This is a genomic window from Microbulbifer maximicatervae (SeqCode) (genome assembly GCF_052467325.1).
The window spans coordinates 5,104,386-5,219,728 of sequence record NZ_CP174310.1 but is presented as its reverse complement, the minus strand read 5'-3'; the positions used below and the strand labels follow the sequence as shown (position 1 = coordinate 5,219,728).

At 47.8% G+C, this 115,343-nt stretch carries 101 protein-coding genes (2 of these 101 cut by a window edge); 33 read left to right on the top strand and 68 right to left on the bottom strand.

Going from position 1 to position 115,343, the window contains the following annotated elements; genetic code table 11:
- Positions 1–568: the 3' portion of a glycoside hydrolase family 16 protein gene (locus ACJJIE_RS23180; protein ID WP_444893124.1), read on the top strand. It extends 1,481 nt beyond the left edge of the window; the window shows 568 of its 2,049 coding nt (coding positions 1,482–2,049); its start codon lies beyond the left edge, outside the window; the stop codon is at positions 566–568.
- A 517-nt stretch (positions 569–1,085) separates the two neighbouring features.
- Positions 1,086–3,785, top strand: coding sequence for a discoidin domain-containing protein (locus ACJJIE_RS23175; protein ID WP_444893123.1), 2,700 nt, complete (start codon positions 1,086–1,088; stop codon positions 3,783–3,785).
- A gap of 162 nt (positions 3,786–3,947) precedes the next feature.
- Here ACJJIE_RS23175 and ACJJIE_RS23170 read toward each other — a convergent pair whose 3' ends face one another.
- Positions 3,948–4,382, bottom strand: coding sequence for a GNAT family N-acetyltransferase (locus ACJJIE_RS23170; protein ID WP_444893122.1), 435 nt, complete (start codon positions 4,380–4,382; stop codon positions 3,948–3,950).
- A gap of 31 nt (positions 4,383–4,413) precedes the next feature.
- Between ACJJIE_RS23170 and ACJJIE_RS23165 the strand changes: the two genes are divergently transcribed.
- The gene (locus tag ACJJIE_RS23165; protein ID WP_444893121.1) at positions 4,414–5,019 is read left to right on the top strand and encodes a tRNA-uridine aminocarboxypropyltransferase; all 606 of its coding nucleotides are present in this window, start codon (positions 4,414–4,416) and stop codon (positions 5,017–5,019) included.
- Between the two features lie 43 nt (positions 5,020–5,062).
- Here the strand turns inward: ACJJIE_RS23165 and ACJJIE_RS23160 are convergent, their stop codons facing one another.
- Positions 5,063–5,833, bottom strand: a complete 771-nt coding sequence (locus ACJJIE_RS23160; RefSeq protein ID WP_444893120.1) for a sulfite exporter TauE/SafE family protein — start codon at positions 5,831–5,833, stop codon at positions 5,063–5,065.
- A 3-nt stretch (positions 5,834–5,836) separates the two neighbouring features.
- Positions 5,837–6,625, bottom strand: a complete 789-nt coding sequence (locus ACJJIE_RS23155) for a TauD/TfdA family dioxygenase (protein WP_282933761.1) — start codon at positions 6,623–6,625, stop codon at positions 5,837–5,839.
- A 561-nt stretch (positions 6,626–7,186) separates the two neighbouring features.
- Between ACJJIE_RS23155 and ACJJIE_RS23150 the strand changes: the two genes are divergently transcribed.
- Positions 7,187–7,855: a FecR family protein gene (locus ACJJIE_RS23150; RefSeq protein WP_444893119.1), complete on the top strand. Its 669-nt coding sequence runs from the start codon at positions 7,187–7,189 to the stop codon at positions 7,853–7,855.
- A 269-nt stretch (positions 7,856–8,124) separates the two neighbouring features.
- Here ACJJIE_RS23150 and ACJJIE_RS23145 read toward each other — a convergent pair whose 3' ends face one another.
- The 3 genes from ACJJIE_RS23145 to ACJJIE_RS23135 all read right to left on the bottom strand — a co-directional run bounded on the left by ACJJIE_RS23145 (position 8,125) and on the right by ACJJIE_RS23135 (position 11,793).
- Complete coding sequence (locus ACJJIE_RS23145; RefSeq protein ID WP_444893118.1) at positions 8,125–10,065, bottom strand: hypothetical protein; 1,941 nt, start codon at positions 10,063–10,065, stop codon at positions 8,125–8,127.
- A gap of 225 nt (positions 10,066–10,290) precedes the next feature.
- Entirely contained in the window at positions 10,291–10,800 is a 510-nt protein-coding gene (locus tag ACJJIE_RS23140; protein WP_282933764.1) for a macro domain-containing protein, read from the bottom strand.
- 63 nt (positions 10,801–10,863) lie between these two features.
- A complete protein-coding gene (locus ACJJIE_RS23135; protein ID WP_444893117.1) occupies positions 10,864–11,793 on the bottom strand; it encodes a GH12 family glycosyl hydrolase domain-containing protein in 930 nt (309 codons plus the stop codon).
- 318 nt (positions 11,794–12,111) lie between these two features.
- On the opposite strand from ACJJIE_RS23135, the gene ACJJIE_RS23130 reads away from it, so the two are divergent.
- Together ACJJIE_RS23130 and ACJJIE_RS23125 are read left to right on the top strand one after the other, a co-directional pair.
- Positions 12,112–12,330, top strand: a complete 219-nt coding sequence (locus ACJJIE_RS23130; protein WP_444893116.1) for a hypothetical protein — start codon at positions 12,112–12,114, stop codon at positions 12,328–12,330.
- 222 nt (positions 12,331–12,552) lie between these two features.
- Positions 12,553–12,918 (top strand): transposase, encoded by a 366-nt coding sequence (locus ACJJIE_RS23125; RefSeq protein WP_444893115.1) that lies wholly within the window; start codon positions 12,553–12,555, stop codon positions 12,916–12,918.
- A gap of 28 nt (positions 12,919–12,946) precedes the next feature.
- Here the strand turns inward: ACJJIE_RS23125 and ACJJIE_RS23120 are convergent, their stop codons facing one another.
- A complete protein-coding gene (locus ACJJIE_RS23120) occupies positions 12,947–13,276 on the bottom strand; it encodes a hypothetical protein (RefSeq protein ID WP_444893114.1) in 330 nt (109 codons plus the stop codon).
- Positions 13,277–13,979: 703 nt separating this feature from the next.
- Here ACJJIE_RS23120 and ACJJIE_RS23115 point away from each other — a divergent pair.
- Positions 13,980–14,921: an IS110 family RNA-guided transposase gene (locus ACJJIE_RS23115; RefSeq protein WP_444893113.1), complete on the top strand. Its 942-nt coding sequence runs from the start codon at positions 13,980–13,982 to the stop codon at positions 14,919–14,921.
- Positions 14,922–14,961: 40 nt separating this feature from the next.
- Here the strand turns inward: ACJJIE_RS23115 and ACJJIE_RS23110 are convergent, their stop codons facing one another.
- On the bottom strand, positions 14,962–15,360 hold the full coding sequence (locus tag ACJJIE_RS23110; protein ID WP_444893112.1) for a hypothetical protein: 399 nt from the start codon (positions 15,358–15,360) through the stop codon (positions 14,962–14,964).
- An 84-nt stretch (positions 15,361–15,444) separates the two neighbouring features.
- The gene (locus ACJJIE_RS23105; protein WP_444893111.1) at positions 15,445–15,762 is read right to left on the bottom strand and encodes a hypothetical protein; all 318 of its coding nucleotides are present in this window, start codon (positions 15,760–15,762) and stop codon (positions 15,445–15,447) included.
- A gap of 300 nt (positions 15,763–16,062) precedes the next feature.
- Here ACJJIE_RS23105 and ACJJIE_RS23100 point away from each other — a divergent pair, with 300 nt between their 5' ends.
- On the top strand, positions 16,063–17,004 hold the full coding sequence (locus tag ACJJIE_RS23100; RefSeq protein WP_444893110.1) for an IS110 family RNA-guided transposase: 942 nt from the start codon (positions 16,063–16,065) through the stop codon (positions 17,002–17,004).
- Between the two features lie 28 nt (positions 17,005–17,032).
- Here the strand turns inward: ACJJIE_RS23100 and ACJJIE_RS23095 are convergent, their stop codons facing one another.
- The 3 genes from ACJJIE_RS23095 to ACJJIE_RS23085 form a co-directional block, all read right to left on the bottom strand.
- A complete protein-coding gene (locus ACJJIE_RS23095; protein WP_444893109.1) occupies positions 17,033–17,473 on the bottom strand; it encodes an acetyltransferase in 441 nt (146 codons plus the stop codon).
- A gap of 108 nt (positions 17,474–17,581) precedes the next feature.
- Positions 17,582–17,830 (bottom strand): hypothetical protein, encoded by a 249-nt coding sequence (locus ACJJIE_RS23090; protein WP_444893108.1) that lies wholly within the window; start codon positions 17,828–17,830, stop codon positions 17,582–17,584.
- 132 nt (positions 17,831–17,962) lie between these two features.
- A complete protein-coding gene (locus tag ACJJIE_RS23085; protein WP_444893107.1) occupies positions 17,963–18,430 on the bottom strand; it encodes a hypothetical protein in 468 nt (155 codons plus the stop codon).
- 335 nt (positions 18,431–18,765) lie between these two features.
- Between ACJJIE_RS23085 and ACJJIE_RS23080 the strand changes: the two genes are divergently transcribed.
- Positions 18,766–19,707: an IS110 family RNA-guided transposase gene (locus tag ACJJIE_RS23080; protein ID WP_444893106.1), complete on the top strand. Its 942-nt coding sequence runs from the start codon at positions 18,766–18,768 to the stop codon at positions 19,705–19,707.
- Between the two features lie 37 nt (positions 19,708–19,744).
- Here ACJJIE_RS23080 and ACJJIE_RS23075 read toward each other — a convergent pair whose 3' ends face one another.
- The 15 genes from ACJJIE_RS23075 to ACJJIE_RS23005 all read right to left on the bottom strand — a co-directional run bounded on the left by ACJJIE_RS23075 (position 19,745) and on the right by ACJJIE_RS23005 (position 31,660).
- A complete protein-coding gene (locus tag ACJJIE_RS23075) occupies positions 19,745–20,110 on the bottom strand; it encodes a hypothetical protein (protein WP_444893105.1) in 366 nt (121 codons plus the stop codon).
- A 100-nt stretch (positions 20,111–20,210) separates the two neighbouring features.
- Positions 20,211–20,681, bottom strand: a complete 471-nt coding sequence (locus ACJJIE_RS23070; RefSeq protein ID WP_444893104.1) for a hypothetical protein — start codon at positions 20,679–20,681, stop codon at positions 20,211–20,213.
- Between the two features lie 42 nt (positions 20,682–20,723).
- Positions 20,724–22,016 carry a group II intron reverse transcriptase/maturase gene (gene ltrA, locus ACJJIE_RS23065; RefSeq protein ID WP_444893103.1) on the bottom strand — a complete coding sequence of 431 codons (1,293 nt, stop codon included), beginning with the start codon at positions 22,014–22,016 and terminating at the stop codon, positions 20,724–20,726.
- Between the two features lie 649 nt (positions 22,017–22,665).
- The gene (locus tag ACJJIE_RS23060; protein WP_282931781.1) at positions 22,666–23,001 is read right to left on the bottom strand and encodes a hypothetical protein; all 336 of its coding nucleotides are present in this window, start codon (positions 22,999–23,001) and stop codon (positions 22,666–22,668) included.
- A 119-nt stretch (positions 23,002–23,120) separates the two neighbouring features.
- Entirely contained in the window at positions 23,121–23,420 is a 300-nt protein-coding gene (locus ACJJIE_RS23055; protein WP_444893102.1) for a hypothetical protein, read from the bottom strand.
- Between the two features lie 62 nt (positions 23,421–23,482).
- Positions 23,483–24,019, bottom strand: coding sequence for a hypothetical protein (locus tag ACJJIE_RS23050; RefSeq protein ID WP_444893101.1), 537 nt, complete (start codon positions 24,017–24,019; stop codon positions 23,483–23,485).
- An 89-nt stretch (positions 24,020–24,108) separates the two neighbouring features.
- A complete protein-coding gene (locus ACJJIE_RS23045) occupies positions 24,109–24,627 on the bottom strand; it encodes a YcxB family protein (protein WP_444893100.1) in 519 nt (172 codons plus the stop codon).
- 117 nt (positions 24,628–24,744) lie between these two features.
- Entirely contained in the window at positions 24,745–25,191 is a 447-nt protein-coding gene (locus tag ACJJIE_RS23040) for a hypothetical protein (protein WP_444893099.1), read from the bottom strand.
- Positions 25,192–25,615: 424 nt separating this feature from the next.
- Positions 25,616–26,011, bottom strand: coding sequence for a hypothetical protein (locus ACJJIE_RS23035; RefSeq protein WP_444893098.1), 396 nt, complete (start codon positions 26,009–26,011; stop codon positions 25,616–25,618).
- Between the two features lie 91 nt (positions 26,012–26,102).
- On the bottom strand, positions 26,103–26,420 hold the full coding sequence (locus ACJJIE_RS23030) for a hypothetical protein (RefSeq protein ID WP_444893097.1): 318 nt from the start codon (positions 26,418–26,420) through the stop codon (positions 26,103–26,105).
- Between the two features lie 101 nt (positions 26,421–26,521).
- Positions 26,522–27,259, bottom strand: a complete 738-nt coding sequence (locus ACJJIE_RS23025; RefSeq protein ID WP_444893096.1) for a hypothetical protein — start codon at positions 27,257–27,259, stop codon at positions 26,522–26,524.
- A 36-nt stretch (positions 27,260–27,295) separates the two neighbouring features.
- Positions 27,296–28,588, bottom strand: a complete 1,293-nt coding sequence (gene ltrA / locus ACJJIE_RS23020; protein ID WP_444891821.1) for a group II intron reverse transcriptase/maturase — start codon at positions 28,586–28,588, stop codon at positions 27,296–27,298.
- 638 nt (positions 28,589–29,226) lie between these two features.
- A complete protein-coding gene (locus ACJJIE_RS23015) occupies positions 29,227–29,547 on the bottom strand; it encodes a hypothetical protein (protein WP_444893095.1) in 321 nt (106 codons plus the stop codon).
- Between the two features lie 145 nt (positions 29,548–29,692).
- Positions 29,693–30,046, bottom strand: a complete 354-nt coding sequence (locus ACJJIE_RS23010; protein ID WP_444893094.1) for a hypothetical protein — start codon at positions 30,044–30,046, stop codon at positions 29,693–29,695.
- 405 nt (positions 30,047–30,451) lie between these two features.
- Positions 30,452–31,660, bottom strand: coding sequence for an IS91 family transposase (locus tag ACJJIE_RS23005; protein WP_444893093.1), 1,209 nt, complete (start codon positions 31,658–31,660; stop codon positions 30,452–30,454).
- 370 nt (positions 31,661–32,030) lie between these two features.
- Here ACJJIE_RS23005 and ACJJIE_RS23000 point away from each other — a divergent pair, with 370 nt between their 5' ends.
- Complete coding sequence (locus tag ACJJIE_RS23000) at positions 32,031–33,110, top strand: integron integrase (RefSeq protein ID WP_444893092.1); 1,080 nt, start codon at positions 32,031–32,033, stop codon at positions 33,108–33,110.
- 58 nt (positions 33,111–33,168) lie between these two features.
- Here ACJJIE_RS23000 and aroC read toward each other — a convergent pair whose 3' ends face one another.
- Together aroC and prmB are read right to left on the bottom strand one after the other, a co-directional pair.
- A complete protein-coding gene (aroC, locus tag ACJJIE_RS22995; protein WP_444893091.1) occupies positions 33,169–34,245 on the bottom strand; it encodes a chorismate synthase in 1,077 nt (358 codons plus the stop codon).
- Positions 34,246–34,418: 173 nt separating this feature from the next.
- Positions 34,419–35,342 carry a 50S ribosomal protein L3 N(5)-glutamine methyltransferase gene (gene prmB / locus ACJJIE_RS22990; protein WP_444893090.1) on the bottom strand — a complete coding sequence of 308 codons (924 nt, stop codon included), beginning with the start codon at positions 35,340–35,342 and terminating at the stop codon, positions 34,419–34,421.
- A gap of 341 nt (positions 35,343–35,683) precedes the next feature.
- Between prmB and folE the strand changes: the two genes are divergently transcribed.
- Both folE and ACJJIE_RS22980 read left to right on the top strand, forming a co-directional pair.
- Positions 35,684–36,226, top strand: coding sequence for a GTP cyclohydrolase I FolE (folE, locus tag ACJJIE_RS22985; RefSeq protein WP_282933775.1), 543 nt, complete (start codon positions 35,684–35,686; stop codon positions 36,224–36,226).
- Between the two features lie 54 nt (positions 36,227–36,280).
- On the top strand, positions 36,281–36,625 hold the full coding sequence (locus ACJJIE_RS22980; RefSeq protein ID WP_444893089.1) for a 5-carboxymethyl-2-hydroxymuconate Delta-isomerase: 345 nt from the start codon (positions 36,281–36,283) through the stop codon (positions 36,623–36,625).
- Here the strand turns inward: ACJJIE_RS22980 and ACJJIE_RS22975 are convergent.
- The 7 genes from ACJJIE_RS22975 to ACJJIE_RS22945 form a co-directional block, all read right to left on the bottom strand.
- Positions 36,622–37,500 carry an alpha/beta fold hydrolase gene (locus ACJJIE_RS22975; RefSeq protein ID WP_444893088.1) on the bottom strand — a complete coding sequence of 293 codons (879 nt, stop codon included), beginning with the start codon at positions 37,498–37,500 and terminating at the stop codon, positions 36,622–36,624. The genes ACJJIE_RS22980 and ACJJIE_RS22975 overlap by 4 nt on opposite strands.
- 121 nt (positions 37,501–37,621) lie before the next feature.
- Complete coding sequence (gene sixA, locus ACJJIE_RS22970; protein ID WP_444893087.1) at positions 37,622–38,074, bottom strand: phosphohistidine phosphatase SixA; 453 nt, start codon at positions 38,072–38,074, stop codon at positions 37,622–37,624.
- A gap of 125 nt (positions 38,075–38,199) precedes the next feature.
- Positions 38,200–38,682 (bottom strand): DUF4389 domain-containing protein, encoded by a 483-nt coding sequence (locus ACJJIE_RS22965; RefSeq protein WP_444893086.1) that lies wholly within the window; start codon positions 38,680–38,682, stop codon positions 38,200–38,202.
- 13 nt (positions 38,683–38,695) lie between these two features.
- A complete protein-coding gene (locus ACJJIE_RS22960) occupies positions 38,696–39,727 on the bottom strand; it encodes an NAD(P)H-dependent glycerol-3-phosphate dehydrogenase (RefSeq protein ID WP_444893085.1) in 1,032 nt (343 codons plus the stop codon).
- Positions 39,728–39,973: 246 nt separating this feature from the next.
- Positions 39,974–41,893 (bottom strand): molecular chaperone HtpG, encoded by a 1,920-nt coding sequence (htpG, locus tag ACJJIE_RS22955; RefSeq protein ID WP_282933781.1) that lies wholly within the window; start codon positions 41,891–41,893, stop codon positions 39,974–39,976.
- 100 nt (positions 41,894–41,993) lie between these two features.
- Complete coding sequence (locus ACJJIE_RS22950; RefSeq protein WP_282933782.1) at positions 41,994–43,196, bottom strand: serine hydrolase domain-containing protein; 1,203 nt, start codon at positions 43,194–43,196, stop codon at positions 41,994–41,996.
- A 241-nt stretch (positions 43,197–43,437) separates the two neighbouring features.
- Positions 43,438–44,040: a peroxiredoxin gene (locus ACJJIE_RS22945; RefSeq protein ID WP_143730920.1), complete on the bottom strand. Its 603-nt coding sequence runs from the start codon at positions 44,038–44,040 to the stop codon at positions 43,438–43,440.
- A gap of 314 nt (positions 44,041–44,354) precedes the next feature.
- On the opposite strand from ACJJIE_RS22945, the gene ACJJIE_RS22940 reads away from it, so the two are divergent.
- On the top strand, positions 44,355–44,585 hold the full coding sequence (locus tag ACJJIE_RS22940) for a bacterioferritin-associated ferredoxin (protein ID WP_444893084.1): 231 nt from the start codon (positions 44,355–44,357) through the stop codon (positions 44,583–44,585).
- Between the two features lie 702 nt (positions 44,586–45,287).
- On the opposite strand, the gene ACJJIE_RS22935 is transcribed toward ACJJIE_RS22940, so the two are convergent.
- A complete protein-coding gene (locus tag ACJJIE_RS22935) occupies positions 45,288–45,542 on the bottom strand; it encodes a hypothetical protein (RefSeq protein WP_282933783.1) in 255 nt (84 codons plus the stop codon).
- A gap of 180 nt (positions 45,543–45,722) precedes the next feature.
- Here ACJJIE_RS22935 and bfr point away from each other — a divergent pair, with 180 nt between their 5' ends.
- Positions 45,723–46,214, top strand: coding sequence for a bacterioferritin (gene bfr, locus ACJJIE_RS22930; protein ID WP_020412720.1), 492 nt, complete (start codon positions 45,723–45,725; stop codon positions 46,212–46,214).
- A gap of 111 nt (positions 46,215–46,325) precedes the next feature.
- Here bfr and grxD read toward each other — a convergent pair whose 3' ends face one another.
- Positions 46,326–46,658 carry a Grx4 family monothiol glutaredoxin gene (gene grxD / locus ACJJIE_RS22925; RefSeq protein ID WP_282933784.1) on the bottom strand — a complete coding sequence of 111 codons (333 nt, stop codon included), beginning with the start codon at positions 46,656–46,658 and terminating at the stop codon, positions 46,326–46,328.
- 310 nt (positions 46,659–46,968) lie between these two features.
- Here grxD and ACJJIE_RS22920 point away from each other — a divergent pair, with 310 nt between their 5' ends.
- The 6 genes from ACJJIE_RS22920 to ACJJIE_RS22895 all read left to right on the top strand — a co-directional run bounded on the left by ACJJIE_RS22920 (position 46,969) and on the right by ACJJIE_RS22895 (position 56,997).
- Positions 46,969–48,153 (top strand): aspartate aminotransferase family protein, encoded by a 1,185-nt coding sequence (locus ACJJIE_RS22920; RefSeq protein WP_444893083.1) that lies wholly within the window; start codon positions 46,969–46,971, stop codon positions 48,151–48,153.
- 22 nt (positions 48,154–48,175) lie between these two features.
- The gene (gene argF / locus ACJJIE_RS22915; protein WP_444893082.1) at positions 48,176–49,090 is read left to right on the top strand and encodes an ornithine carbamoyltransferase; all 915 of its coding nucleotides are present in this window, start codon (positions 48,176–48,178) and stop codon (positions 49,088–49,090) included.
- Positions 49,091–49,896: 806 nt separating this feature from the next.
- The gene (locus ACJJIE_RS22910; RefSeq protein ID WP_444893081.1) at positions 49,897–52,836 is read left to right on the top strand and encodes a ribonucleoside-diphosphate reductase subunit alpha; all 2,940 of its coding nucleotides are present in this window, start codon (positions 49,897–49,899) and stop codon (positions 52,834–52,836) included.
- Positions 52,837–53,248: 412 nt separating this feature from the next.
- A complete protein-coding gene (locus ACJJIE_RS22905; RefSeq protein WP_108734126.1) occupies positions 53,249–54,493 on the top strand; it encodes a ribonucleotide-diphosphate reductase subunit beta in 1,245 nt (414 codons plus the stop codon).
- Positions 54,494–54,805: 312 nt separating this feature from the next.
- The gene (locus tag ACJJIE_RS22900; protein WP_282933788.1) at positions 54,806–55,192 is read left to right on the top strand and encodes a DUF2750 domain-containing protein; all 387 of its coding nucleotides are present in this window, start codon (positions 54,806–54,808) and stop codon (positions 55,190–55,192) included.
- 257 nt (positions 55,193–55,449) lie between these two features.
- Positions 55,450–56,997: a tetratricopeptide repeat protein gene (locus ACJJIE_RS22895; RefSeq protein WP_444893080.1), complete on the top strand. Its 1,548-nt coding sequence runs from the start codon at positions 55,450–55,452 to the stop codon at positions 56,995–56,997.
- Between the two features lie 68 nt (positions 56,998–57,065).
- Here the strand turns inward: ACJJIE_RS22895 and ACJJIE_RS22890 are convergent, their stop codons facing one another.
- The gene (locus ACJJIE_RS22890) at positions 57,066–57,596 is read right to left on the bottom strand and encodes a redoxin domain-containing protein (protein WP_282933790.1); all 531 of its coding nucleotides are present in this window, start codon (positions 57,594–57,596) and stop codon (positions 57,066–57,068) included.
- Between the two features lie 72 nt (positions 57,597–57,668).
- Here ACJJIE_RS22890 and ACJJIE_RS22885 point away from each other — a divergent pair, with 72 nt between their 5' ends.
- The gene (locus tag ACJJIE_RS22885) at positions 57,669–58,583 is read left to right on the top strand and encodes an alpha/beta hydrolase (protein ID WP_444893079.1); all 915 of its coding nucleotides are present in this window, start codon (positions 57,669–57,671) and stop codon (positions 58,581–58,583) included.
- 85 nt (positions 58,584–58,668) lie between these two features.
- Here the strand turns inward: ACJJIE_RS22885 and ACJJIE_RS22880 are convergent, their stop codons facing one another.
- A complete protein-coding gene (locus tag ACJJIE_RS22880) occupies positions 58,669–59,886 on the bottom strand; it encodes a hypothetical protein (protein WP_444893078.1) in 1,218 nt (405 codons plus the stop codon).
- A gap of 711 nt (positions 59,887–60,597) precedes the next feature.
- Here ACJJIE_RS22880 and ACJJIE_RS22875 point away from each other — a divergent pair.
- Positions 60,598–61,233, top strand: a complete 636-nt coding sequence (locus ACJJIE_RS22875) for a class I SAM-dependent DNA methyltransferase (protein WP_444893077.1) — start codon at positions 60,598–60,600, stop codon at positions 61,231–61,233.
- Between the two features lie 84 nt (positions 61,234–61,317).
- Here the strand turns inward: ACJJIE_RS22875 and ACJJIE_RS22870 are convergent.
- Both ACJJIE_RS22870 and ACJJIE_RS22865 read right to left on the bottom strand, forming a co-directional pair.
- A protein-coding gene (locus tag ACJJIE_RS22870; protein WP_282932108.1) for an IS3 family transposase occupies positions 61,318–62,456 on the bottom strand; the annotation gives its coding sequence in 2 pieces (ribosomal slippage) (positions 61,318–62,207 and positions 62,207–62,456; 1,140 coding nt in all).
- Positions 62,457–62,608: 152 nt separating this feature from the next.
- Positions 62,609–62,731 carry a hypothetical protein gene (locus tag ACJJIE_RS22865; protein WP_444893076.1) on the bottom strand — a complete coding sequence of 41 codons (123 nt, stop codon included), beginning with the start codon at positions 62,729–62,731 and terminating at the stop codon, positions 62,609–62,611.
- A 619-nt stretch (positions 62,732–63,350) separates the two neighbouring features.
- On the opposite strand from ACJJIE_RS22865, the gene ACJJIE_RS22860 reads away from it, so the two are divergent.
- Positions 63,351–63,686: a hypothetical protein gene (locus ACJJIE_RS22860; RefSeq protein WP_282933795.1), complete on the top strand. Its 336-nt coding sequence runs from the start codon at positions 63,351–63,353 to the stop codon at positions 63,684–63,686.
- A gap of 448 nt (positions 63,687–64,134) precedes the next feature.
- On the top strand, positions 64,135–64,422 hold the full coding sequence (locus tag ACJJIE_RS22855; protein WP_444893075.1) for a hypothetical protein: 288 nt from the start codon (positions 64,135–64,137) through the stop codon (positions 64,420–64,422).
- Positions 64,423–64,689: 267 nt separating this feature from the next.
- On the opposite strand, the gene ACJJIE_RS22850 is transcribed toward ACJJIE_RS22855, so the two are convergent.
- The 6 genes from ACJJIE_RS22850 to ACJJIE_RS22825 all read right to left on the bottom strand — a co-directional run bounded on the left by ACJJIE_RS22850 (position 64,690) and on the right by ACJJIE_RS22825 (position 80,018).
- Positions 64,690–65,040 carry a hypothetical protein gene (locus tag ACJJIE_RS22850; protein WP_108734133.1) on the bottom strand — a complete coding sequence of 117 codons (351 nt, stop codon included), beginning with the start codon at positions 65,038–65,040 and terminating at the stop codon, positions 64,690–64,692.
- Positions 65,041–65,049: 9 nt separating this feature from the next.
- Positions 65,050–71,808: an FG-GAP-like repeat-containing protein gene (locus ACJJIE_RS22845; RefSeq protein WP_444893074.1), complete on the bottom strand. Its 6,759-nt coding sequence runs from the start codon at positions 71,806–71,808 to the stop codon at positions 65,050–65,052.
- Positions 71,809–72,552: 744 nt separating this feature from the next.
- Positions 72,553–74,757 (bottom strand): hypothetical protein, encoded by a 2,205-nt coding sequence (locus tag ACJJIE_RS22840; protein WP_444893073.1) that lies wholly within the window; start codon positions 74,755–74,757, stop codon positions 72,553–72,555.
- 638 nt (positions 74,758–75,395) lie between these two features.
- A complete protein-coding gene (locus tag ACJJIE_RS22835) occupies positions 75,396–76,064 on the bottom strand; it encodes a DNA-3-methyladenine glycosylase I (protein WP_444893072.1) in 669 nt (222 codons plus the stop codon).
- Positions 76,065–76,367: 303 nt separating this feature from the next.
- Positions 76,368–78,554, bottom strand: a complete 2,187-nt coding sequence (locus tag ACJJIE_RS22830) for a S9 family peptidase (protein ID WP_444893071.1) — start codon at positions 78,552–78,554, stop codon at positions 76,368–76,370.
- 84 nt (positions 78,555–78,638) lie between these two features.
- Complete coding sequence (locus ACJJIE_RS22825; RefSeq protein WP_444893070.1) at positions 78,639–80,018, bottom strand: SLC13 family permease; 1,380 nt, start codon at positions 80,016–80,018, stop codon at positions 78,639–78,641.
- Between the two features lie 397 nt (positions 80,019–80,415).
- Here ACJJIE_RS22825 and ACJJIE_RS22820 point away from each other — a divergent pair, with 397 nt between their 5' ends.
- A complete protein-coding gene (locus ACJJIE_RS22820) occupies positions 80,416–81,012 on the top strand; it encodes an SLATT domain-containing protein (RefSeq protein ID WP_444893069.1) in 597 nt (198 codons plus the stop codon).
- A 74-nt stretch (positions 81,013–81,086) separates the two neighbouring features.
- Positions 81,087–81,587 (top strand): TrmH family RNA methyltransferase, encoded by a 501-nt coding sequence (locus tag ACJJIE_RS22815; RefSeq protein ID WP_444893068.1) that lies wholly within the window; start codon positions 81,087–81,089, stop codon positions 81,585–81,587.
- Here the strand turns inward: ACJJIE_RS22815 and ACJJIE_RS22810 are convergent.
- The 3 genes from ACJJIE_RS22810 to purL form a co-directional block, all read right to left on the bottom strand.
- Positions 81,584–82,468, bottom strand: a complete 885-nt coding sequence (locus ACJJIE_RS22810; protein ID WP_282933806.1) for an aldo/keto reductase — start codon at positions 82,466–82,468, stop codon at positions 81,584–81,586. The genes ACJJIE_RS22815 and ACJJIE_RS22810 overlap by 4 nt on opposite strands.
- A gap of 203 nt (positions 82,469–82,671) precedes the next feature.
- Positions 82,672–82,995: a TfoX/Sxy family protein gene (locus ACJJIE_RS22805; RefSeq protein ID WP_282933807.1), complete on the bottom strand. Its 324-nt coding sequence runs from the start codon at positions 82,993–82,995 to the stop codon at positions 82,672–82,674.
- A 393-nt stretch (positions 82,996–83,388) separates the two neighbouring features.
- Positions 83,389–87,255 carry a phosphoribosylformylglycinamidine synthase gene (gene purL, locus ACJJIE_RS22800; RefSeq protein WP_444893067.1) on the bottom strand — a complete coding sequence of 1,289 codons (3,867 nt, stop codon included), beginning with the start codon at positions 87,253–87,255 and terminating at the stop codon, positions 83,389–83,391.
- Between the two features lie 413 nt (positions 87,256–87,668).
- Here purL and mltF point away from each other — a divergent pair, with 413 nt between their 5' ends.
- Both mltF and ACJJIE_RS22790 read left to right on the top strand, forming a co-directional pair.
- The gene (mltF, locus tag ACJJIE_RS22795) at positions 87,669–89,147 is read left to right on the top strand and encodes a membrane-bound lytic murein transglycosylase MltF (protein ID WP_444893066.1); all 1,479 of its coding nucleotides are present in this window, start codon (positions 87,669–87,671) and stop codon (positions 89,145–89,147) included.
- A gap of 94 nt (positions 89,148–89,241) precedes the next feature.
- Complete coding sequence (locus tag ACJJIE_RS22790; protein WP_444893065.1) at positions 89,242–89,646, top strand: hypothetical protein; 405 nt, start codon at positions 89,242–89,244, stop codon at positions 89,644–89,646.
- 25 nt (positions 89,647–89,671) lie between these two features.
- On the opposite strand, the gene ACJJIE_RS22785 is transcribed toward ACJJIE_RS22790, so the two are convergent.
- The 16 genes from ACJJIE_RS22785 to sdhC all read right to left on the bottom strand — a co-directional run bounded on the left by ACJJIE_RS22785 (position 89,672) and on the right by sdhC (position 107,913).
- The gene (locus ACJJIE_RS22785) at positions 89,672–90,325 is read right to left on the bottom strand and encodes a TIGR04282 family arsenosugar biosynthesis glycosyltransferase (RefSeq protein WP_444893064.1); all 654 of its coding nucleotides are present in this window, start codon (positions 90,323–90,325) and stop codon (positions 89,672–89,674) included.
- Positions 90,318–90,992 (bottom strand): TIGR04283 family arsenosugar biosynthesis glycosyltransferase, encoded by a 675-nt coding sequence (locus ACJJIE_RS22780; protein ID WP_444893063.1) that lies wholly within the window; start codon positions 90,990–90,992, stop codon positions 90,318–90,320. The genes ACJJIE_RS22785 and ACJJIE_RS22780 overlap by 8 nt, the downstream gene beginning before the upstream one ends.
- Entirely contained in the window at positions 90,992–92,467 is a 1,476-nt protein-coding gene (locus tag ACJJIE_RS22775; protein ID WP_444893062.1) for a dihydrolipoyl dehydrogenase family protein, read from the bottom strand. The genes ACJJIE_RS22780 and ACJJIE_RS22775 overlap by 1 nt, the downstream gene beginning before the upstream one ends.
- A gap of 7 nt (positions 92,468–92,474) precedes the next feature.
- Positions 92,475–93,158: a TVP38/TMEM64 family protein gene (locus tag ACJJIE_RS22770; protein ID WP_444893061.1), complete on the bottom strand. Its 684-nt coding sequence runs from the start codon at positions 93,156–93,158 to the stop codon at positions 92,475–92,477.
- A gap of 32 nt (positions 93,159–93,190) precedes the next feature.
- Positions 93,191–94,138, bottom strand: a complete 948-nt coding sequence (gene arsS / locus ACJJIE_RS22765; protein ID WP_444893060.1) for an arsenosugar biosynthesis radical SAM (seleno)protein ArsS — start codon at positions 94,136–94,138, stop codon at positions 93,191–93,193.
- 5 nt (positions 94,139–94,143) lie between these two features.
- Positions 94,144–95,043 carry an S-methyl-5'-thioadenosine phosphorylase gene (mtnP, locus tag ACJJIE_RS22760; RefSeq protein WP_444893059.1) on the bottom strand — a complete coding sequence of 300 codons (900 nt, stop codon included), beginning with the start codon at positions 95,041–95,043 and terminating at the stop codon, positions 94,144–94,146.
- 434 nt (positions 95,044–95,477) lie between these two features.
- Complete coding sequence (locus ACJJIE_RS22755; RefSeq protein ID WP_444893058.1) at positions 95,478–96,197, bottom strand: M12 family metallopeptidase; 720 nt, start codon at positions 96,195–96,197, stop codon at positions 95,478–95,480.
- A gap of 479 nt (positions 96,198–96,676) precedes the next feature.
- Positions 96,677–97,549 (bottom strand): succinate--CoA ligase subunit alpha, encoded by an 873-nt coding sequence (sucD, locus tag ACJJIE_RS22750; RefSeq protein ID WP_108734154.1) that lies wholly within the window; start codon positions 97,547–97,549, stop codon positions 96,677–96,679.
- Positions 97,550–97,551: 2 nt separating this feature from the next.
- Positions 97,552–98,718, bottom strand: coding sequence for an ADP-forming succinate--CoA ligase subunit beta (gene sucC, locus ACJJIE_RS22745; protein ID WP_282933818.1), 1,167 nt, complete (start codon positions 98,716–98,718; stop codon positions 97,552–97,554).
- 161 nt (positions 98,719–98,879) lie between these two features.
- Positions 98,880–100,322, bottom strand: coding sequence for a dihydrolipoyl dehydrogenase (gene lpdA, locus ACJJIE_RS22740; protein WP_444893057.1), 1,443 nt, complete (start codon positions 100,320–100,322; stop codon positions 98,880–98,882).
- Between the two features lie 65 nt (positions 100,323–100,387).
- Positions 100,388–101,587, bottom strand: coding sequence for a 2-oxoglutarate dehydrogenase complex dihydrolipoyllysine-residue succinyltransferase (odhB, locus tag ACJJIE_RS22735; protein WP_282933820.1), 1,200 nt, complete (start codon positions 101,585–101,587; stop codon positions 100,388–100,390).
- A gap of 46 nt (positions 101,588–101,633) precedes the next feature.
- The gene (locus ACJJIE_RS22730) at positions 101,634–104,465 is read right to left on the bottom strand and encodes a 2-oxoglutarate dehydrogenase E1 component (RefSeq protein ID WP_282933821.1); all 2,832 of its coding nucleotides are present in this window, start codon (positions 104,463–104,465) and stop codon (positions 101,634–101,636) included.
- Between the two features lie 211 nt (positions 104,466–104,676).
- On the bottom strand, positions 104,677–105,381 hold the full coding sequence (locus ACJJIE_RS22725) for a succinate dehydrogenase iron-sulfur subunit (RefSeq protein ID WP_282933822.1): 705 nt from the start codon (positions 105,379–105,381) through the stop codon (positions 104,677–104,679).
- A 19-nt stretch (positions 105,382–105,400) separates the two neighbouring features.
- Positions 105,401–107,173, bottom strand: a complete 1,773-nt coding sequence (gene sdhA, locus ACJJIE_RS22720) for a succinate dehydrogenase flavoprotein subunit (protein WP_282933823.1) — start codon at positions 107,171–107,173, stop codon at positions 105,401–105,403.
- Between the two features lie 3 nt (positions 107,174–107,176).
- Positions 107,177–107,545 (bottom strand): succinate dehydrogenase, hydrophobic membrane anchor protein, encoded by a 369-nt coding sequence (gene sdhD / locus ACJJIE_RS22715; protein ID WP_282933824.1) that lies wholly within the window; start codon positions 107,543–107,545, stop codon positions 107,177–107,179.
- On the bottom strand, positions 107,539–107,913 hold the full coding sequence (sdhC, locus tag ACJJIE_RS22710) for a succinate dehydrogenase, cytochrome b556 subunit (RefSeq protein ID WP_282933825.1): 375 nt from the start codon (positions 107,911–107,913) through the stop codon (positions 107,539–107,541). Before sdhC ends, sdhD begins: the two co-directional genes overlap by 7 nt.
- A 439-nt stretch (positions 107,914–108,352) precedes the next feature.
- Between sdhC and gltA the strand changes: the two genes are divergently transcribed.
- The 5 genes from gltA to ACJJIE_RS22685 all read left to right on the top strand — a co-directional run bounded on the left by gltA (position 108,353) and on the right by ACJJIE_RS22685 (position 114,937).
- Positions 108,353–109,642: a citrate synthase gene (gltA, locus tag ACJJIE_RS22705; protein WP_282933826.1), complete on the top strand. Its 1,290-nt coding sequence runs from the start codon at positions 108,353–108,355 to the stop codon at positions 109,640–109,642.
- Between the two features lie 318 nt (positions 109,643–109,960).
- A complete protein-coding gene (locus ACJJIE_RS22700) occupies positions 109,961–110,497 on the top strand; it encodes a hemerythrin domain-containing protein (RefSeq protein WP_282933827.1) in 537 nt (178 codons plus the stop codon).
- 499 nt (positions 110,498–110,996) lie between these two features.
- Complete coding sequence (locus ACJJIE_RS22695) at positions 110,997–113,024, top strand: FAD-dependent oxidoreductase (protein WP_444893056.1); 2,028 nt, start codon at positions 110,997–110,999, stop codon at positions 113,022–113,024.
- Positions 113,025–114,377, top strand: a complete 1,353-nt coding sequence (locus tag ACJJIE_RS22690; RefSeq protein WP_444893055.1) for a cytochrome c3 family protein — start codon at positions 113,025–113,027, stop codon at positions 114,375–114,377. It abuts the gene before it with no gap.
- Positions 114,378–114,388: 11 nt separating this feature from the next.
- Positions 114,389–114,937: a Tll0287-like domain-containing protein gene (locus ACJJIE_RS22685; protein WP_282933830.1), complete on the top strand. Its 549-nt coding sequence runs from the start codon at positions 114,389–114,391 to the stop codon at positions 114,935–114,937.
- 372 nt (positions 114,938–115,309) lie between these two features.
- Here ACJJIE_RS22685 and ACJJIE_RS22680 read toward each other — a convergent pair whose 3' ends face one another.
- On the bottom strand, positions 115,310–115,343 hold the 3' end of the coding sequence (locus tag ACJJIE_RS22680) for a DUF3820 family protein (protein ID WP_282933831.1). It continues 176 nt past the right edge of the window; 34 of the gene's 210 nt are visible here — the last part of the coding sequence; its start codon lies beyond the right edge, outside the window; the stop codon is at positions 115,310–115,312.

Below are 115,343 nucleotides of genomic sequence, written 5' to 3'. Positions count from 1 at the left end.
GTATATTTGGGGCGATACCCTGCTGGAGGCCACTCAAACCCCATTCGAAGGTGAAGAGTCCCTCTCCTATTACTCCTCCGGGGCCGGCTGGTTTGGAATGGCATTTACTGCCGACAGCTACTACGATCTATCCGCCTTCGATAATGATACTGCAACGCTGAATTTCGCCCTGAAAACCAGCTCAGAAACCACCTTTAAAATTGGCATGAAGAGCGGTAGCGTCAGCGATATTGGGCAGCAGTGGATTGAATTTGCCAACGGCTCTGATCCTTACGAATTCGCGCGGGATGGCGAGTGGCACCAGGTATCAATCCCCGTTACTGATTTCAGTAGCGAGGTAGATATGTCAAATGTTATCCAGTTATTTGAGCTACTGGGTGTTGATGGAGATATCAGCGATATTGAGATTGACGACATCTATTTCTCTGGCGGAAGCTCAGACAGCGATAGCAATGGCAACTGCCGTCCTCACTCTCACAAGTGCCACTCTCATCATAAAGGGCACAACCATCGCCATAGAGACTGCAACCCACCCGCACGATGCGCACAGGGACCTCGCAGAAACTAAAAGTACAAGGGCGCTGCCAAATAGCAGCGCCCCTTTCTTTATTACACCACTCAATCTTTTTCACCAATATCAAAACCTGCCTTATTTGCCGACAGATATTACCTTTTAGGATATGACCCGGCGTAAGACAAAGCATAAAAACAATAAATCCAGATTAAATCGCTTACAATTTTATTCAATGCAGTAGGGCCGGAAAAAGAATTTCCACACAAAATATTTGCGAACAAAAACACAAAAAAGAATTTTTTCTTTTTGTAAAAAAATTACAAGAAATTATCTTTCCGATGTATGCGACAAGCAGGACCACAACTACGACGAGAGGCCTAAATTCACTTCCCTGTAGAACAATCGTTTTGCTAGGCTTTGCTCGTGGCCAGCACCCGATTTTCAAATGAATTGAAGGAAACTGCAATTTAAGTATCTAGCATTCACTAGATTTACAAATAGTATTTAACTGTGTCACACCATCACTATCAGGCATTTTATTCTTATAAATAATTAACAACGAAAGAAAATCATGATTATTAAAAAAACAGCGATAGCAGCCGCTATTGTCGGCACAATTGTGTCCTCAATGGCCAATTCAAAAACTCTGGTCTGGGAAGATAATTTTGACGGGGACACGATCGATACTTCCGTCTGGACCTACGACGTTGGCAACTCCGGCTGGGGCAACAACGAATTACAAAACTATACCGATGATAGCGACAACGCTTACATCGAAGATGGAAACCTAATTATTCAGGCCGTAGAGGAAAGTGACGGCAGCTTTAGCTCGGCACGCCTTAAATCCCTTGGCCGCCTAACCTACAAATATGGAACTATCGAAGCCCGTATTAAATTGCCAGATATGGACGCAGGCCTATGGCCGGCCTTCTGGCAGTTAGGCAGCGACTACGGCCAGGTTGGTTGGCCCGCGTGTGGTGAGCTGGATATTCTCGAAGGCGGTATGGCCGAAGCGCTTGAAGCTGGCATTGTAAACTCTGAAGTATCTGGGGCCTTCCACTGGTGGCACGAGTCCGATGATTACACAGGACAAGCAGACTATGGTGAATCCAAGAACCTGGTTGAAGATTTTGGCTCCAGTACCGACCTGACTGAGGATTACCATATCTTCGGTATGACCTGGACACCTGAAAGCATTGCTATGTGGGTAGACGATGAAACCAATGAGGTTATCAGCATTGGCACCGATGACCCTGCATTTGATGAATTCCAACAACATCACTTTTTAATTCTCAACCTCGCGGTTGGCGGCATATTCCCACAACTTTACGCCAATAGTGATATCACTGCGCCCATGCCAGCCAAGATGTATGTAGACTACGTGCGTATCTATGACAACGATGACAGCAGCTACAGCACTGAACTCTCCTTCGCAGCCGATACTGCGAAAAGTGGCAACCTTGGTGTCTACGGTGATAGTAGTGAATTTTCCGAATCCCTAACATTTGGCACTGACTCCGAGCTCTATGTTTGGAACAACATGGAAAGCCAGGACAGCAGTGACGCACTTGAATTTGAAGTGGGTACTGGCGAATGGTTCGGCATGGGTGTATGGATGCAGTACGACCTGAATTTGATGAACTATCAAAATGGTCACCTGAACTTCCTGATGAAAACGACCACCGAGCAGACCATCGGAATCGGCATTGCCAGCACCAGTGGTGGAGATGCCTGGGTAGACCTGAGCGTTGACGGAGACACTTTTGGACTTGAGCGCGATGGCGAGTGGCATGAAGTAAGCATTCCCCTAAGCAAATTCGGAGTGGACTTCAACACCATCAGCCAGGCAATTATGGTGCGTGGCGACGCACCATCAGAAGCCTTTACCCTATCCTTCGATGATATCTACTTTAGTGAAAGCGTCGATAAGACGGCACCAACAGGTACCTTCTCTATTTACAGCGAAACTACCGAAGCCGACTCCACTTTCGAGCTGGGTACCGATGGTAATCTGTACATTTGGGGAGATACCCTAATTGAAACCTCCCCCTCCCCCTATGAAGGCTCTGAATCCCTATCCTACACATCATCCGGTGCAGGCTGGTTCGGCATGGCCTTTACCGCTGATTATTACTACGACCTATCAGCATTCGACCACGATACTGCCACACTCAACTTCGCCCTGAAGAGCAGCTCGACAACGACTTTCCAGATCGGCATGAAGAGCGGCAGCGTCGGTGATATTGGACAGAAGTGGATTGAGTTTACCAATGGCTCAGATCCCTACGGCTTTACCCGAGACGGTGAATGGCACCAGATATCCATCCCAGTATCCGACTTCAGTGATGAAGTTGACATGTCCGACGTTATCCAGCTATTTGAACTGCTAGGTGTAGATGGCGATATCAATGATATCGAGATCGACAATATCCACTTCGCTGGCGGTAACGGAAGTAGTGATGACTCTGGAAATGACTCAGATAGCGGCGACGATAGTGACAACAGCGAAGCCGGCGACCAAGACCTAACTGCCCAAGCTATCGTCACCGCCAGCAGTGAGGTCCAATCCATAGCTAATGCCGTTGATGGCAACAGCAGCACCCGCTGGGAAAGCGCCCATGGCGGTGACTCAGTATGGGTACTACTGGACCTGGGTGAGGCAGAAGCTCTGAACACCCTGACAATCGACTGGGAAACAGCCAACGCTGAGACCTATACGGTACAAGGCAGTAACGACACTATTTCCTGGACCACACTGGCCAACTTTAGTGGTGGTAGCGCCGGAGAGAGAACCGATGAGCACTCCCTGAGTGGAAGCTATCGATATGTGCGCCTGTACTTCACTGAGCGCAGCACAAGCTATGGCTACTCCATCTGGGAGCTGGGCTTAACTGGTGGCGACGGTCAGGCTTCAAGTATCTCTGCAACCTCTGAACTGCAAAGTGCTGAACTGGCAATCGACGGAGACAGTAGCACCCGCTGGGAGAGCGCCCACGGTGTGGACAATGTCAGCCTGACTTATGACTTGGGCTCTGTACAGTCCATTGGCACCCTCAATATCGACTGGGAAACTGCCAATGCGGCTGCCTACACTCTGCTCGGCAGTACCGATGGCAGCAACTGGACAACTGTTGAGTCATTTTCCGAAATGGGAACCGGTGAACGCACCGACGCAATCACCGTAGAGGGAAACTACCGTTACCTGAAGATTGACTGCACCGAACGCAATACCGTGTACGGCTACTCCATTTGGGAAATTAGCACTTACTAATAGCAGCTGGTAGTAGCAACTTGGGCAGTACTTTTACAGTGCTGCCCTACCTATAAACTGCCACCGAAGGAACTAAAATTCCAAAGCTAGAGGTGCTACACGCCTTTGTACAGTAATTCTTTCTAATTCAAAGCCAACCTGAAAATAATAACCTTCCCAAGGCTAACGGTAGACCATCGCCAGAATCGAGCGCCCCTGCTTCACGTAACCAAGGAATAAATCCCCAACAGGACCACTTAACTCATTCACTTCAACCCTCTCAAACCCCAAAGAGGAGTAAAAAGGCTCCAGGTGGTCGTAGGGAAATGCATAGGTGTCACTATCAAAACGTTCAGCAAGGAGCGTCAACAGCTGTCTTGCAACACCCTGCCCTTGATAATCTGGTGCAACAGCAACTCCGGCCAGGAGCTTAAAGCTCTCATAGCGCCGCAAATAACCGCAGGCAATCACCTCCCCCCGTTCGCCGCGCACTATCCCGCAATCCTCATGGCGTTTGGCTTTGCCACGAAATCCATACATGCGATAAAATTTGTTCGCTAGCGGAATCTCTATATCTGCCAGCCACTGAACACTATTAGAAGGCTGCGTTTTCGCCATAAACCTGCCCCTGTACCCCTGAAGTAGAAAAATGCCCAGAGAGACCTGTAGCACCTGCCTGCGCCCGCCCAATGTCTGCTACTGCAGTGCGTTGGTGAGCCTGGCCAATACCATAAAAGTGGTGATCATACAGCACCCACAAGAAGAGAAGCACCCGTTCAATACCGGGCGTATGGCGAACCTGTGTTTAAATAACAGTGAATTGCTTATTTCTGAAACTCTTCCTAATCAACAGTTGGAAAGGCTACTCGATACACCCAGCGCTCTACTCTATCCGTCACTATCATGGCTACCCCAAACACCCCTATTAGCTGAAGGGAACAATACCCCTAGCCACCAGAATCAGCTGGAAAAGATTGAACAGCTAATTGTTATAGATGCGACCTGGAAAAAATCTAAAAAGATTCTTCACCTGAATCCCAAGCTACAACAGCTTCCAAGAGTCAACCTCAGCGGGGACTTGAAATCCAACTACGCTATTCGGAAAACCACCGTTGCCGATGGTCTATCAACCATTGAAAGTATTGCCTTGGCTATGGCTCAACTTGAAGATAAAAATGAGTATTCCAAGCTTCTGCAACCATTTGAAAAGATGATTAGCCTGCAACAGCAGAGCTATTCAGTAGAGCCAGCTTAGGGCATTTGATAAAATGCAGTCAGTGAGGCCTCAAGCAAAGAACCTAAACAATTACTCCATCAGGAAATATCAAATTAGAAACCCCCTGGTAGGTTAGCACGCACATAAAAATTGATAAGGCGTATCGAATAATCGATCGATATCGCTCTTCATCAATCCTCGATTGAAGCTTAAATCCGATTATTAGTCCAAAATATGCAAATACGGTAATTGCAGATAGCGACATTAACTCCAAATCATCAAAACTCAAGTAAACTGAAAGCACAGAAAGCTGTATCAGCTTACCAATCAAGAAACAAATATTGGAAATAAGGATTACTTCCTTTGAAGACTTGGTAACTTCCAATAAGTAAATCATCAGTAGAGGCGCAATCGCATTAGTCGCGCCACCAATCACCCCAGCCAAGCCGCCCATAATAACAGGAAAAAGTACTGGCCGACTGGAGAATTTGGACAGATAACCCCTTAAACGATTGGAAAAAAGGTAAATTAAGATTGATACCGCCAGTAACAACTTGAGAATATCCGGATTTGCCCAGGTTAACAGCCATGTTCCGGTAAGGCTTCCAAGAGACACCAATAATATTACTAAACTATATTTAGAAAAATTAATCCTATAATCTCGGCACTTATAAAGGCTGGATATAATTACCAAAAGCGACGGCAAGATGGTTAACACCACTGCCGTTTTCAAATCATAAGCAAGCGCCAGAATAGGCGTCGCAAGCATTGGGAAACCAAATCCCAATGCTCCGTGAGCCATACCTGCTACCAAAATAAGCAACAACCCAACTATAACTATCTCTATGACCACCCGTTAAGCAACCCTCGATATAGCAGGCATATTAAAACGTATTCGTTTAAGGTGCCTTTTCCTATCCTTAATTCCTGTTCTCGCGTGAAGGTATCGTCGATTATCCAATAACAATATCTGATTATTATTCAACCTAACCTTAAACATATTATGTGGCAACGATATTTTTAGCTCCAGCTCACGTAAAGCATCAAGCTCATCTGAAGAGCAATACTCACGCTCGATAATATCATACCTATATCTGAAACCATGGCTCTCATCAATTAAGGATGCCTCTATAAATTCAGACGACTTGCGAAACTCTTCAGGAACACGCAGTTTAAACTTACTACTTGAAAGTACCTGGAAAGTTTTATCGGAGAGACTCTCAATTATCCTGTCGGCACAGACAAGAATATTTTCTCCGCCTCCATGCATATCAGCGTGCACAACGAAGAGACCAAAGTAGCCAGGCATCTCCGATTCAAAAGCACCGTCATTGTGCAAAAAGAATTCTCTATCACTATGAGATATAGCCAATGCCTCATCGCCTGTCTCACCACCAATTCTTACATCCCAAACCGTTCTCCCCATAGAATCATGCTCATGTACCAACCCAATGGTATTGACAATATCCTCCATTACCTCAGCAGAATCATCAGAAAATTTGAGATGGATAAGCGCAATCCCCTTTTTAAACAGGGCTATTTTGTAACTTTCATACTCTATGTCCGAACAGGACCCAAGTTCAAAGCAGCAGTAACTTGGGACTCTAAGTGGCATGGCATGCGATGAAAAATAGAGTGACGACATTTTCAGCTCCCTTGATGAACAATTCCTTTACGATTCCCACAATATGAACTTCTACCCACAAGATAAAAGGAGCAATCTTTATGCCAAATATCACATATGTACCAAACTCATACGTCTCCAACTTTAGTCCCTGATGGCGTTTAAAGCTCTTTAACACCAAAAAAGTAAGTGTCCCCGTGGAAACCCTCTGAATCGTCTATCACAAAGTAACCCAAGTCATCCTAATTAAGGCCCTTGTTTATTTCACAAAACAGCAACAATCCCCGGTTCAGGCCAAGATAACCTACCTCCAAGCAAATAAAATTTATCGTAGTACGGCAAAACCACAGCGAAATAGCTCTCTAGTCATGACCATTTAATAAAACCACAACAAATACCCCTTAAAAAAGAAAAGAAAGCGTCGCAAGATAACAGCCAGTATCGGAGACAAGTATGCCCTATTAATTCCCCAATCAGATGGAATAATAAAAAGTCAGGCGCTAACAATAAAATATATAAAGCGAACTAAGGTCCCACCTATAAGGATCAATTCTGCTTTCGAGCCAAGCCGAGTGGAAAAGTATGGAAGATTTAAAGACACGGGAGCCATTTAAATGCCGTTACCAAACAGCTCCCAAGGAAATATCTAAACAAACCCTCCCCGATGGCAGCCATATAAAGTTGAGCGCCACAACTAAAGTACTCGTCAATTATTCAGAGACACGCAGACGCGTACGTCTATTAAATGGGGAGGCCCAAATAAGCATTTGTAAAGAGGTAACCTGGCCATCTATAGTAGAATCACGACAAGCATTGATCCGTACACATAAAGCCACTTTCAATATTGACCAGCGATATGGGATAACAGAAGTCACTGTTCTCGAAGGGAATATCACTATCAGCCCAATAAAACAAAATAAAAATCGCGCCGAAATAAAGAAGGGGGAGATGCTCAAAGTAACTGAGCACAACACCGGTGCAGTCAAAGGTTTTGAGGTTTCCAGCTATAAGGATTGGGGAAGTGGATTTACAAAGGCTGATAACATCAGATTAACAGAACTCCTAATATCACTAAATCGCTTTACAAATACCCCGCTTGTGACGAGAGACCAGAACACTAGTAGACTACTTGTTAGTGGGGTTTATGACCTGAATCATATAGAAGATACCGTCCTCTGTCTGAGCAAATCTTATAACCTGAAAGTCACAAAAGAAGAGTCTCACACAGTGCTAGAGCTGCTTCCAGAATAATAACCTAGCTTGTTAAATGCCAACAAAAGTGGGCTTGTGTACCTAACAATAAAGATAAAACAGTACTTTTCTGTAATTCTACCAGCAAATACGGTCAATCTTAGGGGCTCAGTATTACTAAAAATACGTAATTTGCTAGCCTAGTACCCTCAGCTGGCAAGGGGTACCAGGAATTCTCTTTCTGGTCCAGAGACTCCGAACCTTGCCAGCTTTTTTATCACTTTGACTCAAAGTAAGTGACAGTAGAACCTAAGAAAAGGCTGTAAACCCTACTCAACCGTGTCCTTATCTTCTTGCCTCAAATAACCAGCCGCATTTTCATCTTGAGCTAATTGTCCCTGTTCTGTCATTGGCAGAGCACGACTTTGCTGATTAATAGCATGAATATTCGAAGTGTTTTCCAAGTCTCTGCTGCTTGTAATGGAGGCAATAGACTCTCTATCTTTCAAGAAACTAATTACGTCATCCCTGATTTCAGATAAGTCGCGTTCAGACTTATGCATTTCAAGTATATGCCTTGGATACTCCAAGTTTCTCATGCCAGATGCGGCAAATGTACTTGAGACAACCCTGGTTACTATCACCCAAGGCGTAATTGAACTTCTGACTAGTACATTTTCAGAACGAGTACTGTCATGTATTCCAGTGCCCGTTGAGATCTTAGATTCAGTGAATGTCCCTTCGCATTTAAAATACACCAATAGTGACTCAAACTGCATCTCAGCAAAGAAGATATGTGCCGCATTGACCAACAAGCGAGCAAATGTATTAAGAATAAATCCTATCAGTAGCAGGTGAATTAGCGTCATACAGAGCGCGCCACCTGCAGAAATATACTGTTCTAGCAGAGCTAAGCGGCCAGCTTCCTCGTCTAAGGCGCCAAACTCCTGTTTAATCGCTGTAAGAGATTCCGGCTGAAAGAAGTGAATAACATCAATCAAAGAGTATGCCAGCCAAATAGCTAGCGCAGTAACAACGATATAAAGCGCATTACCTGCGAAAAGACTAATATCGCGAATTAGCTTGAATTTTTCACCCAAATCAACAGGACGAACCGTAGGTTGTACTTCCTGGATCATTTCCCCATTGAATGAACCTTTACCATCCACTTGCTCTTCAAGTTTTGGATCAAGCTCTCTGTAAATACGATTGGGCACTTCTTTATAACGACGATTTGCCATCACAAGGTTATCCAAGTTTATAAAGATTTCCTTCGGGTGAACCGATTCCTGCCAGTTATCCCTTAATTCAGAAACCTCAGTGACTGGGTTTGCTATTTCGCTTCTAAAGCGCAGCATATAGACAACAGCAAAACTACAAGCAGCGCCTACAAATATAACCCCAAGAATATACAAGAACGGGCTAAAGCTCGGTAAAGCTTCAGTCAATACACCGGACACACTGATTATTTCATCTAGGGAAGTAGTACCTTCCCCCTTAAAAGCCTCAACGCCTAAACTTAAACCCAATCCTAGCAACAAAGGCACCACAATCGAGAATAATATCGTTTTTGCAATACTTCCCCCCGTAAGGCTCGCTACACTTTTCTGGGCTTCCCGTGAAATACCTTTACTTGCAGAGTGCCATACAATCAATGTATAAAGTAAAGCGATGGCAGAGTACATCGGGAATAGCTTTTCTCCCATATCACCAGCAAAACCATTAAGACAAATAAAAGCGACAATGACATAAGAGAGCAAGACAGTTAATGTACTTACCCATGCGCCAAACTGTGCCTGAGCCATATTTCGAATGGGGTATGGCATATAAAGCAATTTAGGGAAGATACTGTGTAATACCCGAGCCAAGAAGCCCTTAGGCTCTAGAAAGGTTGGATTCTTACGGCCAACTAACATCTCTTCTAAGCCGGAAGCGGTATAAGCCACTTCATTTTTCTCTTCTGATGCCGTACTCGTTTCAGATTTAGAATGGTTAAAAGCTAATGATACCGGATGATTTCGACCAACAAAGAAGCGCAATAAGGCCAAAATGCCGCCTGATAGAGCCCTTATACCGCCGACCAGCAGGATTGCCCCCACTACGACAAGCACCCAACCACTTACAGGGTCCAACTTTACTTGGCCAGCAGCGATAAACAGCAAGATTAGGGCAACAATGAACTGAACTCCCCCCCTAATTGCGGTAACCCGGCCTTCTTTCTTAAAAGGATTCTTCAGGCCCAAATCAATCGAGCCGTAATCAAACGCCATAGAGTATCCCCTTAGTACTGGTACTTATGCCTAAAGCCTTAATCTGCTAAAAGAAGATGTACTTCTCAACTCAATGCAGCTTAAGGCTTTCCTGACTATTTTTCACTCACTTTCTATAAAGATACTTGCTATGCGCTAGCAAGCTAATTGCAGCCCTCTATGTGTTGCATGTATTTCCGTATAACTGGGTATTCTTGAGGGCTTGGATAAGGAGTTATAGGCTGCTCACATATGGCCTGTACAACGCCTAGCCGATAAGTTACCTATACCTGTTCCCAGGCCAGAACATAGAATCGAGTTAATTCTCTCCGGGGAGTTTGATCGGTTAAATAGCTGCACAGAGTTTAAGATTGCTCGAAAAACGTAATATGCATTTAGCCTATTGGAAACATCTTCCGGCACGCGCGTAGTTGGAGCTGATATTAAATATGGCCAATTTTCATGGGAGGTAGGTACTAATACAGCTGATCCTATCGGGAGTTCTACATGAAAGTCGGATTTGATCCGTGCTTGCACCCGATCCTCTACTTGAAAACCGAGCCTACCCATAATTGGCAGATCCAACCCTCCATCCCTAATTCCGAAGCTATTGGCAGGGCTAACCATTGCATCAGCTGATTTGGAAAAGAAATCTCCCTCAATAACACCTACAACTCCAAAATCTTCAAATACTTCGCTCCAAGCTTCCACAAGCTCCTTGGGCTTATCAATTAAATAGATTTTATCTGGCAGCATAGGTATCTCAACCTTCAAAAGAACAGAAACATGTAGCAATATATAATCAACAGTATCTACAGCTCATAATTCCCTCACCTGATAATCAACTGTAAAATCCTTTACCCATGTAATTCCAGAGCCACTCATAACTTCATTCCCAAGTTCTATATCGGCAATAAATAGCCCCTTAGGGATTAAACTATTTCGAACTGCGTAATTCAGTAATTCCAAACCAGGAATAGCGGCAATCATGGAAGGTTGCTTGGCCCTAAATGATACATACACCCAATTATTATCATTTACTCCCGACATATCCTTCCAATTCTTATGGTACCAAAGCTCCCATACTGAATCATTAATTGATACCTCACTATGTTTTATCCCTGCAGGATTGAAATGTCCGTCAGTAAAATATGTCCAGATCATAATTTCAGCAGCTATTACTGAACGATTTGGTTCACGCCCCCTATAAGCTTCAGAAATTAACCACATCGTCGTAGCCGTATTATAATCTCCACTCGATTTGCTTTCTGTATGATGTGAAATGCCAAGCTTCGCCAGGCTGGATATCTTTAAGGGAAATGCATCATCAAACTTAGGTTCCGGCGCCCAAGGAGAAGACCCTATTTTTATTTGTGGTTGGGAATAAATTACCCGTCGATCTAAAGGCCAAGACCATGACCAACCAAATTGTAACTCACCCTCTACCAGTCTTTTCTCCAAACATTGGGACCAAGGATCATCTTCTGCAGCATATTTATTCCAGACATTATTATTCATTATACCCAGCTTGGTAGCTACATTGTGAAAGTCTTCACAGCTAATAGTTGTAGTTTCTGGCTTTACCCAACCAGAACCATTACTAACTTTAGTAGCACAAGAAGCAGTCATAATAATAAAAAAACACAATAAAAATCTCAAAACCCCACTTCCCAGTAAGTTACCAAATAGCATTTTTACTCTTAAACTACCTAATTCTTTATTTTTGATAACAAACAAAATATTTATCATCCAATATTAGCCCCACCACCCATACTTTCGGCAACTGGTACATAACGTATATTGTTATGCCGCAATAGAGGAAAACAATATACATTTATATACTTACTCTTGCCTAACTCTAATGTTGAAAATCCGTTCCACTCATGGATAAATTGAGCCCACCTTCGGCGGCCACCGAAGGCCTTGTTTGTCACACTTGGTTTGATTGCCAACTCATAACAGTCATTAATACCCAGGAGCGTGACGGACACTCACTAGGCATAGCTCAGATAGCACTATGGGCAATGGGCCTCAAGCCAGACTAGCAAGTCAGAGATAGCTTATCTTATGAAACCTACAGAGATCGATATCGATATCAGCAGTAAACAACTCAATATTTATGTGAAACCTACTGACCAATTCTTTAGTGTTGCCAATGATAAAAATTACATTAAGGGCACCATTAAACAACGACAACCACTTAAACCTCAAAGAGCATTAATAGAGCCTATAGGAGGACTCGAGATAGAGTTTTTTGTGCCGCAGACAAAGCAGGATTACCTGTAGTTTTTTGCAATCGTTCTCAGATAAGAGGCTTTGCCAAATCCGCAGGACATTTTACCAAGGCTGGCAGGCTAGATACTATTGATATCACACAATTTGGCGAGAATATGAAAGCAAGACTATCAGCGCTTAAGCCAGAAAAAATCTGAGAGATCAGTGACTTACTAACTGTGAGAGGTCAGCGTTTAGAGATGAGCACAATGCAAAAGAATCGGCTTCAGATTATTGTTGATTGCCAAAGGAGTCGGAAATGTATTGGCTTATACGCTAATTAGTGAACTTCCTGAGCTAGGAAAATTGAATCGTATAGAAATTGCCACACTTGTAGGTATCGCCCCGATAAACCATGATAGCAGCAGCTTCCCGGGAAGGAGATATATTCGGGATGGAAGGCATCCTATACGCACGGTTCTGTTTGTTTCCATCACGTCGGCCATACAACATCACCCCAAGTTAAAGTCGATGTATAAGCGATTAGTCGACGCCGGAAAACCTAAAAAGCTTGCTCTGATTACGTGCATGAAAAAGCAGATTACGATCCTGAATACGATGGTGAAAAATAGCACCTACTGGGATGAAAGTATGGCTTAAAGACTTTACGAGCAACCATAGTCACTAGTTATGTGTTTTCAATACCTGCCCATGACTGGGCGCTTACTAACTTGACCTCTACAATAATCTCTTCAAATTCTGGAGAAAAGTCTTCAACATGAATAAAGTCATTGGAAATTTTATTACCTGATTCATCTTGAAGTATCAAATCCAGATCATCTCTCTTTTGATAATACTCATCATATTGCTCGCTGGTGAATAACTTAAAAACATTTTTTACTTTTTGATAGCCCGGACCTTGTATAAAACGCCCATGAACCATGCCCATACTTAAATCAGAATACTCCAGTCTCGATTGACCTATGTAAAAATCTGTTGAAAATATATAGTAATTCATATGTTCACATAACGCTCGCAGCTGCAGACGACTTGTAGCGACGAAGTAGTAGAAAGGCGTTCCGGCAGTCTGCGTTTGATATGTATTTTATGTGTCCGCATAGATACTGGCCTCTCTGACACTCAATATTTCAGCTTTCTCCCAGTTTTTATACTATGAACCTGTAGCTCACCGGTAAGAAGCCCATCCCTATTTTCTGCGCATTAAACTTCTGCGACTTTCTCGGCAGCACTAAATATTTCAACACCCACCTCTGACTCTATATCAGAGATGACGCCATACGACAAAGCCTGGTCGTTTTTTAAGCTCACTCAAGAAGGAAGTCAGTAAAAAGGTTCCCTCCCCTGCGTACCGGTCCATTATATCTTTCGATAAAGGTGTACCTACTTGAACTCTATTCATCTATCAAATCTTTGTTACACATTCCGTTGAGTGAAGGGGAGAAGCACCCAGTGCTTTGTCCCGCTTGCTCGACTTGTATGGTTGTTCTTGCCCGATTCTGATGTTGAAAATCCTTTTCGTTAACGGGTAAATTGAGACCCACCTTCGGCGGCCACCGAAGGCCTTGTTTATCACAGTTCGCTGCTTGGCTGGTTCGTAAAAGACCGATAACAAGTATGAACGTGATAAGCACTCACTAGGCATAACTCGGATAGTCATGTGGGCCTCGAGCCCGAATAGCAAGGCGGAGATAGCTTATCTTATGGAACCTCAAGAGATCAATGTCGGTATCGATACCAGCAGTAAACAACTCGATATTTATGTGAGACCTACTGGCCAGTTCTTTAGTGTTGCCAATGATAAAAATGGCATTAAAGATGCCATTAAACAACTACAACCTCTTAAACCTCAAAGAGTATTAATAGAGTCTACGGGAAGGCTCGAGTTAGAGTTTGTTTGCGCCGCCGACAAAGCCGGATTACCTATTGTTGTTTGCAATCCTTCGCAGATAAGGAGCTTCGCTAAATCTGCAGGGCGCCTCGCCAAAACTGACAAGCTAGATGCAATGGATATTGCACATTTTGGTGAGGCCATGAAGCCAGGGCTGTCGGTGCTAAAACCAGAAAAGCTTAGGGAGATCAGTGACTTACTGGCTGTAAGAAGTCAGTGTTTAGAGATGAGTACAATGCAAAAGAATCGGCTTCAGAGGATGCCGAAATCAGTACACAAACCTATCCAGACCATTCTAAACACCATCAAGAAAGAGTTACAAGGTATCGACAAGCAACTGGAAAAACTGGTTAACAGTGTGTCCGAGTGGCGGCAAAGGCGTGACCTATTGTTGAGTGCCAAAGGGGTCGGAAATGTATTGGCCTATACGTTAATGAGTGAACTTCCTGAGCTAGGACAATTGAACCGTAAAGAAATCGCTGCACTTGTCGGTATCGCCCCGATGAACCGTGATAGCGGCAACTTCCAGGGCAAACGATATATTCGAGGTGGAAGGCATCGCGTACGCACGGTTCTTTTTGTTTCCATCATGTCGGCCATACAACATCATCCCAAACTAAAGCCCATGTATAAGCGATTAGTCGACGCTGGCAAACCTAAAAAGGTTGCTCTGGTTGCCTGCATGAGAAAGCAGATTACGATCCTGAATACAATGGTGAAAAACAACACCTACTGGGATGAAAGTATGGCTTAAAAACTTGACGAGTAACCATAGTCACTTGTTATATGTAATTTTATATGGCTAGAGTGCAACGAACTTTCACCTTGGAAAGATTATTTTTTACAAAATAAAGAGTAATATGCCAATCTGTTTTTTCGGGGCATAATTCTTTACCAGCATCAGTAGAAGCTCCCCATCCACTAGAATCCATTAAGCACTCTCTTTGAATCCTACTCATTTCGTTTACTTTAATCCAATTTTTCGGACATTCTTTTGAATTGAGCATTGGAGCAAAGCTGCTTTTAATATTATTACTTAATGTTTCCGATTTTGTTGCTCCAATAACAAACGTCCCGACGGTTCCCTTTGTAATTTCTAAAATTTTTATTTCATCGCCAGGGAAGGGCTGAAGTAAAATCCAAGTCATGGCTGCAACAAGTAAAAGCAGTAAGAATTGCGCGATATTTTTCATTGCACATCACACTCGCAGCTGCAGATGACTTGTAGCGACGAAGGAGCGGGAAGGCGTTCCGACAGCTTGCGCTTGTTATATGTTTTATGTGCCCACATAGATACTAGCCTCTTTGACACTCAATATTTCAGCTTTCTCCCAGTTTTTCATACTATGAACCTGTAGCTCACCGGTAAGAACCCCATCTCTATTTTCTGCACAATGAACTTCTGCGATCTTCTCGGTAGCACTAAATATTTCAACACCCACCTCTGACTCTATATCAGAGATGACACAATACGATAAATGTGAGTCGCTTCCTTTAAGCTCATTCAAGAAGAAAGTCAGCAAAAAGGTTTCCTCCTCTGCGTACCGCTTAATTACTTCTTTCGATAGAGGTGTACCTACTTGAACTCTATTCATATCTCAAATCTTTCTTACACATAACGTTGAGTGAAGGGGCGAAGCACGCAGTACCTTGTCCCGCTTGCTCGACTTGTATGGTTGTTCTTGCCCGATTCTGATGTTGAAAATCCTTTTCGCTAACGGGTAAATTGAGACCCACCTTCGGCGGCCACCGAAGGCCTTGTTTGTCACAGTTCGTTGCTGCGCCGGTTTATAAAGACCGTTAACAAGTAGGAACGTGACAGACACTCACTAGGCATAACTCGGATAGTCATGTGGGCCTCGAGCCCGAATAGCAAGGCGGAGATAGCTTATCTTATGGAACCTCAAGAGATCAATGTCGGTATCGATACCAGCAGTAAACAACTCGATATTTATGTGAGACCTACTGGCCAATTCTTTAGTGTTGCCAATGATAAAAATGGCATTAAGGATGCCATTAAACAATTACAACCTCTTAAACCTCAAAGAGTATTAATAGAGTCTACAGGAAGACTCGAATTAGAGTTTGTTTGCGCCGCTGACAAAGCAGGATTACCTGTTGTTGTTTGCAACCCTTCACAGATAAGAAGCTTCGCCAAATCCGCAGGGCGCCTCGCCAAAACTGACAAGCTAGATGCAATGGATATTGCACATTTTGGTGAGGCCATGAAGCCAAGACTATCGGAGCTAAAGCCAGAAAAGCTTAGGGAGATCAGTGACTTACTGGCTGTAAGAAGTCAGTGTTTAGAGATGAGTACAATGCAAAAGAATCGGCTTCAGAGGATGCCGAAATCAGTACACAAACCTATCCAGACCATTCTAAACACCATCAAGAAAGAGTTACAAGGTATCGACAAGCAACTGGATAAACTGGTTAACAGTGTGTCTGAGTGGCGGCAAAGGCGCGACCTATTGTTGAGTGCCAAAGGGGTCGGAAATGTATTGGCTTATACGCTGATGAGTGAACTTCCCGAACTAGGAAAATTGAACCGTAAAGAAATCGCTGCACTTGTAGGTATCGCTCCGATGAACCGTGATAGCGGCAGCTTCCAGGGAAAGAGATATATTCGGCGTGGAAGGCATCGTGTACGAACGGTTTTGTTTGTTTCCATCATGTCGGCCATACAGCATCATCCCAAACTAAAGCCGATGTACAAGCGATTAGTCGACGCTGGCAAACCTAAAAAGGTCGCTCTGATTGCCTGTATGAGAAAGCAGATTACGATCCTGAATACGATGGTGAAAAATAACACCTACTGGGATGAAAGTATGGCTTAAAAACTTGACGAGCAACCATAGTCACTTGTTAAATTTTGCCTAGTTCCATATGCAACAAAGGGTATGGCTTTCCTTGACCATCTAGTGGAGAACGGCCTACTACATTGAAACCCAAATACTCATAGAAGCCTAGCGCTTGTTTATTTTGCTCATTAACATCGACTTTGGTAGCACCTTGATTTTTTATGGCGTCTTCCATTAAGTGGAGACCTATGCCTTTTCCCCTGGATTCTGGAGAGATAAAAAGCATTTCGACATTCCCTTCATGGACGTCACAGAAACCATGAATTTTTCCTTCATCATCTTTAGCACATTTCAAGTCCACAGCATCGAAATACTGCTCTAAAATCAGAGGCTTTAAAGTGACTATGTCTTCTTCCTGAAGAAAGTCATGAGTAACTCGAACTGAGGCCTCCCAAATTTCTATCAGGGTTTCATAATCTTTCTTTTCTGACTTCTCAATTTTCATAGCCAAACTCCAATCGGAAATTTTACGCCAACATAAAGGGCGGCTGCGCAGCAGACGTCCAGCACGAAGTGCGCCTTTGATATTTTTATTAAGGGGTTATGACTTCATTTACTGTGCATTCTTCAACAGATTAATTGTGGTTTGTTTCGCTGTAAGCTCCGCCTCTAGCGCTGAAGTTACTTCTTGATACCTGCCTTGTTTAAGATTTTCAATGTGAAGGGATAGCAGTTTTAATTCCGCTTCCTCACTACGAATATCGGATTTTACCCAAGGGATATATATTTGGGAATAAAGATAGGTGGTGGTTGTAACGCCACCCACCAGCATCCCGAGAATGATAGCTGCTCCAGTTTTCATTGAGACCCTTAGCGCTGCCAACAACGGCAGACTTGTAGTTGTAATTTTTGTGCAATAATGGCGTAGCCATGCATAAAAAGCGCGGCTGTAAGGCTATCCAAGCCACGAAGTGGCTGATGTTGCTTGGCCTTGTTACATGTTTTCATAGGTCTTTAGTGCCTTGTACTCTTTAATTGATGAAGGCCAAAGAATGACTCTATAAATATCATCCGCGTCTTCCCATTCCTCGGTTATTGAATCGAGGCCTTTAGCTAATGAAAGTGCGGCATAGGCACCCGGTTTGATTTCTATCTTTGCTGCGTCAGGTAGATAGCCTGTACAACCGAACACTGCACAACTACCAGACTTGATAGTGAAGTAACCCATTGATGCATGATCCCACTCTTTTAGATCGATATTGGGCTCACTATCATAGATCTCTACTTCAACTGGCACATCAACATTGCGGAATGTCCCAACTGCGAGAGTATTTGCTAGTACTCCTAGTTTCAGTTCAAGCGCCTCTTCAGTCCATACTTCCGAAGTATCGTCATCTGCCGCAGTATCCATAAGATAGACCTGAAAGTAGTCAGCGAATAATTCAAACTTATAATTCTTCATCGGTGCTTCCGCGACACGTAACGCTCAGCACACGGGCGGCCGAAATGAAGCGAAGCGCAATGTAGGCCGTCCTGCCCGGCATTTTTTGCCGGGCTTTCGTGCTGCTGCTTGTATGGTTGTTCTTGCCTGATTCTGATGTTGAAAATCCTTTTCGCTAACGGGTAAATTGAGACCCACCTTCGGCGGCCACCGAAGGCCTTGTTTGTCACAGTTCGTTGCTGCGCCGGTTTATAAAGACCGTTAACAAGTAGGAACGTGACAGACACTCACTAGGCATAACTCGGATAGTCATGTGGGCCTCGAGCCCGAATAGCAAGGCGGAGATAGCTTATCTTATGGAACCTCAAGAGATCAATGTCGGTATCGATACCAGCAGTAAACAACTCGATATTTATGTGAGACCTACTGGCCAATTCTTTAGTGTTGCCAATGATAAAAATGGCATTAAGGATGCCATTAAACAATTACAACCTCTTAAACCTCAAAGAGTATTAATAGAGTCTACAGGAAGACTCGAATTAGAGTTTGTTTGCGCCGCTGACAAAGCAGGATTACCTGTTGTTGTTTGCAACCATTCACAGATAAGAAGCTTCGCCAAATCCGCAGGGCGCCTCGCCAAAACTGACAAGCTAGATGCAATGGATATTGCACATTTTGGTGAGGCCATGAAGCCAAGACTATCGGAGCTAAAGCCAGAAAAACTTAGGGAGATCAGTGACTTACTGGCGGTAAGAAGTCAGTGTTTAGAGATGAGCACAATGCAAAAGAATCGGCTTCAGAGGATGCCTAAATCAGTGCACAAACCTATACAGGCCATTCTAAACACCATCAAGAAAGAGTTACAAGGTATCGATAAGCCACTGGATAAATTGGTTAACAGTGTGTCTGAGTGGCGGCAAAGGCGGGACCTATTGTTGAGCGCTAAAGGGGTTGGAAATGTATTGGCTTATACATTGATGAGTGAACTTCCCGAGCTAGGAAAATTGAACCGTAAAGAAATCGCTGCACTTGTCGGTATCGCCCCGATGAACCGTGATAGCGGCAGCTTCCAGGGAAAGAGATATATTCGGGGTGGAAGGCATCGTGTACGAACGGTTTTGTTTGTTTCCATCATGTCGGCCATACAGCATCATCCCAAACTAAAGCCGATGTACAAGCGATTAGTCGACGCTGGCAAACCTAAAAAGGTCGCTCTGATTGCCTGCATGAGAAAGCAGATTACGATACTGAATACGATGGTGAAAAATAACACCTACTGGGATGAAAGTATGGCTTAATAACTTGACGAACAACCATAGTCACTTGTTAAATTTCTCATGAATAGTGCCCCCAGCGGTGTGTTACCGGAAGGCATTCTTCACATAAATTTTTTCCTTCGTGTGTGCCACCATCATAAACCACCCAGTTGAGATCAGAGTACAAGTCTCCTTCATCAAATTTTGTTGGATTCATGTCTCTATTTATCATTAGATGATTACACTTTTCACAGTTGAATACTGACAATTTTTGGTATGGTAGAAAACGTGTCTCGCTCTCAAGCATCTTGAGACCATATTTTTCGAAAACAGCCCTTAATTCCTCATCTAGCTTTTCAAGATGCTCGCCAAAAGAATCATCATGAATTTCATCACTAGTTGTTTCAAAACAACTGAAATGCTTCCTAATTGCAATTTGCTTCATGATCTCTCCTGAAATTTAACGACTACAACAGGGGCGGCCGGAGCGTAGCGTAGGTTGTCCCGCGAAGGGCCAAAGGCCCGCAGCAACCTGTTTGTACTTGTTAAGTGCTGCTTGCACTTACTTGCCTTATAATTTTTTGAATAAAACTACGGCCTTGTGACAAAGGCTTGTTAGTAAAATAAGTTATGACATATACCTTATTATTTATATGAAACACATTATGGTAATAATTTAACCTACTTTCACCCGATTCTCGAGCAGCCTCAGCAACTAGAAGAGTACACTTATTATCACACTTTGCCTCACCTAAGCTTTCACCGTACTCTGATAATATTTCATTACTTTCTTGGATTACTGCTTCAAGATTATCAGTGCTAGCCATGTGAATAACGATCATCTCATACGGATGGCCAGTTTTTTTATTAGGGACAAAGGCTGCGAAATCTATTGAAGAGCCTGTTTCTTCAATGTGATAGTTTGAAGGCAAAGAAATCTCAAAGAACTCACTCTTCCATGAAGCAGAGAACGCTGTTTGTGCGAGAAACAATATTAAAAGTGGTATCAGACGCATAACGTTTTCTTTAAAGGCATTTAATCGGGATAGGGAGGCACCTCATGATGCCCCTCCTACCACACCACCAGGCATACGGGTCACGTACCATGGCGGTTCAATTCTATTCCCCTTCCTATCTGCCAATTCCGGCAGCCCCAAGTTCCTAAAGTATCTATTTGGCAATGCTCTGTAAAGGGCAGGACTTTTGCTTAGCCTCCATGGTCCATGCGCTGATCTGGCCGTGTTCCACGCTAAAAAACGATCAACGCCCAGCCTTCTTAATCTGCGGTAACCACTACGTCCCCATTGCTTCCATAAATAACATCGCAACTTCCGCCTTATCCACTTGTCCAGATCTTTCAGAGGGCTCAGTACTTCACTGATGTCAAAGTACGCTTTCCAACCAAGCAGGGTCTCCTTTAACTCATCTATGATCTGAGTAAACTTGCGGCCTCGTGTTCGGCGGGTGACCATTCTGATCTTTGCCTTCAATTTATTAATCGATGATTCTGATACCTTTATCCGGGCATCCTTCTTCAGCAATCTAAATCCTAGAAAGCTCCGCTTCCAGAAGTGATCCTCTGCACTCTTCTCAGCATTTACTGTGAGCTTCAGCTTACATTTGATAAAGTGCGTAAGGCTTGCTTTTATCCGCTCTGCAGACCGATGACTTCCCACCAGTATTTGAAAATCATCGGCATATCGTACAAAACTGAGTTGCCGCTTGTGCAGTTCCCAGTCCAGTTCATTAAGCACTATATTAGCTAGAAGCGGAGATAACGGCCCACCTTGCGGTACGCCTTTTGTAGTAGCTATTAACTCACCATCGACTACCGTCGGCGCTTTTAAGTATCGGTTTATCAACCCCAGAACATCAGCCGGTATTCCACTTTTCTTCAGTGTCACCATGAGTTTGTCATGATTCACTTCATCAAAGAAGGATTTCAAGTCCATATCGATCGTCCAGCGCTTTCCTTGCCGGACAAAGTTTTGGACCTGTTTAATCGCCTGGTGCGCTGATCGATTTGGTCTAAAACCAAAACTAAGAGCATGAAACTTCGGCTCCCATTGCTCACTGAGTATCTGTGCGATAGCTTGTTGGATCAACCTATCTTGCACAGTGGGTATACCCAATGGACGCAGGCCTCCATTGCCTTTTGGTATAAAGACGCGTTTCACCGGTTGAGGACGATAGCTACTACTTAGTACCTTTTGTCGGGTAGCAATCCAAGTCTGCTTAAGATGTTCCGGCAACTGTTTTACCGTCATACCATCGAGACCTGGTGCGCCTTTGTTACGAGAAACTTGTTGTAATGCTCGAAACAGATTATTCCTATCTAGAATTCGGTGCATTAAAAGAGATGGGAAATTGGACAATGTATGATTAAGTTTCCAGTTTGATGTTCACCCAGAAAAAAAATTTTCTCTGGCAACTAAGTTACTTGTCAGATGCAGTCATCAAGCTCTGCGTTAATAATACTGTCCAGAATTGTTCAGGCCTTCAGTAGCACGAAATCTACCTACTATGCCTTCTGCTGACTTCTATAGGTCGGTCAAAACCAATCTCTCAGTTTTCAGTTATTCCATTAACAACCCATAGACCTCCCAGGGTAAGACATTTAACTTTCTTCACGTAGATGCTGGATTTATAAAACGCAGGCCAATTGTGGATGGAGAGCTTTATGGTCACGTGCCCACTGGCTCCGCCTACGTCACACCTCATATCCAGTTCTTGTTCATCATCCCGTGAATTTGCGTTGGGCTTCCTCCAGCCAATACCTCGCGATATTAACCTTGCCCTTTCGCTAACCTTCGGCTCCACGAATACCTGGTAAGAGGACTTGCACCTCTCTAGTTAAATGCCATGCCTGGAACACACGCCCGCAACAGGGGCGACCAATGCTATGCACATTTTGTGCGAAACTGGGAGCGCAGCGACCCGCACAAAATGTGCATAGCGTTGGGCGTCCCGCGGAGGGCCGGAGCATACTGCTTGCGTTTGTTAGGAATTTTCTCGAATCGGAGTTTTTGAGATAAAACCGCAGTACTCTCCAATTGCCCTCTCTTGATTTTTGCCTTTAGTTTTTCTGACATTTTCGAGCAAAATGTAACCCATATAGATGGACTGGAGATCTGCAACTCGAAATATATCAGTATATCCACCGGCTTTAAGGTTCGCTGAAAGCTCATCAATGGCAATTTGAGCACTTCTCTTGCTGAAATCGCTCGCTCCCCAGCGAGCATTTGGGTTTAAAACGCTCCACTCTATAGATGGGCATAGCTCTTCAGCAGCTGAGCTGTACGATAGTAAAAAAAGAAGAAAAATAGCTGCTCTCATATTATTCCTAACGCCCAGCGCAGGCGCAGCCAGCGCGGAGCGCAATTTGTGTTAATGTTTGAGCGCCCGCGAGTAACACAAAAGGTGCGTAGCGTTGGTTGTCGCTCTGCCGCTGCTTGTTAACTGCGGTCATCTTCGAAAGCTTCCGCGTTGAGGGAATATGCAAGTTCAGAGCATATTGACATAGGAACCCCGCTGGTCAGTAGAACACCATTCTCCAGGCTTATATTGCCAACTTCATCCCCGCCTTCTAGATAGAAAGCTATGCCTTCACCTGAGAAAAGAACCTCCTCATTGGTAAAAGGGTTAGTTCCTTTCTTATCAGGAGCTTGCTCGAGAGCTTGATGACTGGAGATTATGCTACTCCATTGAGCAAGCTGTATATCACCATCGCTTTTGATGATTTTGCCGAAGTCCATTTTATCTCCTGGAAAGTTAACGCCGCGCTCAGAGGCGGCTTACTTTGGGCGCTTTGTTAGGGCTAACCCCGGGCACTGCCTCTATGCTTAAGCCAAAACCCAGAATGATGCTGTGCAACCGACAGCCCTAAGCAGAAGCGCTCGATGTTCAGCTGTGATTTTGGGAACGTGAATTCACGCACGAACATCGATTGCAAGAGTACTAGTGCTGCCCCTATCTGGGTAGATGATTCAGGCCCATTCCCACCATTTATATAGCTGGGTAAAAAGTCCATCATTTCCCTGAAATGAAGGCGAGCCATTGCAACAGCAATTTGTGGGCTAACCATACTACCATTTTTGAAGCGGTTCTTTAGCTCTTCCAGGTGCGACTTATTCTCCGAGACAATGAGGCACATACATGCGACTAAGTGCGAACGCCAATTCACATCAAGTAGCAGAGCTTCATAACCTGCATGCTCGGTTTCAAGCTCAGTAGCTAGAGCACTAAAGATAGAAAGATCACTTTCTACTTCAAATGGTTGAAAACTCAAATCAAAGGCCTTCAGGTAGAAGCTACCATCATTACTGAGCTCTTCTAACCTCTTAAATACGTTCATCTACCAATTGCCCTAACGCCGCGATAATCGGCTGGCGCTGCGAAGTGGCGACAGCCCGGTGGAGGCCCGCAGGGCCGGAACGAAATTCATCACCTTGTTACATTTTTGTGTATTTCGGACTCTATTTCTTCAGTAATTTGGTTAAGCGGCAGAATTAGAGCCTTTAATTTATCTGTGAATAGATAGAGGTTATGCTGATCTTTCTCAACAGACTGTATGCTCTGCCAAGTAAAGCTAGACGAACACAAACTATTTGACTCACATATGCCTGAATCGGATATTTCAAATTCCCATAACCCTAGAACACTTCCGTTCTCGTCTGCTGCTGCGGAAATATAGAGGCGCATATATATTTGCTGCCAAACATTGGCCAGAACAAACCAAATACCGAGTGCTATTAGTGCTCGATTTAGATGGTCGTAGTTATTACAGCAATTGTTGTCATAGACTGAATACATTTCTAGAGCAAAGAACGCAAGAAAGAACCAATAGAGCATATTAAATAAAGTAACTTTCCACTTAATTCCCGATGCCTGATGAATTCTTGCCATGGCGAATTTATTAAAGTGCCGAAAATCATCTTTATTCAAATTAATCGTAAACTTCATGCTACCCCTGAAATGTAACGCCCGCCTCAACGGCCGGAGGTAACTGGCGACTTTTGTGCGGAACGCACAAAAGGTGACAGTTGCCGGAGGTCCGTTTGCAGGCGCTTGTTAGGCGATTTACTGGCCATACACGGCCTCTATGTCTCGATCTAATGCTCCAGACCAAGATGTTACCCTTAGTTTATTGGCAAAATACCAATCGGTGTTTTTGTTTGTAATTGTTTCTGGACTAACAATATCGCCACCTTGATATTCAGGAATACCTGACGGTACATCTTGCCCCAATGTTTCTGCGAGCTTCTTATCGCAGTAATACTCGATGAATACCAAGTCATCTGAGACGATATCCTTCAAAGGATCGGTTGATTCTGAAGCATGGAAAAACTCTAGATTTTTACGGCCAAACTTAATATTGATTCGATCTGAGATAGAAAAGATCAATTTGGCTTCACTTTCTGGTGACGTGACCACAAACTCCCATTCCTTGCCTGGAGTAGATTTCGACAAATCTCCTTTCCATTCGGGGAAAGCTTCTATCAGATTATCTAATGTTTCTTTGATCACTGAAATCTCTCGTAGCGCCTAACGCTTTTAGCACCGGAACGCCGTCAGGTGTATCCGGTGCCTAAGCTGGTTAAAACTACGATGGCACGGCCTACTTTGAAACACGATGCGAAGCGCCAGCGTAGCTTTAGATGATAAGTGGCACCTGAGAATGCGATAAAGCTTCCGATGCCGCGATTATTATTGATGGCAACCACTGCCAACTTCGAATAGTTTGCCGATTACTACTAACTTTGTAAATGGTACCAGGAACGAAACTGCTGAATGAAAACTTTCACCGAACCTTGATGCCGGACTGCCAGCTAGTGGCAGGGTATTGCTAACTAAAACGTAACCACAACAAAATATTGAGTGAGTATTTTAACGCCCGCAGCTGCGGACAACTTGGAGCGCAGCGGAAAGGCGTTCCGACAGCCTGCGCTTGTTAAGCCAGCCAGAGTTCATAAAGGCACCATGCTCCATAAATAGTTAATGGCAAAACGAACAAACCATAAAGCACAGCTGCTGAGGGAGATGTAAACAAAATAGCTAAAACAGTACCTGCGCCCAACAAAATCACCGGCACTCCTAGCAACGTTGAAACCGCCTTTTCAAGTGAACCAATTTCGGACAATGGAGTTTCCTTATAAAGGAGCCTCCAAAGCTGCAATAGAGCTAAGCACGGTACAAAAAGTAAAAATACTGTTTGATATGGATTTGGCCCGAGATCAAATCTTCCTTCACTAAACACAGCCAATCCGAGAGCGATTGTTAAATAGAGTACCCAGATCGTACCGGGAACTATAGAGAGCAATCCAATTATTCTACTTTTCTTGGTCATATTGGCTTAACGCCGTGATATGCGGCGGACTGCGCGAAGCGTAGGCCGTCTGGTGGAGCCCCATAGGGGCGGAATGAACATCATCACCTTGTTATGTTTTTACTACACATTTTAGCTTTACGATTTTTGAGAATTCTAAAACTTCGTATCCTGTACCGACTAAACTTAAAAGCATAAGAGTAACAAAAAAAACTAGCGAAAGAGCGGGAAATAATTTACCGAGAGCAAAGACCAATCCCAGCATTATTAGTGCAATCCAGCCAAAGTAGCGACGAAATTCACTTTTCTTTATATCAGGCAATAGAACGCTATTACATACTGGACATTTGTAGATAGCTGGATCGTCACCACGCTCACTTTCCTTTATTGCTACGCCACCACAATTGGGGCAACCTGTATCAATTTTCATAGAGCGATCCCTAGACATAACGCCCCAATAACCGGCAGCTGGAACGTAGCGAAGCGAAGTGTAAGCTGTCCGGCGCCGTAGGCGCGTAGTTGATTGGTTTGTTAGGCAATTGGGCACTCACTGATTTTACGAGCAAAGTAATATTCTTTTGCTCTCGACACCGACTCTCTATTTACATCAGCCAATTGCTGCCGATTAATTTTCTGATCATTTTCACCAGCCCAGAAGGCTTTCTTTGGTGATATAGGAATAAAAGCAAAATCTCCATAACCATCTGCAACAATAAACTCCCCATCCTGAGCTTCGATTAACCCCCACTTAAAATGGCTGCAAGTACCCCAATCTCGGTCAAGGATAGTTTGTATTTGAATGCCTGAAGTAAAACGGGAAACTACAACTCCACCATCACGAACAAATCCTGCACCCTTGCTCTCTCGTATTTCTTCCTGTTCTTTGGTTAGACCAGAGCCAGACACCTCATTAAGCACTGCATCAGCAGGGTTACTTAAATGATATTCGTGCCTTAGCCGCCATAGAAGGCAGTATTTAGATATTGCCTCATGGTTTCTTTCGGAAAATGCTTTGATATTATCAATCTCTTCGTGGAATGCATTTTCGATTGGCACCATATATCCCGTTTCAGCTCGCTGATCCCACGTTCGTTTAGTGCAGAACATTTTGGCACGTTTATGCCTTCGAACTATCTCGCCAGAAGAAAGCTCCATCACTTCTACTTTTCCTTCAGAGTCATAGAACAAAGAAATTGCATGAGCTGTATGAAAATGCTGTTCAATCGCTAACTGTCTAGGATTTCGCTTAATAGTTGGTTCGTAGGGCATATCTTTCCTTTTGCCTAATCGGGATAGGGAGGCACCTCACGATGCCCCTCCTCCCACACCACCAGGCATACGGGTCACGTACCATGGCGGTTCAATTCTATTCCCCTTCCTATCTGCCAATTCCGGCAGCCCCAAGTTCCTAAAGTATCTATTTGGCAATGCTCTGTAAAGGGCAGGACTTTTGCTTAGCCTCCATGGTCCATGCGCTGATTTGGCCGTGTTCCACGCTAAAAAACGATCAACGCCCAGCCTTCTTAATCTGCGGTAACCACTACGTCCCCATTGCTTCCATAAATAACATCGCAACTTCCGCCTTATCCACTTGTCCAGATCTTTCAGAGGGCTCAGTACTTCACTGATGTCAAAGTACGCTTTCCAACCAAGCAGGGTCTTCTTTAACTCATCTATGATCTGAGTAAACTTGCGGCCTCGTGTTCGGCGGGTGATTATTCTGATCTTTGCCTTCAATTTATTAGTCGATGATTCTGATACCTTTATCCGGGCATCCTTCTTCAGCAATCTAAATCCTAGAAAGCTCCGCTTCCAGAAGTGATCCTCTGCACTCTTCTCAGTATTTACTGTGAGCTTCAGCTTACATTTGATGAAGTGCGTAAGGCTTACTTTTATCCGCTCTGCAGACCGACGACTTCCCACCAGTATTTGAAAATCATCGGCATATCGTACAAAACTGAGTTGCCGCTTGTGCAGCTCCCAGTCCAGTTCATTAAGCACAATATTCGCTAGAAGCGGAGATAACGGCCCACCTTGCGGTACGCCTTTTGTTGTAGCTATTACCTTGCCATCGACTACCGTTGGCGCTTTTAGGTATCGGTTTATCAACCCCAGCACATCAGCCGGTATTCCGCTTTGCTTCAGTGTTAGCATGAGCTTGTCATGATTCACTTCATCAAAGAAGGATTTCAAGTCCATATCGATCGTCCAGCGCTTTCCTTGCCGGACAAAGTTTTGGACCTGTCTAATCGCCTGGTGTGCCGATCGATTTGGTCTAAAACCAAAACTAAGAGCATGAAACTTCGGCTCCCATTGCTCACTGAGTATCTGTGCGATAGCTTGTTGGATCAACCTATCTTGCACAGTGGGTATACCCAATGGACGCAGGCCTCCATTGCCTTTTGGTATAAAGACGCGTTTCACCGGTTGAGGACGATAGCTACTACTTAGCACCTTTTGTCGGGTAGCAATCCAAGTCTGCTTAAGATGTTCCGGCAACTGTTTTACCGTCATACCATCGAGGCCTGGTGCACCCTGGTTACGAGAAACTTGTTGTAATGCTCGAAACAGATTATTCCTATCTAGAATTCGCTGCATTAAAAGAGATGAGAAATTGGACAATGTATGATTAAGTTTCCAGTTTGATGTTCACCCAGAAAAAAAAATTTTTTTTCTCTGGCAACTAAGTTACTTGTCAGATGCAGTCATCAAGCTCTGCATTAATAGTACTGTCCAGAATTGTTCAGGCCTTCAGTAGCACGAAATCTACCTACTATGCCCTCTGCTGACTTCTATGGGTCGGTCAAAACCAATCTCTCAGTTTTCAGTCATTCCATTAACAACCCATAGACCTCCCAGGGTAAGACATTTAACTTTCTTCACGTAGATGCTGGATTTATAAAACGCAGGCCAGTTGTGGATGGAGAGCTTTATGGTCACGTGCCCACTGGCTCCACCTGCGTCACACCTCATATCCAGTTCTTGTTCATCACCCCGTGAATTTGCGTTGGGCTTCCTCCAGCCAATACCTCGCGATATTGACCTTGCCCTTTCGCTAACCTTCGGCTCCACGAATACCTGGTAAGAGGACTTCCACCTCTCTAGTTAAATGCCATGCCTGGCACACACGCTAAGCTAACCGGCAGCGAGTGCGAAGCACGCTTTTGGCTGTCCGACTCCGGCCGCTTGCGGCCGGAGTGTAGTTGAGCGCCTTGTTAAGCCTGGCACGAAGCTCGCTATTCACCATGAAACTGTTCCCACGCTTCAGATTCAAGATCACCACAATCTGATACTAAATTTCCAGACTCGTCATATACCTTAAATCTATGTTGAGTACCGCCTATGCTTCCAGAGCCATCAAGCCCCAATAGCAAGGAATAGAAGGTATCAGTAAGAACACCATCTAGGACTGATACCATCAGCTTCTGCTGGTTTGGATTTAGCTCCATATTCTTGATTATGGAAGCCACCTCAGTTTTTTCACTGCCGGAGGTATAAAGTTTCAGGAGATCTTCTTTCTCGATCTTCCAGCGTTTTACAAACTCTTTGGCATCCATACTTTTTCTCTGAGGCTTAACGCCGCAATCAGCGGCAGACTAGTTGTTGATTGTTTTGTGCAACAATGGCGTAGCCATGCACAAAACGAGCGACGGCTAGGCTGTCCAAGCCACAAAGTGGCTGTGCTGCATTGCCTCGTTAGGTTTATAGCAAAGTACGCCACTTATAAGAACCATAAAACTTACCAGCAAGCACACACGGTATTAGCATAATAAAGATTAATTGCTCTAATTCAGGAGCATATTTAGATGCCAGCACAATAGGCGCTGCAACCAAGCATATAAACACTGGAAACCATAAGAGCATAGCAATTACGAATACAACCTTATCAATACCTTGCATACTCTGAGTTGGCCTAGCTAAAAATAGTATGAATTTATTTTGTGTGTTTGGCCTACGACCTAATAATACATCTTTATGTGAGCTTAACGCGAAGCCAACTACCACACCGAATATCAAGTACAAAATTCCAGATACGACGACAATCACAATGTTCATTGGGTAAACCTAACGCCTTGCTTAGCGGCAGCCGAAACACAGTGCAGGCTGTCCGGTGGAGACCACGTCTTTTGTGGCCGGAACGTACTACAGCAACTGGTTATGTGTACCCGCCGAACCGTCTAATTCAAGCTTTAAATCCATAGTTCACCTCCATTTTTGAGATCCTTTAACTTCCCTAATATTTCTTCAGCATGATTACGATCTCTGCATGGAATCATAACCTTTCCTTTACCTTTTTTCCGATTCCATATCATTGGATTACCAGATTTAGATTCAAGAATCTCAAATTCTCCGGCTGACCTGGGGATTTGATATTTTGACAAAGCTCAGTCCCTTCTTAAAACACATAACGCTTAGATAACCTGCACTGCAGGCGGTAAAAAAAATGACCTGGCATTGAATTTAGGCCGAACTAAAGAGGCCCATTCCTGCAGTGTCTGGTTCATCGCCATGTTGTACATTCCCGCCGGCACTATCTTGCCGAGCCGCCCCCTTTATAAAGGAAATTCCTTTTTTCGCCTTAGACCACACTCTGCCAGTCAACTTTGTAGATTCATGGCACTGCCCACACTCTACCACCAGATCTTGGATTTGCAATCCAGCTGGGAGTCGTTGATCTTTCATTAAACCCACTTGATTACTACATAGATCGTGCTTTTTCTTATTACACCCAGCATATAATCCATAACTCCGTACCATGTGTTTTCCTATTGGAGGTATGTGCTGCAAGACACGTCTTAAGAACTCTTCAGGCTTTAATCTTAGTCGCTTGCGTCGCTGGTCACGGTGATCAAAATAACGAAATTCCAGCCCCTTATGATCCACGTTTAATATCTGCTTTGGCTTCAGCGGGCCACCTTTGATATATCGTGAAAAATACAGAAGCACTCCTTGTCCATGCTCATATCGATCCTGAATACGAACTGACCATTCTTTGCGATAGCAAGCTTTAAAGAGAATATCAAACTGGCCAATGGGCCAACTGGGAGGGAGCTTGATTAACCCAGCACGATACTGCTCTAGTAACAGCGCTTGAAACTTTCCCCTATAAAGACTCTTAACCACTCGAACAGGTAATAAATACTCACCTGTTTCTTTCCACTTTTCCCTTAAAGTCAAACCACCAGCGGTTATCAAGCAGTGTATATGAGGGTGTAAAGTTAACTGTCTTCCCCAAGTATGCAGAGCCATAAGCATCCCGGGAGTTACTCCGTGATAGTCTTTACTCGCCATTAATTCAAACAGGGTTTCTTTACTCGACAAAAAGAGTATATCTGTAAGCTTCTCTTCGTTGTATTGCCATAACGGCAGATACTCATGAGGTATAGTAAAGACCACATAAAAATGTTCTGTATCAAATAATTTACGACGCTGCTGATCAACCCACTGGAGCTGTTTTCTGCCTGAGCAGAGCGGGCAACTTCTATGCCTACAAGAATGATGCTGTTCAGTGACATGGTTGTGCTTACAACGATAATAACTGCTTCCCATCGATTTTGTACGGCATTCTTGTATCGAGGAGATAGCCTTTAAATTTTTTAGTGGCTGCGCAGTTTTAGATAAATAACCACTGTACGCAGAAAATATATTTTGCAATACCCGGTTATGCATTTTCTAAAATGCCTCTTATAATTTAAAAGTGGCACCACTCCCGCGCAGCGGGTTTGTACAACAGTTAATTCAAAAGAAGCGTCTTTATATCATCCTTCTATATAATTTTGCTCACTTCTTTCGAGATAACCTCAAAAACCCAATAATATCAAAAAGTTAAGAGCTTTGGCATAATTTTCAACAGGCAGATATATAGCCCGCGCTATATATCTAGCTGCTTTTTCTGCTCTTTATAACATTACCAACCCTATAAAAATCAAAGAGATAGATCGTCACCTCCAGAAATAGGAGAAGCTTCTCTTGAATTCTGATATTGACAGCAGGACAAAAGAGCAAATACTGTATATAAAAACAGTTAAAAGGCAATATTATGGACGACATTCGCCACAAACTACCAAGTAAGCCTGAACGATTTATGGACAACCTGCGATTTCATATTCGAAAGCAAGGACTATCGTACCGAACAGAGCAAACTTACACCCATTGGATTAAACGTTTTATTCATTTCAACAAAAAGAAGCACCCTGCCGATATGGGAGCTGTTGAGATTGAGACGTTTCTCTCTCATCTTGCAGTTCAGGGACTTTGCTCCGCAAATACACAACGAATAGCTCTGAACGCTTTGATATATCTGTACAAGAGATTCTTAGGTAGGGATATTCAGGCTCTGGACTTTAAACTGGCAAAACAACAAAAGTACTTGCCTGTGGTTTATAGCCGTAGAGAAATATCATCAATTTTGGATCACCTTGAAGGCACCTATAGATTACAGGTTGAGCTAATGTACGGTAGCGGCCTTCGCAGTGCCGAACTGCTTTCTTTACGCATAAAGGATATAGACTTCGGCAGCAATAATATTTTTGTTCGAGGTGGTAAGGGAGATAAGGATCGCACTACGATATTACCTAACGGGTTAATTGTGCAGTTACATAGGCAGGTGGAATCTGTTTCCCTATTACATCAACAAGATCTTTTGGCTGGTTTTGGTTCGGTTTATTTACCTAACGCTTTGGAAAGAAAGTACCCAGGTGCAAGCCGACAACTCGCCTGGCAATACCTTTTCCCTTCCAGCACCATCGGTCAATGTCCTCGCTCCGGTGAAAACAGAAGGCACCATATGCACGCAACAACTTTAGCGCGCCAGGTTCGTATAGCTGTCAAGCTAGCAGGAATCAACAAACCGGCTCGCTGCCACGCATTTCGCCATAGCTTTGCGACTCACTTGCTCGAAGCGGGTTATGACTTGCGTACGATTCAGGAGTTGCTAGGGCATTCGGATGTTAGTACTACTGAAATTTATACCCATGTCGTAAACCGGGGAAATAAAGGCGTTTTAAGCCCCTCAGATCGACTGCGCAACATTAATAAAATTGAGGAGGATGGAGCTAACTACTTTGTTGGGAGTAAAGTTGGGGAAGTACAGGGGCTTAGCTTATTAGCTGCATCTTAGTAGCGCGGAGAACGGATACCGGCTTTCGCCGGTATCTAATAGAAAAAAGCCGATCGAATTATCCCGGTGTTACATCGCCATTCTGAGCGCGGTGGCGCAGTGCGTGATCGATCAGAACCAGGGCCATCATGGCCTCGGCGATAGGCGTTGCTCGAATACCAACACAGGGGTCGTGGCGGCCTTTGGTAACGACTTCAATGGGATTGCCGGAGCGGTCAACGCTGCGGCCGGGAATGCGCAAACTGGAAGTCGGCTTCAGGGCGATATGGGCAATGACATCCTGGCCACTGGAAATACCACCCAAGACACCCCCGGCATTATTCGACAGGAACCCCTCTTCTGGAGTGATTTCATCTCGGTGCTCAGTGCCCTTCTGCTCCACGCTGTCAAAGCCAGCTCCAATTTCCACGCCTTTTACCGCGTTAATACTCATTAAGCCGTGGGCCAGATCTGCATCCAGGCGATCAAAAATAGGTTCACCCAGTCCGGCTGGAACGCCGCTGGCGTGTACTGAGATACGCGCACCGATGGAGTTCCCCTCTTTGATCAGCTCCTGCATATAGGTCTCCATTTCGGGGACCCGATCGGCATCCGGGCTAAAGAAGGGGTTTTGTTCTACCTGATCCCAATCCAGTTTTTGTACTTTGATCGGGCCCAATTGCGAGAGATAACCGCGCACTTCAATGCCGTATTTTTGTTTCAGCCATTTCTTGGCGATGGCCCCAGCGGCAACCCGCATGGCAGTTTCACGGGCGGAGGATCGACCACCCCCACGGTAGTCGCGAATGCCGTATTTTTGCCAATAGGTGAAATCGGCATGGGCTGGCCTTACCTGTTCAGCGATATTGCTGTAGTCCTTGGAGCGCTGGTCGGTATTTTCAATTAACAGACCAATGGGCGTGCCGGTGGTTTTTCCCTCGAAAACACCGGAAAGGATTTTTACCTGGTCGGGCTCGCGGCGCTGGGTGGTATAGCGGGAAGTGCCGGGCTTGCGGCGGTCCAGCTCTCGCTGAATTTCTTCTTCACTAATCTCCAGACCCGGAGGGCATCCATCGACGATACAACCGAGCGCGGGGCCGTGGCTTTCGCCAAAGGTGGTGACACAAAACAGCTTGCCAAAGGTATTGCCCGACATAGACGACTTTTCCAGCTAGTAGGTGGTAAAACAGGATGGCCCACAATAGGGGCGCGCATTATAAATGATCTGCCCGCCCCAGTGCGCAGACTGGGGCAAAAAGCACAAGTGTCCGCAGAACCGGGCTTGTACCCATAACCCGGCAACCGAGATTGCCGGGGAGGCAAAAGGAATTATTCCTTTTCGAAGTAGGGTTGATAGGCGAGTAGTTCTTCCCGGCTGATTGCAAAGACACCGTGGCCACCATCCTCAAACTCGGGCCACATAAACGGCACCTCCGGGAAGGCTTTTTCCAGGGCTTCCCAGCTATTGCCCACTTCGCAGATCAACAGGCCGTCGGGCTGTAAGTGGTTGGCAGCCTCGCGCAGCAGGCGGCGGGTAAAATCGAGACCGTCATCACCAGAGCCCAGGGCTATATCCGGCTCAGCGTGGTATTCCTTGGGCATTTCGGCCAGATCGTGGGCATCGACATAGGGCGGGTTGCACACGATCAACTCATAACTCATACCGTGCAGGCCGGAAAATAGGTCCGACTGCACTGCGCGCACGCGTTCGTTCAACTCATGACGATTGATATTGATCTGTGCCACTTCGATCGCGTCCTCGGAAATATCGCTCACATCGACACGCGCTTCCGGGAAGGCCTCGGCGCAGGCGATACCGATACAGCCGCTACCACAACAGAGGTCCAGAATCGCCAGGGGCTCAACATTGAGCCAGGGCTGGAAGTTGTGGCGAATCATCTCGCCAATCGGTGAACGGGGTACCAGTACCCGCTCGTCCACATAAAATGTCATATCGCAGAAATGCGCTTCCTTGGTCAGGTAGGCCGCCGGTACCCGCTCGCTAAAGCGCCGCTCCAGGATAGTGAGTACGTCGCGGCGCTCCTCCATGGTCAAACGGGCCTGGAGTATCTCCGGCTTACTGTAAGGGGGGAGATGTAAGGCGTGGGTTACCAGTAAAACGGCCTCGTCCCAGGCGTTGTCGGTGCCATGGCCGTAGTAGAGGTCGGCCTCATTGAATCGGCTGGTCCCCCAGCGGATATAGTCCAAAACCGTGGTCAGTTCGTGGAGGCTTGTTTCACGCCTTTCTATCATCAATCTATCCTTAAGTGCTTTGTATCTCGTCGGGGCCCACTGTCACCTGCGGGTACCCTCTGTTGTTGCTTCAGAGGGGCCAATCAATGCCCGGGGAGTGTAGTTTGCTCACACCAAATAAGCGACGAGTAAGGTTAAGTGGCCATTTTACAGCTGCTACCTAAAGGCCCTAAGCCATTTTTCCGCCCAACTTCCTCTGCCCTGCTAACAAAACAGCCTTCGCCAGTGGTCGTCAAATAACAGCTAACAGGCTCCTGGGGCCGCGTGGATCTTTACTCTCGGGTTACAAACGCTTAGGGTAGCGCACCCGCCCTTCGGGCTGAGATGTTGGAAAGAGCAGCATGAACGAACATTACGCGCGAATTATTGAAGCAATCGGCGAAGATCCGCAACGCCCTGGGCTCAAAGACACCCCGGAGCGCGCCGCCAAAGCCATGGAATACCTGACACGCGGCTATAAACAGACCGTGGAAGATGTAGTCAACGACGCGCTCTTCCCGTCCGACTGCAGCGAAATGGTGCTGGTTAAGGATATCGAACTCTACTCCCTGTGTGAGCACCACCTGCTGCCGTTTATCGGCCGCGCCCACGTAGCCTATATTCCCAATGGCAAGGTCGTTGGCCTGTCCAAGGTAGCACGCATTGTGGATATGTTTGCGCGCCGCCTGCAGATCCAGGAGCAGCTGACCGTAGAGATCGCCGAGACCCTGCAAAACGTTACCGGTGCTGCCGGTGTCGGCGTGATCATCGAAGCCAAGCATATGTGCATGATGATGCGCGGTGTGGAAAAACAGAACTCTGTGATGAAGACTTCGGCTATGCTCGGTACTTTCCGCAGCAACCAGGCCACCCGCAACGAGTTCCTCTCCCTGCTGCGCCAGTAAACGCCACAGGTACCCAGCGGCCGCCAGGGCCGCTTTGACCGAGGAGTGACCGCTATGCCTCACCTGATCATAGAGTATGCGAAAAATCTGGAAGAGAAGATTTCTATCGCTGCACTGGTCAGCTCGGCTCAGGAGGCGATGCACCGTTCCGGTTTATTCGCCTCTCACAATATCAAGACCCGCGCCAAGTCCTACGATCAGTTTATCGCTGGGGACAATGGCAGCAGCTTTATCCACGCAGAGATCCGCTTGCTTGAGGGGCGCTCTACGCGGGAAAGGGAAGCATTGAGCTCGGCGGTTTTTAACAGCCTGTGCCAATTTGCCGAGGGAGTTCCCGCAGTCTCGGTAGAGGTGCGGGAGATGGATGCCAGCTGCTATTCCAAGCGGGTTCCCTTCTAAGCGGTTTCACCGCGCAAGAAAGGCCCAAACCACTCTGCAATCGCCCGGGCACCACTCTCCTCCAGGTGCAAGTGGTGGCTTCCGGGAATCTCACGCGCCTCAATACCCGGAAACTCTTGCAGTACAGGGCGCAGGCGCTTGAGCATATCTGCGATACCATCTTCAGCGAGAACCAGCTGGACCGGCATCTTCAATCGGGATAAGTAAGCTTTAATCTGTGGCTCATTGAGCTTGGCTGTGGAAGCCGCCATCAGCCGGGGGTCATTACTCCACATATAACCTCCCTCCACTTCCCGGGTGCCCCGCTCGGTCAATACCTGCGCTGCCCACTCAGTTAGCGGGAACATGCCATTTTTGCGCGCTTCGACCGCCTCTTCGAAAGTACCGTAAACCCGCAGCTTGCGCGTGCCATAACGGGCTCTCTGGGCAATGGCCTTGGCCAGGTTCTCCGGAGCTTTTTCATCCTCGGTGGAGGGAGGTACCAGGCCATCGATCAGTGCCAGGCGCTTTACCCTATCGGGAAAAGCACCAGCGGTAATCACCCCGGCGATAGCACCTCGGGAATGCGCCACAATGGAGAACTTGCGCCAGCCCAGCGCGTGCACCGCCCCCAAAATATCTTCCGCCTCTTCCCAAATGTTGTAGTTGGCATCGAGGGAACGGTGATAGCTGCGTCCGTGGCCCGGCATATCTATCGCTACAAGATTAATTCCGCTCAGCAGGGGAGCCAGCCGACTGAAGGTGGCACAGTTATCCAACCAGCCGTGAAGAGCAATTACCGGCTCTCCCTCCGGGTCGCCCCACTGGCGTGCGGCAATCGACTTGTGATCAAACTCAAGGGTGATTTCACGGGGAGTGATTTGATTTGTCGCCAAAGTGATATCCACCGGATAGTGACTAAAACAGGTGGTGAAATGGTGCGGCCCACCAACAACATCCGCAATGACAGTTGTGATCAGCGCAATAGGGATTTACTGGCAGACACGACCGGAAAAATTACTCTGCGTGCTGCAACCACTCCAGGTCAGCGCAGCCATTAGCCCATACATCCGCACTGACACAGGCGAGGCTGGAAGTGCCCATCGGATGCTCGTTACCGCTGCCACAGAGGCCATTGAGCAGGCTGCCCACCAGAGGCTGGTGACTAACCAGCAGAAGCGGAAAGGTATCCTGGGTTTGCAAATGATCGAGCAGTTGCTGTGGGTAAGTATTGCCAATCAGCAGCGACTCGGTAATAACGGACAATCCCAGTTGAGCAGCAGCAATCTCAGCGGTTTCCTGGGTGCGTACAAATGGGCTGGCCCAAATAGCCTTTACCGCCGCCAGTTCCTCGGCGCGCTTTTTACAAACCTGTGCAACCTGCCTGCGCCCGCGCTCTGTCAGGGCTCTCTCTGCATCATTAGCGAGCATGGGCTCGGCTTTACCGTGACGCAAAATAAACAGCTGCATGGGGCTTCCTCAAGGGTAGGTTGTTACTTTGTTGATATCTGCGGGAATATTCGTAGGGAGGGCAGCGGATATTTATCCGGTGCCCTCGGATAAGGCACCGGATAAATTAGCGATAGGAAAAGCGATCAGTTCTTGTCGACAGGTTTGTCGGCGTCGTCGGCACTTTCCTCAACCAGCTCGGGCTTTTCACTGCTCTCGGGCTCGGAGCTACCCAGGATAATGGCATCCTCGGCTTCGTCTTCAGCCTTGTCCTTTTCACGCTTTACTTCTGTAGAAACCACTTCTGCAGAAACATCTTCGGCGCCCTCGTAACCGGACAAATCCTCTACTTCAGATTCAGGCCACTCGGAAAACGGGAAAGGTTTTTCGTCGGAGTTGTAGATCAGGAATTGAATCGCCTGGTAAACATAGGAGGCGAGCTGATCGCCAAAGCGACGCAGATTATCGTTGGATTTCCCGCTGATAATCGAAAACAGGAATTGCAGTATCACTACCGCCATCAGTAACCACGCGGCAACCTGAAGGCACACTGCAAACAGCACCATATAGATAAGGCGCACCCACTGGTTGCCGGAAGTAAGATTGCGCTTTAGATCGTCATTTTTCATATGAGGCTTCCATTTAAGGCTTGGCCGAGTAGGCCACATCAAAAGTTTGCGCGCCCGACATCAAATTGCGAATCACCTCAGGAATCGGCCGCTGTTCAAATAATATGGCGTGAATCGCGGAAACCAAGGGCATGTAGACACCCATTTCGTCGGCTTTCTGTTTAATCAGACGAACCGTATTCACACCTTCGGCCACCTGACCAATTTCTGCGACAGCCTGATCGAGCGGCTTGCCCTTACCGACCATATACCCCACCCGGTAATTTCGGCTGAGATCTGAGGAGCAGGTCAAAATCAAGTCGCCAACACCAGCGAGGCCGATAAACGTCATGGGATCGGCACCCATCGCTTCGGCAAAACGCATCATTTCCGCCAGGGAGCGGGTAATCAATAAACTGATGGTATTTTGCCCGCGCTCCAGTGCCGCAGCCATACCAGTGACGATCGCGTAGATATTTTTTAGCGCACCCGCAAGCTCTACTCCAAACACATCGTTACTGGAATAAACCCGGAAAGTTTCCGAGTGCAGTGCCGATTGAATCGCTTTGCAAAGCGCCTCGTCTTCACTGGCCACCACCGTTGCAGTGTAGTGCCCCGCAACAATTTCTTTTGCAAAATTTGGTCCGCTCAAAACCCCAACGCGCATGCCGGTGGTTTCCTCGCGCAGGATATCGCTCATTAAGTGGAAGTTGTCGTGCTCGATTCCCTTGGTGGTTGAGATCAGCATGGTACCCGGCGCCAACAGCGGGGCCACTTTTTTTACCACCTCGCGAAAGGATTTACTGGGTATCGCCACAAAAACGATATTGCAGCCATCGACCGCTTGCTCCAGGTCGCTGGTAAGTTGTAATTCCGGGTGCAGCGGCACGCCGGGCAGGTATCTATGGTTTTCTCGAGTGTCGCGACACTCAGCCGCCGTCTCCGCATTGCGCATCCACTGGCGGGTATCGTGGCCGTTGCCCGCCACAATGTTAGCAATCGCGGTTCCGAAACTGCCGCCGCCCAATACGGCAATAGCGAGGGGGTTGGAAGTTTCTTTTTGCATTGTCACACCGATAAAGCTTCTTATAAGACTTGCGGATTATAGAGGCATGACCCGCTGAGCCCAATGGGGTCAATTTGTTTTAAACTTCTGCCAGTTGTGCGAAACGGCACAGTAAATAGCAAAAACGGCCCTCTGCCTTGACCAACCGATAAAACACCGCTCGATCCGGCAGGGGCCGCTTCTGGGACCAGCAAAGTCTAAAACAACTCCGCTGGCCATCGCTTAGCACCAATCAATAGCGCTGACTTAGCCGTGCATTTCCAGCAACAGCGTGTTCAGGCGGCGCACATAATCCGCCGGATCTGCCAACTGGTTACCGGCAGCCAGATTAGCCTGGTCCATCAGGATATTGGTGAGATCCGCAAAGCGATCTTCATCCGCCTCCTGGTCCAGACGCTGTACCAGTGGGTGGGACGGATTGATTTCAAAGATCGGCTTGGCATCTGGCAGGGCCTGGCCAGCCTGTTCCAGGATGCGGCGCATTTGCGGGCCCATATCCTGTTCGCTCACCACCAGACACGCTGGGGAGTCCACCAGGCGAGTGGTTGCGCGTACGGATTCAACGCGACCTTCCAGAACTTCCTGTACCCGCTCAACCAGGGCACCGGACTCCTGCTCAACTTTTTCGCGCTCAGCTTTGTCTTCGTCGCTCTCGGCTTCACCCAGATCCAGCGCACCTTTGGCCACGTCCTGGAACTGCTTGCCGTCGAACTCGTTCATATGGCCCACGAACCACTCGTCCACCTGATCGGTGAGCAGCAGCACTTCGATACCCTTCTTGCGGAATACTTCCAGGTAGGGGCTGGACTTGGCCGTAGCGAAGTTGTCGGCACACACGTAGTAGATCGCCTTTTGGCCATCCTTCATGCGACCCACATAGTCTTCCAGGGATTGATCCTGCTTCTCGGTATCGGTATGGGTGCTGGCGAAGCGCAGCAGCTTGGCAATTTTCTCTTTGTTGGAGAAATCTTCAGCCGGACCTTCTTTTAATACATTACCGAACAGATCCCAGAACTTCTGGTACTCATCGCCATCTTTTTTCGCCAGTTTATCCAGCATATCCAGAACACGCTTGGTCAGCGCACTCTTGATCGCATCGGTATTGCGATCTTTTTGCAGGATTTCACGGGATACGTTCAGCGGCAGATCGTTGGAGTCCAGAACACCTTTCACGAAACGCAGGTACAACGGCAGGAACTGCTCCGCATCGTCCATGATAAAAGTGCGCTGCACATACAGCTTGAGGCCGCGAGCGGCATCGCGCTGGTACAGATCAAACGGTGCGCGCGCAGGGATGTATAGCAGGCTGGTGTAATCCTGTTTGCCCTCTACGCGGTTGTGACTCCAGGTTAAGGGATCGTCGAAATCGTGGGAGATATGCTTGTAGAACTCCTTGTACTCCTCAGATTTCACTTCCGAGCGCGGGCGAGTCCACAGGGCCTGGGCAGCGTTTACTGCTTCAAACTCAGGCGCTTTCTCTTCTTTCGGCTCTTCGCCCTCTTCCGCTGCCGGCATTTCCTCTTTCAACATTTCCACCGGAATGGCAATGTGATCAGAGTACTTTTTAATGATGGAACGCAGGCGCCAGTTATCGGCAAACTCTTTCGCTTCTTCTTTCAGGTGCAGAACCACCCGGGTACCGCGCTGGGGCCACTCTACAGTCTCTACGGAGTATTCCGCTTCACCGTGACACTCCCAGTGCACACCCTGGTCGGAATTCAAACCGGCGCGACGAGTGAATACGTCCACTTTGTCAGCAACGATAAAGGCGGAGTAAAAGCCCACACCGAACTGGCCGATCAGGTGCGCATCTTTTTTCTGGTCTCCGGTCAGCTGCTGCATAAATGCAGAGGTGCCGGAGCGGGCGATAGTACCGAGGTTTTCGATCACTTCATCGCGGCTCATACCAATACCGTTATCGGTAATGGTGAGTGTGCCCTCTTCCTTGTCAAACTCGATGCGAATGCGCAGGTCTGCATCTTCACCCAGTAATTCGGGCTTGGACAGCGATTCAAAACGCAGCTTGTCGGCGGCATCAGAAGCGTTGGATACCAGCTCGCGCAGGAAAATCTCCTTGTTGGAGTAGAGCGAGTGGATCATCAGGTGCAGTAGCTGCTTGGCTTCCGTCTGGAATCCATGGCTCTCTTTTTGGGCCTCAACGGTCATCTATTCGGTCTCCCCGTAAACGTCAATCGGAACAGGGAGCAAATATTGGGATCAGCCAGCAGGTTTCAAGGGGGGAGGGACAATCACTTGCCAGTAGAGATCAGCGATCTCCACTGGTTTGAGCGGTAGCGAGATTGCCTTTGCCAGTAATATCGATCACGAAATTGGCAGTAAGATCTGAGATCACTCGGGACTCCGCATTCATCAGGATGGCAATACCCACTTTCAACTTTTCCGAATAGGCCACCGCCGCGCGGAAGCCCGCAACCCAACCGCCGTGATAAATAATACGATCGTCACCGATGGTGTAGAGGCGCCAGCCCAAGCCGTAGCCCGCGTGAGACAGGTAATCTCTCCAGATACGATGGCGCATATGGCGCTGGGTAGCGACTCGCTCAGTAGTCATATCGGCGATCACTTCCGGTGACAGCACCTTCGGGTAGTAGCCCATCTGCGCTTTCAGCCACTGGGCCATATCGGAGATACTGGCATTCACTCCCGCCGCCGGTGCAGCAAAGTAGTATTCCTTCTCTACTTTTACCGGGCGCCAGCCGCTGCCTGTCTGGATATGGGGTGCCGCACGGTTGTCGGAGGCCATAAAGCTCTCCCAGCCGACCGATGCGTTCTGCATTTTCAGCGGGACAAAAATTCGCTTTTTCAGCTGGCTGGCAAAGGAGACCCCGGTCGCCTCAAAAATCACGTCCTCAATCAGGCTGAACAACACATTCTGGTAGCCGTAGCATTTTCCCGGCGTACAGCGCGGATCGATATTGGCAAACTTGGGCAATATCTTGCTGAGAGGCTTGTTGTCCTCAAGGTAGTTGTCGTAGGCGTTGGGGGTCAGACCCGAGGAATGGCTGAGCAAGTGCTCCACCTGAAGCTGGCGAGACAGCGAGGGCGTCTTAAAGCTGAGGTCTGGCACATAGTTGACCACCTTGTCATCCCATTTGAAGCGATCTTCATGCTCCAACATAGTGGCCATACTGGCAGCGAAGGTCTTGGATACCGAGGCCAGGCGGAACACCGTGTCCTGATCCACCTTGCCGGATTTACCCCTGACCCTGACGCCATAGGTGTCCATCGCGACCACCCGGTTGCCATCCACAATGACATAGGCGCCGCCGGGTATAGATTTACCCGCCATCATCTGTTTGAAGTAGCGGCCAAACTGCTTGGCCCTGTCGTCTATATCAACCGCTTGCGCAGGCAGGGACAGACTCCCCAGAATCATCAGGGAGAGGAAAAAACGTGCCATAAAAGCGCGCGTGCCGTAGACAATATTTGAAAGAATTGCAGGTCTCATAAGCAAATCGAGCCGCCAAAGCAATCCGGTAGTTGCAGATAAGACTAGCAGCCAGCGGGCAAAAACTCTATTTAGGCGCCACGCAGGACTGACCGCTGAATTCTAGTCTGCACTTTTCTCCGGCGCGGGGACGGCCATGCCAATCAGCGCAGATCAGCGCAACAAGGCTTGTACAAACAAAAAAACCGCCTTACGGCGGTTCTTCTTTTTGGAGTCCGGAGACCCCAACGCAAAAAGCGTCTTACAGCTTCTCAGCGTTCTCACTCAGGTAAGCCGCTACACCTTCCGGAGAAGCGTTCATACCTTTGTCGCCTTCCTGCCAGCCGGCGGGGCAAACTTCACCGTGCTCCTGGTGGAACGCCAGAGCGTCAACCATGCGCAGCATTTCGTCAACGTTACGGCCCAGCGGCAGATCGTTAACTACCTGGTGACGTACATTGCCTTCTTCGTCGATCAGGAAGGAACCGCGGAAAGCAACACCAGCGTCAGCTTCTACGTCGTACGCCTGGCAGATTTCGTGCTTAACGTCTGCAACCAGAGTGTACTTAACCGGGCCAATACCACCGTCGTTGACGGAGGTATTACGCCATGCGTTGTGAGAGAACTGGGAATCGATGGATACACCGATTACCTCAACACCGCGCTTTTCAAACTCAGCGAAACGGTGGTCGAAAGCGATCAGCTCAGAAGGGCATACGAAGGTGAAGTCCAGCGGGTAGAAGAAAACTACAGCCTTCTTACCTTTGATTGCTTCTTTCAGGTTAAAAGTATCGACGATCTCGCCGTTACCCAATACCGCTGCAGCGGTGAAATCCGGAGCCGGCTTGCCTACCAGAACTGCCATGAAAACCTCCTCAATCCAATGATGGGTTGTTGATGATACGTAGAGTGTTCAATTTATGAGCAGTAGCTATAAATCGAATGGGAATTAATAGTGGGCCGCTATGATACACACCCACTTATTTCAGGCCCATAAATTTTTTAAATCAGGCTGATAGCAGAACGGCTATGCGTGAACTAACACCCAAAATAGGATGACCTACCCGCAAAGATGTACAAATAGCAAACAAAGAGGGCGAAATGCGACCATTCCGGAATCTTATTGACACTCATTCTCAATTGCAATAGGATTCCTACCTGACTACTATTGAGTAAGAGTTGAACAGAGCCACCGCCATGTATGTATGTATTTGTAAGGGCATAACTGACCGCCAGATTAAAGAGGCGATCTATGATGGCTCCACTTCGGTGAAGGCTTTGAGACGCCAGCTAGGCGTTTCTTCTCAATGTGGACGCTGTGCCGAGCAGACCAAGGAGATCATCGACGAGACCATGAGCGGTGGGATGGTGTCCTCTGCCAACAGCGGCCTCTTCTACTCCGCCAGCTGACCGTCCAATATGGCCACCCTCCTCTGGTGGCCTCTTTACCACTTTCATCTCTCCAGCTCTCCGTAAAACCTTACGAGCCTGTATAAGACCCCCACTCAGATCGAACTTACTTACACCCATTGTCTTTGTCGCCGCTCTCAGCCTGAACATATATTGGCCAACCTTAGACAGCTATAAATCTCAACCTGAAAACGCCCCCCGGCTTTACATACCCACCAAACTTTAGCCCTCCGAGTTACTTACCTCTCCGGTCTCTCAGCAATATCCTTTGGATCGGAAGAGCTGAACATTAAGAAAACCTGTTTTAGAGAGCTTCTAAATAATTCCGTGAGGTTTTTGGTTCTTACAGCGCAGAGCATGAATTGCCATGAAAGCCTGTAGGGTGGGTCTTGTTAGACAGGGTACTTGCAACGAAGCACCGAATATCTGCTGACTTCAGGAGCCCGAAAGTATCATGGATTTATTCAGACACCGCTTTGTTAATCCCTTTGTAATCCACGTGACATTCAACAGTGATCAACATCAATTCAGGACATGATTCCATCAACAAAAGATCCCCCAATCACTTTTATATCTCAGGTAGCCATTCAATGAGTCGGTCAGATGGCAAACCATCAAAAGATGGGGTCATTTAATTTATAAATAAAATTAATTATTCAAGCGCCATTCGAATACTGGAAAAGGTTTTGACTCAGCTTATGACTACAAGCGTTTCACCTGCATATATAAATAAGAAGCATTATTAATACCAAACGTGAAAACATTAGCCTCAACTAAAGTACGCAACCTATCAATAACAAGGGTTAATATTCGAAATAAATGACTTATTGCTGCATTGCTCACACAACCTAAATGATAATTATTTTCGTTGCCATTTTCGGCTAAATTTGCGTTAAAACCCTTGTTTTTCCTGCATTCCGCAAGAAAAATTATTTCTTGACTTGCCGCAAATCGCAACGCAAACTCAGCCCCGATTGCAGCTTAAACCCTAAAATAAAATTAGGTAAATCAGGCAGCCGCAGACTTTAGTGACTAATAAACTTTAGTAACTAAAAATATCAACTAATCTCTAGCGACTTACAAATAGGAACTCTCTGCAAACCTTATTGAGTTGGCAGGGCTTCAGGAGCACAGGCTATGAAAGGCGACCCCAAGGTAATTGAGCATTTAAATAAAGTACTGGGTAATGAACTGGTAGCTATTAACCAGTATTTCCTACACGCCCGCATGTACGATAACTGGGGTTTAAAAGAGCTGGGCAAACAGGAATATCATGAATCCATCGATGAAATGAAGCATGCCGATTGGCTGATCGAGCGCATTCTTTTCCTCGAAGGTATTCCAAACCTGCAGCACTTGGGCAAACTTCTGATCGGTGAAAATACCGAAGAGATGCTCAAATGCGACTTAAAAATTGAATCCAAGGCCATCCCCGACCTGCGTGAGGCCATCGCCTATTGCGAGTCCGTTCGGGATTACGGCAGCCGTGAATTGCTGGAGAAAATCCTCGAGTCTGAGGAAGAGCATGTAGATTGGCTGGAAACCCAGCTGGAGCTGATCGACAAAGTTGGCATTCAAAACTACCTGCAAACTCAAATGGAAACTGCAGCCGGCCACTCTGGCAAGTAGTTTAAGTCCTCTCACAGGCATAAAAAAACCGCAGTTTTCGCTGCGGTTTTTTTTGTTCCTACAATATGCCTGCCATCTATAGCGACAGACATATTGGAGCAAAAACGGAAATCAATCCTCGCCCTCGCTCTCCGCTGATGCCTCATCAATCAAGGTTTTCAGCTCACCGTTCTCGTGCATTTCCATAATGATGTCACAGCCACCGATCAGTTCGCCCTTAACCCACAGCTGGGGGAACGTCGGCCAGTTCGCGTACTTAGGCAGCTCAGCGCGGATGTCCGGGTTAGCCAGAATATCAACGTAGGCAAAGCGCTTACCGCAAGCCATCATCGCCTGGGAGGCCCGCATGGAAAAGCCGCACTGGGGGGCATTAGGGCTACCTTTCATATAAAGCAGAATGGTGTTATCAGCGATCTGCTGCTTGATGTTCTCCAGTGTATCCATAAGCGTGAAAAACCTCAGGTGGTCGAAGCAAAAAGTAAGTGTATAGGCACCATACCATCATCTGATATAGCGCGCCGGCATCCATTGTACCCCAGTGGGGCCGGCACACCATCCCCCTGATGAATGCAAGAACCGCAGACCTGAAACACTGCACACAATGTTGAAAATTCAGCCACCCAGGTAGCGCACAGTATATAAATGCTGTGTTAGTATTACCCCAATCAATATTAAGTGCAGATTAAAAGACTTAAACAGAATTTTCTGCGGAAAAGAGATAATCCAGACAGTCAATATTTAAGGAGATGCCTCAGTGGCCACCTCGACACTCATGCAAAACTATGGCGATCGAACCCTCACGCTAGTGCGGGGTGAAGGCAACTATGTGTGGGATGATCAGGGCCGACGATACCTGGATGCAATCTCTGGAATCGCCGTCTGCGGCCTTGGCCACTGCCACCCCAAAGTGACCCTAGCCCTACACGAGCAGATCCGAACCCTGTTACATGTATCCAATCTCTACAATATCCCGGCTCAGGAGAAACTGGCGGACAAGCTGGTACAGTTGTCTGGCATGGACAATGTCTTTTTCTCCAATTCCGGTGCTGAGGCCAATGAAGCAGCGATTAAATTAGCTCGCCGGCTAGGCAATAGCCGCAACATTGAAATCCCTCAAATCCTGGTAATGGAAGGCGCTTTCCACGGCCGTACCCTGGCCACCCTGACAGCAACCGGTAATGAAAAAATCCAAGAAGGCTTCGGTCCTCTGCCTGAGGGCTTCCTGCGTGTACCGTTTAATAACGCCGCAACCATCGAAAAGCTCGCGGCTGAACGTAACGATATTGTCGCAATACTGGTAGAACCGATCCAGGGGGAGGGTGGTGTACGTATCCCCTCCCCCAACTACCTAAGTCAATTGCGAGAACTCTGCGATCAGCATGATTGGCTCCTGATGCTGGATGAAGTGCAGAGCGGGAACGGCCGCAGCGGCAAAATGTTTGCCTACCAGCATGAAGGAATAAAGCCCGATGTTGTGACAACCGCCAAAGGGCTCGGGAATGGCGTTCCCATCGGAGCCTGCCTGGCAAGGGGAGTTGCCGCACAATTATTTTCTGCGGGCACCCACGGCTCCACTTTTGGCGGCAACCCTCTCGCCTGCAGCGCAGCCCTGACAGTTCTCGAAACACTGGAAAATGAATGGCTGGTAGAGCGTGCCGAGGTGTTGGGGCAACGCTTGCTTCACCAGCTGCAACAGCAGTTATCCGATTGCAACCAGGTTAAAGAGGTGCGCGGGCTGGGGCTGATGATCGGCATCGAATTACAGCAGCCCTGTGCCACACTGGTGGACAAAGCCCGCAAGCTCGGATTACTGATCAATGTTACAGCCGGCAATGTAGTTCGCCTGCTTCCCCCACTCACACTCAGCGACGACGAGTGCCATCAATTGGCAAACGATATCAGCTCACTGATTCACCAGTTTGCACTGCAAGCAGTCTGATGCAAAAAAAGGAGAACAGCTTATGGCGATCAGACATTTTCTTACCCTGACAGACTTGTCTTCGGAAGAGCTCAAGCAAATTATTGAGCGCGCGATCGAACTCAAAACACTGCGCACTCAAGGAATAAATACCGACCTTTTTCGCGGCAAAGTGCTGGGGATGATTTTTGAGAAATCCTCTACTCGCACCCGCGTTTCATTTGAGGCCGGTATGGCACAGATGGGCGGCAGCGCCCTCTTCCTATCTCCCCGCGATACTCAGTTAGGCCGTGGGGAGCCCGTTGAAGACAGCGCCCGAGTAATTTCCAGCATGGTGGATATGGTGATGATTCGCACCTTTGGCCACCAGGTACTGGAGCGCTTCTCCGAATATTCAAAGGTACCGGTGATTAATGCCCTCTCCGACAGCTACCACCCCTGCCAGCTGCTCGCAGATATCCAAACCTTTGTAGAGCACCGCGGCAGTCCAGAGGGCAAGGTGGTCGCCTGGGTTGGCGACGGCAACAATATGTGCCACTCCTATATTAATGCTGCCCGCCTGTGCAATTTTGAGCTGCGCATAGCCTGCCCGCCCGGCTACGAGCCCAACGCCAATATCCTCGCTTCGGCAAGTGATCGGGTCACCGTAGTACACGATCCAGTGGAGGCTGTGAAAGAGGCCGATTGGGTGGCTACCGATGTGTGGGCTTCCATGGGACAGGAAACTGAACAACAGATCCGCCTGAAAGCCTTCGAGAACTTCCTCGTGGACCACGAGCTGATGAGCCATGCCAATAGCGATGCCATCTTTATGCACTGCTTGCCCGCCCACCGTGGAGAGGAGGTGAGCGCCGAACTTTTAGAGGATGACGACATCTCGGTGGTATGGGATGAGGCTGAAAACCGCCTTCACGCGCAAAAAGCCCTGATGGAATTCCTCCAAGACTACAGTCGATAACCCCTAAAAGGGTACAGCCACTCCTACGGCTGTACCCTGCTACCTAGCCCACTCCCCTGCGCCCCTCCTCCCGACAATGTATAAAAGATGCGATTGGCGACAAAACAATCAAGAGATCGCTAAATTTAGCAATCGGCGCCAACGACTAATTTACAGCCAGCCAAGATGTCAGAATTAAATAAGCGTCAGTAAATTGAGCAATTGAGTACCACTTTGCTCAAAGAGCAGCCATTTGCAAATGGTTATTGCCGTTGTTAATTTACAGCGCTCGAGCTATTAAAAAAAATTGTAAGACACTGTACCCGGCGTTCTTCCCCGGCACCCACTCCTTTGCAGCCCAGGGCTGGCGGGCTCTGCCGCGAAAGTGGCTACTGACTCAGCACCTCTACCCACAATTTATCCACAAACAACTACATAGTTATTCGCCTTGAACTGACCCGCCTACCGCATTATCTTGTAGCGCACTCGAGGCCGACCCCCTATATATTGGGGTAGAGGCTTAAGAGCACCCCCATTTTGTGGGGCAAATTCCGGCGCATCACCACACTTTTTGGCGGTGGGCGTCAGGCGCTGCTTTTTTCAAAGCAGAATCAGAGGTAAGCGGGCGGAATGGAATTTCCGCCACAGGCAGCAGCTGGCAAACCTTTTCAGATAGCCAGTGACAAGCCGCCTGTTTCCAGTGTCCACAGCTGTGGATAAACACTGGCAATGCGAAGGACACGCTCCGCCATGCCACGCAGTCATGTGGCCGCCGTTCTTTTGAACGCACGCGGACAGACAACAGTACAAACCTTTCGGAGATTTACATGCACACAGAGACAGGGCGCTCTCAAGCCGTGCCTGCGGAAAAATCAGGCACCTCCAGCGACCAGGCGACTGGCGGCACGACTCTGGCCGCTACTGCACCGGGCCAGATCCGCGTAATCAAGCGCAATGGCACCGTTGTCCCCTACGACGACAGCAAAATCGCCGTCGCCGTGACTAAAGCCTTCCTCGCTGTTGAAGGCGGCACCGCCGCTGCTTCCAGCCGTGTCCACGAGCAAGTTGAAGAGCTGGTCGGCCAGATCAGTGCCACTTTCAAACGCCGCATGCCCTCTGGCGGCACTATCCACATTGAAGAGATCCAGGACCAGGTAGAGCTGGCCCTGATGCGCGCCGGTGAACAAAAGGTTGCCCGCGACTACGTACTCTACCGCGAAGAACACGCTCGCCTGCGCGCAGAGAAAGAAAAAACCGCTCAAATTGCCGAGCAAGCCGTCGATGCCCACCCCAGCATCCGTGTAAAGCAGGACGATGACAGCCTTGCACCTCTGGATATGGAGCGCCTGCGCACCGTTGTCAAAGAAGCCTGTGAAGGCCTCAAAGATGTCGACAGCGCGGCAATTCTTAACGAAGCCCTGAAAAACCTGTACGACGGTGTTTCCGAAAACGATATCAACACCGCACTGGTAATCACTGCGCGCACCTTGGTTGAGCAGGAGCCCAATTACACCTTCGCTACCGCCAGCCTGCTGCTGGACAAGCTGCGCTCCGAAGCTCTGCGCTTCCTCGGTGTTGCCGAGCGCGCCACCCAGCACGAGATGGAAAAGCTGTACGCCTCTACCCTGCCCACTTACGTGAAAAAGGGTATCGAGCTGGACCTGCTGGACCCGGCACTGGCCACCTTCGACCTGGAAAAACTCGGCGAAGCTCTAAAAGGCGAGCGCGATCACCAGTTCACTTATCTGGGCCTGCAGACTCTGTACGACCGCTACTTCCTGCACAGCGACGATATTCGTTTTGAGCTGCCGCAGATCTTCTTTATGCGTGTCGCCATGGGCCTCAGCATTAATGAAGAGAACAAAAACGAGCGCGCGGTAGAGTTCTACAACCTGTTGAGCTCTTTCGACTACATGAGTTCCACCCCGACCCTGTTCAACGCCGGCACCCTGCGCCCGCAGCTGTCCTCCTGCTACCTGACCACGGTACCGGACGACCTGCACGGCATTTACGGCGCGATCCGCGATAACGCCATGCTGTCCAAGTGGGCAGGCGGTCTCGGCAATGACTGGACGCCGGTGCGCTCCCTGGGTTCCTATATCAAAGGCACCAACGGCAAGTCCCAAGGTGTTGTGCCCTTCCTGAAAGTGGCCAATGACACCGCAGTAGCCGTCAACCAGGGCGGTAAACGCAAAGGCGCTGTCTGTGCCTACCTGGAAACCTGGCACCTGGATATCGAGGAATTCCTCGAGCTGCGCAAAAACACTGGTGACGACCGCCGCCGCACCCACGATATGAACACCGCTAACTGGGTCCCCGACCTGTTTATGAAGCGCGTGTTCGAAGACAAAGAGTGGACCCTGTTCTCCCCGGCCGATTGCCCGGACCTGCACGACCTGTTCGGCACCGCATTCGAAGAGCGCTACAACCACTACGAGCAACTGGCTGCCGAAGGCAAGCTGCGTCTGTTCAAAAAGATCCGCGCACTAGACCTGTGGCGCAAGATGCTGGGCATGCTGTTCGAAACTGGCCACCCCTGGATCACCTTTAAAGACAGCTGCAACCTGCGCAGCCCGCAGCAACACGCCGGTGTGGTTCACAGCTCCAACCTGTGCACCGAGATCACTCTCAACACTAAGGCCGACGACGAAATCGCCGTGTGTAACCTGGGCTCCGTCAACCTGGCTCAACACATTGGTGAGAATGGTGAACTCGACCGCACCAAGCTGGCCAATACCGTAAAAACTGCGGTGCGTATGCTCGATAACGTTATCGACATCAACTACTACGCAGTTGAAAGTGCACGTCAGTCCAACATGCGTCACCGCCCTGTGGGCATGGGCCTGATGGGCTTCCAGGATGCGCTGTACAAGGCCGGTATCGCCTACGCCAGCGACGAAGCCGTCGCCTTTGCCGACAACACCATGGAAGCGATCAGCTTCGAAGCCATCTCCGCTTCCAGCGACCTGGCTGCCGAGCGCGGCAAGTACCAGACCTACGAAGGCTCCCTATGGAGCAAAGGTGTCCTGCCACTGGATTCCATCCAGATCCTGGCTGAGCAGCGCGGCCAGCAGTTTATCGAACAGGACACCAGCTCCACTCTGGACTGGGACGGCCTGCGCGAGAAAGTAAAAGCCCAAGGTATGCGTAACTCCAACGTAATGGCAATCGCTCCTACTGCGACCATTGCCAATATCACCGGAGTTTCCCAGTCGATCGAACCGACTTACCAAAACCTGTATGTGAAATCGAACCTGTCCGGCGAATTCACCGTAGTAAACCCCTACCTGGTACACGATCTGAAAGATCGCGGCCTGTGGGATCAGGTCATGGTTAACGACCTGAAATACTATGAAGGTTCTGTACAGAAAATCGATCGCGTACCGGAAGACCTGAAAGCGAAATACCGCACCGCGTTTGAAGTGGAGCCACGCTGGATCGTGGACGCTGCCAGCCGTCGCCAGAAGTGGATCGACCAGGCCCAGTCCCTGAACCTGTATATTGCCGGCGCCGACGGCAAGAAGCTGGACCTGACCTATCGCATGGCTTGGTTCCGCGGCCTGAAAACCACTTACTACCTGCGCGCACTGGCTGCCACTACCACAGAGAAATCTACGGTAAATAGTGGCACCCTGAACGCGGTAAGTGCACACGGCGGTAGCAACGGAGTGGCTGCGGCAGCACCTGCTGAGCAAGCTGCACCTGCACCGGCCGCAGTGCCTCAGGCCTGCTCACTGGACGACCCGGATTGCGAGGCCTGCCAGTAAAATTTAAGCCCCTTTTTTATAGGGGCTGCACTGACTCTCGGGGGAGAGCGTCGTAACCGCAAGTGCGGGCATGACCATGCGCAGCGACCCCGGTCCACCCATTATTTTAATAGTGGGTAATACCATAGGGACCGGGGATCGGCTGCGGCTTATTTTTCCGAGAAAACCCAGTGCAATTGCTAGCGAAAATTCAGTGCAAATAAATGCACAAAAGCGCAGCAAAAATTGATCTGGCACAGGATTTTCTGTGCCCAGGCGAGTTAAAAATACGAGCCTGTAATGAATTATTACCGGTAAAAAATATCACCGGTATGTCATCCCTGGTTACACACAATTAGTGAGTAATACACCAGGAAGATTTAAGAATTTTTTATCGAACTTTCGATAGTGAGACCGATCAAAAGGGCCAACTATGCTGAGCTGGGACGACATCGACACCAAGCCCCAACAACCTGAAAAAGCAACCGAACCGCGACCGACGCCGGAGGCCCAGGCAAAATCCGTGCAGGAGCCCAGCGCTTCCTACACAGCCGCTCCGGCGTCGCCTGCGGCCCAAAGCGGCTCCACTGCCGTTGATGCCGCCCGTGCCGCAGTTGCTAATATGGACCCGGCTCCCGGCCTGGAAGAACTGGAAATGGGTGCGGCCCGTATCCAGGTAGATGAAAAGCGCATTATTAATTGCCGCGCTGACCTCAACCAGTTGGTTCCCTTTAAATACGACTGGGCCTGGCAAAAATACCTGGACGGCTGCGCCAACCACTGGATGCCCCAGGAAATCAACATGAACAAAGACGTGTCCATGTGGAAAGACCCCAACGGTCTGACCGAGGACGAGCGTCGCATCGTGGAATACTCTCTGGGCTATTTCTCCACCGCAGACTCCCTGGTTGCTAACAACCTGGTATTGGCGATCTACCGCCATATCACCAACCCGGAGTGCCGCCAGTACCTGCTGCGTCAGTCTTTTGAAGAAGCCATTCACACCCACGCCTACCAGTACTGTGTAGAGTCCCTGGGTATGGACGAAGGTGAAGTCTTCAATATGTACCGCGAAGTGCCAGCGGTTGCCAAAAAAGCGGCCTGGAGCCTGTCCCACACCCAGGCCATCGGTGATCCCAACTTCAAAACCGGCACCGTTGAATCCGACCAGGAGCTGCTGCGCAACCTGATCGCCTTCTACGCTGTCACTGAGGGTATTTTCTTCTACTGTGGCTTCAGCCAGATCCTGTCCATGGGTCGCCGCAACAAAATGACCGGTGTTGCCGAGCAGTTCCAGTACATCCTGCGCGACGAGTCTATGCACCTGAACTTCGGCATCGACGTCATCAACCAGATTAAGCTGGAAAATCCACACTTGTGGACAGCGGAATTCCAGCAGGAAGTGACCCAGATGATTCTCGAGGGTATGGAGCTTGAAGTAGCCTATGCCCGCGACACTATGCCCCGCGGCGTACTCGGCATGAATGCGAATATGATGGAGGAGTACCTCCAGTTTATCGCCAACCGCCGCCTTAGCCAGCTGGGCCTGAAAGAGCAGTTCCCTGGCGCTCAGAACCCATTCCCGTGGATGTCTGAAATTATGGACCTGCGCAAAGAGAAAAACTTCTTTGAAACCCGTGTTATCGAATACCAAACCGGCGGCGCACTGCAGTGGTAAGCGCTTCCTGGTTAGCGAATTACTAAAAAGGAGAAAGTAGTCGCTCACAGGAAGAGAAGTATTGAAAACGGGCTTAATGCCCGTTTTTTTTATTTTGAGCATTCCAGTTTCCTCTTCACTCTAACCATAGACTTAAGTTCTATAGAAACTCTTTCTCTCCCCCTGCCGCTGACCATCTCGGCAAAGCATTTGGATAGCGGCTTGTATTCGCGCATAATGCCCCGCATTAATTGGTATAACAGCTATGCCTCTAGATGAGCAGGCCTTCAGTTATCCCTACTCGCCTATTACCTAGCTACAATGAATTGATATATGAGCACCCCAGATTTAAGTGAAATAACTAATCTCAGCTGTGAAGATCGCTACGAGTATTTTCTGAGCATAGCCGGAGAAGAGCGGGAGATCTGGATACTGATCGATAGCCAAAATTGCTTTCTTAAAATACACACCGATGAAGATGGTGGCTTTGAATATCTGCCAGTATGGCCAAGCGCTGAATTTGCCCAAGCCTATGCTGAGAATGAAACGGGCCTCACCCCTAAAAGCATTCCCTTACCACAGTTTTTAAAGAAGTGGCTTTCCGGCTTAAAAGGTGACGACATTGAAATAGGTGTATTTCCTGCGCCGGACAAAAGCGTATGGATTACCGACTCAGAAGAATTAGGGGATGACCTACGTGAAGAACTAAATCAATTTTAACGTTCACACATCCATATCCCCCCACACAACAATCACACAAAAACCTTATAATAGAGGGCTCACTACCAAAAGCGGGCCTTTTATTAAACCCTGAACAATACATGTCAACAAAACACCCACAAATACCCCCTCCTCTATAAAAACCTAAAATTCCCGAAATTTATTCACAGAAAGTGAAGATAACTTACTACATATCTGTACTTCCAGCCTAAAAAAATAATAAAATATGAGCTGCTTTCCATAACAAAAACTCTAAAATGAAAACTGTTAGGCTGAATCAAATTATACATATATTATTCTTACTAACCATATTAAGCGAATCAATTTCAGCTTCGCAACTTAGAGATACCCTGGATAACACGACCACAACACATCAGGGATCAAGAAAGGCCCAAGAAGCTTATAATTCTCTCGAGCAGGGAACTGCTACTGCAGAGACTTTCTATTGGCTAGGGGTATCCAACCTCTACGGCAAAAATGGCATCCCACAAAATTCCACCAAAGGTATCCAGTTTATATCTGATGCAGTATATCTTGGCTCCTCTAAAGCAGAGTTACATCTAGCCGAACTATATTTTGATGGCGTACTTACTGAGAAAAATTGCGGTTATGCTATTCAAACATTAACAAATCTAGCAAGCAATGGAAACGCCAAGGCCCAGGTTAAGCTGGCAAGTGCTTACGGGCTTGGACTCTGCGTAAAGCAAAACCGTTCTCTCTCAAGAGATTATCTTGAGAAAGCCCTAAAGTCTGACAGTGCCAGCGCTCACTCCCTAGCAGGTGTTGAGTACTTCTTTGGTAATCTTTATCCCAAAAATCTAAAAAAAGCATTTAAACACTTTGAGAGAGCTACAGCCCTGGGAAGCTGTGATGCTGCAGGCAACTTATCTGCCATGTACGATAATGGACTATATGTACCAATTGACATTGAAAAATCTTTTTTGATATTACAGAGGGCTGTAGATTTAGGATGCCCAACTCTATTCGATGAACTTGGCAATTATTACATTAGAGGAAGGCATGTAGAGCAAAACAATGAGAAAGCCTTTGAACTTTATCAAATGGCTACAGATCGCGGAGATCTGTCTGGCCAGGTTCAACTAGCATATATGTATATTAATGGGCAGGCACCGTATCGATCCACTTCTAAGGGCTTAGACCTGCTTATTGATGCCGCAGGAAAAGGTCACGATGAAGCCGCTACTGAGCTAGGAATTTTATATCAAACAGGCGTAATACCCCGCGATTATGAGCAAGCAATTTACTGGCTAAAGGAAGGCATTAAGTACAACGACCCAAGAGCTCTATACAACTTAGGTCTGCACTATGAGTATGGATATGGAACTTCGATAAACCTTTCAAAAGCACATCACTATTACAATTTGTCACTAGCCCAAAATTTTGAAATGGCTATTTTGCAGCAAGCATATTGGAATGTAGTAGGAAAGCACCACCCGAAAGATCTTTTAAAGGCAAAGAGTATATATGAAAAATATATGAATCATGAAAATGGATTTTTAGAATTAAGTTATGCTTTATTTCTAATGTGTACTCCCTCCCCCTTTAAGGATGTACAATACGCCGCCACCTTAATCAAGAGTAGAAAGGCCAACAAAAGTCAGTTCTTTCCATATATCGATTTTGTTGAGTCTGCCTTAGATGCTGAAAAAGGTAATTTTTCAAAAGCCATCCAAACGTTACAAAGACTACTCGAGTTTGATTTGTTACCACACGAAAAAAGGGAAATCCAACATTACATAAACCTATATAGGAACCAATATAAGTGTAGTTTATTCAAAGAGTGAAGTGATACTTCAAACGTTTGAATATTCCCTATGATCTGTATGTTCAGCGGTGCCTGTATATAAGGGCCCTAGTAAGTCCCTCGAACCGGATAATTATTTTCTGGATTGCGAATAAACTCAATGCCCACCAACAATGTTTGTAGATCTGGCCTTGCAAATGGCGCGTTAGAAATATCTACAACCTGCAAGCTCCCAGATTCATTGATAACAAAAACACCTGGTTCAGCAAAGGGCCTATCTGTTTCTTCAGGGGAGCGGGGCTTTGAAATATAGAGCCCAAGCTGCTGCATTTGGGGTATTGATAAATCGTAACCGATAGTAAATCCCGGCTGAATTGTTTCCATATGCAGAGAAGCTTTTTCCTTTGTATCAGAAGAGACAGCGACCACGTCTATACCCTCCGCATGATAGCGGGGTAGTAGCACACTCAATACACGCAAATACTTGGTACAAAGAGGGCAGTGCTTACCTCGGTAAACGACTACCATCTGCCAAGGGAAGCTACCTTCAGGCTTCCCCAGTACCAACTCACCTCCACCAAGTCGCTTTACTTCTATTGCAGGAAAATCGATACCAGCAGCAAGCTTTATATTGCTCATTAGCACCCCACTTGAGAATATAAGAAGAGATTTGGTCAACCAATGAACCCCACCGTTAGTATAGGAGACTCGATGAAAAAGCCCCTTATTCGTTTTCTATCAACGCTATTAGCAGCCGGACTGCTAAGTGGCTGCCCTGCTAACCACCAAAGTAACTCTTCTCCTGAAAGTCATTCCCAGCCTCTTGAGTTTTTGCCTGCCCTGAATGGGGACTACTTTAAGCTGGATTCAGCGATTATTGGGCGCCCCTACCATATCTATACTCGCCTGCCTGAGGGCTATAATCCAAACGAGGATACAACTTACCCGGTCATTTATCTCCTTGATGGGGATTCCCTATTCCCAATTTTGGCTACTAATCACCTGTTTATGCATTACGACGATTACGCCCCCGAGGCGATTATTGTAGGTATTGCTTACGGCTCATTTAAACCCGAGATCAATCATCGCAGTTTTGACTTTTCTCTACCCGGTGACAGTGACACACTTAAGTATGGCGGTGCGGCGCAGTTTCTCAACTTTCTAGAGCAGGAGCTCTTGCCAGCAGTTGAAAGCCGCTACGCGGTAAACCCTCAGCAACGGGTTCTCTTCGGTCAAAGTCGAGGGGGATATTTTGTGCTTTACACGGCATTTTCTAAGCCCGACTTATTTCAAGGCTTGATAGCTAGTAACGCCATCTTCCTACCACAACAGGAATTTTTCTACAAGGAACCTGTGCAAGCGACAAGAGAGGATCTGACTCTGGTAGTAACCAGCGGCTCTAAAGATATGCCAAACCTGCGCAATGATGCACTCTCTTGGCATAAGCACTGGAAAGAACGAGGAAACACTCCCTGGCGCATTGCATTTACAACGATTCCAGACGGTACCCATGCGGCAAATAGTACTGACAGTTACCGTTTCGGCATCCATGAGATTTTTGCGGAAGAGATCGAAATATCTCGTATGAAAGCAGAGAACAATTTGCAAGTGATAGAGGATCACTAGAGCTAAAAATTAATAGCAGTAAATATTAGGTTCCCGCAAATTAAAAAGCCCGCGTAAAAGCGGGCTCTTTAAAACGATCAGCTAATTACTCTGTGCAGGCAGCAATACGACCAGCCGTATTTTTACCGGCACCACAGTTCAGGCCATCGGGGATACCGGTGTAGTCTGGGGCCATAATACCGCCGTTACGCTGAGCGTCATGATCGGTATAAATACTCGCCAGGTTATAGGAACGCGCTGTTCCCTTGTTGTCATTATCGCAGGAGAAGATAGCACTCCCGTAAGCAACTCCCAGGAAAGTCTTATATTCCTTTAGGTTTGACCACAAGTTACGCTTGGCAGATCCAGAACAGTTCATCTGGGAAGCCAAGTTGATGTAACCATCGTCCTCACCGCTTAATAACAGGGAGCTAGCGCTCTCGATACCAGGGAAGCCCGCATAGCCACCAATAGTATAAACCGGCGCGGCCAGGTTGGTGCCAACATAGTTGCGTACAGCATAGACATCATTGGTCTGCAGGTAGCGTACGGCTGAACACTCACGACCGATAAACCAGTCATTGATCAAGTCTTCAATCCAACTACCATTACACAAACGGTCAACGCCCTCTGTGCCAGTTATTGCGCCACCAGTAGTAAAGATTGCTGCGATGCCATTGATGGCAGTTTCAAAATCCACTTCAACTGCGTAATCGTCATCCAGGCCGGCAACATTTACAGTTTCGGTTTTCGTTTTGCAGCTTTTCCAAAACCAGGAACCAGAACAAACTTCAGAGGTTTCGGTCACGGTGTTGGAATCATACTGGTTGTAGGCGCGGTTATAGTAGGGCGAACCCGGGATCGCATTACCAGCGAGATACATCATCTGGGTAGCGCCCTGACTGTGTGCAATCACATAGAAAGTATCATCGGCTGCACACTGGTTTTCGTGCTCAAAGTCATCGCCTTCCCCATTGCGAATGGCAATAATCTGCCGGGCAATTTCACCCGCTGTGCCGTCATGCCAATATGGCATCTCGCCTTCATCGGTAGAGTTATACCCAACTACACCATAATTACCGCCGTTTACACGCAACTGCTCAATAAAGTCACTACCCGTATACTCATCGAAGTACGCTTCACTCCAGTAATCCAAAGCTGGCTGCTCAAGATTCCCCTGGGAATCGGTTCGCTGTTTAATATGGCCCTCAGTACCATGGCCATGAACCAGGATGTAGCAATTATCTGCACTCGCTGAAGTCGACCCCAAGAGTCCAGCCAATAGTAGAGAGAAGCTCGCACCCAATCGCTGATAAAGTGTCATTGTGATGTCCTTTTATTTTGCTCGGGCTTGTTCCCAATTTTTAAATTGTCTTTTTATATTGCCGAGACTGTTTTATGGCTTGCGAAAGGTATCTGGTTAATTAGTGCCAAGAATATGACTAATAGCGCCACATAGATCTCCAGGGCGACAATGAAGTTGACCGGCCGGTCAAGAAAGGCTTCTGAACTTAATGCAGTGTGATCCATTTCTCAAAATCTCTAATTTCCCAAGCCTAAACCGTGTCAAGTGAACCAGAGAGAAAGTGAGTAATGCTTACACAAATTTGAGATATAGCCCCCCAAAATTGAAAGATTGATATATTTGGAGAAAGCAGGCTTCGTATAAAATTTGACTTAACCCATATAAAGTAAAGGAAATTATTTGAGTCTCATTTTTTATGTTTATACATATATCAAGATAGGTAATTAAGAATAAGCTATCTACCCAAAATAAATACACATTATATTTCTAGTACAAATTTTGGCGCGGAAGTTAAACACTTAGTAGAAATTTCGAGATATAAATATATGCAGTAATCACCTTTGGGTAGAGAACAATGGTAGCCACTAAAGTTCCAAAAATATGGAAAGCTTACTTCCATCCTGAAAAGTTAGCCGGCAACAACTAGAAACCGTGAGAGCAATTTATATTGAGCATATTATCCACAGTTTACATAAACATCAGCAACCAAGCCTAAAGAGGGAATGAAAAGTGATAGATTCAAAAACATTTTGGGACAAAACTGCAGCCCGATACGAGAAAAGCCCAATAAGAGATTTAGATGCCTACAAAAGGAAACTGGCTATAACACAAGGGTATTTTAAATCAAACTGGTCTGTACTTGAGTTTGGATGTGGTACCGGCAGCACAGCTATTCATCATTCACCACATGTGAACAACATTATTGCTACCGACATCTCTGATAAGATGCTGGAAATTGCCAAACAAAAAACGATAGATGCCTCAATAAAAAATATTATATTTCAGCAAGGAACGTTAGATACACTGAAGCTTACCAGTGAGAGTTTCAATGCCATTTTAGGATTAAATATCCTACATCTACTGCAAGATATAGATACAGCAATGGCTAGAACCTATGAACTATTAAAGCCTGGAGGTATATTTGTTTCTAGCACAGCGTTACTCAAAAATAGCAAATGGAGACTTATATTGCCCATTATGCAGTTCTTAAAGTTAGCCCCTTATGTTAACCCGCTTGACAAGCAAGACTTATCAAATAAACTCACTCAAGCTGGGTTTAGTATTGAAAAAGAGTGGCAGCCAGAAAAAGGGTCAGTATTTTTTGTCGCGAAAAAACAAGTCTCACCCAATAAAACATCACCTTAAATAATACTTAAGCTCACGCCACTAAACTCCTATAAACACCAAACAACCTACAATTGTTGTGGTCAACTCCAACCGGACACTTTCCTAAGCACATTTTTCAAATTCGATAGGGGTTACGTCCCCCAGTGTTGTATGTATCCTGCGTGAATTGTAATACGCAATATAGGCCCTCACGTCTGTTATCGCACCCTCCCTTGTCGGATAGAGGTTTCCTGTTAACCATTCCCGCTTCAGGCTACTAAAAAAACGCTCAGTAGGTGCATTGTCCCAACAATTTCCCTTGCGGCTCATTGAGCACACCATTCCATGCTGCTTTAGTAGCGCTTGGTAGCTATGACTGGCATACTGGCTACCTCGATCAGAGTGATGCAGCAGACCTTTTGTTGGGGTGCGCAAATTGATAGCCATAACCAGTGCACGACTTGCCAGGGCCGTCTCCATCTGGCGGTCTAAGTGCCAGCCAACAATCCGGCGTGAATAAAGATCAATTACCACTGCTAGGTATAACCAACCCTGCAAAGTCCAGATATAGGTAATATCCGTAGTCCAAACTTGATTTTTAGCACTCGGTGAGAAATCCCTATTTAGAAGATTCTCAGCAACTGGCAGTTGGTGCTTGCTATTTGTGGTTAGTGTAAATCGCTTCTTCTGTTTTACTACCAAGCCGAGCTTTTTCATGAGTTTGCGGACTCGATAACGCCCAATTTCAAAGCCTTCTTTGCGCAACAGCTTCATTAACCGACGGCTTCCGAGACTCTCACGAGATTCTGCAAATAAGGCCTTCAATCGATGGCATAGTTGCCAAATCTGGCCATCTATTGGGCTATCACTACGACGACACCATTCGTAATAGCTGCTCTTATTTACTTGCATTACTCGGCAGAGCACTCTAACTGGAAAGCTACCTTGCTGCTTTTTAATAAATTCGTACTTTATTTCATTTCTTTCGCAAAGAAGGCGCTGGCCTTTTTTAGGATTTCCTTCTCCATCCGCAATTGCTTTACTTCACGTCGCAGTTGATCCAGTTCAGCTCGTTCGCCCGAATCCAACCTTACTCCGCTCTCTTCCTGCTCCAGCTCCTTTATCCAGCGTCGCAGATTGTTAGCAGTGGTTCCTACAGCCTCTGCGGCCTTGGAAATCGAATACCCTTGTTCTGAGACAAGAGCTACGGCGTCTTTCTTGAACTCCGGCTTGAATTTCCGGCGTGTACCTTTTGTTGTCATACTTCACCTCGCTAGGTAGTTTTACCATCTTAACGAAGTGTCCGGAAGGATTAGACCACTACAAGCAGCCATCGTCATAGATAAAATTGAATTAAGCTGGCGATCGGTTGTTTCATCAGAAGTTTTGAAGATTCAATTTCCTTCTTCAAACTTTACCCAAACATTTTCACCATCAAGACCAAGCCAAACATGTTCAGGGGTAAAGGTACACCAGTCCAAGCAAGTGCTGAATTGGAAAAACCAATCGCCGCTAAAAATAAAAAAATCTTTTTCATAACTAATGCTCACTCTAGCTGACAGAATATAAATATTCACTTGTAAATACAAAACTGTAAAGGCTCAAAACCCGGATGAGATTACACCAACAGTCACACTAAGTCACCCTTAAAACTATATTGTTCCTATATTAATCGCCACATGACTCAAAAGTGACAACCACCCTAATTGGTTAAGTCAAATACAGAGTAATCTTATATTTTTTGGCTGAAAAAAGAGGTGGCGGCATCACCCTGACAACATAACAGGTCAAAGTCTATACAGATCGAAAAAGGTACGGAAATCTTACCTCTAAATAGGACTATTTAACCAGTTAAGACATAAAAACCCCTAAAGCCATCATCAACAACCTGAGAAAAAAGATGAAGTAATACAAATGTATAAATTAGAACGTACATTATATCCTGTTGACCACAATGAACACTCAAAACTTGAACCAGAAAAATACACCATCCGCAGAGCGGATGGATTAATGCGAGCCAACATCATATAATAGTAAAGTCTCCCACCTTACTCTAACTATCTGTGTATTAAAATACGCAAAATCAGAAGTTGCCGATAAAACTGTGGAATAGACAATTAACACAATTATACCAAAAGCAGGGACCAATATATATTATGAGATCTAAACTAGCAGCAATTCTAACAGCAGGTCTTCTAAGCACTCATAGCTATGCAGCAGAATACTCTGGGTGGACAACCATCGAACAGATTTCTCTTGGATGGGGCACTAAAAGAGTAAACCTAACACTAAAAGATGAAATGCCGGACCCACTTGATTGTAGCGATGCAGTGTACATGGTTCAGGCCGATGAAAGTGCACCAAATTTGGACCATATTCTTTCTATTGCCCTTAGCGCTCATACCGCAGGAAAAGAAGTAAATCTAATAATAGATGATTCAAACTGTTCAGCTGGAGGAAACATTAAATTACTTTCCATTCTAATTAGATAATCAACAGAATTTAATGTAAAAAATATCCAGATCAGAATAAGAATTTTTATTTTAACAAAAGCTAATAAAAATTACTGATCTGGATTTATCAAATAAATATTAATATTTGACAAGATTGAAGTCATCCAATAATGATCCATCATGCTTTCATTCTACTAGAGTTTATTATAACTTAGTGTTTTATTAGGTGAGGCTACCCACACCAATCCAAACTATAAGTTGATCACAGATAAACGTCATGGGCCTATTATCCCTTAGAGGATTAAATTGGGCTCTATAAATTGGATAGGTCAAAGCTAAGCCTTACTCTTTTTATTTGAATCTAGCAAATAAACACACTCCGATCACAATGACAATTAACCAGAAAACGATTTAAATCAAAAAGGAATAAGCGCACAGCAAGCTCGAATGGACCCCCAAAAAACTACCACTTGTGGTTGGCGAGCGTATGAACACGTTTAAGAGACTGCCTTTTCAGTTAGATCGCTACTTGGTACTGGTAAACTGGAGAGCCGGACATTTAGATCCGAGGAAGCGCGGCGCTATTTCTCATGACATCTTCCCTGTTCTCAAACGGATGGGTATCTCACCAAAACACTGGCTCTACCTAAATCGAAATTTTGAAAGCCGCTTTAAAGGCCTGGTGAGTCAGCAGGGGGGGGTAGATAAGCTTGCATCCAACTCGACAATGCTAGTTCAGCGTTATAAACGACTGCCGGCGCTTCCTTTCTGCTAAACCCTGCTAATTCCCATGTGGTTTCCCAACGCTATTCTTCTGCTTTTATCCAAATTCAATATTTTAAGCCCCAGGTGAAACTCTCCACAACTTCATAGCGCTTAGCGCTAAACCAAGTTGAGATGACTGTTAGAGATAGTCATCAACAATACTACTAGAACCCCTCTCTAATCTATGGAGCTTATTGCCACATTACTTTAGACTCGAGCTATTTAGCGCTGATGACCATCGGAAGAAGTTCTACTCTATTCTAAATATATCATCACCTCAACTTCTAACTTTAAGAGCTAAATCTTCACAAATTATATCAATGATAGTACTTCCATGAATTTTAATTATATGAAATTTTCTATTAATCATACTTTGAGCATCTAAATCAAACAAATAATAACTAACATCTTTTTCTTCTATTTCTCGATATTCATGAGAAACATCAACCACTGCTATCTCATCTTCCTCCATATCTAATATATCGTTGGATATGCTGAGATATAAGATTCTCAAAAACTGAACATCTTTAACACCTTCATTGGTAGACACCGTTAATATAAATTTTTTTCTATCGGACAAGTTAACATTTTCAATAAAACTAATATCAATTGATGATAAAAGTGTCACAATATCTCCTTAAGGATTAAACACTTCAAGCGGATGTTCACTATGATCCAAGTGGCGAGGGATTTCTGCACCATCTGGCCCAAGTCGCTGACCTCTATTTATTCGTGCACCATCTGCCCCATATCTAGGCGCCGCGTTTCGTACAACTCGGCCTGTCTTCCAATTAACCCATACCTCTGACCCATCACTATGTCTGAAGCGTTGATAGCCCGATTTTGCTACTGACTTTCCCTCAAACCCCGCATCCCGAAGAATCTCAGCAACTTCCGATGCACTTCTTGACCCTAGATTACCCAATTCAGATGCTGCACCATTTCCACCAACGCCTCGTGAATGAGGTAATAGTTTTTGCTCTTTGATTTTCTTTTTCTTTCCGTAATGTGCTATAGCCAGACTGGCAGCAATAGCAGCAGTAATTCCGCCAGCTTTTACACCCGTTTTAATAGATTCGTCAAGTGTGCTTTCTTCAAATAGCCTCTGATTATTGACATAAAAATCATCACCTGAAACTAAAGTATGAAATTCGGCAAAGCTCTGCGCATAATGAGGCTGGGACGAGTAAGCTAGGTAATGTAATGACATCTTCAGACTTGCCATTAGCTGCTGTTGATAAGCTAACTGCTGAAGTTGCATCTGATGCTGCAACATATCCATCTGTGTAGGAGTTGGCCCACAGTCTCCACCATACACACCCGTTGGTCTACCAGCAGAGTACCACTGATAACAAGCTTCATATCCATTTGGGTCAATTAAGCTCAGCGGGTTATTAAAGGCATAGGTGTAGCGATTAAAGCTCTGGGTATTGTAGGGCGACTGAATCAACAGATCTGCACTCATAAAGCGCCCAACAATTGGGTCAAAGACACGCCCATTCATATGCACCAAAGAGAGCTGATCCAGCATTTCATGACCGGTGAAACCCTTTGCAGTCGGTAGGGCCTCTGGGTCACCACCAGTTGGGTCGCCATCACTCCAATCATCCAGGCGGCGCAATCCAAATGGGCTGTAGGCTAACCGCTCCACCGGGTTGCCATCAGCATCGGTAATACTCTCTACAGACCCCAGGTGATCCAGGTGCATATAGAGTATTTGCGTATCGCCGGAATCAGCTTCACTGTGCAAAAGGTAGCTACCCAGGTAGCTCTTTTGGGTGGTGCCGCTCTCCCCAACCACTACTTCATACTGGCCTCCCGCCAGGTAGTAAGTAGTTGCTGAATCATTGACCTGCTTATAGCGAGCGCGGTCCGGACCATAACTGAAGTAGGTGCTATCGATACGGGCGGGCTTGTTAAATACATCGTACTCCGCAGCAACACCTGCCCGGCTCGTCATATTGCCGTAAACGTCGTACTGGTATGAAAGACCGCCCGCTTCAGTTACCGCATGGACGCCAGCATTACCGCTACGCTCGTACTTAAGGGTGCCCACATCGGTACGGGAGGTCAGATTACCCAGGTCATCATAACCGTAATTGATAACCCGACTGCCAGAGGAAAGGCCCGTGGTACTCGCTTTGGTCAGGCGGTTAAGATCATCAAAAGTAAAGCTCTCGACAATAGCTTCCTGCGCAGAACCCGCACTGTCCTCTCTGCTACTCGCCCGATTCAACAGGTTGCCCATGCTGTCATACTGATAACTTAGGGATTGAATATTGCCGGTAACCGTCCCCCCCAGGCTTCCATCTCCAGTAATAATTCCGGTGAGCAAGCCACTGTCGCTATCGTAGGTACTTTTACTGACCAGGCCATTACCGAATTGCTGATAGATCAGGTTGCCCCGCTCATCCTCAGTATCATCCGCCTGCCACAGCAAGGCTGGGGCACTGAGATCGGTAATATCGTAGGCGTACAGCGGGAAACCTTTGCTGTCATAGCTATGCTCAACAGCAAAGCCTCCAGGATAAGTAACTGATTGCTCCCGGCTGAAAGCATCGTAACTATAAGAAAAACTCTTTGTGCCCAGCCCAGTGATTGTTGTCGATATCTGGTCGACTCGAGTCAGGCTGTCGTAATGATAGGATTCACTAAAGTCCGCCTTGGATTTACTACTGAGCAGACCGTACTTGGTTGTATCGTAAACCCAGCTGCTGGTCTCAGACGTACTATCTGCGGCGGTATCTATACGGGAGGTAACCCGGCCCAGTAAATCAAACTCCTGGGTAAAATACTTTTCATTAGCCGTTCCCTGCGCCCAAGTCTGCCTGCGCAACTGACCCAGCCCATCGTATTCAAAATTGAGCTGCCCCGAGTCGGGGTCTAGTATCTGAACTTTATTGCCAGACAAGTCGTAACCAATAGAAATCTGACTATTCGAATCACCGTTAACTTCAGTTTGCACCAGGTTACCCTGGCTATCGTACTCATAGGAGATAGGTGTGCTATTAGCATCTACAACACGAACAACCTGACCCAAACTATTCAAGTAGGTATAGTGCTCTTGCTGGCTACTGCCTCCATCACCATCTTCTACCGTCACCGTACGCTTTATTTTTTGTGCGTAAGTACTGTCGCTACTGTAACTAATTACAAGGCTGCCTCCTGCATCACGCTGCTTAGTCTCCATCCGCGACAGCTCGTCATAGGTATAAGTCGTCCAGGCCGTCGCTGAGCTTCCAGTAAAAGGCTCTGACTCACGGTAGACTTGGCCAGCCGCATTGTACTCAGTATCCACTTTAACGCTGCCGCCACTCATGGTGAGCTGCTCACTGCGCACCTCTCGCCCCAGCATATCGTAGTAGACCGCTGAGGTCGGGGCGCCCAGATAGCCAGGCAGCGCGTCATTGGTTACCTCAGAAATTACCGCATATACAGCGTCTGCAGGGCAAGACACTTCACCAGAATCACAGAAATAACGGAAAATTTCTGTGTAGGTGCCATCTGCAGACTGCTCAACCTCAGCACGGCCAAATGCGTCATACAGCGTAGTTTGGGTCAGCCCGTTGGCATCGGTAGTAGAGTTAACCAGGCCATACCGCGTGTCATAGGTTAAGGTGCCGGTATGTTCCAGTGCATTTTTTTCAGTCTGGGGATAGAGCTGATCCAGGAAATCACTGAGCGTTTCAATGGAGCGGCTACTTAAAGTGCCACCATCGATATCGCCACCGGTAACCTTGGTATTGGTCACCAAGCCTTGGCTATTGCGTGTGTAAGTACTTTGCAGCCAGTTATCTTCGCCCACAAACTCCTTACTGACCGCTACCGCAAGAGTATCCGGTTCTGCAGTGTAGGTGTGGGTATAGGAACGCTGGTCAGAACTACTGCCATTATTGGTGGTTACCGTACGGCTATCCACAAAGGAAATCAGCCAGTCACTTTCATTCGGGGAAACACTACTAACTGTTTTCTTAGTGCCCTCCATCCCTGTCACCGTACTGCCAGAGAGGCCTGTACCGGAGGTTAAAGTAACTGTTAGCGGGTTTCCGTAGGCATCAAAACTGCTCTCTATTTTGCTAACTTTTAGAGGAGACGATGCACTACTCGTTGTTAAGCCGTATTCACGGGTAATACTATCGGCTAAATAGGGGAAGCGATCATTACTGCTATGCAGCTTGTAACTATTGTCGATTAGCTCTACCAACTTGCCATTGGAGTTTTTAATCGTCTTGGAAGACAAAAATCCAGTATAGGGAAACTCTTGTAAGTATTCGCTGGTTGTAACCAAATCGGAAACAGTATCTTCTATTGTCTGCTCTTCGAACCCCAGATATCCACGGCCATGAAGATCTAACTTACTCCCCTTGTAGTGGTAGAAGCGATTATTAAAGCCCCCCAAACCATTACTAATTTGCGTTTTATAGACTACATGCTGGCCCCGTATTGTATTAATAACAGGAAACTTTAACCCAACTCCCCCTTCATACAGCGGTGAACCATTTACTAGGCGACTATCTAATGGACTAAATAAAAATTTAGTCTTAACACCATAGCTGCTCTCCACTTCGACAAGTAAGTCAGATTTGCTTCCTATATCAAATAGAAGCTTGGCATCACCATCAGAGTTCTCATCGCGATAATAAACATCTTTTAATCCATCATTATTTATATCCTCAAATAATGGCCCACTATCAGAGGATATATCAAAGTCAAGTAATCCATTCAGGGCACCATCAAATGGATCAGCGTCAACACTTTCAAAGTCGGCAACTACTTCTCCAGACGGCATTATTCTCTGAGTAGTTATTAATACACGCCAAGCGGATCCATCAGCTTTTTGAGAAACAATATCTGGAGTTCCATCCTTATTGAAATCTAACAAAAATGAAATTTGATTTTTGTGATCCCCAGAGCTAATCCCCGTATCTATTTCCGAACCAAAAACACCCCCCTCATTTAGATAAATCCGCCAAGATCCATCTATCTCACCATCATCAGTTACACGAACAACGTAATCGTTTAACCCATCATTATTAAGATCTACAAATATACCATTATAATTTGTTGCATAGGGTGTTGACACTTCACGCTTCGAACTGGACAACCAATAAGTAAACCCGTTTTTAGTATCATAGCGCTCAATTAAACGACCAACTGTTTGAGTGATTGTGATATCTTCTCCATCACCCCTTGGTAAGCTCACTTCAGCATATTTAACTAACTCACCATCACCGATATTTCGTAAAAAGAAACGTTCAGTATCCCTAGAAGAGATATCTAGTAGGCCATCACCATCTACATCAGTTACTAAAAGTCCTCTACTGGAGTAGCTATCTGATGACCAGAAAAGAGTTCCTTCACTTTCCACATAAGTAAAGTTATCTCCGCCGTCAATCCAATTGTTATCATTCCTCAACCAAATTCTGCCAGCAGCACCAAAAGGGCTTAGAAAAAAATCATCTAGTCCATCATTATTGAAATCTGCAACCAGAGCTGAAGCAATTGGAGAGACCATATCACCACAACAAATTCCATCCTGAGGATAAATATTCGTTACAGTTGAAGCTCCAGGGGTATCGAGATCAAAACGAAGAACATACAAATATAATGAATTTTTTCCATTTGAATCAATGCTCTTGTTGCCTAGCAATAACCCATATTCTTCTCCCAACCTTATAGGCTGAGCAATTTCACCCGAATCCGTACCATGCCTAATAACCCCCTCCTCTGTTGTAGGCTCTACAAGGGTGAAGCAACCATCATCTCTTCCACGAGCAACAGCCCAATTAAACTTAGTGAATACTCCTTCTACTTTTCCGAGCCTAAAAACTATATCTTGAAAACCATCATTATCAACATCAATAACCTTTGGTGAAAATGCATCATCTAAATAAGGAGTAATATCCAAGTCACACTGACCAAAATTACTCTCTTCTAACTCTGTATTACCATCTTGCCAAGAAAATTTTGTTGGTCGAGCACAATCCTGAGTAAAACCATCATCGCGGTATCCGCACTCAATAACACCAGCTAAGCGATAACGATGAGAAAGGCCTCCTCGCTCATAATACAGATTGTATTCACGCACAGGGGTTCCACTGGTAGAACTCGAGGGGCTGGTAACACCAATATAGGTGGTTACAGATGTAAGAAGCTTACTGGTGACGATACTGCCACCATCGTCATAACCCCAGGGGCGATCTGTCAGATAGCTGGCACTACCAGTCTCGCGATCTTCATATTCAAAACGCACAGCTGAATCGGGACTATAATCCACTCGCTGGGGATAAAACTCACCAGAAGAATTATCCTCGTAATAGGTAACCGTATAACTATTACCAAAACGGTCGGTTACTTTATTGACAGCCCAGGTACCTATAGGACCGCTGGATTGGCCTGGGGCCTCCACCCGACTATCGGAAGTATTACCAAATTCCAGAATCAAGCCACTGCGGGTCCAGGCTTTAAAATACTTGGGCCCATTACTTTGTGAGCCACTGGAAACTATCTTGGTAAATGTATCAATCTCAGTGCGGTACTCTGTACCGCTTGCCCAGTATTGGCTATTGGTTGCAGGATCACTGGCAGCGCTAACTGCAATCAGTTTTTTCCCGTCCAGACAAAGGCGCTCACTGGTGCTGTAACGCTCCGCCCCCGATTGGGCAGACGTGCCCTCTGTTGCCAGAGTAGGCTTGCAGCGATGAATATAGGAAAGGCCGTTTAGTTGCCACCCCATTCCCAGCAAGCCGTTACCACTTTGACTGCTGTATCCTAAAGAGAGCTTAGGCTCAATCCCGTTAATACCCACAGGGATCTCAAGGGGCATATTATATGAAGCTGTTCCGGTGGGCCCCACCCCGGCATTGCCTTTCGAAAGGGCGACAAAACTACTACTGCTATCCAGGTAAACCTTAAGCGCTGATAGTTCACCACTGCTATCACCGTAAGCTACTTCATGAACACTATCAGAGCCTTCAAGCAGCAGATCATCAATCCCGTCACCATCAACATCCGATACCGACACCGATGCCCGATTAGATGCAAATAAATTGCTATCCAAATAATCTGAAATAACAGGAGTGTTCCCCGACAATAAAATCAGGCTGTCATCACTGGCGCTGGTGCCTTGCAGGAAATAGTCAGTATTACCATCCCCATCAAAATCGCCCGTCAAAAGTGATTGGCGTGCACTGGACCAACTGACACTATCCAGCGTTGACTGATTGGGAGAAGAGACCACGCTATAAGTCCCATCACCATTAGAAAGCAGTACAATTGCCTCGTACAACGAATCAGTAACAATAGGGGTAATTACATCTCCGCGAAGTAAGACATAATTGGGATTTGGTGACAGGTAGAGGTCATCTTTACCATCTCCATCATAATCCCCAGTCAATACTTCATGGCCAACACTTGTCCACTCGACTTCATTGGCATTAGCTGTTCCAACGAAACCTGCAAAAGTAAAAAATAATGCTAATTTAAGGGGGGGGTCGAAAATCGAAAAGACAACCCAATACCGATTTCATTTTTAACATGCTTCTTCATCCCCCAGAACGATGCTTTTGTAGGCTACTTACGTTTCTTTAACGTAAGAATAAAGGTCAAGTTCTTATTGTTTTAAGTACGTAACCAGAAAGTGCCCCTAAACAACTGCACTTACAAACATTTCTAAAATGTAAAAAATTGCCGGAATACTATTCCGTAAAGAACATTTTTACAAGAAAAGCCTAAAACAACAAATAACAATTTGAGAAAAAGCACAAATGTAATAAGAGTCATATTTTCGCTTCATATATGCACTAGAATTTTTTCTAAGCACCCACAAGCAGAAAATCCACATTACCGTAAAATGTGTCCGCAACAACTCAAAAAGAAGGGCGCCGCTTGACATCAAGGTGTGAACATGAAAGCAAATCAACAAAAAGAATAGCGACACCTAATAATAATTATGAGGCAAACAAAAAGGGAAATAGAGCTAGAAAGATAAATTTAGAGCACAATCAAGCGAAAAAAATGAGATGCCAAGAAAGTAAGCTCCAGAAAATCACGATTCAGCCCAAGCGAAAAGGGTATCAAAAGGCTATAGAAAACTATTTACAATTATTAACAAGGGGGAGGTATAGCTCCCCCAGCCTTATCAGTTCACGCTATTTGAATGATATACCATTGCCTGCCAAACATTTTGCTGACCACTCACATAGTTATCATGCGTTGGATTCTTGATATAAGTCCAAGCCACCTTTCCATCGCCTAAATACATAGGCTCATCCAAGCCACCCCAACCATAATTTGGCAATTCTACAGGCCCTTCAAGTACATTTAAATCTGCATCAATTTCCATTACATAGAAGGCCTTTGGCACTAATAATCGCTTAGAGCCGTTATCGGCATAAATACGGTTATATGCGAGGTTGTCAGAAATACACTGAAATTTTGCATACCCAAATAAGTAACGTCCATTTTTTAAATCAATAAGTTGTGGATCACTGATTTGGCAATCATCGTCCTCGACCAACCAATTAAAGCCCTGCCCCTCCATACTACCAGTAGAGCTGACCTTGGCGATGCCAATACGGGTTAATGAGCTGGAATCTAATGCATCACCAGAATATAGTCCTTGCCTGGTTATTGTGGGGAAACTGTCATCACCCTCCCAGTAGTTGTAACTCATATAAGATAGGAAACAGTTTGTGGTGTCGTAGTCTGCACAATCTTCATCAAACGGCCCCTCCCCAGATAGATCAACACCAACCTCATCCTCAAGAAAACGATCCATATCCGCATCTTCAATATATTTAGGCGAGACGATCAAGGAGAGGTTGGTATTCGCATCCACAGGTACAACAGTGTGACCTCCACCATTAGATACCATCGCAGACGTTGAAGGCACGAAGTGATTAAAACGCCCTTCAATTGATGAGCTGGATGTTTCCATCTTAACGGCAATAGTTCCCAGCTGCCCATGAGTACTGCCAATCCAGTCATTCCAATCACTGGTACAAATCGCACCGAACATTTCATTATCTGGATTATAGAACGAGCGAATATTTACAACGTGGCCATCACCGCAGGCCCAATACCAACCGCGATTATCTGTGCTACTCATATCCAGAGACCAATTATTACGATCAATAACCGTTAAGCCTGCCGAATAATGGGAACTCCCATTCCCGTCAAATACCCGCGCAGAAACTGAGAACCCGTAGCTACTACGACCTTGGCTGTCATCTTCAACATAAATCAGCTCTTGTGCGCCAAGATGAGTTCCACCATGCATTTTATTGACTACATAAGCATCGGGAACTTCATCCAAAGACTGATTTTCCCATTCCAAAAGCCAGATCTGCTCGTTATAACTGTAGCTGGCATCGCGAATATGCTGCAACAAATCATCAAAGTCACCAGAGGATAGGCTGGAAATAATATAATCCATCTCCTCCTGCATATCTGACCCTTTAATGGTGGTGAATGAAGGTGAGTCTCCAAAATCAGTATCAGGGAAGGTTGCCTCCAAGCCAGCAAGGAAATCATCAAAAGTCAGAGAGGGGTGCTCTGTAAAGAAATCAATATATTTACTGTGGTTGGTAGCAACCAAAAGACCAATTTCGTTCTCAATACGGGATTCAATGGTGTCAATATTATCTTCCATTTTCATCCAGGTTGAACCATATTGCTCAATAAGATCAGCCTCGACGTCATAGCGCTCATTGGCTTGATACTCGGTATTGCATAGAACTGCTACCGTGGAGCAATCGGAACTTACGGCTATGCCGTGGGATTCATAACACTGGTTTAACAGCGTAGCATTTCCTGTTGGCTCAAAACTGGAAGTATCTGGATCATACTGCAGCTCATAAACAGAACCGTGGGTCGTATCCGCAGCAGTGTCACCCTCTGACAAAGTAGTAGAAACAAACATCCTCGGAGTGTCAGTGTCTGTCGCACAGGTCGCAGTATAACTGCGAATCGGGATATCAATATCCTCTTCATCCTGCTCCCCGTCAGTACGCGCTATGTAGTGCGCCATCTGATAAACCTCACGAGCATTATTCATTCCTTCTGGTAGGGTTACATCAATAGCGGTCAATGACGCAAACCCCAAATCAGTAAGTTCCACATCCCCAAGAACAACTGTGGTACCGACATTATCGGAAATCGGCGTATTATCATCGCCAGACGTATCCTCGCCACTACTACCTTGACCACTACTACCCTGACCACTACCGCTATCTGTAGAAGAACTACTTGAATCTGAAGAGGAACCTCCTCCCCCACCGCCACATGCGGCCAGCAATGCTGTTAAAGAAAGTGCCAATAACTTTTTATTTATTAGTAAGCCCATCAGTTCTGCCCAACTCGTATGTCACTAAAATAATTCATTACTACTTAATATCCTCGCCTGAATTTGTATCTCCACGCTAAGGACCGGCGTGAACTTTAGAGGAATGCAATCGATTGTCTGTGAACTGGTTCTGGGGGCCGCCTGGGGGCGATAAGTGGTAACTCCATAGCGATAAACGGTATTAAACTATCACCGAGTAAAGCGAATCTGCACGAATAAAAGTTGGCCAATTTTTTATAGCATACACTTTCATTCAACTGTTACAGCTGTAACGGTCTACCGAAACTGAGAAGTTTATAAAACTGATATAATCCCATTAATACACTATAAGCTGGTACTGAATCGGACCCTTATTTATTCACTGTGAAGAATGTCAACTACCATGGAACAGCAAGAGCTGGAGCAATAGAAGAGATTATCGTTACTGCTTCCAGAGCTAGAAATAGTAAGCTGAAATTAGCTTTTCAGAAGCATATAGAGAAACTGGGGTTAACTCCTTCGATGAAGTTCAGTATGAGGCTTCGTTATCGGTGGATTTTCAGGTTATGCCGGCAGACATGGAAGAATAGTGTTCGATCAAACCCTCTAATTGATAGAAGTCCAAGCAGGTACTTCTACCAACTAAATACCTCTGTTGTTTAGCCTACCGAAAGTGACAATATCTGGCTAATCTCATTTAAACTACGATTTGACTGGGATTGCCAAATTTCAATGGCTGCTTTTAATGCTGCCCAGTCTTTCTTGGAGGAGGGGGACTTGTCGACAACCCCTTCTCGAATAAGGGCTCGAATGGTATCACTCGCAAAAACCAAAGTATCAACTCCCATTCGTCTTAGAAATACTTGGGCAGTCTTACCACCAAGTCGATCGCCACCTTTACGTAGGTACAGAAGATTCTCAATATAGTTGTCTGTATTCCAGCTGGAAAAATACTGGCCCAAACTTCCATGCTCATTAGATAAATGCCAGAAGAAGTCTGCATTTCTCTGAATGGAGCGAGTTTTAGTCCAGTGCTTGATCATACCTTCCTGCCGCATTAGGTCATCTAGTGCCTCTTCAGGCAAGTAACGACAGAACGAAACATCAAAGCCATAAAAGATTTTCTCTATATCCGGCCACTTTTTTTCAACAACCTTCCAGCTAAAACCGGCTTGGAAAACAGCCCGGGATGCCGATGACAACCACTGGCTATCATGTATCTCTCTCAGGAACTGCGCAGGCTTGGGCTTAACCAGCTTCGACTGAAGTCCGTCTAACCCTCCAAATCGATCAATCACAGGTGCCTCAATGGCGGCGAACTCACGCATAATTCAGACCTTCCAGATAAATCCACCTTCATTCTACGCCTATAACTAGAAATTCAAAGTATTTAGTTTTTAGCGGAACACTAAAAAGTGTTGTACACGCTTAGCCTGCCCACACAATACGAAAAGCCAACAGGTTCTAGAGGTAAATATTTCAGATTGCTGTAAAAGAAAAGGACAGTTCAATTCTTCCAACAAATAAAGGGGAGCCGCCCCCCCTTTATTTACATGAGATTTAATTAAGGATGTAAAGAATAATTAGCCACCCATAATCAGACTTATATCGCTAAAATAAGCATAACGCATTTATTGCTTAACTTTCTTATCGGTCTCTCCATTTTTGTAGCCAAGTAAATCGAGGTAAAATGCATACTGTAAAGCGGTCTCCTTATAGCGACGGAAACGACCCGAAGAGCCACCGTGACCTGCTTCCATATTGGTATTGAATAACAACTGATTTTCATCGGTCTTCAATTCGCGTAACTTTGCCACCCATTTCATTGGCTCAAAGTATTGCACCTGGGAATCATGTAGCCCAGTGGTTACCAACATATTGGGGTAATCCTGAGCTTTCACCTGGTCATAGGGAGAATAGGAAAGCATATATTCATAACTATCCTTATTATTAGGATTGCCCCACTCGTCATACTCATTAACAGTCAGGGGAATTGACTCATCAAGCATGGTAGTTACCACATCAACAAATGGCACCGCCGCAGTAACTCCCCGGTACAAATCCGGCTCCATATTGACTACCGCCCCCATCAACAGCCCCCCGGCACTACCACCTGAAGCAAAGATTTTATCAGGGGCGCCATATTTTAATTTTCCCAACGCCTTAGTAACGTCGATGAAATCAGTGAAAGTATTCTTTTTATTGAACATCTTTCCATCTTCGTACCAGGCACGCCCCAACTTTTGGCCGCCACGAATATGGGCAATAGCAAATACAAAACCTCGGTCAAGCAAGGACACCACTGAAGAACGGAACCAGGGATCAACGGTGCTGCCGTAAGAGCCATAGGCATATTGCAATAATGGATTAGAGCCATCTTTGTTGAATTTATCTTTACGATAAACCAAAGATACCGGCACTTTAACACCATCGCGTGCTGCTACCAGGATACCCTCGCTCTGATAGTGCTCTGGGTCAAAACCACCCAGAACTTTGTCTTGCTTAAGTAATTCCAACTCGCCACTATCCAGCTTGGCTTCATAAACACTATTTGGTGTCGTTAAACTCGAATAAGATACTCGAACACTCTCTGAATCCAAGTTTGGATTTGCACTCAAGCCCAATCTGTATACCGGATCATTAAAACCTACTTGGAGGTCCTTATTATTCTCTAAATTAATGATTCGGAGACCCGTTTGCCCCGCTTTTCGTTCTATTACTGCCAGATGATGATCAAATAAAGTGAAATCTTCCAGCAAAACCTTACTACTATGAGGTATGACTTCCTGCCAATTAGACTTATCTGTTGCGTCGTCCATGGCAACCTTCATAAGGCGGAAGTTTTCAGCTTGCCAGTTGGTCATGATATAAAAATCACTCCCTAACTTTAACGCTGAATACTCGTGATCCTCTTCCCGGGGATATAAGGGAGTAAAATCAGCAAGAGGAGTGTTCGCATCCAGGATTGACTGGCCACTGCTAGTTGTAGAACTGTGGTGAATGCGTATCAGCTCTCCATCCCGGGATTTGGAAATCCACGTATAGAAAGCCTTATCTATCTCTTCGTAAACAACAACATCTTCACTCTGCGGCGTGCCCAGCTTATGGCGCATTACTTGATAGCCGAGCAGAGTTTGATGGTCCTTATTGATATAGAAGACAGTTTGGTTATCGTTTGCCCAAACGGCAACTGGTGAAGCATTCTCCAATTTATCTGGCAGCATCTCACCAGTCTTTAAGTCCTTGAAGCGAATCGTGTAAACACGGCGCCCAACACTATCTTCAGGATATGCTACCAATTGATTACTGGGAGAAACCGCCAGGCGCCCTACACTAAAGTAGCCGTGGCCTTCAGCCAGCACATTCACATCCAGCATAACCTCTTCAGGTGCTTTCTGGGTCCCTTTACGTCGCGCGTGGATCGCGTATTCTTTCTCAGGAAGATAGCGGCTGTAATACCAGTAGCCATTATAATAAACGGGAACCGTTGATTTATCTTTCTCCAGGCGGCCAGTCATTTCCTCAAAGAGTAATTCCTGTAACTCTTCAGTGTGGTGCATTACCAAATCGGTATAAGCATTTTCTGCTTCCAGATGAGCAATAACATCTGGCGCCTTACGTTCATCGTCGCGCATCCAGTAGTAATTATCGATGCGCTCATGGCCATGCATAACCATTTTGTGTGGTACTTTCATTGCTACAGGAGCAGAGGTTTGCTCACTAAACAAGGTTTTTTCCTCTACAGCTTGGTTGCTCTTCTCTTCGCCACACCCTGTTAAACCAAGGGTGAGCAACAGTGTTGCTGTGGTTTTATTCATCGAACTCTATCTCTCCTATCTATTTTTCTTTTATCCATTCGCCTGCTTATTCACATCTCACACTGGCTATGATGGAGACAAACACTATCCAGCCAGGATTAACCAGCTCATCCCTGCTATTATCAGCGATGCTGTCACACTAAGTATCGCGCCCTCTCGCACCATGTCCTGTATACGTATTTTACCGGTTCCATACGCAATCGCATTGGGCGCAGTAGCCACAGGCAGCATAAATGCACAACTGGCACTCATCGCCGCAGGTATCATCAGCACCATGGGCTCAAAACCCGCTGAAGTGGCAGCTACAGCTAAAATTGGCATAAGTAGAGTTGCCGTAGCTGTATTACTGGTTATCTCTGTCAGGAAGGTCACACTTAGGCATAGAATGACCAACAGCAACCACAGTGGCATCGCCGTCAGGAAAGAAAGACCGTTGCCGAGCATATCGCTCAGGCCGGAACTGGAGAAACCTTTTGCTAGCGCTATACCACCGGCAAACAGTAATAGCATTCCCCAGGGGATCGTCTCTGCCGTCTGCCAATCGAGCAGGCGCCCTCCCTTACCGTTAGGCACTAGAAACATAGCGACAACGGCTGCTAGAGCCACGGTTCCATCACCAGCAGCATCAATACCTATCAATTCGCTCCAACCACCAAACGGTGCATTGCGAGTAACCCATAGGAGAATTGCCACACCGAAAACCATTAAGGTTCGCTTTTCCTCTTGCCTCCACTCTCCCACTTGAGGGGGCTCAATGTCATTTTTCAGATGCACATGACGGGTCAGCCAGAGGGCCATTATAGGCAGCGTCACCAAAGCAACTGGGACTCCTATTTTCATCCAACCCAAGAAGCTAAACTCTCGTCCGGTTACTTCTTCGTATATTCCCATAAAAATAACATTGGGCGGCGTGCCCAGAGGAGTACCTACCCCACCCAGACTTGCGGCATAGGCAATACCCAGGATCAGGGCAATACTTAAGCGCTCGTTGTCGATCTTACTGAGAATTGCCAGGGCTATAGGCAGCATCATCAATGTGGTAGCAGTGTTGGAAATCCACATGCTCAGGAAGCCTGCTGCCAGCATAAATCCGAGCACCAGCCTGCGGCCGCTGGAGACGCCCACAATACGCAACATATACAGGGCAAGGCGCTCGTGAGCCCCACTTTTCTCCAGGGCCTTGGACAAAATAAAGGCCCCCATCAGTAACAGAATGACATGACTTCCCAAGGAAGCTGCCACCTCCCGATGATCCGCTACTCCAAATAGAGGCAAGAGGACAAAAGGCACCAGTGACGTTGCGGGGATTGGAAGTGCTTCCGTTATCCACCAGATCACTGTTAACAAGGTAATTGCAGCAGTTACTGCCGGTAGATACTGCATTCCCAACGCAGATAAAAAGAAATAGAAGGCCACAGCAAAAAGAGGACCCAAAACTATAAAGCGCTGCCGCGCGATTGACATACCTGCCCCCAACTACTCAAGGGTTTAATTTTTATAAGTTTGAATCTTGGGAGGGGTATAAACTCCCCGGTCAAGATGGCCGATAAAAATACAAGAAACTGGTCCTTTTGCGCAGCTCTTTTTATTCCTAGAGTAAAATTCCCTTACGGAATTGGGTGTTACACCGTTGAATCCCTTAAATAGCTGATGTTCAGTGATCAAATAGCAATCTATGTAACTGAAGGCATTGCGAGCAGCAAGGGTATGTAATCACTTATACGAACCCCAAAATATGGACATACCTGACTATCAAGACTGAAAAAGTAGTCCTTTGTGCCATCACTTTTGTACATCTCGCTGACATCCGTCAAACTATCGCCCACAATAGCTAGAAGTAGAATGAGGGCGGAAAGGAATCATGAGCACTATACCCAACACTGTGGAAGTACTGGAGAAGCTCCGCTGGAATGCTCACCTGTGCAAACACAGCCACTTTCGAGCCTCTATGAAGGGGCGCAATTTGCATGTGCTTTGCGGGGTGCCCATCGTCGTCGTCAACTTATTCCTCGGTTCGCTTTTCTTCTCCCTGATCAATGCGGAGCTGCCTGATTGGACCAAGTGGAGCGGTGCGGCGCTGGCCCTGCTGGCCGCGCTATTGGGCGGTGTGCAAACTTTCTTCAATTTTAAAAAGAACTATGAGGGACACCGACAGGTAGGCAACGAGTACCTGGCGATCGCCAGGGAGTGCGAGCGGCTGATCGCCCTTTACTTCGACGATATCCTGGATCTTGAACATCTATCCAAGAAGATCTCAGAACTGAATACACGTTACAGCGAAATCAACCAGCGAGCGGAAGAGTTCATTGTGTCAGATAAGGTATACAGGCAAGCGGTACATATCCAGAACCAGAAGGCCAACCGGGAGCCCTCCCTGGTAGAACAGATGCGTAATCGCCAGGCCGCTGCGCAAAGAGTCACCGAGGAGGCTCTCGAAATCGCAGAGAGCAGCCGCTAACTCCCCCATCAATACCGCAGTACTTTCCTGGGGAAGTGGTGACTTCCCCACTTCCTATAGTAACAAACCGAAAAATGCAGACAGATCACAGTAGTCATCAACCCAGCACTGACACTTACCCATTATGCTATTTAGCCACCGATATCGGCACACCGAGTAATATCGGCGGCCTATTTCGTATCGCCGATGCACTCGGCGTAGAGAAAATTTATTTAACTGGTGAAAGCCTGGTTCCACCTAATTCCAAAATTCGGAAAGTTTCCCGGTCTACAGAAAAGTACGTTCCCTACGAATATCACTCATCTGCAGTCAATATCGCGCAAACCTTAAAAAATAAGGGCTATCGATTAATTTGCCTGGAGATTGCCTCAAATAGCGTCGAACTCAAAGATACCCCCGTTTCCAAAGGGAATAAAATATGTTTGGTATTGGGTTCTGAAAAGGATGGGGTCAACCCCGAACTTCTGGAACTGGCAGATGCTGTGGTACACATACCTATGCAGGGTATCAATTCCTCAATGAATGTTACTTCCGCCTGCGCTATAGCGACCTATGCTTTGCTAGAAAAAATTTAATCGGGCACTTTGACCATTATATTTTTCTGATTAACATAGTCGGGATCACCGCCCAACCTTTTATTGCAGTTCAATCCATTAATTGCCTGGATCTCCGCATTGCTCAAATTAAAATCAGATAATAAGAAGTTATTGCGAATGTGATCCAGGCTTTCCGCCTTGGGAATAACTATGCGATGCTGCTGGATATTCCACTTAAGGATAACCTGCCCCGAAGTCACCCCGTGATTTTGCGCAATATCCACAATTACTGGATCTATGAGAGGTTTTTCATGAGCCTCGACACCGCTCCATGTAGATCCCGACCCCAAAGGGGACCAGCTGCAAATCGCAATTTTATGGAACTGGCAATAATCGACTAAAGGCTGCTGAGTGAAGTAGGGATGCAGTTCAATTTGATTACAAACTGGGCGCACTTCCGAGAAAGTCGCCAGTTGTTCAATATCAGATTTACGAAAGTTTGATACCCCCAGGGCCCGCACTTTTTTCTGCTGGTAAAGCGCCTCCATTGCACCCCAGGTCTCCCGGGTATAGGCCGGCATAGGCCAATGGATCAGATATAGATCCAAGTATTCCAGCTGCAATCGCTCCAGGCTACGGGCAAATGCATCGTGAGTTTTATTGGTTCCCTGCTCCGTATCCCAAACTTTACTGGTAATAAAAAGCTCTTCCCTCGCTAGGCCGGATTCTTTGATCGCTCTTCCCAGAGCTCGCTCATTTCCGTAGACCGATCCTGTGTCAAAATGACGGTATCCCACAGACATGGCTTTCAAAATAACTTCTGTTACATACTCATCATCCTGCTGCCAGCTGCCAATCGCAGCCATTCCCATACCGAGCTGAGGTATCTCTACACCGTTATTCAATTCGAGAAAATACATAATCAATATCCTTTCAGACTACTGAGCGGTAAATCAGCAAGGACCAAGAGGGAATATAACCGGGGTCACATTTATTTCGCTGAGTGTAGGCCGAACAGAAGTCAACGCGTAGAAAACAGCGAACACACGCCAACTCCTGACTGCTAATCACTCACCACGCAATAAAAAGAAACTAATTTTCTAAGTTCAGTGAATATAAGCGATTATTTTGGAGGAAGTGAACCCGCAAATACCGCTCCACGACTGACCCAGTTATCCAAATCCTCTGCGACAGCATCTTCTTCCACATATACCATGCCTTTTAAGGGGCGCCCAGTGTAATCCATAGGCCGTGTATAGCGTTCGGCTAACGCAGTTTGATACTCATCAGGCCCAACCCGGACCATCAACTCCTCTCCAACAACCCCACAGGCCATATTGCCATTCAACATAAAAGCGAGACCTCCAAACATCTGCTTTTCACTGAGGCCTTCATTTCCCTGAAGTAATTTGCGCACTTTTTCAGCCAGAGTTTCGCTGTACGCCATAGTTTTCTCCTTAATCACTTTTACCAGGCAGGAATACCCCCTCAGAAACTGCTTTTTTCTGAAAAGGTTAAAAACGATGAAATTTGAAAAGAATCGAGCGGAATTAAATGTGAACCCTAATCCCAGCAAGACATTGGATGGAGCAATGAGCAAGTAAACTGCAAATACAACAGATAACTGCACCATAGCAAAAACGTTATTTCGAATAATCGTTTAAGTATAGCAGTAGCTGAAGTTTCTACTTTAAGGAAGGGAAAAAATACGCCAGGAAATGAAAGGGCTGAAAAATATTACAGAAATATTTCTATTTTTACTAAAGATTGTGGTGACCTGAAACGGCCACCACAATCTTTACGCGTACCTCGGCAGGCAAAGCCGAGGGAATGGCCTGTCTTAGTCGACAAACACCCGCGCGTTGCGGAACAAGCGCATCCAGCCGGAATCCTCTTTCCACTCATCTGGATGCCAGCTATTGCTGACAGCTCGAGCAACACGCTCAGGATGCGGCATCATAATAGTCACGCGGCCATCCTCAGAACTCAGGGAGGTAATACCATTTACCGAGCCGTTGGGGTTGGCCGGATAAGTTTGGGTGATTTCCCCTTTGTTATTCAGGTAGCGCATCGCGATAGTGCCGGAAGCTTCACACTTCTCCAGCGCCTGCTGGTCAGCAAACTCCACTCGCCCCTCACCATGAGCAACGGCAACCGGCATGTAAGTACCCGCCATACCTTTAAACAACACGGAAGGTGAGTCCTCAATGCCCACCAGTGCGAAGCGCGCTTCATACTGCTCAGAGAGGTTGCGCACAAAGCGCGGCCAGTGATCAGCACCTGGAATCAGCTCTTTGATCACTGAGAACATCTGGCAACCGTTACACACCCCCAAGCCGAAGGTATCGTTGCGATTGAAGAAGCCCTCAAACTGATCGCGGGCACGATCGTTAAACAGGATGGTTTTAGCCCACCCCTCACCAGCACCTAGTACGTCTCCGTAAGAGAAGCCACCACAGCCCACCAAACCTTTGAACTCATCCAACGCTACACGGCCAGACAGGATGTCACTCATATGTACGTCGACAGCGTTAAAGCCAGCGCGGTGGAAAGAGTGCGCCATTTCCACTTGGCTGTTCACACCCTGCTCTCGCAGTACAGCAACTTTCGGGCGAACACCTTTAGCGATATAGGGTGCGCTGATATCGTCGTTGATATCGAACGTGAGGTTTACTGTCAGGCCCGGGTCTTCTTTGGCGATTGCAGCAAATTCCTGCTCGGCGCACTCGGCGTTATCGCGCAGGGATTGGATACGGAAGCTGGTCTCTGACCAGATCTGCTGCAATTCAGCGCGAGAGCGCTTGAAGATTTCAACACCGTTATTGGTGATGCACAGGTGTTCGTTATTGTTCAGGTAACCGATCTTGTGGGTGGGTACACCCACAGCGGCAAAGCGCTGTACCAGCATATCCGCTTCACAGGCGGGAACCTGTAATACCGCACCCAGCTCTTCACTGAACAGCGCCGCAATCGGGTCTTCACCCAATTCGTAGATTTCCACATCCATACCCACGCGGCCGGCAAAGCCCATTTCCGCCAGGGTTGTAAACAGACCGCCGTCGGCGCGGTCGTGGTAGGCCATGATCAGGTCTTCATTCAGAGCCTGCTGTACCACCTCGAAGAAACCTTTCAGCTTCTTGGCATCGTCCATGTCTGCGGGCTTGTCACCCAGCTCGTTGTAGACCTGCGCCAGACAGGAGCCGCCCAAGCGATTTTTGCCGGCACCCAGATCGATAAACAGTAACTCACTCTCACCTTTATCGGTGCGCAGCTGCGGTGTCACTGTCTTGCGGACATCAGTTACCGGAGTAAAGGCAGAAATTACCAGAGACAGCGGTGCAGTAACCGATTTCTGCTCGCCCTCTTCCTCCCAGGCAGTGCGCATAGACATGGAGTCTTTACCCACCGGGATGGTAATGCCCAATTCAGGACACAACTCCATACCCACCGCTTCTACGGTTCGATAAAGTTTTTCCTCTTCACCCGGATGGCCCGCTGCACACATCCAGTTGGCGGAGAGTTTGATATCGGACAGTTGCTTCACTGGGGTACAGGCGATATTGGTAATTGCCTCACCCACTGCCAGGCGGCCCGAGGCCGGTGCATCCAGCAATGCCACCGGGGTGCGCTCCCCCATAGACATGGCTTCGCCGGCGTAGCTGTCATAGGCAACGGTAGTTACCGCGCAATCGGCCACCGGCACCTGCCAGGGACCGACCATCTGATCGCGGGAAACCTGACCGGTTACAGTGCGGTCACCGATAGTGATCAGGAAGCTCTTGCTAGCCACTGTGGGCAGGCGCAGCACCCGCTCAGCCGCTTCATTCAGGTCGATATCTACTGTGGAAAATGCCTTACTTTCCACCTGGCGAGTTTCTGCTTCACGGTGCATGCGCGGCGGCTTGCCGAACAACACCGACATCGGCAGGTCTACTGGCTTGGATTCGAATTGCTTGTCATTTAACAGCAGGTGCTTGTCTTCGGTAGCTTCACCGACAACGGCGTAAGGCGTGCGCTCACGCTCACAGATTTGCTCGAAGCGCTCCAGATCTTCCGGCATCACTGCCAGTACATAGCGCTCCTGGGACTCGTTACACCAAATTTCCAGCGGGCTCATACCCGGCTCATCACAGGGCACATTGCGCAGTTCAAAATTACCGCCGGTACCGCCATCTTTCACCAACTCGGGGAAAGCATTGGACAAACCGCCCGCACCCACATCGTGGATAAAGGCAATGGGGTTGCTCTCACCCAACTGCCAGCACTGGTCGATCACCTCTTGGCAGCGACGCTCGATTTCCGGGTTTTGGCGCTGTACTGAAGCGAAATCCAGATCTTCAGAGCTGGAGCCGCTGGCCATACTGGAGGCTGCACCACCACCGAGGCCAATCAACATCGCCGGGCCACCCAGCACTACCAGTTTGGCGCCAGGGGAAAACTCGGGCTTGTCTACATGCTCTTCGCGGATATTGCCGTAACCACCAGCCAACATGATCGGCTTGTGATAGCCGCGACGCTCGCCATCGAAATTTTCTTCAAAGGTACGGAAGTAACCGCAGATATTCGGGCGGCCAAACTCATTGTTAAATGCTGCACCACCGATCGGGCCTTCGATCATAATATCCAGAGCGGTAACAATACGCTCAGGCTTGCCATAGTTGGCTTCCCAAGGCTGCTCCCAGCCGGGAATGCGCAAGTTGGAAACCGTAAAACCGGTCAGGCCCACTTTTGGTTTGGAGCCACGGCCAACTGCACCTTCATCACGAATTTCACCACCGGCCCCGGTACCAGCACCGGAGAAAGGAGCAATCGCGGTAGGATGATTGTGGGTTTCCACTTTCATCAGCAGATGAATGGCTTCAGTGCTGAAACCGTATTCCTTGCTGTCAGGATCCGGGTAGAAACGCCCCGCTTCGCTACCAGTAACGACGGCTGCATTATCCGCATAGGCGGACAACACATTGTCCCCCCCCCTCTGGTAGGTATTCTTGATCATGCCGAACAGGGAGTGCGGCATTTCTTCGCCGTCGATGGTCCAGGAGGCATTGAAGATCTTGTGGCGGCAGTGCTCGGAGTTTGCCTGGGCAAACATCATCAGCTCTACATCTGTGGGATTGCGCTCCAGCTCTTGGAAACTGGTGAGCAGGTAATCAATCTCATCTTCGGCCAAGGCCAAGCCCAAGGTGACATTGGCATCTTCCAGAGCTTCGCGACCGCCCTCGAGAATATCCACACCGCGCAACGGGCGCGGCGCTTCTTCTACAAATAATTGCTCAGCTTGAGCAAAATCGGTGAATACCGCTTCAACCATACGATCGTGTAAGCGGGAGGCCAACACAAGGCGTTCAGCTTCGGTTAACTCGACACCGGTAACGTAGTAGGCGATGCCACGCTCCAGGCGATGAACTTTGTTCAGGCCAGTGTTATGAGCAATGTCAGTAGCCTTGGAAGACCAGGGAGAAATTGTGCCCGGACGCGGCACTACCAGGATCAACTCGCCTTTCGGCTCGTGTTTTTCCTCGGTTGGGCCGTATTGGAGCAATCGCTCCAGCAGGGCCATCTCCTGGTTATCCAGTGAGTCGCTGTCTGCAAAGTGAACGAACTCAGCGTAGAGATCGTCGATGGTCGGTTGCAGCGCGCGCAGTTGATTGAGCAGGTTTTTATGGCGGAATTTCGACAGTGCAGGAGCACCACGCAGAACTAACATTGCGGGAGATAGCCTCTTGTCTAAATGAGAAAGATTGCGCGAATGGGATTTCGCACAAGGCCCCGGAAATTTGAGAGGCGCAATTGTACCTGAAGCATCGCTACTCCAACACACCCGCCCGACACTTGGGTACACATGAACTAATTAGTAACCTGAATGTTCAAAAGACCAGCAAGCTTGGCTGTAAATAAACCAACTTTGTATCAAAGCCAGGCTCGCCTACCTAAGTCTGTAATGCTTTGCAAGCGCGCAGATCACAGTGTTCAAAAGACAAACTGGGCAGATTGTCGTCAAATAATGTAAAATTGGCGGACTGCGTCAAATTTTGCCTTCGTATTTGAGAGCGAAATCGACATACAGGGCCTTAGGCACAACAGCAAATAAACCAACGGACTAGCTAGAGAGGACAGCCTATGATGATGAAAAGCCGTATGCTGCGCTACGTCCGCCGCGTGTGCAAAGGGATCGCCTTGTCCTGCTGCGCCTCCCTGCTGGTTGCCAGTAAAGCACCAAATACGCTCGAGCGTGTCAAAGCCACCGGTGAATTGGTTGTCCTGTCACAAAACGGCCCCACCACTTATTACGAAGACGCCTCCGGCAACCCGACCGGCTTTGAATACGGCATGCTGCGTGCATTTGCTGAAGAGCTGGGGGTGAAATTGGTAATTCGCGACGTGCACGATCTGGACGAAATGTTCGACCAGCTGCGCGACCCGGAGGGTGGCGCGCACTTCGCAGCTGCCGGCCTCACGGTAACTCCAGAGCGTCGCGAACAAGTCCGCTTTACCCCATCCTATTTTGAAATTCGCCAACAGGTTATCTACCGAGTTGGCGAACAGCGGCCGCGCAAAACTAGCGATCTCGAAGGAAAAAAGGTCGCCGTCATCGCAGGTAGCGCGCACGCAGAAGAAATGAAGAAACTCTCCGCCCGCTATACCGAGTTGGATTGGGAGGAAGTTTCCGACGTGGACGCCATGGAATTGGTGGAGATGGTGCAGGAAGGAAAATACAATTATGCAATTGTCGATTCCAACGCCTATGCAGTTCACCGCGGCCTTTACCCAAACACTGCGGTTGCGTTCAACCTCACCCAGTTCCAGCCAGTTTCCTGGGCCTTCCCACAAAGTGATGACGACAGCCTCTATCGCAGTGCACGCCGCTTTATGTTGCGCGCCAATACCAATGGCATGATTGCCCAGTTGCGGGAAGAATTTTTCGGCCACGTCAGCGACCTAAATGTGGGCGGCGCCAAGGCCTTTGCCAAGCGCAGCCGCGAGCGCCTGCCCCAGTGGCGCGGCACCATGCAAAAGGTTGCCGACCAATATGACCTCGACTGGCACCTGCTAGCAGCCCTCAGCTACCAGGAGTCCTATTGGAATCCGCGTGCCCGCTCTCGCACCGGCGTGCGAGGCCTGATGATGCTGACTCTGAACACCGCAAAAGATCTCGGTGTAAACCGCCTAAACCCCGAAGAGAGCATTGAGGGTGGTGCCCGCTATATCGTACAAATCCGCAACAAACTGCCGAATCGCATTCGCGAGCCCGACAGAACCTGGATGGCCCTGGCTGCCTACAACGTAGGCTATGGCCACCTTGAGGATGCCCGGGTACTGACAGAACGAATGGGCGGCAATCCAGATCTTTGGCCCGATGTACGCGAACACCTGCCCCTTCTGGCCAAGCGTCAGTATTACAAGACCACCAAACACGGCTATGCCCGAGGCTGGGAGCCGGTGACTTATGTACAGAATATCCGCCACTATCAAGCCCTGCTGAGCTGGAGTAGCCGCATCGAGGAACAACGACTGGCCGCAGCCAATGATGAAAACGGTGGGATCCTTGCTGAGAACAGCGCAGTGAATTCCGAAGCCAGCGCCGCCCCCGCTCTCTAATCCCCCTCTAGGCCAGCTTAACCTGGCCGAAGAAAGCCCCAAATGTCTCCACCTTAATCTATATTCATCTGGTCCCGGTTGGAGTACCTGAGCGATGGATAATCCAGATACGGTAAGAGAGATCGAGCAGTTTATTGACTACCTCGTGCAGGCCGGGGTGTACTGCAGGGAAGACGAACTAGAAAGTGTTTACCACCGGGAAATGCAGGTCTTCATACTAGATCCTTCGGACCGGGTCACAGTGGCAGACAAAACGGCCTTCATCAATATGTTTAAAGCCAAGCGTGACGCGGGTGAACTACCTCTCAACGACTGGAAAAAAATTCACCACATAGTGGCAAATGAAAGCAGTGCTTTAGTGATCTTCTCGCGAAAAAATAATTTGGCTGGCCAGGAGCAACTGTTAAAACTGGCGATCGATTTGGTGTATGAAGATGGGCGCTGGCAGGTCACGCGGGAAGTTATATTCCTAGAGCCAGCACTTCCTGGTTCAAGCTAGAAATACTCCTTACTCTCGATTGCTTTTAATCTGCTTCCCGAAAATCTGCCAGACTCCTCGAAAGAGCTCTAGGTAAAAACTGCAAATCCTCAGGTTCATCAATATCCGCAAGCACATCCAATTGCTGACACTGCATGTCACATTCCAGTAATCGCTCCAGGGTTTGCTGGGCAACGACTTCAGTGCTCCAACATATATCTTCAAACAAGCGAGAATGCAGGTACTTCAAGCCCAATAGGGTGTAGCCACCATCATTTGCGGGATACATTACAGAGTCCGTGTGCACTAGCGCCACAGCTGCGGCTCGGAGTCTTTCTGCATTTAATGCCGGGCAATCTGTCCCCATCAAAAAGAGCCCCTGGCCAGCGGCGTAGGAACTTTTTGCAGCCCGCCACAAGCGCTGACCGAGATTACCTTCTGACTGGCTGTAAAGCTTTACCCCCTGAGGCAACTTGAACTCCTGCCAGAAAGGGTGCCTGGAGTTAGGCGCAACATGGAGCTCGACAGGGCCCAGATCCGCCTTAACCGCTTCTGCCAATGTACCCTGTAATAACTGTAATGCGAGAGCGGCTGCGCCCTTCTCTCCCAAAGTAGGAGTTAGCCGAGTTTTTGCATACCCTGGCAATGGAGCCTTAGCCATCACTACAAGACGCATGGGCGGCAATAGAAAACTACTCATAGCGCTTTGCCAAACTCTCTGCTGATACGCCCCGCCAGTAATCAAAACGCAATCGCCACATCAATAAAATAGTTCTCAATACGCCGTACTTTTCCCAGCGACGCCCTGAGGTTTCTACTTTTTCCCGAGAACAATAGGGCCAGTAATAACTGCGCAAACGACGACTCAGCTCAATATCTTCCATCAACGGCTGCGCAGGAAATCTACCGATAGCTTCGAACAAACCACGGCGCACAAAAATGGCCTGATCCCCTGTAGCAATACCACTAAAACGAGAGCGTAAATTAACTAGAGTCGCAATCAAGGGAAACCAAAAACTGTGTCCGACAATTTGAATATTAAAACGCCCCCAGTGAGCATTCTCCTTTTCGAGGTTCGTGATGGACTTGAAGGCATCTGCCGGCAGGCGGCTATCGGCATGCAAAAACAATAACCACTGACCTTTAGCCATTAACGCACCGGCATTCATCTGAACCGCCCTACCCCGAGTGGCGTGGACCAGCTGCAAATCAGACTGCTCTAGGATCTCAACACTACCATCGGTACTGCCGCCGTCTACGACAATAACCTCACAATCTTCCTGCGCGTTCAATTGCTGCAAGTGCTCCAGTAAAGAGGCTATTTGTTCCTTTTCATTTAATAGAGGGACTATCACACTGAATTGCATTAGTTGCGCCTCCAGCGGTTAAAAACCTCTAAGAAACGTAAAATAGCTGCTGGTGCGTGAGCACGTTTCCAATTTCCCGCGACAAATTTATTGGCTTCACTCATAGTGGGGTAGATATGAATCGTTGAGAGAATCTTATTCAATCCCAGCCCATGTTTCATCGCCAAAATAAACTCCGCAATTAATTCCGCTGCATTCTCACCGACAATGGAAACACCGAGTATTTTATCTTTCCCCGGCACCGTGAGTACTTTCACAAAACCCCGGCGCGCACCATCGACAATCGCTCGATCTAAATGTTCGAGATCGTAGCGGGTTATCTCGTAATTAACATTCTGTTTACGAGCGGCCTCCTCAGAAAGGCCAACACTGGCCACCTCAGGATCAACAAATACAGCACTGGGAACTAATGAATAATCTACGGCAAATTTTTTGAGATCACCAAAAAGTGCATTCACCGCTGCATACCAGGCCTGGTGGGAGGCCATATGGGTAAACTGATAAGGTCCGGCAACATCCCCTGCAGCAAGAATATGGGGATAGGTTGTACGCAGGTATCCATCCAATTGAAGCCTGCCACTTTCCTGCAAGCCCAAGTTTTCAAGCCCAAGACCTGCCAATTTCGCTTTTCTACCCAGCGCCAGAATTACTTCATCAAACTCCAACCTAACCTTATTGCCCTTATTCTGAACAATTAGGGTTCCACCGTTTCGTTCAGGACTACCCTCAAATTCAACGGCTTCATGATCTGTTAATATTTCTACACCATCGCGGGTGAGCGCCTCAGTTACGGCTGCGGATACTTCCGTATCAAGCTCCGGTAATATAGTATCGGATCTCTCCACCAAGACGACTTGCGAACCGAGCCGGACCAATGCTTGTGCCAGCTCACAACCTATTGCCCCGCCACCTAACAACACCAGTCGGCGGGGCGGAGCTTGTAGCTGGGTAAAGCGATCCCACAAGGTATCGCTTGTGAGGTAATTCACTTGATCGAGTCCGGGAAACGGCGGGGCACTCGGCTCAGCGCCGGTAGCCAATACAATAGCTCTCGCCGTCAGTATTTGCTCTCCCCTACCGTTTAGACAGGTCTTCACCGTCCAGGGGTCTACCAACTCTGCGGTTCCCTGTAGTACTTCAACCCCAAGCTCGGTATAGCGCTCAACACTATCGTTGGGTTCGATTGCTTGAATTGATTCTCTGACATGCTGCATAACCCGGGGAAAATCAATTACGGGCTCTTGAAGAATAACGCCAAACTCACTTGCACATCGCGCCCTATGGGCCTGCCGCGCGCACATAATCAATGCTTTGCTGGGTACACAGCCGGTATTGAGACAATCACCACCCATTTTACCCGCTTCGATCAGAGTAACTTTTGCTTTAACCGCCGCAGAGATATAAGCCGTGACCAAGCCCGCCGCACCACCACCAATAACAATTAAGTTACGATCAAACTTCTTAGGTTTCTGCATAAATCGATCACCCGGCCTGACGCCTGCGCTTAAGCCAGTTGAGCGCATATTTTGCAATTAAGGGAAACACACCCAATAGAACAAAAGACAATAACAGTGGCAAAGATAAAATATCCTTGAGATTTTCCACTCTCATCAACTGGGTGCCGGCATTTACGTAAACTATCGTACCCGCCAGCATTCCGAGCTGGCTAACCCAGTAGAAAGTCCAGGCTTTAATATGGGTGAGCCCCATCAGGATATTAATTAAGAAAAAAGGGAAAGCCGGCACCAATCGCAGCGCAAAAAGGTAAAATGCCCCCTCCCGCTCAATTCCCTTATTGACGACTTGAAGCCGCTCTGAGAAACGCCCCTGAATATAGTCCCGGAATAAATATCGAGCCATTAAAAAGGCCAGGGTGGCACCGATACTGGAAGCAAACGAAACGATTACAGTACCCCAGAAAAGACCGAACAATGCGCCGGCTGCAATAGTTAGAATTGCTGCCCCGGGAAGTGATAAGCCAGTCACCAAAATATAGAAGATCAGAAACAAAAACCCGACTAAAAGCGGCGACGACATCTGCCAGCGCTTAAAGTCCTCCGCTCCATCCTTTAACTTTTCCAGGCTCAACCAGTGGTGCAGATCAAGCACGTAGAAAGCCACCACCAATACGACAATAGCGGCTACCAGCAGGATTTTTTTACTCATCGTTTTCAGGTTCCATCTGCCTTAACAGAAAGCTAGAGAGCCCCACCACAACTACTTCCCTGCCCGGCTGTACAACCGTAACAGTGATCTGCAACGCAAATTGCCGCCCCCTTTAGATCTATCTCGATTAAATCTCGCAAATGTAATCGGCCGGGAATAGGCATGTTGAGTTGTTGGTTAAAATCGCAATCAAATAGGTTTCCCTGCCAATCGACACTAACCAAGCTACGACACATAACATCAGCGAGATTATCCGCACTGTAACTGTCTTTAAGTAGCGCCATATAATCGTGAAACTGCCCCTTGGAAACCAACATGGAACCAAAACGCTTGATTGGCATATTGGCGAGAGCGAACAAATGATTAAATTTAATGGAGAAGTGGTTCGCCAACTCTCTTCGGTAGTCCGCCTCCAAAGCACTTTGCTCCGGGGGTAAAAAGGGTCCCTGGGGGTTATAGACCAAGTTGAGCTCTAGGCCACTGCCGGGCTTGCCGTAGCCCAATGCATTTAATTTTTGTAGCGCGGCAATACTCTTATCGAATACCCCTTTACCTCGTTGCTTATCAACATTATCGATTGAGTAACACGGCAGGGAGGCAACGACCTCAACCTGGTTTTCAGCGAGGAATTCTGCGGTATCTTCCTGGCCCGGCTCAAAAAGAACTGTCAGGTTGCAGCGATCTATTACATGTACTCCTCGCTCACGCGCCCCTCTTACAAGGGATCGAAAGCCCCAGTGCAATTCCGGGGCCCCACCAGTCACATCCAGCACACGGGGTTTACGGACCGTGAGAACCTCCAATAACAGCGCCAAATTTTCGTCCGACATCATCTCGGTTCGATTAGGCCCAGCATTGACGTGGCAGTGTAAACAGCGCTGATTACAACGGTAGCCAATATTGACCTGCAAGGTCTCAATGGCCCCCCGGTGCAGAGAGGGGAAGTCCGATAGCTCCAGCAGGGGTAAGGTCTCACGCATCGATATCACTGCTCCATTTCTTCAAGCTCTGGTTCTGTCGGAGCAAGCAGTGGTTTTATTACAGCTTGTGTCTCCTCAGGCATAGCTTCGAGCGGAGTCACCAGACCGCTCAACAGTGCTGTATGAGCGGAGGACTCCGGTTGCTCAGCGCCTAAAATACGTATAGCTTCCATCGCAATCTGCTGCGCGCGCGCGGCATTTTGCTGAAGATTAGCAATCGCTATCTCTGCGGTTACCGCCTCCTCACGAGGGTGCCAACAATCGTAGTCAGTAGCCATGGCCAGCGTGGCATAGGCAATTTGTGCCTCCCGGGCCAACTTGGCCTCAGGCATATTGGTCATACCGATGACCGACGCCCCCATACTGCGATACCAGTGGGACTCGGCACGGGTGGAAAACTGGGGGCCCTCGATACAGATATAACTGCCGCCCCGGTGTAACTCAATTGGCTGCTCTGCCTGGGTCAGCGTGAAAGCACGCGCCAAACTATCAGCGACAGCAGGGCATACAGGATCGGCCATGGACACATGGGCAACCGCACCATCTCCAAAAAAGGTACTTTGCCGCCGGCGAGTCATATCAATGAACTGATCGGGGATTAACATATCCAGCGGCCGTACCTCTTCCTCTAGGGAGCCCACAGCTGAGAGAGATAGGATGTAGCGCACGCCCAGCTGGCGCAGGGCATGGATATTTGCCTGATAAGGTACTTGGGAAGGGACCAGGTGATGATTGCGACCATGACGGGCCAGGAAAGCTACTGGCACACCTGCGAGCTTACCGCAGACAATGGCATCCGAAGTCCTGCCAAAGGGAGTGTCGATATGGACCTCCTCCACCTCAGTCAACCCCGGCATATCGTACAGACCACTACCTCCAATCACCCCAATCAATGCCCTGGTCATATCCGCTCCTAAACAGTTGGTTTTCGGCAGTATAGGAGTGGGGGCAAGTCGTGTATATCACCAGCGACGATAAAGGAAACTTAGAAAAGCCGTGGCATCTCTATTACCTATACCCTGGCCGCTAAAATTTTACAGGTAAGCTAGAGTTATTCTTCAGAATTTAGATCAATAGAACGTCACGATTTACAGCTTACGATAATGAATTTCTATCCACCACATTAAGAGCTGACAGTTAATAATCGTCTACACCGAAAAGGCAATATTTTCCTGGCAAAACCCAGCAAATTTTTTTCTTGATTAACAGATATAAAATTGAATTTCAAAGAGGTTGCTAAAACTCAGTCCGGCACCGTGCAGCAACATAAAAAAGGGAGCACAAAACTCCCTTATCTTTATTTTAAACAAATAACCGCATCGCACCGTCGATCTTTTGGCTATATCAAAGGCCCGGCAAAAGATCTCGGCAGAGTCTGGCGATTGCCATCATAGAGATATGAAAGCATATCCAAATCTCCAACACTGGGATTCCAGGTAGAGCTGTTCACCTGATTAGCCGATATTTTACAGCCTCCCTCACGAGTGTTTTTTACAATCCCCAGTGCCCTTGCCTGGTCGTCATACATCATGATTGAATTTCCATCAAAAGCAGAATTGTGTGTTAAAAACCGGGTGAGAGTTTGCACCCGAGTTTGCTTTTGCAAGGAGTCCAGTGTGTTCTTCACTGACAGAGGTGCATCGGCACGCATGTGTTCGTGGGCCAAACCCAGTGTATGACCGATTTCATGGGGAAGGGAGGCAATCGCAGCTCTATTGGATTTCCAATCTACACCACAATATTGATCGGTTTTATTGGTAAACCCTACTGTCGCACTACTGCGATCGTCCTTAATGGTAACCACTCCACGGCCTGCCGCTCCAACCTGCAGGAACTTAATCGCTGCAAATCTGAACTTTCGATAAATGCAAATTTCCCAATGAGATATAGCCTTTTTTACCGAATTAACATAACCGGAATCTAAATTGGAAGGCACGTAATATTTCACCACACCATTCGGCCAAACCCCACCTACCTCTTCATTTCTATCCAAAGAAAATCCACCAAAGTCTATCTTATAGGATATTTTTCGAATATTTTTATCTATAGCTAGCCCCATGCTGACGCACCTCCTGAAAAGTTATTTTCGCTGCCATAACGAGAACCAACACTGCCGCACCAAATTCGGCAAGTCAAAATTCACCCCACAGAAAGAGAAAACAAAAAGAGGGAAGAGATCACAAAAAACCTTTTCCTAACACCAAAACCAAAATCGATTTCTGTAATAAAAAATATTCAAATATTTTCAGCAAACAACCAAAAGAACCAGGAACTACAAGAAAAACCTTACAAAACGCAGACTTACGTGGCTTATAGATAGAAGTAAAAAAATGAAGAGAGAATGAAAATCAACTTTCAGCGAAAAAAAGAAAACTTAACAACAGATAAAACTGTAAACACCATGAAAATGTAAAGATAGGTAAAACTATTTACTGGGGGAGCCCAGCGCAACCCTGCCTAATCTGACCCGACTTTATACAGCCATAAAAAAAGCCACCCAATGGGTGGCTTTTTTGAAAACTAAAAGTTGGCAATTACTTACCAGCCAGTAATTTCCTTCAGAGCGTCGCCGATCTGAGCCAGGGAGCGCACGGTTTTAACACCAGCGTCTTCCAGAGCAGCGAACTTCTCGTCAGCGGTGCCTTTACCACCGGAGATAATCGCGCCCGCGTGACCCATACGCTTGCCGGGAGGAGCAGTTACACCAGCGATGTAGGAAACTACAGGCTTGGTAACATTTTCCTTGATGTAAGCAGCTGCTTCTTCTTCAGCAGTGCCACCGATCTCACCGATCATAACGATTGCTTCGGTCTGCGGATCGTTCTGGAACATTTCCAGGATATCGATGAAGTTGGAACCCGGGATGGGGTCACCACCGATGCCCACACAGGTGGACTGGCCAAAGCCGTAGTCGGTGGTTTGCTTAACCGCTTCATAGGTCAGGGTACCGGAACGGGAAACGATGCCCACTTTACCCGGCTTGTGGATGTGACCTGGCATAATACCAATCTTGCACTCACCCGGAGTGATAACACCCGGGCAGTTCGGGCCGATCAGGCGCACGCCCAGCTCATCGCACTTCACTTTAGCGTCGAGCATATCCAGAGTCGGGATACCTTCGGTGATACAAACAATCAGCTTGATACCAGCGTTGGCCGCTTCCAGGATGGAATCCTTACAGAAAGGCGCAGGTACGTAGATTACGGAAGCTTCAGCGCCGGTCTTCTCTACCGCTTCTTTAACGGTGTCGAATACTGGCAGGCCCAGGTGAGTCTGGCCGCCTTTACCCGGAGTTACACCACCAACCATCTTGGTGCCGTAAGCAATCGCTTGCTCGGAGTGGAAAGTACCCTGGGAGCCGGTGAAGCCCTGGCAGATTACTTTAGTGTCTTTGTTAATCAATACTGACATGATTATTTACCCTCCGCAGCTTTAACCACTTGCTGAGCCGCATCGGTCAGACTGGTAGCCGCGATAATGTTCAGGCCACTGTCGCTCAGAACCTTGGCGCCCAGATCTGCGTTGTTACCTTCCAGGCGTACAACAACCGGTACTTTAACGCCAACTTCTTTTACTGCGCCCACAACGCCTTCGGCGATCATGTCACAGCGAACGATACCACCGAAGATGTTGATCAGTACGGCTTTTACGTTCTCGTCAGACAGGATGATCTTGAACGCTTCAACAACGCGCTCTTTGGTCGCGCCGCCGCCAACGTCCAGGAAGTTAGCTGGCTTGCCGCCGTGCAGGTTTACGATGTCCATGGTACCCATGGCCAGGCCAGCACCATTTACCATGCAGCCGATGTTGCCATCGAGAGCTACGTAGTTCAGGTCGAACTTGGCAGCGTGCGCTTCACGGGAATCTTCCTGGGAAGGATCGTGCATTTCGCGCAGGTCAGCGTGGCGGTACAGCGCGTTGCTGTCGATTACCACTTTGGCGTCCAGGCAGTGCAGGTTGCCTTCGGTGGTGATTACCAGCGGGTTGATTTCCAGCAGGGCCAGATCTTTTTCCTGGAACATTTTTGCCAGGCCGAGGAAGATCTTGGTGAACTGCTTAACCTGAGTCGGGTTCAGGCCCAGTTTGAAAGCCAGCTCGCGCGCCTGGTAAGGCTGAGCGCCTACCAGTGGATCGATGGTGGCTTTCAGGATTTTTTCTGGAGTCTCTTCCGCTACTTTCTCGATCTCAACGCCGCCTTCGGTGGAAGCCATGAAAACGATACGACGGGTGGAGCGGTCAACAACGGCGCCAAGGTACAGTTCTTGATCGATGTCAGTGCAGCTTTCAACCAGGATACGGGAAACCGGCTGGCCATTTTCGTCTGTTTGATAAGTTACCAGACGCTCGCCCAGCCACTTCTTGGCAAACTCTTCAATCTCTGCCTTGGAATCTACCAGCTTTACACCGCCAGCCTTACCGCGGCCACCAGCGTGTACCTGGGCCTTTACTACCCACTTATCACCGCCAATTTCGTCAGCCGCTGCTGCTGCCGCTGCCGGGGTTTCCGCTGCAATGCCTTTGGAAACCGGCAATCCGTATTCCGCAAACAGTTGTTTGCCCTGATACTCATGCAAGTTCATAGTCAATACCAATTCACATATAAAATGTGTTTACTAATTGCAGATCACTCTGCACCTGAAAGAGAAATTTAAAATTTCCGTCGTTGCAAATTTCAAATTCCACAAATGAAACCGGGGCGCTAATTAATCAATAATTAGTGCCCCGAAATCGAAAAATATTCTTACTTGCGCTTCTTGCGATTTACGGTGTGAATCGCATGGCCGTTCACGCCCAGCGCCGCTTCTTTCACAGTTTCGGAAAGAGTCGGGTGCGCAAATACCGTCATACCGATGTCTTCAGCGCTGGAGCCGAATTCCATCGCGATCGCCACTTGCTGAACCAGGTCTGCGGCAGACGGGCCAACAATATGGGCACCCAGTACGCGGTCAGTTTCCGCGTGAGCAATGATTTTCACAAAGCCCTGGGTATCGTTGGCGGCCATAGCGCGGCCGTTGATAGCAAACGGGAAGCTGCCTACGTTGTAGGGCTCGCCATCGGCCTTCACCTGCTCTTCTGTGCGGCCAACCGCAGCGATTTCCGGGTGAGTGTAAATAACGTTGGGGATCACGTCGTAGTTCATCATCGGCTTCTGGCCAGCGATGCGCTCGGCAACCACAACACCTTCTTCTGAGGCCTTGTGTGCCAGCATTGGGCCGCGCACCACGTCACCAATCGCCCATACGCCCGGTGCAGAAGTCATGCACAGGTCGTTGACATAGATGAATCCACGCTCGTCCATCTTCACACCGGCATCTTCAGACAGAAGGCCTTCGGTGTAAGGACGACGACCAACGCAAACGATCAGCTTGTCGAAAGTTTCCTGGTGCTCTTTACCATCTTTGTCCTGGTAAGTAACAACCACTTCTTCGCCCTTCACTTCGGAGCCGGTTACGCGGCAAGCGAGGCGAATATCCAGGCCCTGCTTCTTGAAGATTTTCTGGGACTCTTTGGCAACCTGTTGGTCCATGATCGCCAGGAATTTATCCATCGCTTCCAGAACAACCACTTCGGAGCCCAGGCGGTTCCATACAGAACCCAGCTCCAGACCGATAACACCGGCACCGATAACACCCAAACGCTTTGGAGCTTCAGAGAATTCCAGAGCACCGGTGGAATCGACAATAATTTTGTTGTCTACCGGAGCGGGCGGAATATTTACCGGTACAGAACCGGAAGCCAGAATGACGTTTTCGGCTTCGTAGACGGTGCTGTTGCCTTCGTCGTCGGTCACTTCCACTTTCTTGTTCGCCAGCAGTTTGCCGGTGCCGAAAATGGAGGTCACTTTATTGGCGGTGAACAGACCTGCTACACCACCGGTCAGTTTCTTAACGATCTCGCCTTTGCGCTCGATCATCTTGCTCACATCCATCTTGACCTTGCCGACTTCAATGCCGTGCACGTCGAGAGCATCTTTGGCTTCGTGGTATTTCCAGGAGCTGTCCAGCAGTGCCTTGGAAGGAATACAGCCAACGTTCAGGCAGGTACCGCCATTTACGTATTTACCTTCCTTGTTTTTCCACTTTTCGATACAAGCCGTTTTCAAGCCCAACTGAGCGGCACGGATGGCAGCGACATAACCACCAGGACCGGAGCCAATTACGATTACGTCAAATTTTTCGGACATGATCAGTTCCAGATATTTCTAATGCAGTGTGATCGAGGGGGCCCGCAGGCCCCAAGATTTATTGTTTAAACTTCGAGCAAGATACGCGCTGGATCTTCGATCATTTCCTTGATCGCTACCAGGAAGCCAACCGCTTCCTTACCGTCGATCAGACGGTGGTCATAGGACAGCGCCAGGTACATCATCGGCAGGATTTCCACCTTGCCATTTACCGCCATCGGGCGCTCCTGGATTTTGTGCATACCCAGAATTGCAGTTTGCGGTGGGTTCAGAATCGGGGTGGACAGGAGGGAACCGAATACACCACCGTTGGTGATGGTGAAGGTACCGCCAGTCATCTCTTCGATAGACAGTTTGCCATCGCGGGCGCGAACACCCAGATCACGGATATTGTTTTCCATATCCGCCAGGCCCATGTTCTCCGCGTTGCGCAGAATCGGCACAACCAAGCCTTTCGGAGAGGAAACCGCTACACCGATATCCTGGTAACCGTGGTAAACGATATCGTTGCCGTCGATAGACGCATTCACTGCGGTGTAACGCTTCAGCGCTTCTACTGCAGCTTTTACGAAGAAGCCCATAAAGCCCAGGCGAGTACCGTTGTGGGTCTTCTCGAACAGGTCTTTGTAGTTCTTGCGCAGGTCCATAATCGGCTTCATGTTCACCTCGTTAAAGGTGGTGAGCATGGCGGTGGACTGGGAAGCGTCCAGCAGGCGCTCAGCGATACGCTTGCGCATACGGGTCATAGGAACACGCTTCTCTACGCGCTCACCCGGAGCAACCGCAACTTCAGCAACAGCGGCGGCAGGTGCAGCAGCGGCAGCCGGCGCAGTGCCCGCTTTCATTACGTCTTCCTTGAGAACGCGACCACCTTTGCCAGTGCCTTCAACACCGGCCAGGTCTACGCCCTTCTCAGCAGCCATTTTCTTGGCAGATGGCATGGCAATTTTGTCGCCAGCCGCAGGAGCTGCGGCTTCGGCAGCCGGAGCTTCTGCTTTTTCTTCCGCCGGGGCAGCAGCTGCGCCAGCGCCCGCTTCAAACTTGGCAATCACCTCATTGGAGAGAACGGTATCGCCCTCACCCTTGATGATTTCAGTCAGGGCACCATCGGCAGGTGCAACAACTTCCAGCACAACTTTATCGGTTTCGATATCCACGATCAGTTCATCGCGGGACACAGCTTCACCAGGTTGTTTATGCCAGGTGGCGACAGTTCCGTCCTGAACTGATTCAGGGAAAGTTGGCGCTTTAATCTCGATCGTCATTTTTTCTGTTTCCTGAGATTGACTCTTCACTTATTACTGCCGCCGGTTATTTGACGGTCAGCGCCTCGTTGATGAACTTATTCTGTTCTTCAAGGTGCGTGGACATATAGCCCGCCGCAGGTGCTGCGGATGGGGCGCGGCCCACATATTCCAGATCCAGCTTCGGGTGGGTTTCCGACAACAGGCGACGCAAGTGGTGCTGACTGGAGTACCAGGCGCCCTGGTTCATGGGCTCTTCCTGACACCAGGCAACACTCTTGATCTTCTTGAATGCGGAAACCGCTTCCACAAACTCTTCATCCGGGAATGGGTACAGCTGCTCGATTCGTACGAACGCCACATCTTCCTGTTCGCGCTCCATACGGGCTTCCAGCAGGTGGTAGTAAACCTTGCCGGAACACAGAACCACACGCTTCACTTTGTCTGGATCCACACCCTGGTCCTGGATCACGTTGTGGAAGCGACCTTCTGCCAGCTCTTCCAGGCTGGAGGTGGCCAACTTGTGACGCAAAATCCACTTTGGACTCATAATCACCAGAGGACGGCGCATTGGGCGCACAGCCTGGCGACGCAGCAGGTGGAAGATCTGTGCCGGGGTAGTGGCATTACACACCTGGATATTGTGCTCCGCACACAGCTGCATAAAGCGCTCAAGACGCGCAGAGGAGTGCTCCGGGCCCTGGCCTTCGTAACCGTGCGGCAACAGCATTACCAGGCCGCACATACGGCCCCACTTGTGCTCACCGGAAGTGATGAACTGGTCGATCACAACCTGGGCACCGTTGGCGAAGTCACCAAACTGGGCTTCCCACACCACCAGGGACTTTGGTGTCGTGGTGGCGTAGCCGTATTCAAACGCCAACACCGCCTCTTCGGACAGCAGCGAGTCGTAGATATAGAAAGGCGGCTGGTCTTCAAACATGTGCTGCAAAGGCACATAGCTCTGACCGTCTTTCTGGCTGTGAACTACCGCGTGGCGATGGGAGAAGGTACCGCGACCCACGTCTTCACCGGTAAAGCGGACCATAAAGCCCTCTTCCAGCAGAGTACCGTAAGCCAGGGTTTCCGCCATACCCCAGTTCAGAGGCAGGGCGCCACCGGCCATTTTGCGGCGGTCTTCATAAATTTTGGAGACCTGGCGCTGCATTACCACGCCATCGGGCACGTTGGTCATGCGAGTGGCGACATCCTGCAGCTTCGGCAGCGCGTAGCCGGTATCTGCAGGCACCTGCCAGTCGTGGCCCAGGTAGGGGCTCCAGTCCACAAACATGGAGGAGTCCGGCTTCTTCACAAGACCGGTAGCAACGTCTTCACCGGCATCCAGCTTGTCGCGGTAGTCGTTGGCCAGCTTGTCTGCGGCAACCTTGTCCAGGATGCCCTCGCCCACCAGCTTCTCGGAATAGAGCGTGCGGGTAGTCTTGTGCTTGCGGATAGTCTGGTACATCAGCGGCTGGGTACCAGAGGGGTCATCGGTCTCGTTGTGGCCGCGACGACGGTAGCAGACCAGGTCGATAACGATATCTTTCTTAAATTCGTAGCGGTAGTCCACCGCCAGCAGCGCGGCCAATACGACCATTTCCGGGTCATCGCCATTTACGTGCAGCACCGGCGCATCGATCATCTTAGCGGGATCGGTGGAGTACTCGGTGGAGCGGGCATCTTCGCGCTTGCTGGTGGTAAAGCCCACCTGGTTGTTCAGTACGATGTGCACAGTACCGCCGGTGTAGTAACCGCGGGTCTGGGACATCTGTAGGGTTTCCTGCACCACACCCTGGCCGGCAAAAGCTGCGTCGCCATGGATGTTGATCGGCATTACTTTCTCACCGGTCGCATCTTTGCGGCGATCCTGGCGGGCACGTACGGAACCCACTACCACAGGCGCACTGATTTCCAGGTGCGACGGGTTAAAGGCCAGGGCCAGGTGCACTTCCCCACCGGGAGTCATCACGTTGGAGGAGAAGCCCTGGTGGTACTTCACGTCACCGGAAGTATCGAGGGTCTTCTTGCCTTCAAACTCCTGGAACAGATCCGCAGGGTTTTTACCGAGGATATTGACCAGGGTATTCAGGCGGCCGCGGTGGGCCATACCGATCACCACTTCCTTCACCCCGTAGGTGCCGGAGCGACGGATCAGGGCGTCCATCATCGGGATCAGGCTCTCACCACCCTCTACACCGAAGCGCTTGGTGCCGGGGTACTTGGAATCCAAGTGGCGCTCCAGGCCTTCAGCGGCGGAAAGACGCTGCAGGATTTCAATCTGGATGTCGGTGCCGAAGTTAGCTTTAGACTGGCTGCGCTCAAGGCGCTGCTGGAACCACTGCTGCTCTTCCAGGTTGGAGAGATGCATGATCTCCGCACCCAGATTGCCACAGTAGGTATTCTCCAGACCCTCGACGATTTCACGCAGGGTCGCCTCTTCTTTACCGAGGAACAGGCTACCGGTATTGAAGGTGGTATCGAAATCACCCTCAGTCAGGCCGTGGTAGCTCAGTTGCAGGTCGGGCACCTGTTCGCGAGCCATCAAGCCCAGGGGGTCGAGGGTCGCTTTTTTATGGCCGCGATGGCGGTAGGAATCGATCAGTTGCAGAACTTTAATCTGCTTGCGCTCGTGCTCAATATTGGCAGAGCCGGCCGCACCGGGAGCGGCCACCGGGCGCGCGCGGTGTTTGCTGAGCAGCTCAAAGTGCTGGCGAACAGCGGCGTGGGAAACATCGCTGCTGCCCTCAACGCGGGGGAGGCTATCGAAATAATTGCGCCACTCCTCGGGGACACCGTTGGGGTCGTGCAGATAGGTCTCGTAAAGCTCCTCCACGTAGGCAGCATTGCCCCCGGAGATATGGGAGCTACGCCACAGCTGCTCCATGGTACTTTCGTGCATGTTGATGCCTACCTCAATTGCAGTGTGCTTATCTTCTCTTGAGCCACTGCGCTTTCCTTTCACTCACAAAAGGGGAGGCGCACAAAGCCACCTCCCCTTTTCAGTTTTTTACCGGTTAGAACCGGCTTTTTGTCGTTTGCTTGGCACCCTACCTGGCACCGGGTTCGCAGAGCGCGAACCCCAGCGGGCCGATAACCGGCCGCAGCATCCCCTACACGGCGCGGGTCAGCAGCATATTGCGGATATGGCCGATCGCGCGCGTCGGATTCAGTCCTTTCGGGCAAACATTGACACAGTTTTGAATACCGTGACAACGGAATACGCTGAAGGGGTCATCCAGATTTGACAGGCGCTCATCAGTAGCCAGGTCGCGGCTATCTGCCAGGAAGCGGTAAGCCTGCAACAAACCAGCTGGGCCGATAAACTTGTCCGGATTCCACCAGAAAGACGGACAGGAAGTGGAACAGCAGGCGCACAGGATACACTCGTACAGACCGTCGAGCTTTTCGCGATCTTCCGGAGACTGCAGACGCTCGATGGCCGGAGCCGGAGTATCGTTTTGCAGGTACGGTTCAATCTTCTTGTACTGCTCGTAGAACTGCTCCATATCCACAACCAAGTCGCGGATAACAGGCAGGCCCGGCAGCGGACGCAGAACCAGTTTACCCTTGGGGGCAGCTTCAGACAGTGGCGTAGTGCACGCCAGACCATTGCGACCGGAAATATTCATACCGTCAGAGCCACAAACGCCCTCACGGCAGGAACGACGGAAAGACAAGGTCTGATCTTCGGCTTTCAGCAATTCCAGAACGTCCAACACCATCAGGTCCTTGCCCTTGGTGTCCAGTTCATAGTCCTGCATATAAGGCGCTTTGTCGGTTTCCGGGTTGTAACGGTAAATGCTTACTTTCAACATACTCTATTCCGCTCCCGAATCAGTAAGTCCGAGCTTTCGGTTCAAAGGCTTCCATAGTGTTAGGCGCGAAGTTTACTGCACGCTTGCCAACACGTTTTTCCGTAGGGAAATACATAGAGTGGCACAACCAGTTTTCATCATCGCGCTCCTGGAAGTCCTCACGGGCGTGAGCACCGCGGCTCTCAGTGCGGGTCTCTGCAGCAACTGCAGTGGCCTCGGCAACTTCCAGTAAGTTTTGCAGCTCCAGCGCTTCAACACGGGCGGTGTTAAACGCACGGCTCTTGTCTTCGAGGCGCACATTTTCAATACGCTCGCGCAGATCTGCAAGCTTCTTCACACCTTCGGCCATAAAGTCGCCGCGACGGAATACGCCGAAGTGGTTCTGCATCACGCCCTGCAGCTCTTTGCGCAGGTCGGCAGCCTTCTCACCCTTCTCATTGGTTTCCAGGTGATTCAGGCGAGCCATAGCGGCTTCGAGATCAGATTCGGAAGCTTCGCGGTGCTCGATACCTTCGCGCAGGGACTTCTCAATAAACAGGCCGGAAGCGCGACCGAATACCACCAGGTCCAGCAGGGAGTTACCACCTAAGCGGTTGGCTCCGTGTACGGACACACAGGCAACTTCGCCACAGGCGTAGAAGCCATCAACAATCTGATCGTTACCCGCAGCGTCCTGGGTCAGAGCCTGACCGTGAACGTTGGTGGGAATACCACCCATCATATAGTGACAGGTAGGTACTACCGGGATCGGCACCTTAACCGGGTCGGCGTGAGCGAAGGTCTTGGATAGTTCACAGATACCGGGCAGACGGCTGTTGAGCAGCTCTTCACCCAGGTGATCAAGCTTCAGGAATACGTGATCGCCTTCCGGGCCACAGCCGCGGCCGTCGAGAATCTCGAGAACCATAGAGCGAGCCACAACGTCGCGAGAAGCGAGGTCTTTGGCGTTGGGCGCATAGCGCTCCATAAAACGCTCACCATCTTTATTGATCAGGTAGCCACCCTCACCGCGACAACCTTCGGTCACGAGTACACCAGCACCGTAAATACCAGTGGGGTGGAACTGCCACATCTCAATATCCTGGACCGGCATGCCAGCACGCAGGGCCATACCGACACCGTCACCGGTATTGATGTGTGCGTTGGTGGTGGAAGCGAAGATACGACCGGCACCGCCGGTAGCGAATACAGTCGCTTTGGATTTGATATAAACCACTTCGCCATCTTCGATGCACATGGCGATCACACCCACAACAGCACCGTCCTGGTTCTTCACCAAGTCAATCGCAAACCATTCGTTCAGGAATTCGGTTTTGTGCTTAACGTTGTTTTGATAGAGGGTGTGCAGCAGTGCATGGCCGGTACGGTCAGCAGCAGCACAAGTACGTGCAGCCTGGCCACCGCGGCCGAAATCTTTAGACTGACCGCCGAAGGGGCGCTGATAAATACGACCTTCCTCAGTACGGGAGAAAGGCAGGCCCATGTGCTCCAGCTCAAATACCGCTTCTGGACCTACGGAACACATATATTCAATAGCGTCCTGGTCACCGATATAGTCGGAACCCTTAACGGTATCGTACATATGCCAGCGCCAATCATCGTTGGGATCTGAACTGGCAATTGCACAGGTAATGCCACCCTGGGCAGATACTGTGTGAGAACGAGTCGGGAATACCTTGGTAATAACCGCAGTTTTATAGCCGGACTGGGCCATCTGCAGGGCAGCGCGCATACCGGCACCGCCTCCACCAATTACAATCCCGTCAAATGAAATAGTACGCATGTTCGCCATTGCTTATACACCCCAAAGAATTTCAATGCCCCACACCGCGTACAACACGGCAACGGCAGCCAGAATCACTTCTACGAACAAGCGCAGAACAGTGGCTTTACCGCCCATCATCCGGTTGGTGATGTAGTCAGTTACCACGGACCAGAGGCCAATCCAGGCGTGAATAATGGTGGACAGCAAGGCAACCAGGCTGAAAACACGCATCCAGCGCTGGGCGAACAGTTCGGACCAGGCCTGGTAGCCGAAGTCCTTACTAAAAAAGATAAAACCCACTATAAAGAGGGTATAGGCGAGCAATATTACCGCAGTGACTCTCTGGTAGAGCCAATCGAAAGTACCGCTACGGCCAAAGCTTGTTACTGTTTTTACCACAACCATACTCCCGCCAGAAGAATAAGGATTACAGCCAGCACCAGCACTGACACAGCGCTGCGACGGCCGCCTTCGAGACTTTCACCTACTCCCATATCCATAAACAGATGACGAACACCTGCCAGAATGTGGTAGATAAGTGCCGCCAGCGATGCCCAGAGAATGAGCTTGGCAGGGATACTGTTAAATACCGCTGCAATTTCGGCGAATCCCTGCTCGGATTCCAAACTGACATCGAGCATCCACAGCAGTAGTGCAACAACAACGAAGAGCACTACACCGGAAATACGATGCAAAATGGAAACCACAGCGGTAGCGGGAAGCTTTATAGTGGAAATGTCTAAATTGACAGGTCTGTTTTTGTTCACAGGAAAAACACCTTGTTGCCCTGAACGACCGGGCGCCCGTTAGCTTTTCAATGGAGGGACGAGCTGCTTGCTAATTACTTTGCACTCGATCTGATTAAGCCTTATACAAAGTAGCCGTACCATGGCGCAAGCCGCGCGGATTATAGGCATTCACTAGTCAAAACACAACGAACGCCTGCGATTACACTGGGCTCCCACTACTATCACGCAGTAAATCGGGAACTGCGGGATTTCCTTAGACATTACTGTGTATTATCTAGACAAATAATCTACTAGTGCGAGGCGGAACCGGATATCCTGCCGCCAATAGACTGGCCGTCCACTCCTTTTGGTTTGACAATTTGCGGCGCGGCACTTAAGTTTGGCCCCGCTCAAAAGGCCGCCAGCACCCGAAAATAGCGGGAAAAGGCCGGCAAAAGAACATTTTTAGGAGTCCGCAATGTCCGATAAAAAAGCGCACCTCACAGTCGATGGTATCGACGGCGCTCTTGAGATGCCCGTTCGCTCCGGCACCCTCGGCCCCGATGTGATCGATGTCGGCGGTCTGACCGGCAAAGGCTTATTCACTTACGACCCGGGCTTCGTATCTACCGCCTCTTGTGATTCCAAGATCACCTTTATTGATGGCGGCAAAGGCCAACTGCTGCACCGCGGCTACCCCATCGAGCAACTGGCAGAAAAATCCGACTATCTGGAAACCTGCTACCTGCTGATGAATGGCGAACTGCCGAATGCAGAAGAAAAGAAGAAGTATGTAGACACTATTATGTCTCACACCATGGTTCATGAATCCCTGGTGAATTTCTTTAAAGGCTTCCGTTACGATGCCCACCCAATGGCAATGATGTGCGGCGTAGTGGGTGCCCTCGCCTCCTTCTATCACGACTCTTTGGATATCACCAACCCAGAGCACCGCGAGATTTCCGCCCACCGCCTGATTGCCAAGATGCCAACTCTGGCTGCCATGTGCTACAAGCACTCCCAAGGCATGCCCTTCATGTATCCGGACAATAGCCTCAGCTACTCCGAGAACTTCCTACACATGATGTTTGGCAATCCCTGTGAGCCCAGCAAGATAGACCCGATTGTCGCCAAGGCAATGGATATCATCTTCCTGCTGCACGCCGACCACGAGCAGAATGCGTCCACCTCCACTGTTCGCCTGGCCGGCTCTTCTGGCGCCAACCCCTTCGCCTGCATCTCTTCCGGCATTGCCACTTTGTGGGGACCCGCTCACGGCGGCGCTAATGAAGCGGTACTGAACATGCTGCAGGAAATTGGCGATGAAAGCCGCATAGACGAATTCGTACAGCGCGCCAAGGATAAAAATGACCCCTTCCGCCTGATGGGCTTCGGTCACCGCGTCTACAAGAACTTTGACCCTCGCTCTCGCGTAATGCAGGGCATCTGCGATGAAGTTCTGGGTGCTATGGGTGCGGAAAATGATCCTCTACTGAAGATCGCCAAGAAACTGGAGAAAATCGCCCTCGAGGACGACTACTTCGTAGAGAAGAAACTCTACCCGAATGTAGATTTTTACTCCGGCATTATTATGAAGGCTATTGGTATTCCCACCGATATGTTCACTGTAATTTTCGCCACTGGCCGCACCTCAGGCTGGATCGCACATTGGAATGAAATGATTTCCAACCCGTACAAAATTGGCCGCCCTCGCCAACTGTATACTGGCTATCCGCAGCGCGATTATGTACCGCTCGAGCAACGCTAACGCTAGCCTCCAGCAAAAAACCCGGCTACGCCGGGTTTTTTATTAGGCTGGCAGTAAAATTCCACCCAATTATTCTCAAGTTAATCAACTGCATTCCGGTAAAATTACAAAAGCAAATAGCTTAAGCGTGACACAAGTCTCACTTTGCAAATTTTACCCGCCTTTAACCCCCCATTGCGGTCAAACCCATTGTCATCCAATGTAAAATCCGCCACGCCCGCTGGGACCCAAATAGCTTTGCTTTCTTTAAGTTACCCCCAACTTCGCGGAGCGATCAGACCTCATAACAAACCTTTAAAAATTACTGGGACTAAATTCATGCTTAGCTTTATTTCTGGAATGTTCCGGAGTAACAAAACAGAAGATGCGGCGGATCTCGAAGAAAAATACACTCGCAGCTCCTATGCAGGAACTAAAGGTACCCGCACCATCTCTTATGACCCCAACTTAATCAAAGCACTCGAAGATGATCACCGTACCCTGATCAGTATTTTTCAGCGTATGTGGTCAGAAGGTTACGAGAAACAAAACTATCGCCAGTTATCGCAGCTGTTGACCCAATTTAAGTCTGGCTTTCAAGCTCACCTGATCAAGGAAAATGTACGCTTTTATGTTTATCTAGAGCAGGCCCTGGCTGGCGACGCCCACACCCTGCAGGTAGTTAAAGATTTCCGTACTGATATGAACGAGATTGCAAATGCTGTTGTGCAATTTTGTAAGCGCTACAACCATGAAGCCTTCACCTCGGAAATGGTTCGCGATTTCAAAATGGATTACCAGAAAATTGGGGAAGCTTTGACCCGTCGCACAGCCCTTGAAGAAAAAGAACTCTACGTCCTTTATCAACCCTCCTAAAAGCAACTATTAGTTTTTTTATCAGGAGTGGTGAGATATTTAACCTAGAAATGCCAGTAAGAAACAGTTCTTTACAATAGGCATACTATTTTTAAGTCCGCAGCCCACAAGGACGGGGCCGCATGCTTTTGAACTCCGAGCACCTAACCTTAGACCAAAGAGTCTCTCCTACCATCCCGCAATTTTTGCAGCTAAATAAAACTTAAAGCACCGCATTGGGGCAAAAGGCTTTCGGCCACCCCGAAAGGAAACCAAAGCTGCGCACTCAAGTTAAGTCCATTCAAATTTTCCGAACTAACCTCGCTTTACGTCCAATTCTCTATCGTCATCACTCAATCGGCACTAGACGTTTATTTAATTTTGTTTAAACATATAGGAATTAGAATTCAAAAAAACAATACAGAGTGGGATATTGGTCTAAGAAAGTTTGTAAGCTATCTGGCTAACAAGTTAAAAAATACAAAGACCGATAGAAAAACCAAAGCAGTCGGGGGGAGGTATGACTGAGCTAGACGGCACACTAGCCGAGCAACTACCAAGTGGTATTCATACCAGTGACAGTAGTTACCCAATTTATGTGATTATCGGTACGGGTCCAGTGGGTGTGCGCTGCGCACAAAAACTGCTGGAATTCTGTGACGAAGCTCAAATTGTTATCTATGGAGCGGAAACAGAATCTCCCTACAACCGAGTAAAACTTTCTCAGTATTTATCAAGCCATGTTGAGCTGGAGGAGCTTAATAACCCTATTCTCAGCCAAAGTGACCATCGGCTTGCCGAATATATTGATCGCAAAATCGTTTCGATCGATCGATCGCAAAAGACAGTTACTGATGCTGCAGGAAATGTACAGCCATATTCCAAGCTCATAATTGCTACCGGGTCAAACCCGATTATTCCAAATATTCAAGGCGCAGATCTGTCGGGTGTGTACCCTTTTCGAAGCTTGCGAAATACCAATGACCTGCTCACCTTAAGAGAGCAAAATGCTGATGTCTGTGTTATTGGTGCCGGTGCTCTGGGGCTTGAAGCTGCTACAGCATTGAAAACACCAAAAAATAATGTCACTTTGCAATCTAGAGGTCACTTACTCAGTGGCCTCTTAGGAGAGGAAGGTGAAGAGTTTCTTAAATCAGCACTCACCGCACTGGGTGTCGAGCTAAAGATATCAGACTCGCTAGAAACCATTGAGGAAAATGATAGCAAGCGCATACTCACTTTTGCCAGTGGAGAAAAACTTCCCGTTGACGCTATCGTATTGTGCACGGGAATTAAGCCGGAAATTAGCCTGGCCGAACAATGCGGTCTATCTACTGAGCGCGGAATCGTAGTCAATGAATGGATGCAAACTTCCGATCCAGATATTTATGCTGTAGGAGAGTGTGCTGAATTTGATCAAAAAGTTTACCAGCTTGTTCGGCCGGGATACGAGCAAGCAGAAAGTTGCTGTTCACATATTCACCGCAATCACAATAGAAGCCTTTCGGCTCAACCTTACTCCGGAAGTTATACCGATATCCAGCTGAAAATTGCCCATATTCCCTGCGGAATTATGGGGGAAGTAACACCGGAGAATATCGATCAGTTAGAAGGCGTAAAAAGCTACATCTATCGGAATCGCTTCAAGGGAATTTATCGGCGTTTATTTATCAAGGGCGAATATGTTGTCGGGGCCATTTATATCGGCAGCTGGGACGAAGCCAATGAATTGCGCCAGATAGTAGCACAAGAACAAAAAATTTCTCTGCGCGCACTGAAAGACTTTGAAAGCGAAGGGCGAGTATTTGCCAAAAAATCCGGCAATAGCATCAAAGATTTTCCCGATAGTTATTTGGTTTGTCAGTGCAATTCTGTCACCAAAGGGGAATTATGCAAAGCTATTTCCGACGGTAAGCGCAATTTAAATGAGTTGCAGCAGGCAACAACTGCCGGGTCAGTTTGTGGTAGTTGCCGCCCTCTAATGGCGGAACTTTTAGATACTCCAGCCCCAAACTTGGTAATGCGTCATTCAAAGGGGATATTGATCACTTCAATACTCTCACTAATTCTGATTTCGCTCGCCTTCCTGATGCCACCAACTCCGGTTTCCTCCTCGGTGCAAACGGCACTTTTCTGGGAAAAACTCTGGTATGACAATTTTTGGAAGCAGATTACGGGCTATACCATTCTTGCTATGTGCCTGTTTACTGCCGCTCTCAGTATCAGAAAACGCTGGAAGAGGCTTAGCCTTGGGCATGTCGATCACTGGCGGTATGCACACAGCGTTACAGGGTTAATCGCTCTAATTGCACTCGCTGTACATTCTGGCTTCCGCCTTGGTGAAAATCTGAACTTGGCATTAATGCTGGTATTTCTAACTGCAACCGCAACTGGCTCTCTCGTCGGCGTTTTTATGGCGCGCAACCACCATTGGACTGACCTGAAACTTCGCGAACACCGAAAATGGTGGTCCCGAGTTCACTATGCCCTGCTCTGGGCCTTACCGGTCCTTCTCGCCTACCATATTTTTGCGGTTTATTACTTCTAGATGAAATCATATCAATTTAAATTCTGGCATTACGGTGTATTGCTAACGCTGGCTATCGGCTCTGCGGTGGCATACAACCTTAATGTTGACGATAAATCTCTATTTATCAGTGGAGATGCTACGCACGGTCACCACCAGATTGAGCTGGCTTGTACTTCCTGCCATACCGATGGCTTTGCTGGTGAGGATGCTGTTCAGCAAGCTTGCCTGAATTGCCATGCGGAAGAACTGGAGCTTGTAGACGACTCACACCCCCGGCAGAAATTTTTAGATCCACGCAATGCTGTACTTCTAGAAACTCTTGACGCCCGGCTATGTGTAAGTTGTCACACTGAGCACAAACCACAGATCACCGGAGAGATGGGCGTAACCCTGGCGGGCGACTTTTGCTTTCACTGCCACAGCGATATTGCCGAAGAGCGCAGTAGTCACAAAGACCTGGGATTTGAAACCTGCGCAAGTGCGGGCTGCCACAACTATCACGATAATGGCTCGCTCTATGAAGACTTCCTTATCGCCCATGTTGATCAACCTGATCTATTGGAAACTGCAAAACTTCCCGCTCGTACAGCAGTTCAGTCCTGGCTAAATGAGCATTCAGATAAAGCCCCTTTGAAAGTTAGCGAGGCAGACATTAGCAGCTCTAGCCAGACTGCAGAAATCGCAACGGTCTGGGCACAGAGTATTCACGCACAAACAGAGGTGAACTGCAGCAGCTGTCACGTCGATGGGCAAATGCAATTCAGTAGCGTTGAGATTGTCGAGCAATGTGCTAGTTGCCACAGCGATCAAAAAGAGTCCTTCACTCAAGGAAAACATGGAATGCGCATGTCCAACAAGCTGGAAGAGGGCTTTATCCAGCAGGTCGGCGCCATCTCCCCGCAACAGGCCCGCCTTCCCATGAATAGCAGCGCAACGGATGAATTGAGCTGTGTCAGTTGTCACGGGCCCCATGAAGTAAATCTGCAATTTGCCGCTGTAGAGGCTTGCCTGGGTTGTCACAGTGACGAGCACAGTCTCTCTTACAAAGAGTCCCCTCATTTCGATACCTGGAATTCAAACCCAAAGGGTGGCGTAAGCTGTGCCAGCTGCCATTTACCACGGGAAACCCATGGCGAACAGGTTGTAGTTAACCATAATCAAAATCATAACCTTCGCCCCAATGAAAAAATGATGCCCGTTTGCCTGAGCTGTCATGGAGCCGAATTCTCCCTTGCTGCCCTGGCTGACAAAACTCTAATTAACAATAATTTCAAGCATAAACCCGCAGAGAAGCATGAAACCTTCGAGCTGATCCGCGAGCGTATTGCAAGGATTACCAAAAGCAAAAACAAGCAAAATCAATCCCAATAGGAGGGGAAAATATGCGTATTGCCGCTTGTATTATCGCTGGACTGGCACTGCTCACGGGCTGTGAGAAAAACCAGGGAGTTGCTCCGGAGCGAATGGCGGATGCCATCTTTGCCGTTATCGAGGCAGACAGGGCCAACTACACCAACAAGGTTGTAAACCGCCTGCAGAACGAGGAGAAAATCCTTGACGCTGATGAGCACTGGCAAGATAAGAAATTGCTACCACTTCCCGCGCAGATGATGCGCATGGGAGCTGAACGTGTTGCCGAAAATGAATCTGGCTTTAACTATGCCCTGCTCTCCCTGTGGCCAATCAACAAACAAAACAAACCGCGTACTGAGATGGAAAAAGAGGGCTTGCAGTACGTAATCGACAATCCAGGGAAAAACTTTTACGGCCGCGAAAAACTAGGTGATACCGAATACTTCACTGCCGTATATGCGGATGTAGGTGTTTCACCTGCTTGTGTGAGCTGTCACAACGACCACGTAGACAGCCCGCGCACTGACTTTGAGCTGGGCCACACTATGGGTGGTGTTGTTATCCGAATCCCGCTCTGATCAGTTAGTTAGTTAGTAAATAACTGCGTCCGACTTTCGGGTCGGGCAACTCTCTCACAAAATATTGCCGGCGGATATTTGTCGGTGAGAACTGAGTTTAGAATAATGTAAAAGAGTGGCGGCCGAATTCGTTTCGACCGCTCCCTCTTTTAAGCTGACTGGCTCTACTCCCGCTACTACCTCGCTGAAATCATTCAGACCAGTGGTTACCCGCTGTGGGCCTATTTCCGGGTCAGTCCAGTCTCCATTACGGCCCGCTTTTTCTTGGGCTTCGCTCCGCAAAGCACACCTAGGCATTACTATATTAATGTCAAAGTCCCGCAGAGCAAACCGACCAAGGTGATTGCAATACTGAGAAAACCTACTAAAAGGTCAGCGCAGAGGATCAATAAGCCCCTGCAACCCC

Bases quoted from the DNA above. Each gene is read 5' to 3' on its own strand.
- ACJJIE_RS23080 (WP_444893106.1), top strand. From the start codon at position 18,766: ATGGAACCTCAAGAGATCAATGTCGGTATCGATACCAGCAGTAAACAA.
- prmB (WP_444893090.1), bottom strand. From the start codon at position 35,342: ATGATAGAAAGGCGTGAAACAAGCCTCCACGAACTGACCACGGTTTTG.
- ACJJIE_RS22890 (WP_282933790.1), bottom strand. From the start codon at position 57,596: ATGAGCAATATAAAGCTTGCTGCTGGTATCGATTTTCCTGCAATAGAA.
- grxD (WP_282933784.1), bottom strand. From the start codon at position 46,658: ATGGATACACTGGAGAACATCAAGCAGCAGATCGCTGATAACACCATT.
- ACJJIE_RS22815 (WP_444893068.1), top strand. From the start codon at position 81,087: ATGCAGACAGATCACAGTAGTCATCAACCCAGCACTGACACTTACCCA.
- lpdA (WP_444893057.1), bottom strand. From the start codon at position 100,322: ATGTCCGAAAAATTTGACGTAATCGTAATTGGCTCCGGTCCTGGTGGT.
- ACJJIE_RS23005 (WP_444893093.1), bottom strand. From the start codon at position 31,660: ATGCATAACCGGGTATTGCAAAATATATTTTCTGCGTACAGTGGTTAT.
- ACJJIE_RS23045 (WP_444893100.1), bottom strand. From the start codon at position 24,627: ATGAAGTTTACGATTAATTTGAATAAAGATGATTTTCGGCACTTTAAT.
- ACJJIE_RS22960 (WP_444893085.1), bottom strand. From the start codon at position 39,727: ATGCAAAAAGAAACTTCCAACCCCCTCGCTATTGCCGTATTGGGCGGC.
- ACJJIE_RS22695 (WP_444893056.1), top strand. From the start codon at position 110,997: ATGACTGAGCTAGACGGCACACTAGCCGAGCAACTACCAAGTGGTATT.
- ACJJIE_RS22785 (WP_444893064.1), bottom strand. From the start codon at position 90,325: ATGAGTAGTTTTCTATTGCCGCCCATGCGTCTTGTAGTGATGGCTAAG.
- ACJJIE_RS22965 (WP_444893086.1), bottom strand. From the start codon at position 38,682: ATGAAAAATGACGATCTAAAGCGCAATCTTACTTCCGGCAACCAGTGG.
- ACJJIE_RS23170 (WP_444893122.1), bottom strand. From the start codon at position 4,382: ATGGCGAAAACGCAGCCTTCTAATAGTGTTCAGTGGCTGGCAGATATA.
- ACJJIE_RS23070 (WP_444893104.1), bottom strand. From the start codon at position 20,681: ATGCGTCTGATACCACTTTTAATATTGTTTCTCGCACAAACAGCGTTC.
- ACJJIE_RS23060 (WP_282931781.1), bottom strand. From the start codon at position 23,001: ATGAGAGCAGCTATTTTTCTTCTTTTTTTACTATCGTACAGCTCAGCT.
- ACJJIE_RS23025 (WP_444893096.1), bottom strand. From the start codon at position 27,259: ATGCCCTACGAACCAACTATTAAGCGAAATCCTAGACAGTTAGCGATT.
- ACJJIE_RS22775 (WP_444893062.1), bottom strand. From the start codon at position 92,467: ATGCAGAAACCTAAGAAGTTTGATCGTAACTTAATTGTTATTGGTGGT.
- ltrA (WP_444893103.1), bottom strand. From the start codon at position 22,016: ATGCACCGAATTCTAGATAGGAATAATCTGTTTCGAGCATTACAACAA.
- ACJJIE_RS23035 (WP_444893098.1), bottom strand. From the start codon at position 26,011: ATGACCAAGAAAAGTAGAATAATTGGATTGCTCTCTATAGTTCCCGGT.
- mltF (WP_444893066.1), top strand. From the start codon at position 87,669: ATGATGATGAAAAGCCGTATGCTGCGCTACGTCCGCCGCGTGTGCAAA.
- htpG (WP_282933781.1), bottom strand. From the start codon at position 41,893: ATGACCGTTGAGGCCCAAAAAGAGAGCCATGGATTCCAGACGGAAGCC.
- ACJJIE_RS23165 (WP_444893121.1), top strand. From the start codon at position 4,414: ATGCCCAGAGAGACCTGTAGCACCTGCCTGCGCCCGCCCAATGTCTGC.
- ACJJIE_RS22700 (WP_282933827.1), top strand. From the start codon at position 109,961: ATGCTTAGCTTTATTTCTGGAATGTTCCGGAGTAACAAAACAGAAGAT.
- ACJJIE_RS22840 (WP_444893073.1), bottom strand. From the start codon at position 74,757: ATGGGCTTACTAATAAATAAAAAGTTATTGGCACTTTCTTTAACAGCA.
- purL (WP_444893067.1), bottom strand. From the start codon at position 87,255: ATGTTAGTTCTGCGTGGTGCTCCTGCACTGTCGAAATTCCGCCATAAA.
- folE (WP_282933775.1), top strand. From the start codon at position 35,684: ATGAACGAACATTACGCGCGAATTATTGAAGCAATCGGCGAAGATCCG.
- mtnP (WP_444893059.1), bottom strand. From the start codon at position 95,043: ATGACCAGGGCATTGATTGGGGTGATTGGAGGTAGTGGTCTGTACGAT.
- ACJJIE_RS23130 (WP_444893116.1), top strand. From the start codon at position 12,112: ATGAAACCTACAGAGATCGATATCGATATCAGCAGTAAACAACTCAAT.
- ACJJIE_RS23090 (WP_444893108.1), bottom strand. From the start codon at position 17,830: ATGAAAACTGGAGCAGCTATCATTCTCGGGATGCTGGTGGGTGGCGTT.
- ACJJIE_RS23055 (WP_444893102.1), bottom strand. From the start codon at position 23,420: ATGGACTTCGGCAAAATCATCAAAAGCGATGGTGATATACAGCTTGCT.
- ACJJIE_RS22725 (WP_282933822.1), bottom strand. From the start codon at position 105,381: ATGTTGAAAGTAAGCATTTACCGTTACAACCCGGAAACCGACAAAGCG.
- ACJJIE_RS23175 (WP_444893123.1), top strand. From the start codon at position 1,086: ATGATTATTAAAAAAACAGCGATAGCAGCCGCTATTGTCGGCACAATT.
- ACJJIE_RS22730 (WP_282933821.1), bottom strand. From the start codon at position 104,465: ATGCACGAAAGTACCATGGAGCAGCTGTGGCGTAGCTCCCATATCTCC.
- ACJJIE_RS22895 (WP_444893080.1), top strand. From the start codon at position 55,450: ATGAAAACTGTTAGGCTGAATCAAATTATACATATATTATTCTTACTA.
- ACJJIE_RS22860 (WP_282933795.1), top strand. From the start codon at position 63,351: ATGAGATCTAAACTAGCAGCAATTCTAACAGCAGGTCTTCTAAGCACT.
- ACJJIE_RS22835 (WP_444893072.1), bottom strand. From the start codon at position 76,064: ATGCGTGAGTTCGCCGCCATTGAGGCACCTGTGATTGATCGATTTGGA.
- sucD (WP_108734154.1), bottom strand. From the start codon at position 97,549: ATGTCAGTATTGATTAACAAAGACACTAAAGTAATCTGCCAGGGCTTC.
- ACJJIE_RS22855 (WP_444893075.1), top strand. From the start codon at position 64,135: ATGAACACGTTTAAGAGACTGCCTTTTCAGTTAGATCGCTACTTGGTA.
- ACJJIE_RS22790 (WP_444893065.1), top strand. From the start codon at position 89,242: ATGGATAATCCAGATACGGTAAGAGAGATCGAGCAGTTTATTGACTAC.
- ACJJIE_RS22770 (WP_444893061.1), bottom strand. From the start codon at position 93,158: ATGAGTAAAAAAATCCTGCTGGTAGCCGCTATTGTCGTATTGGTGGTG.
- ACJJIE_RS23010 (WP_444893094.1), bottom strand. From the start codon at position 30,046: ATGAACATTGTGATTGTCGTCGTATCTGGAATTTTGTACTTGATATTC.
- ACJJIE_RS23095 (WP_444893109.1), bottom strand. From the start codon at position 17,473: ATGAAAATTGAGAAGTCAGAAAAGAAAGATTATGAAACCCTGATAGAA.
- ACJJIE_RS22865 (WP_444893076.1), bottom strand. From the start codon at position 62,731: ATGAAAAAGATTTTTTTATTTTTAGCGGCGATTGGTTTTTCCAATTCA.
- ACJJIE_RS23150 (WP_444893119.1), top strand. From the start codon at position 7,187: ATGGAAGATTTAAAGACACGGGAGCCATTTAAATGCCGTTACCAAACA.
- ACJJIE_RS22905 (WP_108734126.1), top strand. From the start codon at position 53,249: ATGCTGAGCTGGGACGACATCGACACCAAGCCCCAACAACCTGAAAAA.
- bfr (WP_020412720.1), top strand. From the start codon at position 45,723: ATGAAAGGCGACCCCAAGGTAATTGAGCATTTAAATAAAGTACTGGGT.
- ACJJIE_RS23145 (WP_444893118.1), bottom strand. From the start codon at position 10,065: ATGGCGTTTGATTACGGCTCGATTGATTTGGGCCTGAAGAATCCTTTT.
- ACJJIE_RS23030 (WP_444893097.1), bottom strand. From the start codon at position 26,420: ATGAAAATTGATACAGGTTGCCCCAATTGTGGTGGCGTAGCAATAAAG.
- ACJJIE_RS23110 (WP_444893112.1), bottom strand. From the start codon at position 15,360: ATGAAAAATATCGCGCAATTCTTACTGCTTTTACTTGTTGCAGCCATG.
- ACJJIE_RS23085 (WP_444893107.1), bottom strand. From the start codon at position 18,430: ATGAAGAATTATAAGTTTGAATTATTCGCTGACTACTTTCAGGTCTAT.
- ACJJIE_RS22900 (WP_282933788.1), top strand. From the start codon at position 54,806: ATGAGCACCCCAGATTTAAGTGAAATAACTAATCTCAGCTGTGAAGAT.
- arsS (WP_444893060.1), bottom strand. From the start codon at position 94,138: ATGCGTGAGACCTTACCCCTGCTGGAGCTATCGGACTTCCCCTCTCTG.
- ACJJIE_RS23075 (WP_444893105.1), bottom strand. From the start codon at position 20,110: ATGAAGCAAATTGCAATTAGGAAGCATTTCAGTTGTTTTGAAACAACT.
- argF (WP_444893082.1), top strand. From the start codon at position 48,176: ATGGCGATCAGACATTTTCTTACCCTGACAGACTTGTCTTCGGAAGAG.
- ACJJIE_RS23000 (WP_444893092.1), top strand. From the start codon at position 32,031: ATGGACGACATTCGCCACAAACTACCAAGTAAGCCTGAACGATTTATG.
- ACJJIE_RS22950 (WP_282933782.1), bottom strand. From the start codon at position 43,196: ATGAGACCTGCAATTCTTTCAAATATTGTCTACGGCACGCGCGCTTTT.
- ACJJIE_RS22945 (WP_143730920.1), bottom strand. From the start codon at position 44,040: ATGGCAGTTCTGGTAGGCAAGCCGGCTCCGGATTTCACCGCTGCAGCG.
- sixA (WP_444893087.1), bottom strand. From the start codon at position 38,074: ATGCAGCTGTTTATTTTGCGTCACGGTAAAGCCGAGCCCATGCTCGCT.
- ACJJIE_RS22830 (WP_444893071.1), bottom strand. From the start codon at position 78,554: ATGAATAAAACCACAGCAACACTGTTGCTCACCCTTGGTTTAACAGGG.
- ACJJIE_RS23115 (WP_444893113.1), top strand. From the start codon at position 13,980: ATGGAACCTCAAGAGATCAATGTCGGTATCGATACCAGCAGTAAACAA.
- sdhA (WP_282933823.1), bottom strand. From the start codon at position 107,173: ATGGCGAACATGCGTACTATTTCATTTGACGGGATTGTAATTGGTGGA.
- ACJJIE_RS22685 (WP_282933830.1), top strand. From the start codon at position 114,389: ATGCGTATTGCCGCTTGTATTATCGCTGGACTGGCACTGCTCACGGGC.
- ACJJIE_RS22880 (WP_444893078.1), bottom strand. From the start codon at position 59,886: ATGACACTTTATCAGCGATTGGGTGCGAGCTTCTCTCTACTATTGGCT.
- ACJJIE_RS22910 (WP_444893081.1), top strand. From the start codon at position 49,897: ATGCACACAGAGACAGGGCGCTCTCAAGCCGTGCCTGCGGAAAAATCA.
- sucC (WP_282933818.1), bottom strand. From the start codon at position 98,718: ATGAACTTGCATGAGTATCAGGGCAAACAACTGTTTGCGGAATACGGA.
- ACJJIE_RS23105 (WP_444893111.1), bottom strand. From the start codon at position 15,762: ATGAATAGAGTTCAAGTAGGTACACCTCTATCGAAAGAAGTAATTAAG.
- ACJJIE_RS22820 (WP_444893069.1), top strand. From the start codon at position 80,416: ATGAGCACTATACCCAACACTGTGGAAGTACTGGAGAAGCTCCGCTGG.
- ACJJIE_RS22885 (WP_444893079.1), top strand. From the start codon at position 57,669: ATGAAAAAGCCCCTTATTCGTTTTCTATCAACGCTATTAGCAGCCGGA.
- ACJJIE_RS22980 (WP_444893089.1), top strand. From the start codon at position 36,281: ATGCCTCACCTGATCATAGAGTATGCGAAAAATCTGGAAGAGAAGATT.
- odhB (WP_282933820.1), bottom strand. From the start codon at position 101,587: ATGACGATCGAGATTAAAGCGCCAACTTTCCCTGAATCAGTTCAGGAC.
- ACJJIE_RS22780 (WP_444893063.1), bottom strand. From the start codon at position 90,992: ATGCAATTCAGTGTGATAGTCCCTCTATTAAATGAAAAGGAACAAATA.
- ACJJIE_RS22805 (WP_282933807.1), bottom strand. From the start codon at position 82,995: ATGGCGTACAGCGAAACTCTGGCTGAAAAAGTGCGCAAATTACTTCAG.
- ACJJIE_RS23050 (WP_444893101.1), bottom strand. From the start codon at position 24,019: ATGAACGTATTTAAGAGGTTAGAAGAGCTCAGTAATGATGGTAGCTTC.
- ACJJIE_RS23135 (WP_444893117.1), bottom strand. From the start codon at position 11,793: ATGATAAATATTTTGTTTGTTATCAAAAATAAAGAATTAGGTAGTTTA.
- gltA (WP_282933826.1), top strand. From the start codon at position 108,353: ATGTCCGATAAAAAAGCGCACCTCACAGTCGATGGTATCGACGGCGCT.
- ACJJIE_RS23155 (WP_282933761.1), bottom strand. From the start codon at position 6,625: ATGTCGTCACTCTATTTTTCATCGCATGCCATGCCACTTAGAGTCCCA.
- aroC (WP_444893091.1), bottom strand. From the start codon at position 34,245: ATGTCGGGCAATACCTTTGGCAAGCTGTTTTGTGTCACCACCTTTGGC.
- ACJJIE_RS22825 (WP_444893070.1), bottom strand. From the start codon at position 80,018: ATGTCAATCGCGCGGCAGCGCTTTATAGTTTTGGGTCCTCTTTTTGCT.
- ACJJIE_RS22755 (WP_444893058.1), bottom strand. From the start codon at position 96,197: ATGGGGCTAGCTATAGATAAAAATATTCGAAAAATATCCTATAAGATA.
- ACJJIE_RS23015 (WP_444893095.1), bottom strand. From the start codon at position 29,547: ATGGATGCCAAAGAGTTTGTAAAACGCTGGAAGATCGAGAAAGAAGAT.
- ACJJIE_RS23100 (WP_444893110.1), top strand. From the start codon at position 16,063: ATGGAACCTCAAGAGATCAATGTCGGTATCGATACCAGCAGTAAACAA.
- ltrA (WP_444891821.1), bottom strand. From the start codon at position 28,588: ATGCAGCGAATTCTAGATAGGAATAATCTGTTTCGAGCATTACAACAA.
- ACJJIE_RS23120 (WP_444893114.1), bottom strand. From the start codon at position 13,276: ATGAATTACTATATATTTTCAACAGATTTTTACATAGGTCAATCGAGA.
- ACJJIE_RS22810 (WP_282933806.1), bottom strand. From the start codon at position 82,468: ATGTATTTTCTCGAATTGAATAACGGTGTAGAGATACCTCAGCTCGGT.
- ACJJIE_RS23140 (WP_282933764.1), bottom strand. From the start codon at position 10,800: ATGCTGCCAGATAAAATCTATTTAATTGATAAGCCCAAGGAGCTTGTG.
- ACJJIE_RS22690 (WP_444893055.1), top strand. From the start codon at position 113,025: ATGAAATCATATCAATTTAAATTCTGGCATTACGGTGTATTGCTAACG.